Consider the following 115,343-nt stretch of genomic DNA (forward strand, 5'->3'; position numbering starts at 1 on the left):
AGAATGTGAATGGCGGTGGAAGAAAGAGCCTGATGAGCTCGCTAAAGAACTATGGAAACTCATCAGAAATTATTAAACTGCTAGTCTAGAGCCTAGTTAATTATTTTTTCTCGTATTTGTATACTCGAACTTATAGTTTAGTTTCTTTACTATGTCTTACTCATAAGTGCTCAGGTAATCTATTCCTTTTCAGAGTAAATTTTTCATTTCAACAATAAAAAACGCAGTCTAAAAACTGCGTTTTTATGGAAAAAGAATGGATTATTTCTTTTTCTTTGGTCCGATGAGCATACCCATCTGACGACCTTCCATCTTTGGCGCTTGCTCAATTACGCCAATCTCTGCCACATCAGCTTCGATCTTTTGTAATTGTGCCAAACCAAGATCTTGGTGCGCCATTTCACGACCACGGAAACGCAATGTGATCTTCACTTTGTTACCTTCTTCAAGGAACTTGGTGATCGCACGTAGTTTCACATTATAGTCACCAACATCAGTACCTGGGCGAATTTTAATTTCTTTCACCTGTACTTGGTGTTGTTTCTTTTTGGCGTCTTTTTGCTTTTGTTTTAGATCAAACAAGTGCTTGTTGTAATCCATGATTTTGCAGACTGGTGGCTCAGCATTCGCCACGATCTCTACCAAATCTAGATCAGCATCTTCAGCGGCTTTGATTGCCTCTGCAAGTGTTACGATGCCTTTTTGCTCACCGTCAGCGGCAACGAGGCGTACTTCTTTCGCACGGATCTCGTCGTTAATCGCAGGACGGTTCGATTTTGCACTTTGCTGTTTATTACGGTCAGGCTGTTTGATTGCTATTTACTCCACAATATACCGGCCACGTTCGGCAACGGCTGAATTTACGAGGTCAATGAACGCATCAATAGACATCGTACCCAAATTTTTTCCTGTACGTGTACGGACATTGACTGTCCCTTCTTCCACTTCTCGATCACCGAGTACGAGTAGATATGGTACACGTTCCAAAGTTTTCTCACGAATTTTAAAGCCGATCTTCTCATTTCTCAAGTCAGACTCTGCACGAATCCCTTTCGACTTTAGTTTCGCAACCACAGATTGACAAGCCTCAGCTTGTGCATCGGTAATGTTGAGCACGCAGGCTTGAATCGGTGATAACCACGGTGGCATAAAGCCTGCGTAGTTTTCAATCAGTATACCAATAAATCGCTCAAAACTACCAAGAATCGCACGGTGCAGCATCACTGGATGGTCACGATCGTTCTCTTCTGTCACGAACTCTGCATCTAAACGTACTGGTAAGTTAAAGTCACACTGAATCGTACCGCATTGCCAAATACGACCGAGGCAGTCTTTGAGTGAAAATTCGATTTTCGGTCCATAGAATGCGCCTTCACCTGGTTGCAGTTGCCATTCTAGCCCTGCTGCATCCAAAGCATCTGCCAAAGATTTTTCAGCGATATCCCAAAGCGCATCATCACCAACACGTTTTTCAGGGCGTGTCGAGAGTTTCATTTGCACTTCTTCAAAACCAAAGTCTTTGTACACATCCAAAGTCAGCTTGATAAAATCAGCGACTTCTTGACCAATTTGCTCTTTGGTACAGAAGATATGCGCATCATCTTGAGTAAAGCCACGCACACGCATGATACCGTGCAACGAACCTGACGGCTCATTACGATGACACGAACCAAACTCTGCCAAACGAATCGGCAAGTCACGGTACGACTTTAAGCCTTGATTAAAAACTTGCACGTGACATGGGCAGTTCATCGGTTTCACGGCATAGTTACGACTTTCTGAATGTGTGGTGAACATATTCTCAGCGTAGTTGGCAGCGTGACCTGATTTTTCCCAAAGACTAAAATCGACGATTTGCGGCGTTTTAATCTCAAGATAGCCATTGTCTTGCTGAACTTGACGCATATATTGCTCAAGTACTTGGTAGATTGTCCAGCCATTCGGATGCCAAAACACCATACCCGGTGCTTCTTCTTGCATGTGGAATAGGTCTAGGGCTTTACCAATTTTACGATGGTCACGTTTTTCTGCTTCTTCAATCCGTTTGACATAAGCGGCAAGCTGTTTTTTATCCGCCCACGCTGTACCGTAAATACGTTGCAGTTGTTCATTCTTGGCATCGCCACGCCAGTACGCACCCGAAATCTTGGTCAATTTAAATGACTTTAAGAATTTGGTATTTGGCACGTGAGGCCCACGGCACATATCGACATATTCTTGATGATAGTACAAGCCTATCGCTTGCTCATCGGGCATATCTTCGACAAGGCGCAATTTATAATCTTCACCACGCTCGGTAAATAATTTGATCACGTCGGCACGTGGTGTCATTTTTTTGATGACATCATAATCTTGGTCGATGAGCTGTTTCATACGCTCTTCGACTTTTGCCATATCTTCCAAAGTGAATGGACGAGGCATCCAAATATCGTAGTAAAAACCTTCTTCGATCACAGGTCCGATGACCATTTTCGCTTCAGGAAACAACTGCTTGACTGCATGACCGACCAAATGCGCACAAGAGTGGCGAATGATTTCGACGCCTGCATCATCTTTAGGCGTGATGATTTGTAATGTGGCATCGTCGCTAATCAAATCACTAGCATCAACTAGACGATCGTTGACACGTCCTGCGACAGTATTCTTTGCAAGTCCAGGCCCGATGCTTTGCGCAACTTCCATCACTGAAACAGCATGATCGAAAGATTTTTGGTCGCCATTCGGCAAGGTAATAATTGGCATATAAAATCCTTAAGGAGTGATGCCCTCTACCAAAGAGCATATCACCGCGAGATTATGATCAAGGTTGTTAGAAAGCTTAATTGAAAGACTTAAAAAGAACCTAAAACAGATAAAACGGTGCATAAAAATTTAGCACCAAATTTTACACCGATCTTTTGATTTAATAAACCTTTGTGCGGATTTTTATCATCTTCTTTGAAAAGTAATGGCGGATGAAAAAAGGCATCTCGAAAGATACCTAATTCCAAAATGGTGATTTCAGAAACCAAATTAATATTTCACAGAATAGCTTAGCCCGTAGGTACGACCTTGCGCAGGCAGACTAGAGATTGCACCATAAATCGTTGAAACAGCTTGGCTATAGATCGACTTATAATCACGGTTCCAGACATTATACACCCCAAATCCGAGCGTGCCTGGACCCACCTTGGCATTACCGATCACGTCCATCACCGCAAAGCCTTTAATCTCTGCGGGTAGTCTTGCATCACCTGCTTCGATCGCATCCTGTTGCGCTTTGTCAGTGCCACCAACCGCTAGCGCCTGTACTCGAAGTCCATAGCCATCATCGAACTGCCATTCAGAATATGCAGTCCCTTTCAGTGGTGAGACACGAATCGCACTCAACTCTTGCCAGTCATTTTGATCATTTTTAAATTGCCCTCGAGTATAGGCAAGCGTTCCGCCAATATTCCATGTGTCAGAAATGGCATATTTCAGGTTTGCTTCTGCACCATAGACACGCTCATCCGTATCGATCACATCGACCGCATAGGTTGGAGGACCAAACTGAATGGTTTTGTTTGAATCATTGTAGAAAGCGGTTAGACCTGCGCTCAAGCCTGAATCTGCTTGTATGCGCCAACCCAACTCATAATTATTCACCTTGATCAGATCAATGCTTTCATTACTGACCACAAAGCCTGCAGGCACATCACGCATCATACGTTGTACATCAGGCAAATTTGCACCTTGTGAAAAATTAGCAAAAATCTGCTGTGCATCTGTTAATGCATACACCGCACCAAGGTTAAATAATGTCGCTTTATGCTTAATCGTGCCACCCGCTAGTCCCACTGGGGTATAACTTGGCACCATATCAGCGACCATTGCCTCTGTATAGGGAATCGAATCTTGTACTTCACTCTCAATCCGTTCATGGCGAACCCCTGCTTGCAGGTTCAACCGATCCGTGAGATCAAACTGACTTTGCAAGAAAAAACCCAATTTCGAGGTATCTACATCTGGACCAAAGCCATACTGATTGGTGGGTACAAGAGTTAAACCATTACTCGCCATAAAAGTGCCAAGATCGTATTGCTGTGCAGTCTGTGAACCTTGCTCTACATCATAATCCACACCATACGTCAGATTGAGATGTCGATCTGCAAAATCAAAACCTTTTTGTAGCGCAACACGAGCGCCCCAAACATCAATATCCGTCTCAGACTGCGTCACAATATAGGTGCTCCCAATTTGCGCATGGCTTAATCCGTTAGCACTTGGATAAAAACGCCCAGTCTCCGAACGATAATAGGCTTCGGCATTTAAGGTCTGCCCGAATAGGTCTTGATGCTCATACTGCGCATTAAAATTACTGCGCTTGGTTCTTGGCTGCGTATCGAGATCTAAACCTTTGACTGCATTTAGGCTCGGTGTCGCACCAAACAAAACTGTCAAGCCTGCGCCATAGTCCGCACCGTATTCGCTATCTTGCTCATCATTATAATATTGCGCACCAAGGCTTAGCTTTTGATTGTCAGTAAACTGCCAACTTAGACGACCATTGATATCAACGGTTTCTGTATCTTGACGATCTGTCTGTGCAACTTCAGGTCCAATGCGATCACCATGACTATCTTGGAACTCGCCACGCTTATTATAGCTCGCACCCAAGTAACCACTGACATCGCCTTGATGAAAGCCCACCGATTGAAATGCTTCATACGCCATTGCATCACTGCGGATATTGTCACCTGACGTCACACCCACTTTTGACTCAAAATTCAGCGCATCTCCACCGCCTTTTTTGGTAATGATATTGATAATACCGCCTGTCGCGCCCGCACCGTAAATACTGCTTGCACCTGAAACCACTTCGATACGCTCTATCGAATTTGGGCTGATACTATTCAGCTGTCGTGAGCTATCACGAGAGCCTGTCTGAGGTACACCATCAATCATATATTGCACTGCACGACCACGCATGGTCATGCCATAGTTGCTGGTCGTACCTGAGCTTGGTGTCAAAGATGGTACCAAATAGGCAACAATATCTGCGGTCGAACGCCCTGCATTGACCTGCTTTTGAATATCAGCTTCATCGATGCTGTACACCGTACCTGCGATCTCGGCAATACTTTGCGCTGAACGTGTTGCAGTCACGACGATTGGTGCAAGTTGTTTGACTGAACTGTTGTCATCTTGGCTGACTTTTTGTTCTAACGTCGTATCCGCCGAGTCTACTTGCGTATCAGTCGTTGAATCTGTTTGTGCATAAAGCTGCATGCTGATCGCAAGGCTTAACACAGTGATTGAAGTTGAAAATGTGAGAGAGGTTGAAAGTCTGAGAGAAGTTGAACGTGTGCGAACAGTCATATTGATCCCCAAAAGTATTATTTGACTTGTGCGTCTGGACGAAAGTGCTTTTGAAAAGCACCCACATCTTACACAACAAAACAAATAAATACGAATTGTATTAATAATTATTCTTATTTATTCTCAGCTTATAATTTATATTTGTGTGGTAGATCACACTATCCTAAATGACTTACATTAATAACTCGCATTTTAACCCATAAAAAAAGCACCTCCGTAGAGATGCTTTCATGTTTTAATCAATAGTTATGGTTTAAACCATACCTTTTGACTTCAACACTTCAAACATGGTTGAACCAAGCTCTGCAGGACTACGTGTATACGCCATGCCAGCTTTTTCAAATGCTTTGAATTTCTCTTCTGCAGTCCCTTTACCACCAGAAATAATCGCACCTGCGTGACCCATACGCTTACCTTTCGGCGCAGTCACACCAGCGATATAACCTACAACTGGCTTAGTCACATTCGATTGGATAAATTCAGCCGCCTCTTCTTCAGCAGAACCACCGATCTCACCAATCATGATGATCGCATCAGTGTCAGGATCGTTTTGGAACAATGTCAATGCGTCGATTTGGTTCATACCAGGGATTGGGTCACCACCGATACCGATACAAGTTGATTGACCTAGACCAAGTTTAGTCGTTTGTGCAACCGCTTCATAAGTCAATGTACCAGAACGTGAAATGATGCCGATACGACCTGGTTGATGGATGTGACCTGGCATAATACCAATTTTACATTCACCTGGAGTGATGACGCCTGGGCAGTTCGGACCAACTAGGCGTGTACCATTCCCATTGGTTTCAAGGTAACGCTTCGCTTTAAGCATATCAATCGTCGGTACGCCTTCAGTAATTACGACGATCAATTCCACGCCAGAATCAACCGCTTCAACGATCGAATCAAGTACGAATGGCGCAGGGACATAGATCACAGAAGCATCTGCACCTGTTTCTTTCACTGCATCTTTCATGGTGTTAAATACAGGCAAGTCTAAGTGAGTAGAACCACCTTTACCTGGCGTCACACCACCAACAACTTTTGTACCGTACTCAAGTGCTTGTGCAGAGTGGAAAGTACCGTTTTTACCCGTAAAACCTTGTACCAATACTTTGGTGTCTTTATTAATTAATACGCTCATGATTGATACTCCCTTAGCCTTTTACTGCAGCAACGATTTTTTCTGCAGCATCAGCCAAGCCATTTGCAGAAGTTAGTTTTAGACCAGATTCGTCAAGAATTTTTGCACCGAGTTCTGCGTTGTTCCCTTCTAAACGAACAACTACAGGTACAGTGACATTGACTTCTTGAACCGCTGCAATAATCGCTTCAGCAATCATGTCACAACGTACAATACCGCCGAAGATATTGATCAACACACCTTGTACAGAGGTATCTGCCAAGATCAATTTGAACGCTTCAATTACACGCTCTTTGGTTGCGCCGCCACCAACATCAAGGAAGTTTGCAGGTTGACCACCGTACAATTTGATGATGTCCATGGTTGCCATTGCAAGACCAGCACCGTTGACCATACAGCCAATGTTACCTTCAAGCGCAACATAGTTCAGTTCAAATTCAGAGGCTTTAAGCTCACGCTCATTCTCTTGAGATTTGTCACGTGACGCTGAAACTTCTGGCAAACGATACAATGCATTTGAATCGATACCAATTTTTGCATCAACCGCCAAGATGTCGCCATTTTCACGTACTGACAATGGGTTGATTTCAAAGAGTGCAAAGTCATTTTCAACAAATGCTTGATATGCACCAGTCATCAATTTTACAAATTGACTGATTTGCTTGTCTTTTAGACCCAAAGCAAATGCCACTTCACGTGCTTGGAATGGTTGTAAGCCAACTAATGGATCAACTTCAACTTTAAGAATTTTTTCAGGGGTTTCTTCAGCGACTTTCTCAATTTCAACGCCACCTTCAGTAGACGCCATGAACGTGATGCGACGGCTAGAACGGTCAACAACCGCACCCAAATACAGCTCACGCTCTACTGGATAAACGTCTTGGCACACCAATACACTGTTGACTGGTTGACCATCTGCATCAGTTTGATACGTCACCAAACGAGTACCGATCAAATCTTTCGCAACTTGAGCAGCTTCTTCTCTTGATTTAACAACTTTAACGCCGCCCGCTTTACCGCGGCCACCTGCGTGAACTTGCGCTTTAATCACCGCAAATTTACCACCAAGTTCGTCAAATGCTTTCGCTGCTTCTTCTGGCGTTGTCGCTAAGGCACCCTCTTGTACAGGGAAGCCGTATTTTTTTAACAACGCTTTTGCTTGATACTCATGTAGATTCATTGTTTTACCTTAATCGTGTTTCACGTGCCAAAAAGAGTTATGACTTTTCGGCAGACACTGGTTTTTGTGAATCACTGCGCAGTGCGAGGACTAAACCACAGACCAGCAATACCTGCACAATGACTACCTTCCTCATTACGTACTACTTATTTCTTACGTTTACGTTGAATGGCATGGATTGCACGACCATCCACAGACAAAGCAGCTTCATGCACTACTTCAGAATAGGTTGGGTGACCAAAAGTCATCAATTGCAAGTCTTCGACACTTGAAACAAACTCAAGTGCGATCATGCCTTGATGTACGATGTCAGATGCGCCAGGACCAATCACATGCATACCAAGCAAGCGATCAGTTTTTTCATCGGCAACGAATTTGACAAACCCTGCTGATTCACCCGCTGCCAAAGCACGACCATTCACCGCAAATGGGAATTGACCTGTTTTCACAGTATGCCCTTTTTCTGCTGCTTGCTCTTCGGTTAAACCAACCCAAGCCGCTTCAGGGTGCGTGTAAATTACACTAATGATCGTATCGTAGTTAACTTGCGCAGCATGACCGTGAATACGCTCAACAGCCATCACGCCTTCTTCCATCGCTTTGTGCGCAAGCATAGGTCCACGAACCAAGTCACCAATTGCATAAACGCCTTCAACCGAAGTTAGGCATTGATCATTGACTTCTACGAAGCCACGATCAGTCAACTTAATGCCTGAATCATCGCTCAACAAGCTTTCAGCATATGGTTTACGACCTACAGCAACGATGACTTTATCGAACACTTGTTCTTTGTCTTCGCCAGCTTGGTTGTATTTCACAGTCACTTCACGACCGTTTACTTCAGTACCAGCAACTTTGGCACCTAGGCGAATATCTAAACCTTGTTTAGCCAAGATTTTTTGATATTCTTTGGCAAGTGCTTTGTCAGCCATTGGCAAGAACGCATCTAATGCTTCAAAGACTACAACTTCTGAACCCAAACGACGCCATACTGAGCCAAGCTCAAGACCAATTACACCAGAACCGATCACGCCAAGGCGTTTTGGCACTTCAGGGAAGCTCAGCGCACCTGTAGAATCAACAATTAAATCTTCATCAATTGGTGCAACTGGGATATTTACTGGCACAGAACCTGTCGCCAAGATCACATATTTTGGCTCAAGAACTTGCACATCACCTTCAAATGGGGTGAATTCAACTTTTTTGCCCGCAAGTAATTTGCCTGAACCTTGTAACCATTCGATGCCATTGCCTTTGAGAAGCTGTGCAACACCGCCAGTCAGTTGTTCAACCACTTTGTCTTTACGTGCTAAGATTTTTTCTAAATCGAAGCTCACTTCGCCTGTGGTAATACCGTGCTCATCCAGTTCATGCACAGTCGCTTCATAACGATGTGATGAATCCAATAATGCTTTAGATGGAATACAACCAACGTTTAGGCATGTACCACCGAGAGATGGCTTACCATTGAGTTTGCGCTTTTCGATACAAGCGACTTTAAAGCCCAGCTGTGCAGCACGAATCGCCGCTTCATAACCACCTGGTCCACCACCGATCACAACAAGATCAAATTGTTGGGACATTGAATGTTCTCCTTGATTTGTCTTTAGTTTTGCGCTGAAAAGCTGCATTGCAAATCAATTCAGCGCAAAAGCTATTTCTGACAAAAGATATAATTAAAATTCAGTATCAATATTCAAGATCAACTTATAGATCAAGCAATAGTGACGCTGGTTCTTCTAATAGCTCTTTAATTGTCACGAGGAAGCCTACTGCTTCTTTACCATCAATCAGACGGTGGTCATAAGACAATGCCAAATACATCATCGGCAAGATTTCAACTTGACCATTCACAGCCATTGGACGTTCTTGGATTTTGTGCATACCAAGAATCGCAGTTTGAGGTGGATTCAAGATCGGCGTAGATAGTAATGAACCAAACGTACCGCCATTGGTAATGGTAAATGTACCGCCAGTCATTTCTTCTAGGCTTAATTTGCCTTCACGTGCTTTCGCTGCATAGTCGCCAATACCACCTTCGATTTCGGCGTAGCTCATTTGGTCGGTATCACGCAAGATTGGTACAACCAAACCACGATCAGAAGATACCGCAACACCAACGTCATAGAAACCGTGATAAACAATATCATCGCCATCAATAGATGCATTCACTGCTGGATAACGTTTCAGTGCTTCAGTTGCCGCCTTAATAAAGAACGACATAAAGCCTAGACGGGCACCATGACGCTTTTCAAAACGATCTTTATATTGCTTACGCAAATCCATGATCGGCTTCATATTGACTTCGTTAAACGTGGTCAACATCGCTGTAGACTGGGTCGCAGTCAATAGACGCTCAGCTACACGCTTACGCAAACGTGTCATTGGTACACGTTTTTCAACACGTTCACCTACAGATTGGCTCAGTGGTGTAACAGCTGGTTTATTTTGGTGATTTGCCACATCTTCTTTGGTGATGCGACCGCCACGACCTGTACCTTGTACATCTTTGGCATCAATACCTTGTTCGGTGAGTGCTTTACGCACGGCTGGCGCTTGATCTTGCACCTGCGCAGCAGTAGATGCTTTCTCAACCACTGGTGCAGCACCAGCTTCCGTTTTTTCTACAGTTTCTTCCACTTTTGATTCGGTTTCAGCCGACGGCGTAGCACCTGCTGCACCCGCTTCAAATTCAGCAATAATTTCTGCAGAAAGTACCGTATCACCTTCACTTTTGATGATCTTACTAATCACACCGTCCGCAGGAGCAACCACTTCAAGTACAACCTTATCGGTTTCGATATCACAGATCACTTCGTCACGCGCAACAGCTTCACCCGCTTGCTTGTGCCAAGCAGCGATGGTGCCGTCTGCAACCGATTCTGGGAATACCGGTGCTTTAATTTCAGTTGCCATTATTGATTATCTCCTGTCTCTTCAGACTGTACGTCTAATGCGTCTAGTACAAGCCCAGCCTGTTGTTTTGCATGCAAATAAGGTGAACCACACGCAGGCGCAGCAGATGCTTCACGTCCCGCATAATGAATTTTCAGTGTACGACCTGTCGGTAAAATTTCTTCGTACAAACGAGGTGCGACGAATAACCAAGCACCTTGGTTTTTCGGCTCTTCTTGCGCCCAAACCACATCAGTGAGGTTCGGATAGCTTTCAAGAAGTGCATTAATCGCATCTTTTGGATATGGATAAAGTTGTTCGATACGCACGATGGCAATATGATTTAAACCTAGCTCACGACGCTTTTCCAAGATGTCGTAATAGACTTTACCACCACAGATCACCAAACGAGTGACGTCTGCTTTGTTAATCTCATCAATCTCATCGATCACAGTTTGGAATGTGCCGTTTGCCAACTCGTCCAAAGTTGAGGTTGCCAATTTATGACGAAGCAATGATTTTGGTGACATTACGATCATTGGCTTACGAATCGGGCGAATCGCCTGACGACGTAATGCATGGAAAATCTGCGCAGGTGTAGTCGGCGTCATGACTTGCATATTGTCTTCTGCACAAAGCTGTAAGAAACGCTCAAGACGTGCAGATGAATGCTCTGGACCCTGACCTTCAAAGCCGTGTGGCAACAACATGGTTAAACCACAAACACGCTCCCACTTGGTTTCACCCGAAGCGATAAACTGGTCAATCACCACTTGCGCACAGTTGACGAAGTCACCGAATTGCGCTTCCCAAATAATTAGACTTTTTGGCAAAGTCGTTGCATAGCCATATTCAAAAGCAAGCACCGCTTCTTCTGAAAGCAATGAGTCATAGACCGCAACGCGTGGTTGATTTTCTTTGATATGACACAGCGGAATATAAACTGAACCGTCCGCCTGATTGTGCAATTTTGCATGACGGTGTGAGAACGTACCACGCCCCACATCTTCACCAGTAATACGCACCAGATAGCCTTCATCCAAAATAGAGGCATATGCAAGCGTTTCAGCCGCACCCCAGTTCAGTGGCATTTCACCAGTTTGCATTTGAAAACGGTCATCAATGACTTTTTGCACTTGGCGCTGAAGTTTAAAACCTTCAGGCAAAGTGTTCATCACTGTGCCAAGTTCTTTTAAGCGATCAATGCTAATCGTGGTATCCCAAACATCGGTATACTCATGACCAAGATATGGCTTCCAATCCACGAACATTTTGGTATTTGGTTCACGCACCAAAGCATTGGCAACGTGATTACCCGCTTCAAGATCTGCACGATAGCTTTCAACCAAAGCATCAGCCGCAGCACGATCCAAGATACCTTCGTTGATCAATTGATCAGCATAAAGAGTCCGTGTGGTTGGCTGTTTAGCAATTTTTTGATACATCAATGGCTGTGTTGCAGCAGGTTCATCTGCCTCATTGTGACCACGACGGCGGTAACAGAACAGATCAATCACCACATCTTTACGGAAAGTATGACGGAAGTCATGTGCCAACTGCGTGATAAAAATCACTGCTTCAGGATCATCACCATTGACATGGAAAATAGGCGCCTGAATCATCTTAGCGATGTCAGTACAGTATTCAGTAGAACGTGCATCACGTGGATCAGATGTAGTGAAACCAACTTGGTTATTGACGATGATATGCACCGTACCACCCACGGTATACCCACGAGTCTGTGACATCTGGAAAGTTTCCATATTCACGCCTTGACCCGCAAATGCAGCATCGCCGTGCACGATCAATGGCAATACATCATCACCACCAATATCTTTACGACGAACTTGACGTGCACGCACCGAACCTTCAACCACAGGACCTACGATTTCTAGATGCGATGGGTTAAATGCCAACGCCAAATGCACTTCACCACCTGGTGTCATGACATTTGATGAGAAACCTTGGTGATACTTCACATCACCAGAACCCGAGGTGTTCGCCATCTTGCCTTCGAATTCACTAAACAAATCCGCTGGGTTTTTACCCATGATATTGACAAGTAAATTCAAGCGACCACGGTGTGGCATACCGATCACAACTTCTTTACAACCGACTGCACCAGCACGTTGAATCAGCTCGTTGACCATTGGAATAAAAGACTCACCACCTTCTACACCAAAGCGTTTTGCACCAACATATTTATTGCCGAGGTATTTTTCCAAACCTTCCGCTGCGGTCAAACGCTCTAAAACATGTTTCTTTTGTTCAGCGCTAAAACCAAACTTACCACGTGCACCCTCGAGACGTTGTTGAATCCAACGTTTCTCAGCGGTATCCACGATGTGCATATATTCAGCACCGATCGATGAACAATAGATTGCTTCCATGTCGGCAACCATTTCACCCAAAGTGGCTTCGGTTTTGCCGATTGCGAGGTTGCCCGCATTGAATACGGTATCGAAATCAGATTTTGACAAACCATGTGATGCCAAATCCAAATCAGGCACGACTTCACGTGGAGCAATACCGAGTGGATCAAGTTTGGCTTTTTGGTGACCACGGTTGCGATAACCTGCGATGAGTTGCAAGACTGCAATCTGACGGCGCTCATGTTCAGTGCTTACTGAACCTTGTGCCATTGGCTGAGCACGTCCAGAGTTGCGAGCAAGAAGCAAAAACTGCTCACGGACGTTGCTATGTGGTTGATCACCTTTAGGAAATTGATCAAAATATTGACGCCAATCTTCACCAACCAGATCTGGTGACGTCAAATAATTTTCATAAAGTTCTTCTATATACGCTGCGCTATCAGCGGAAAGTTCTGTGTCTAGACGCATGGCGTCAGCAACATCTTGCATGAGTGGACCCATTTCCTATTGCATAATCAAGTGTGGTAATCGTTTAGATCACTTCGATGAATATGTATTTGGTAAACACGTATTCACATTCTCTTAATCGATTCATTCCATTAAGAGTTTTACACATCGTCAGAGGAACTGACTACGAAATAGCGTTACGCTTTGTATGCTTTTTGATGACATTCAAAACCAACGATTCCATATATTTACCCTACTGCTAGGGCATTTTTGCAAGACTTATGAATAAAAATAAATCAACATTTACCCTTATTCATAAGACCAGAGTTAACCATCTCACCTTATGGTCTTTTATTGGTATCTTGCCTTGCTTTTCAAGCAAGAAAAGCAAACAGTCGCCTAAAAAACACGCACTCAAATTCAACAAATAAAGCGAGACAGACTCATCATAACTGAGCGTAGAATGTTATCTATTCGACCATCGAATAATAGCCAGAACAACAATTCATTGAGTCAACTCACTTTTCTTTTCGATGATGTACTGTTGAGACTTTTCCCTATCTGCAAAACATCAAAATTGAAGTGGGTAAATGCTAACATGAGATCAAGAATCCATTTAATTTATTCAAAACATACCATTCATAAATATATGAAATATTCCCCATAGAGCCAAACCCTTCACTTGCCAAAAGCGCCTATTCTTAATGAAGGTGCAAAATATCTACTGTCGGCGGTACACGAAAGCGAAATGGCGCCCCCACCATACCCGTTCCCACCGTGACAAAGACATTCGCCGTCTCGTGTTGGTAATAGCCTTTCTTATGTCCAAGCATGGAGACTTTACGCATCACATAGCTGGTAATCCAAGGCAATTCAATCTGCCCCCCATGCGTATGCCCCGAAAGCATCAATGGCTTGGTAGGTAACACAGGCACCATATCTACGGTATCAGGGTTATGTGCAAGCAATATCCACGGTTTATCTTGCGGTAAATCAGGCAAATGTTGCATATCCACTTTGCCCGCCCAAAGATCACCCACACCCAGCATACGCACTTCATCAAACTCAACGATCTGGTTTTCGATATCGAGTACATTATTATGAAACAGGGCTTTGGCTAAAAGGTCTTGAATCGGCGGTCCTGGATATTGTTCATCATGATTACCATTGACAGAATAGACCTGACAATCGATGTCTCGCAAAATACGCAACTCATCTATCAGCTTATCTTCAGGTTCATACGTCCAATCCCCTGACACCACGACAATATCTGGCTGTTCTTCATTGATTTTTTCAACAATCTTTGCCAATTGACGTTCTTTGCCTGAATACAATCCGATATGCAAATCTGCAATCAACGCCACAGTAAAGGCTTTTTTTAAGGGTAATTGTGGATCAATGCTGAGATCGGTATGTTTGACCACCACATGATGCGGCTCGATAAATCTGGCGTACAGTATCAGCAGTGCAATTGCAAAACTTGATATGGCTTGCAAAGTATTAATATCCTCATGATACCACTGCCAAAAAATCAGTACCATCCATGGAAAAATCAAATAACACAGATAAAATACTAACAACAACATAAATGCTTTGAAATGGTGTGTGGTCTCGGTACGACGCGCACTGACCCACGCCTGCCAACCCGCCCAGACCAGCATCAGCGTGATACACCAATAAATCATTTGCGTAATGTTCATAGACTCTCTTATATTGCGCTGATGATCACTATCAACTTTAACTCACTTGTTTCTGTGCTTAGTGTAACACGCAAAAAACACGACACATTTGATAAATTATGAATAAAAACCGTGTGTCAGATAAAGTTTCTACCACAGCTTTTGACTATTTTTTCAAAAATATTCTCGTTATACTGCCCTTTCATGACAGTTTGATGCAAGCGCAATAGCACTGTCTCTCACGTCATTTATTCCACTCTTATGCTACCTTACCTAAAAGCCAAGCTCAGCATGAGATCGTTGTACCGTAAGATAAGGATTTGTCGATTTATGCGTTTGAAAATAGTCACGCTCAGTACTTTATCTATTTCCTTACTTACCTTATCCGCTTGCTCTACTTTGCCAGAACGTCAAGCTGTGGTTGCGACCTATGCCAATCAATATCAGACCAGTGACAGCTATCTGGCGCACTTATTTCAACCGTTAAAACAAAGCCACCCCAATCAAACGGGCTATCATGTGCTGTTTGAACCGACCAAGGCGTTGGCAACACGACTACAATTAATTGAACGGGCACAAGATACCTTAGATATTCAATATTATATTTGGGATAATGACAAAGTTGGCGCTTTGGCATTAGAGGCGATTTTACGGGCTGCCGATCGTGGTGTGAAAGTACGCCTACTGGTCGACGATAATAATAGTAAAGGACTTGAGCCCGCCTTTCGCACCCTCACCCAACATCCAAATATTCAAGTTCGTGTCTTCAATCCCTATCGTTTCCGCAACCTACGACCATTAGATATGGTGCTAGATTTAGATCGTATTACTCGGCGCATGCACAACAAGACCTTTATTGTCGATCAACAAGTGGCGCTGATCGGCGGGCGCAATATGAGTAATCAATACTTTAATGCGGGCGAAAGTTATCAATTTTCCGATATGGATGTCTTGCTGGTCGGTCAAGCCACGGATGACATCATGGCGTCCTTCGATGAATATTGGAATCATGACTATGCCTATCCGATTGCCGACCTGAATCGCAATCGTGCCGATCGCCTCAGCATGCAGAGTCTGCGTAAACAGTTAGAAAAAAATTGGTTTGATAATACGGTAGAGGACTATTTAGGTATCTTGACCTCATCCATTTCTTTTGATGAATGGTTCAATGAAAATCTCCCCTTAGAATGGGTCAATGCACAAGTCATCAAAGACTCAGCAGATAAAATCAAAAAAGACGCCAGCAAAGAACAGCACTTAAACTTTCAAATGTCGACCTTACTTGATCGACCGAAAAGCCATGTCGACTTGGTATCCGCCTATTTTGTGCCCGATGAACAATCTCGCCAGATCATCAAAGATTTTGCCGAGCAAGGCGTGCAAATTCGAGTCTTAACCAACTCATACAAAGCCAATGATGTGCCTTTTGTACACGCTTTTTACTCAAAATACCGTGAGCCTTTATTGGCTGAGGGCGTGCAACTGTATGAGTTTTTGCCGACACTACCCTACACCATTTCACGCAGTGAACGCAAAAAACTCTTTGCCAATCAAAAAGAAGCCAAAGATGGCTTCAACCGTAGCAGCCTGCATGCTAAGTTTATGGCTTTAGACAATAGTCAGGTTTTTGTTGGTTCATTCAATTTCGATCCACGCTCAGCGTATCTCAACACCGAGATTGGTGTAATTTTGGACAGTCCAACCCTCGCCAAAGAAATCCACAACAATTTAGACCAAAACATCATGAGCTTTGCTTATAAAGTACAACTTGATGAACATGGTCAATTGGAATGGCAAAAAAAGACCGAGAATAAAACCCTGACTTACAAACAAGAACCACAAATGTCGTGGTGGGAACGCTGGGGGCTGAAGCTCATTTCATTCCTACCGATCGAAGGACAAATGTAAGCGTTGCGCTCAGACTGAAGCGTTATGAGGAAAAACTTTAGACAAGCGCATGCGTGTAAAGTGTTAATGCAGAATCTCCTGATGAAGTTTGGCTAAGCCCTCTTTCATCTCCTTTTGCACCAATGCTGTCAGGCTATCTACCGTATGCTCTCGAGTGTCTATGCTCGGTAACGCCACCAAATGCGCTGTCACCACAGGCATCTGTAAAATGCGTGCACCATTTTCAACAAAACCCTGATTGCCGATAAACGGCACAATATTATCCAGTTGACCCGCTTGATTGACATAAGCAATCAAGCAAATCTGCACAGGTTTCTGCGCTTCAATCGCCGCCGCCAATAATTTGCCATGGACTTTTTTCACCCGAGTCCCATCGGTTGTGGTCGCTTCTGGAAAAAATAAAACAGGCACATCTTGCTTTAAAAATTCGGCAATTTGCTCACGAATCAAAGTCGAATCACCCGAGCCACGGCGGATAAATAAAGTTCCACCCCAGCGTGCCAACTTCCCAATAATCGGCCAATTCGCCACTTCAGCTTTCGCAAGGAAGAACACTCGAGCGCCAGAACCCAATACCGCCACATCGAGCCACGAGATGTGATTACTCACCCACAGCGCAGGTTGCCGTGCGATCTCGCCGTGCACTTGTACTTTGACATTAAATACTGAACCCAGCTGACGGCAGAAATATTGCACATAACGGGTATTATTTGGATCATTCGGATTTTTATACAGTTTTTTGGAAAAAATTAGATAAAACCCCTCACCTAACACACCGACCAGATGTGCAAATTTTTTCAAATACAAGCCACCTCGAAACAATGCATTTCGCTTAGGCAATTCCGTCTGACCAATCACTGGCTGTTGCACATCTTGTTTTCGATTCAACTGGAGCTGGTTTTCTTGTTTGTAAGTGTTCGAATTTTGACTATCAAAGTCTTGGCTATCCACAATATGATTTTCGAGTGGGCTTTTATCTTGTGAGGGTTTGCCTTGTAAGGATTTGTCTTGAGTTAATTTGTCTTGTAGCGAAGGCTGTTGATCAGCAGGATGAAGCGGTTGTTGCGACATGGACGCCGTATTCCTAAAAAATTATATTTTCACTGTAACCATAATCTATTTTCACCCATGATCAAAGAGGCAAAATGTGCCAACAGGTTCACAAGATCACACACATTTACGCTCAGCACATCGATAATTCAACGCATTTCAGCAATAAGTCAAATAGTCAAAACCCTGTTTTTTTCTTACAATAGACATCTTTAACGAATAAAGAGATAGCGACTGCGTGGAATATTTTGAACGGCATCAAGGCGGTGAACGAGCAATTTTAGTCAGCACCCGAGTACAAATTTTAGAGGACTTAGATGCCGAGGAGTTTCGCTTACTTGCTGAGTCAGCAGGTGCGGAAATCATTGAGCACATGACCACATCTCGCAATCGCCCTGATCCGAAGCTATTTATCGGTTCAGGCAAAGCCGAAGAAATCGCCGAATTTATTCAGCAAGAAGAAATTGATCTCGCTATTTTTGATCATTCGCTTTCTCCTGCGCAAGAGCGTAACTTAGAGAGAATCTTTAAATGCCGAGTCATCGACCGTACCGGTTTGATCTTGGATATTTTCGCCCTACGTGCTCGAACGCATGAAGGGAAACTGCAAGTTGAATTGGCACAGCTTGAGCATTTATCTACTCGACTGGTGCGAGGTTGGACGCATTTGGAGCGTCAAAAAGGTGGTATCGGTCTACGAGGTCCAGGTGAATCACAGCTTGAAACTGACCGCCGATTATTGCGTATTCGCATGACACAGCTCAAAGATAAACTGGAAAAAGTTCGCCAAACTCGTCTACAAGGTCGTGCCGCACGACAAAAAGCTGAAATTCCAACGGTATCTTTAGTTGGCTATACCAATGCAGGCAAATCCACCTTATTTAATCGTCTGGCAGAAAGTGATGTGTATGCTGCTGATCAATTGTTTGCAACGCTTGACCCAACTTTGCGCCGTGTACAATGGGAGGGTTTAGGTACGGTGGTGCTCGCTGATACGGTCGGATTTGTCAAAGACCTACCCCACTCACTGGTCGATTCATTCCGAGCGACTTTGGAAGAAACCTTAGAGGCCAGCTTGCTACTGCATGTGATTGACGCTAGTAGTCCAGACATGATGGAACAAATCGACGCCGTAGAAAATGTGCTGGGTGAAATTGGCGCAGATGTCACGATTTTGCGAGTCTATAACAAGATTGATCAATCCAAAGATGAAGCGAAGATCATTTATAGCAAGCCGCATCATCCGCAGCGTGTTTATGTCTCTGCGCATACAGGTGAAGGCGTAGATTTATTGATGCAGGCGGTACAAGAATCGCTACTGGGTCAGTTACAGACTTTTGAACTCTGCTTAGAGGCGAAGCATGGTAAACTGCGTAGCCAATTACACCACTTGGATGTGATTCAGTCTGAAAGCTATGATGAGCAAGGACATTTACTCCTTAGCGTGCGGATGTCTGGTGAGCGTTTAGTACAGCTTATCGGTCAGAATCATTATGACCTTACGCAGATTTTGGGGGAACAAGCAGTGCAATTTAAACGTCCGCTTGAGCCGTTTGAGCAAGAAAGCTGATTGTTTTTTTCCGCCAATCACTTTTTTTTTGTTTGACACAGCACATTACTTTTTATTGCAGTTGAAATACTGAGTACATCATGAAAGCCAAAACCGACTGGATCGCCATATTTATCACTATTCTCTTGATCGTGGTCGCACGTGAGATTGCGATGGCACTCACCAAGTTGATGGGACAACCTGAACTGGGCAATTTATTTGGCTTGGGATTATTGCTGATTGTCTTGGTCATTTGGCGAAATTTCAAACCCTTGTCGCACCGAATGATTGATGCCAATGCATTGATAATGAAGGAAAGTGCGTTTGCCTTTTTACCAATCTCTGCTGGCGCAATCGTGATGCTGGTGGCGATGGGTGCTCAGATTCCATTGTTTTTATTGGTACTCGTGGTTAGTACGCTTTTACCAATGTGGCTTTATGCCAAAATCTCTAAACGTTGGCTATAAACAGACATTGTTTCAAGACAAATTATCGGGGGTAATATGCTTTTGGTTGTCGCAGGTTTTGCACTGACCTTTCTGGCTTATGTTTTGGGTAAGCTCTGCAACCGACTTGTGCCACAAGTGCCTGTGATTGTCTCGGCAATGACTTTGGTGATCGTGCTACTTTGGTTGGTTGGTTGGCAGTATGAAGATTACATGGCACAGGTACAACCTTATTTCAATCATCTGCTTGGCTATGTCACTGTTGCGCTTGCGATTCCACTGGCGGCGATGCGTTTTGATGATCTTCCACTCAAACCATTAGCAGGCATCTTGGTCTTTGCCAGTATCAGTGCGGTTGCCCTACCTATGGGCTTGGCGTATTTACTGCATCTTGCCGAACCGACGATTTTGGCATTTGCCACCCGTGCCATCACCACACCCGTGGCATTAAACATTGCTACTCTACTACATGCGCCACTGGCAATGGTGACATTAATCGTGATTTTATCAGGTGTGATTGGCGCCGCCTTTTCATCAGTATTACTGCGTCATATCAATGACGAGCGTGCTTCAGGACTTGCCCTTGGGCTTGCTGCACATGCGATCGGCACAGTACAAGCGTGGCAACGTGGTAGTGTTGCTGGTCGTTATGCTGCTTTTGGTATGGCGATCAATGCGGTACTCACTTCAGTGTGGTTACCGAGCTTGTATTATCTTCTACAAGCGACTTAACTGTTTGCAAGCAAATTGGCGGTGTTTACAAAATTATTGAAACATGGAGAAAATTTGAACGCTTAAGTCATGCCGAGTCGTGACTTTTGTTGCGCACTTAAATAGCCATTTTTATATTTTAAAATCAGCATGTTAAATCATAATAAATAAGATACCTTAAAATTTGCGACCAATTTCACACTGACGATTTCAAAAATATTCTCTAGATACGATTTTCTCCATATTTACTCACAAAATTTAAACAGTTAAGATGAAAATGGAAGGTTAACAACTGTATAGGATTTACCGAATGAAAGGCTTCAAACTGTTTTTATTATCAAGTTCAATGCTCATGGCTTCAGCACAAGGTTTTGCAACGAACGATATTGCGGGCACTTGGCGTTCTATTGATGATAAAACGGGTTTTAGTAAAGGGATCGTTGAAATCACCAAAGCCAGTGATGGAACGTACTCAGGTAAAATTGTCGAAGTAATCCCTCGCCCAGGCTATACCCCGAAAGCCACGTGTGACAAATGTTCAGGTAGCTTAAAAAACAAACCGATTTTGGGCATGACCGTGCTCACAGGCATGAAACAATCGAGTAAAAATGATCGTGAATTTTCTGGCGGTCGTATCCTCGATCCACTGACAGGAAAAACCTACAAAACCAAAATGAAACTCAACAGTAGCGGATCACGCCTGAGTATGCGTGGTTATGTTGGCGTGGAAGTGGTTGGTCGTAGCCAAACTTGGATTCGTCAAGACTAACCGCTTGGCAACTCAGCAATATGATCTTGTGAAAAGAGGATGTTGACACAAGATCATCATTTAGCAAAACATATTCAAGCACAATATCAACATCTCTCGAGACAATATTTGTCGAATGAGATATTCAATCAAAAGGATGAATGATGAAATTATTTCAACTGATATGTTCAAGTACGTTGTTTCTCGGTGCAACCCAACTATATGCCGCAGACGATATCTCTGGTGTATGGCGTACCATTGATGACAAAACTGGTTTTAGCAAAGCCTTGGTCGAAGTCAAAAAAGACAGTGATGGTACATTCTCAGGAAAAGTCATCAAAATCTTGCCTCGACCGGGTTATACGCCTAAAACCCATTGTCAAAAATGCCCTGCACCTTATACCAATAAGCCGATTCTCGGGCTTACCGTGCTGGACAACATGAAGCCAAGCAAAGATAAAACCGAATATGAAGGTGGCACGATTCTCGATCCGCTATCAGGTAAAACCTACAAGAGCAAAATCAAAGTCACTAATAATGGCAATCGTTTGCGCATGCGTGGCTATGTTGGTGTTGAGGTTTTTGGTCGTAGTCAAACTTGGATTCGTGATCAATAAACCTGCGTAGTAATTTTCAATGAATATCTTATCTTGCCAGCCAAAATTTCAGAAATGTTTTTGATTTTTTGGCTTTTTTTTGATGCTTATATTGACTTGTTGAGTACAATCCATTCACAATCAATGCATTAGTTGGGGTTGATTATTCAAAACGATGTGGCTATGAATACCAAAAACATAAAGCACATATCTTATTTTAAACGCACAAGTCGTTTGGCTTTGGTGTGCTTCGCTTTTATGTACTTCGTTTTTGCCTGTATTTTTAGCCTGTCTAGCCAAGACGCATTGGCGAATAACTCACAACCTAAAGCAGCGTTCTATCGTTATTATAATAATAATGGTGTGGCTTCAGTCAGTCGTAGCGTGACACCTACGCATGTGCGCCGTGGTTACGACGTCCTTGATCGTAATATGTATTTGATTAAAAAAGTACCGCCTTATAATGTCGAACAGGATTTACGCAACGAAAAAAATCGAGCGGCACAATTTGAACGTGATCGTAAAGATCAGCAAATTAAGCGCTCTTTTCGCAATGTCGACTACGCAACACGCAAAAAAACCGAAGTATTAAAGGTTCTGAATAGACAACTTCGCCAGCAATATGAACTGATGAAACGATTGCAATTGGATCGCAGCAAATACCTTTCTACAAAATCTCAATTGTTAATGCAAAGAGATCCCGTACCAACAAGTCTACAGAGCAATATCCAAAATAATCAGGCACAAATCAAGACGGTACGCTCGTCCATTGAGAATATTAAAAATACCATTGCCGATCAAACCCAGTATTATGATTATGTGATTAGTCGCTTACAAACCATGTGATTACCTCACATTTCGCTATCACCCGAATTGTCTGTCATTAATAAAAATGTGTTTACCTAAATCAAAGTCATGTCGGTAACCACTTTAGTGAATTGAAAATGGCGATGTTTGCAGAACAATTATCAACATCGAATGATCATTTTTATTGAATCGCCTATTTTACTTGTAATACACTGTGCGATTGCTAAAGCATAAGCACCTTGAAGGGCATGTTCTGCCCTTTTACTACGATTTTGATTAGGACATTGTACATGCGCGCCAGTCGCTTTTTATTTGCCACACTCAGAGAAACGCCAAACGACGCTGAGGTGATTTCACATCAGTTGATGCTCCGTGCGGGGATGATTCGTAAACTGGCATCAGGATTGTACACATGGTTGCCGATGGGTGTCCGTGTGCTCAACAAAGTCGAAGCCATCGTGCGTGAAGAAATGAATGCATCAGGTGCACTCGAAGTCTTTATGCCTGTGACTCAGCCTGCCAGCCTATGGCAAGAATCTGGTCGCTATGTGCAATATGGTCCAGAATTACTGCGTATCCAAGATCGTCATAAGAATCCGTTTGTGCTTGGACCAACGCACGAAGAGGTGATCACCGATCTGGCACGCAATGAGCTAAAGAGTTATAAACAATTACCGCTAAATTTTTATCAGATTCAAACCAAATTCCGTGATGAAATTCGCCCACGTTTTGGGGTGATGCGCTCACGTGAATTCATCATGAAAGATGCTTATTCTTTCCATATCGACCAAGCGTCATTACAAGTCACATACGACCTGATGTATCAGACCTATAGCAATATTTTCAATCGCTTAGGTTTGGACTTCCGCCCTGTGCAGGCAGATACAGGTTCAATCGGTGGTTCAGGCTCACACGAGTTTCATGTCTTAGCGAATAGTGGTGAAGATGATGTAGTGTTCTCTACCGAATCTGATTTTGCGGCTAATGTGGAAAAAGCTGAAGCGATCTTGGTCGGTGAACGTGCTGCACCAACTCAAGATTTACAAGTGATCGACACGCCGAATACCAAAACCATTGATGCGCTGTGTGAATTACTTAAAATTGATGCAAAGCAAACTTTAAAAGCCGTTTTGGTACAGGGCGCAGTTAGTGATAAACAAGCTGATGAAAATGACAAATCACCACTTGTTGCAATCTTCTTGCGTGGTGATCATGAGCTGAATGAAATTAAAGCTGAAAATCATCCGTTGATTGCTAGTCCGTTGACTTTTGCCACCGAAGAGCAATTAAAGTCTGCTGGCTTACCTGCAGGTTCAATTGGTCCACAAGGCTTGGTAGAAAAAGGCATTACCGTATTGGTCGATCGTTCGGCGTCTGTTTTATCTGACTTCGTCACAGGTGCAAACATTGCCGATCAACACGTTCAAGGTGCAAACTGGGAACGTGATGCAACCTATAGTGAAGTTGCAGACTTGCGGAATGTGGTCGATGGCGACCCTTCTCCAGATGGTAAAGGCGTGCTACAAATCCGTCGTGGTATCGAAGTCGGACACATTTTCCAGCTCGGTCAAAAATACTCAGAAGCATTGGGCTGTAAAGTGCTCGGTGAAGATGGTAAACCGCAAACCGTTACGATGGGTTGTTATGGTATTGGTGTGACACGTGTGGTGGCAGCGGCGATTGAGCAGAATCACGATGAAAAAGGCATCATTTGGCCAAAAGCACTTGCGCCGTTTGATATTGCCATTGTGCCGATGAATGCGCACAAATCACCACGCACGGTGGAAGCCGCTGAATCCCTCTATCAAGAACTACAAGCGCTCGGCTTCGATGTTTTACTGGATGACCGTAATGAGCGTCCAGGCGTGAAATTCTCTGATCTTGAATTGACTGGGATTCCGCATCGAATCGTGATTGGTGAAAAAGGCTTAGATGCAGGCACTTTTGAATATAAAGGTCGCCGTGATAGTGAGTCGCAAGATTTAAGCAAAGAAGCGTTGCTTGCATTGCTTAAAAGCTAAAAATCAATTCGAAATTTTATGAAAGCCGATCATCATTGATCGGTTTTTTATCATCTTAGAAACAATAAAAAATCACTTCTTGATATGCCCCACTCTGATATTGTATGTCGGAAATAATGGCTCCATAATCAACGTATTGTTTAGCATCATTAATTTCGGCGATAGTGCCAAAACATCATCTATATGTTCACAAAGAAGCTTAAAATTTGTTTTAAAAACAGGAATTTCTTGATCATCCACAACCACATAGATTTCTGTACTATGTTCCATGAGAGAAAGATGCTGTAATTGCGAAGCATGATAATCTTGAAAGTTCATTTCACTCCAATCAATATAATTCCCATTGATTGGAAATTGACTCAAAAGATGAGAAATGGTCGCCCAATCCTCAATTTCTGAGAAATGATCTTGTAATGCTTTTTTACATTCTAGATATAAATTCATTTTAGTGACCACATAAGTAAATAGCGATTTTTAACTAAGATTATCATATTGTTTTAAAACAAGTTTATGATCATTTGGACTGGTAGCAATTATTCCAACAAAATGACAAATTAACCCGCAACCAAGATTTGATAACTCAAGCGCATGATCAATACCGACACCAAGATTAAAAATAAAATTCGAATAAAACCGCTACCGTATTTTAATGCCACACGCACACCAACTATCGAACCGATAATATTTGCCGCCGCCATCATCAGCCCCAAACTGAGTAACACATGCCCTGTCGGAATAAAAAAACTCAGCGCCGCAAAATTGGTCATAAAGTTGGCAATCTTGGATAAAGCCGAGGCATGAATAAAATCCACTTTTAAATAGCGGATAAAGTAAAAAATAAAAAAACTGCCCGTACCCGGTCCAAAGATACCATCATAAAAACCAATCAACAGACTGCCGACCGCTGCCAAGACCAGTATTTTGGTCGTCAGTTCTTGCTCAACATGAAATTGTCCAAACTGCTTTTTGACAAAGGTATAAATCGCAATAATCACCAACATCAGCAGCACAAAAGGCTTGAGTACCGCTGTCGGAATCATCGACACACACGCTGCACCGACAAAAGAGCTGATCAAAGCGCAGACTGCCACCACAGCCAAAAGTTTCCATTGCAATCGCACACGGCGCAAAAATGAAAATGCGGCTGAAGCTGTACCGCAAATTGAAGCCAATTTATTGGTGCCAAAGATGGTCGCAGGCGCAACTTGTGGTAATGCGCCCATTAACGCAGGAATTTGAATCAAACCACCGCCACCCACTGCCGCATCAATCGCTCCTGCACAAAAAGCAAAAAAGATCAGGCTGAGTATCAGTTCTATTTCCATGGGCAGGGTCACTTCATAATGGACAACAAAATTGGCATCGTGCACCAATTCAAATATAAGCAAAAGTGAACTCAATGCGCTGGTTGCGAGTATTGTGGACAGATCAGATTTGGTCAAGCAGATTCCATCAGCGACCTGTTCGACTTAAGTCGGAGGCATCATGTCGCAATCATTCACGCTTTAGCATATTCTCAAAACATGACCACTCTGTTGGACTACACAAATCCGATTCTACCCTACTAATAATCAATGCAGTGATCTGTTATATTGAGCATATTATTCAATTTCACACTTTCAATTATGGACTTAGCGATCAATCACACTCTCGCCATTATCATCATCACGGTGATCATTTCCCTGCTGGCGTTTAATCAGCCTCGCATCATGAATCGTCTGATCTTTTGGGGGCCAGCGGTCGGCAAAGGACAATTTGACCGTTTGATTACGTATGGTTTTGTGCATGCTGATGGTTTTCACCTACTCTTTAACATGATCACGCTGTTTTTCTTTGGACGTGTGTTGGAGCAATTTTACCGTCAATATGCCTTCGATATGGGCTTTGCGCTGTTCTATCTCGGCGGTTTGATCGTGTCGATTTTGCCAAGTTATTTCAAACATAAAAACGATGTGAATTATTTTAGTCTTGGCGCATCTGGTGCGGTATCGGCGATTCTATTTGCCTTTATTTTATTCCAGCCGTGGAGTTTGATTTTCGTCTTTTTCATTCCTGTGCCTGCGATTATTTTTGCCATTATCTACGTAGCGTATAGCTTTTGGGCGGAAAAACGTGGCAATAACGGCATCAATCACAGTGCGCATCTTTGGGGTGCAGCCTACGGCATTATCTGTACGCTGATTTTAGAACCTCGTATTCTCGGTGTGTTTGTACAGCGTCTACTCAATCCAAGTTTTTTCTAAATCTATAACTTAAATACACACTGATTGGTTAAGGAATAATTCATGCAAAGTCTCGTCTTAGATACTGAAACACATACCCTCAACGGCTTACCGATTGAAGTCGCCTATGTGCCCGTACAGCTTGATGGGTCAGGCGTTCAGATCTTTGAAGATCAGATCTATGATGAATACTTTAGCCTTGATCAAGGCATGTCGATTCATTTGGCATCCATGGCAGTGCATCATATTCTGCCCAATGATCTGATCGGCAAACCGAATTATCGTGAATTCCGCTTGCCTGAAGAGACCATCTATATGATCGGGCACAATATTGATTATGACGTGGCGGCAGTGGCACGTTGCGGGCAGTCGGTGAAACAGATTAAACCGATCTGTACCCTCGCCTTGGCACGCTCACTTTGGCCTGAGCTTGAGAGCCGTTCTTTAAGCACGCTCAGTTATTTTATTTCTGATGATTTAGAGGCAACCCGTCAACAATTGCGCAATGCGCACAATGCCAAAACTGATGTATTACTCACCGCTGCATTACTCAAACGCATTGTGGCGGAGCTAAAAATCACCGACATGGAACAACTTTATCAACAATCACAAATAGCACGTTTGCCACAGTTTATGCCCTTTGGCAAATATAAAGGCACGCCACTCAAAGAAGTCCCGATTGACTACGTGCAATGGTTACTGCGTCAGCAAGACATTGACCCTTATCTACGCCAAGCCTTAGAACAAGTGTTTTGATCCACAGCCAAAATGTTAAAATAACAGTGTTTAGTATTGCCAAGGAGCACAAAGATGCAATTTCGAATCGAAGCCATAGAAGTCGGCAATGCCCTGCAAAACTACATTTGGATGCTCATCGACACCCACCATCATCAAGCGGTGGCTATTGATCCAACTCAAGCGGATTTGGTGCTAGATTATTGTGAAAAATATAATCTCGAACTGACGCAGATTTGGATCACGCATAAACACAACGATCACATCGCAGGTGTGCCCGAGCTGAAAGCGCAGACCAATGCGGTGGTGTATGCACCATTGGCAGAAAAAGAAACGATTGGACAAGCCGGCTATTGGCTCGAAGATGGTGAACAAATTCATTTTGCCGACTTGGTCGTTGATGTGTTTTCTTCACCTGGACACACACTAGGTATCATCACCTATTTTATTGATGCATTAGATGCACTGTTTTGTAGTGATACGCTATTTTCTATGGGTTGTGGGCGTGTTTTTGAAGGCACCTATACGCAGATGTATCATTCATTAAATCGACTGGCTGCCCTGCCACCACGCACCAAAGTCTATTGCACGCATGAATATACCGAAAGTAATGGCAAATTTGCCATGACCATCGAACCTGAAAATATCGCCTTACAACAACGCTATGCCGAAGTCCAAGCATTACGTGCGACAGGAAAAATCACCTTGCCATCAAGTATTGAACTGGAGCTAGAAACCAATCCATTTCTACGTTGTCAAAGTGTCGATGAATTCAAAAAAATACGCCAATTAAAAGACCAATTTTAAGCAATAGGCTTGACTTCGTCTCGAGCTTTCTTCAAAATATGCCACTTGTTTACGGGCTGGTATTGCAGTATTGTGATTTTAAAGAATCCAATACACACGCATCGGGCCCGCCCCAGACTAACTTATATCAAGGAGTGCACGAGTGGCAAACTCTGCTCAAGCTAAAAAACGTGCTCGTCAAAATTTGAAAGCACGTAAACATAACGCAAGCCTGCGTTCTATGGTTCGTACTTATATCAAACGTGTAATCGCTGCGATTGCTGCTGGTGAACACGCTGCTGCTAACGAAGCGTACAAAGCGGCTGTTCCAGTGATCGACCGTATGGCTGATAAAGGCATCATCCATAAAAACAAAGCAGCTCGTCATAAGAGCCGTTTGAATGCGCAAGTGAAAGCATTAGCTACTAACTAATCGCATAGATATTGTGTTGTATCGATAATCCATCCATATAACACAACAAAAAGCCCAGTTTTTTTAACTGGGCTTTTTTAAGGTCTAAATTTTACTATTTTCAATGACTTTAGATGATTTTAGTCATGAACAGCTGTATTTAAATCTCGAATCTCCACTTGATGACGTTGTCCTCGCCATACCCAATTCAGCTGTGAGGCTTCAAAGCTCGAGGTATTATCAAACCAGACAAATACTCCTTCCATCATCTCAGGCCAATCTTTTTTCTGTACTTGGAAATGCCCTGAAATCACCGCAATGAACGCCGCCAAAATGGTATCGTGACTCACCGCAAGGCTCAGCGCACAGTGCTTAGATGTCGGATTCGGCTCACATTGAATCAGATGCGAATTAAATAATAACTCCAAAACATCGAGTACACCACGAATCGGATGCTTCATGCCTGGTAGCGTATTTTTGACAAAACTATCAATAAAGCTCACCGCACCTTGCTTGCGAAAATGCGGTACAGCCAAATCAATATCCACCACAAAGCTCCCAGGTTCGACCAAAAGCGCTTGCTCTAAAATCTCGATCTGATGGGTATTTTCAGTAAAATGCCGATCTGCCCCTGCAATCATCAAACTTGCTGTATCGATACAGCGCTGGATCGGGCTACTAATACAGTTCACAATCTGGCGCTGTGTTTGCTGGCTAAGATATTCTCCCCACGCCACAGCCAGCTCACGCCCTTCATCGGTAAGCTGTAGATCATATCCTGCCAAACCCTTTCCACACACCACCTCACGGATCGAATGCCGTGTAAACAGTACGATAGGCGTGTCATGATCAGGCAATAACTCGACTGCACTAAACATGCTTTTCGGTAAGGCATTTAGAGCGTTCACACAAACTCAAATTTGATTTGGATTGCTGACTATAGCATGATTAATCGCAATAAGGCATGTGTTCACATGCTTTCGCCTCATCAGGCGTCTGAACACATGGTCAGCCAAATGAATTTTCGATTCATTTTGACAGCCAAGCATGCTGCGCCATACAATAAATTAAACCCTTTACACATATCAATAACAATGAAAAACCACCTGCTTACTGCCACTTTACTGTTTTACACTTTGCTGCTCTACTCTTCATCTGCTTTGGCAAATGCCCTAGCGCAAAACCATACACCTGAAGTTGATAACATCCGTGCCAAATATCAACATATCCAAACTCATTTGAAAGATTACCGCACTGCGAGCCAAGATATTTGGGGTGAATCCACCGAAGGTGGAAAGGCAACTGCACATTATGACCATAGCAATGTACTACAACGCATTGAAGTGATCTGGTTTGGCGAAAGTGGCAAGCGTATCGTGTACTATTATTTTGATCATGAACAATTGGTCTTTGCTTTAGACCAACAGATCCACTACAACCGTCCAATTTATTGGAATCAATCACTTGCAGATGAAGTCGGTGATACAGAACTATTCGATCCTACAAAATCCACGGTAATTGAAAACCGCTATTATTTCAAACATGAACAACCGATACTCTGGCTGGATAATACAGGACAGACTGTTGATCTAAATATTGAAAAAAATACCGAACAGGCACAAGCTGTCATTGCACATGCCAAGAAAATGTATCAACAGTTTCTAACCCCATAAATGATAACTTAGACACAAAAACAGCACATAAAATCTGAACATAAAAAAGCCAGCGAGAACGCTGGCTTTTCCTGAATATTTTTAAAATGATATCAATTTCAAACTGATTTAAATCGTTTCGAGTGCTTGATTCAATGTCTCACTTGGACGCATGACCGCATTGACCTTTTTCGGATCAATCGCATAATAGCCACCAATATCCGCCGATGAACCTTGTACAGCAGATAGCTCAGCAATGATTTTTTCTTCATTCTCAGCCAAAGTTTTTGCAAGTGGCGCAAATTTGGCTTTGAGCTCCGCATCTTCATCTTGCGCAGCTAATGCTTCCGCCCAGAACTTCGCTAAGTAGAAATGACTGCCACGGTTATCCAGCTCACCTGTACGACGTGATGGTGACTTATCATTATCCAACAGTTGCCCTGTGGCTTGATCTAAGGTTTTTGCAAGCAGTTTCGCCTTCGCATTGTCTTCTTTGATTCCAAGCTCTTCCAGTGATACCGCAAGTGCTAAGAACTCACCCAAAGAATCCCAGCGTAAATGGTTTTCTTCAACCAGCTGTTGGACGTGTTTCGGCGCAGAACCACCCGCACCTGTTTCATACATACCACCACCCGCCATTAACGGCACGATCGACAGCATTTTCGCAGATGTACCAAGCTCCATGATCGGGAACAAATCGGTGAGGTAATCACGCAAGATGTTACCTGTCACAGAAATCGTATCTGCACCACGAGCCACACGCTCTAGCGTATAACGCATCGCACGCACTTGCGACATGATCTGGATATCAAGACCTGATGTGTCATGATCTTTCAAATACTTTTGTACTTTTTTGATCAATTCATTTTCGTGTGGACGGTATGGGTCAAGCCAGAAGATTGCAGGCATACCTGAGTTACGTGCACGTGTGACAGCGAGTTTCACCCAGTCACGAATCGGTGCATCTTTGACCTGACACATACGCCATACATCACCTTGCTCAACATTTTGTGATAACAAGACTTCGCCTGTTTCAAGGTCAGTAATATTGGCTACACCCGCTTGTGGAATCTCAAAGGTCTTGTCGTGCGAGCCATATTCTTCCGCTTTTTGCGCCATCAAGCCCACGTTCGGTACTGTACCCATGGTGCGTGGATCGAAGTTACCATTCCATTTACAGAAATTGATCATCTCTTGATAAATACGGGCAAATGTAGACTCAGGCATTACTGCTTTACAGTCGTGTTGTTTACCATCTGCACCCCACATTTTACCGCCGCTACGGATCATCGCTGGCATAGATGCATCAACAATCACATCGTTTGGAGAATGGAAGTTGGTAATGCCTTTTGCAGAATCCACCATCGCAAGCGCAGGGCGGTGTTCTTGGCACGCATGCAAATCTTCAATAATTTCTTCACGTAAAGAAGTTGGTAGCGTTTCGATTTTCTCATAAAGCCCAGCCATACCGTTGTTGACATTAATGCCAAGCTCATCGAACAATTTACCGTGTTTTTCAAAGGCTTCTTTATAATAAATTTTGACACAGTGACCGAATACAATCGGGTGTGACACTTTCATCATAGTTGCTTTGACGTGTAGCGAGAACAAAATGCCTGCTTCTTTACAGTCATCGAGTTCTTTTTCATAGAAATCGCACAATGCTTTTTTGCTCATAAACATTGAGTCGATGATTTCGCCATCTTGTAGTGCAACTTCAGGTTTTAATACGATATTTTCACCTGTGCTGGTGATGAGTTCCATCTTCACCTTGCGCGCATGATCTAAAGTGATGGACTTTTCACCATGATAAAAGTCACCTTGATCCATATGTGAAACGTGGGTTTGTGACCACTGTTTCCACTCACTCATTGAGTGCGGGTGCTTTTTCGCATAGTTCTTCACTGCTGTCGGCGCGCGACGGTCTGAGTTACCTTCACGCAATACTGGGTTGACGGCTGAACCTAAGCACTTGCTATAGCGTGCTTTAATTGCCTTTTCTTCTTCAGTAGATGGGTTCTCAGGATAATTTGGAATCGCAAAACCTTTCGATTGCAATTCTTTGATGCATGCAGTCAACTGTGCAACTGAGGCACTGATATTTGGCAATTTGATAATATTGGTGTCTGGATCTTGGGTCAAACGACCAAGTTCTGCAAGATTATCTGAAACTTTTTGTTCGTCTGTTAAAACGTCAGCGAATTCTGCCAATACACGTGCGGATACAGAAATATCACTTTTTACAATATCTACACCAGCAGGTTTGGTAAAGGTTTCAATGATTGGCAACAACGAGTATGTCGCCAGTAGCGGTGCCTCATCAGTTAATGTATAAATGATTGTTGACTTTCCACTCGCCATGTATAGCCCCTTTTTTTACTGTGTCTGTAATGTCTTAGAGCCGAGCTTGTGACCCAGCTCTCCTTTGCAATGGTATATCTTTCACTTTAATAAAGCACGCAGAGTATGCGTTGGGTAATGCATTTCAGTCAATGCAATATCTGTTCAAACTGTCCATTTTCGGTGAATAGTGTATATAAATTTGGGTGATGTTGGCTATTAGACCAACGCATTAGTATTTTGCGATGAAGCTCGCTATCTGCCTAGCATGTAAAGATTTTTAAGAATTATGATTTACCTAAACATCATTTATTAAATAAATAATGTCAAAGCAGATATTGATATGCGTAAACATGTTCTTTTAATCACCATCTCGGCATAGGTTGTGTGCTATTGATGAGTGTAGATTATCTAAAAACTTTAACAAACAAATGGTAAAGTATATTTCAATTTGTCATCTGTGAACTAAATGAAAATGTCAAAAGCAACGAAAACAAAGTATAAGAAAGTAAGAGGCACAAACCGAAGATTAAGAAATATTGATCAATGGATTAATCACAATAAATACTTAAACCTTCAAGTGCTTGATATCTATCAATGCGAATATGTAAAATTTTGGGTAAGTCCGTGGGACAGACTTGCAATGTCAATAAATAGTCAAATTCCTGAGCCTGAGGGAGTGTTTAAAGAAAAATTCATTCAAGGATTATTTGAAATCTATGATTGTTGGAAACAACAGTTAGATCAATTAGAAAAACCATACTACTTAAAAATTTGGCTATTTGAAAAGAACCTAAGAAGATCACAGATCGTTTGTGCAATTGGCGAAAAAATTCAATTCTATGAAAACACCTTTTCTCAAGTTGAAAACTCTGATGATCAAAAATATGATTTTGAAAATCTTGATAATTTAGCGAAAGCATTTCATTGGGAAAAAAGATTAGATGACCTCCTTATTGAAAATGATTTCCTAGAAAGTCCTGAAAAGTATGTTGATCTTGAGGCATATCTAGAAACTAAAAACTATTTTGAAAACTATGTGCTTCAAAATTACAAAGCAACCATCCCTTACGACTCTGAAAAATTCTACTACGTTTTAGAAAATGATATCGTTTGGTTAGGGCAAAAGACTTAGTTAACTAAGGTTTGTACAAAATTGCTCTATCAACGCCCAATCCCTCACATCATGTAAAGCAATAAACTGTCCATTTAGCAAACTTGCCCGCTGATTATAACGAAACGGTCGATGACTCAGATCAAACACCTCTCCACCAATACTTTGCAACAACCCTTGCCCTGCCGAAGTATCCCATTCACTGGTCGGATGAAAGCGTGGATAAAGATCAATCTCCCCTTCGATCATCATGCAAAACTTATAGGCACTGCCTGCATTCACTTTGCGATAACTGATATTTTGCGATGTGAGAAAATCCAAAAACTCCTGATAGCGAGAACTGCGTTCAGGACGGCGACTAATCGCAATGCGGAGTGAGTTTTCAGTTTTGAAACCATTTTGCTTTAAGCCATTTTTGTTTAAATCATGTTGAAATTGGAATAACTCAACCTGACCTTGCGCATTCCATTGATAACGATACGGAAGTTGTTGTTTGCTTTGAAAATTATCAACAATATAGAGCTTTGACATCAGCGGTACAGCGATGGCAGAAATCACCGACTCACCATTCTCAATCAAACTCAGATTAATGGTAAATTCACCTGTTTGATCAATAAATTCTTTGGTGCCGTCTAGCGGATCGAGCATCCAAAAGCGTTGCCATTGATGGCGTTCGTTATGCTCACCTTCTTCGGATAAAAGTGGCAGTTTCGGTGTGAGTTCTGCCAAAGCCTGACTGATAAAGCGATGTGCTTTCAGATCGGCTTGCGTCACAGGTGAGTTGTCAGATTTGCGATCAATTTGGAATTGCCCACCACTTTGATAGCGCTGATATTCCGCCACAATGATGACACTTGCCTGCTGTAAAATGTGGCTCAACTGTTGCAAATTCTGTGGCATCTGCTCTAATGCAACTTTAGCAAACATACGCACCTCTCGATTTATCCATGACTACTGTAGCAAATCATTCAGCGCAAATCTCAAAACCGATCATCTTTTTTGATATGGATGGCACGTTGTTGGATTTGGCATTTGATACCTATATTTGGATGCAACTGGTGCCTGAGCGTTGGGCAGTTGAACATCAAGCCACACTTGAGCAGGCAAAATCACAGCTTTATCAATATTATGTGCAATATCAAGGCAGTCTAAACTGGTACTCGTCCAAGTTTTGGCGACAGCATATCGGTGTCGATGCCTTTGCCGTACAGCAAGAAAATCGTCATCTCATCGCACCACGATTCGGCTGTTTTGAATTGTTGAATGCATTGCAAAATCTCGGTATAGAATGTTGGATTGTCAGCAATGCTGATCAAGTCACGCTCGATTTAAAACTTGAAAATGTGCCGATTCGACCTTATTTCAAACAGGTGATTAGCAGTGAGTCGATTGGCTACGCAAAAGAAGATCAACGCTTTTGGCAGACCTTGCAACAGCGTCATCCTTTTGATGCTTCTCAAGTGACGTTTATTGATGATAATTATGCAGTGCTCGATAGCGCAAAACAGTTTGGTATTGCACAGCTATTCAGTATTGGCGAGCCTGATTCGAGTACCACGAGAACTGACTTGAATCCAAATTATATTCATCTTGAACAACTCACCGATTTGCTGAATTATTTAGATGATGATAAATCTAGCAACTTATACGGTACATAATCGTTTTAACGACTATTTCAACAAAAGGCATTTCAATCAAAGTACACATGAGTAAAAGCAACAGTAAAGAAAGCAATACTAGAAACGACAACGCTGAAAATGGCGCAGAATCAATGCGCATCGACAAATGGCTTTGGGCTGCACGATTCTTTAAAACCCGTTCACTCGCCAAAGCTGCCATTGAAGGTGGCAAGGTACATCACGATGGCGATCGGGTCAAAGTATCCAAAGAAGTCCGTATCGGTATGGAGCTGACTATTCAACAAGGTTTCGATAAAAAAACTGTGCAAATCAAAGCCCTGTCTGCACAGCGTGGCGGTGCACCGCAAGCACAATTACTCTATGATGAAACGGAAATGAGCGTGGCACGTCGTGAGCTACTGAGTTCACAGCGAAAATTGCACAATTTAGCTCGACCTGAACATCGTCCGAGTAAGAAAGATCGCAGGCAAATCCATAAATTTAAAGAGAAAAATAATCAAGATTCGGTTGCAGATTGGCACAATGATGATGCTTATTAATGGTTAATTCCACATAGAGATTTTGATGGATGAAATGATGGAAAATCGCTAAAAATATTTAGGAGAATTGAAGATAAAAATAGGCGACAAACGGTGTCGTTTTGTATGAAATCGACACTCGATTTATCGCTAAAATTCTGCCATGATACTGCCAACCAACGGTCATTCGTTTTAGATAACTGTCATTGATTTTAAATAATTGACATGAAAATAATGATCTTGCGACGCAGACAAGGCATCCACTTTGGTTAAAAAGTTAAAGTTCACAATATTGAGGTTATGAGATGGATGAGAATAAATCAAAAGCATTAGGCGCAGCGCTAAGCCAGATTGAAAAGCAATTTGGTAAAAATACCGTGATGCGTTTGGGTGATAACACGGTACAAGCGGTCGAAGCGGTATCGACTGGCTCACTCACATTAGATATTGCTTTGGGCATTGGCGGTCTGCCGAAAGGTCGTATTATTGAGATTTATGGCCCTGAATCTTCAGGTAAAACCACCATGACTTTGCAAGCGATTGCAGAATGTCAAAAGAAAGGTGGCACTTGCGCATTCGTCGATGCAGAACATGCGCTCGACCCTGAATATGCCAAGAAACTTGGTGTAGATATTGATAACTTATTAGTTTCACAGCCTGACAATGGCGAACAAGCCCTTGAAATAGCTGATATGCTGGTGCGCTCTGGTGCGATCGACTTGATCGTTATTGACTCCGTTGCAGCACTGACGCCAAAAGCGGAAATCGAAGGCGAAATGGGTGATTCACACATGGGCTTGCAAGCACGTTTGATGAGCCAAGCGCTGCGTAAAATCACGGGTAACGCCAAACGCTCGAACTGTATGGTGATTTTCATTAACCAAATCCGTATGAAGATCGGCGTGATGTTCGGTAGCCCTGAAACCACGACTGGTGGTAATGCACTGAAATTCTACGCATCTGTGCGTTTGGATATTCGTCGTATCGGTCAGGTCAAAGAAGGCGATGAGATCATTGGTAATGAAACCAAAGTCAAGGTCGTGAAGAATAAAATGGCACCGCCATTTAAAGAAGCGCTTTTCCAAATCCTGTACGGCAAAGGCACTAACATGCTCGGCGAAGTGATCGACCTTGCTGTAGCACAAGACATTGTGCAAAAAGCAGGTGCGTGGTATTCGTATCAAGGCGATAAGATCGGTCAAGGGAAAAATAATACCATCCGCTATCTTGAGGAAAACCCACAAATCGCTGAGCAAATCGAAGGTCTTATTCGTGAGCGTATGTTGGCAAAAGTCCCTGCTGTCCCACCACAACACGCTGAAACTGAAGAAGATGCTGAGTTTGGTTTAGAACAGTAAGACTTTACTTAGCACCTCATTAATAAAGCATTCATCTAAAAGCCCATGTTCCATACATGGGCTTTTATTGCATTTAGGATGTCCCGCCCTTAACTCAATTTCGAAAATTAACGTGGCTCTTCTACTTTTGATTGCTGTATTGATTTAAGCTCTTGCTTATAACGATAATCGGCAGCAATACACATCAGTGCCAAAAATACAAATCGCCAATTCACAGTGCCATCTTTCATCAATTCAATGAAAATAATGAGGATTAAAAATATAAAAATAATCACACCAAAAGCACGTAAACTTCGGTGTTGTCGTATTTTGGCTTGTGTTGTTTTTGGCTCTAGATCGATCATTTATCTTCCCACAATTATATAGATGCTGATCTCAGACGACGATTCAAATTTCTTAGATTTTCCATTATGATTAAAACACATACTTAATCGGTGCAATATGATGACAATTAAAAATATCGGATTTTTATCCTTACATCTGCTGATACTCAATAGTGCAATATTTTATACGCCTTTAGCAATTGCCAAAACCTCACTTATCCAATCCTCACAAAATGATCAAAAGCAATGGGTTGGTCAAGTTGCACCGAGTTATAAACTCCAAGATCAAAATGGCAAATGGCATCAAAGCAAAGATACTCGTGGCAAATGGACAGTGTTGTATTTCTATCCAAAGGACAATACCGCAGGCTGTACCGAAGAAGCCAAACAATTTAAAAGCCTCTATCCGCAATTTTTAAAAGCCAATGCTGTGGTACTCGGCGTCAGCCTTGATGATGTGAAATCTCATCAGGCTTTTTCAAAAAAACTCGGACTGCCCTTCCCCATCTTAGCTGATCATCAACATCAACTTGCTGAGCAGTTTGGCATCGTCCGTAACTTTGGCATCACCAAAGTGGCAAAGCGTGAAAGTTTCTTGATTGATCCGCAAGGTACGATTGTTTATCACTATACGAGTGTGAACTCACAGACTCATGCCAAGCAGGTTTTAAATGACATTTTAAAATTTCAGAAGAAATAAAATCATTGAAGCACTGATGCAAAGCTGTAACCTTGATCCAACCATAGCAACGCCAAAATAATAAAAAGTCATCGCTTCAAACATAGCGAGCTTGCGCTTTTATAGTTTTGCCCCCAAGTGCGGTAGCCCGAAGTATCAATATGAAACTTATTGTGTTGATATGTGCCCAAGCCCATTTTTAATGCTCGACCTTCTTTTTTCCAAAATTGACAGATTTTCTGTAAAACCGCCGTGTCTGGCTGATTGCTATTTTGTGATGTTGAAGCAACAAGCTGAAAATCGACGGCATGATTGGACAAATGTTTACTGCCTGTCGCCCCTCGACTGCACTGGTTCGCTTTTGCACCACGATATACCGACACGATTTTATAATGATGGATAATACCTAATGCTTGCAATCGTTCAATCAACTGTAATGGCTTAATGACATTTTCCCACTGATGACGTGGTGCAATGGCAAACTGATAAGGCGTGCACTGCGCATTAGAAATATGGCGATTGTAACTGAGCTCAAATAAACTCGGTGGGTGTTGCAAATGCTGTGCTAAATAGCGTTGATATTCGATCAATAATTGCTGATTTTGCTGCTCTTTCCAAAGCTGAAATTCGTGTTGCAATCGTTGATCTTGAAGTTGCGTTACTGTATTTGATGTTTGTATGTTTGGCGTTTTTCTGCTTGGATCGGCTGTATCTTGCTTTTCACAAGCGCAGACTATTGTGAGCAGTATCGTGCAGGCACTGAACAATAAATATTTCACTGTATCTTTTATAGGCATCTTTTAAGTATTTATTCTAAACAACCCTTCTCGAAAAGATAGTGCTTTTCAATATCTTCTGAAAATACAAAAAGCCGCTTCTCAGCGACTTTTTGAAATACATCATGATGTTCGTGATGCAGATTTAATTGAATCAATCTAAATAGTATCAATTAAACATGCACAGTTAAACATCGCATCAGCGGATATTACATCATGCCGCCCATGCCACCCATACCGCCCATGTCTGGTGCAGCTGGTTTGTCTTCTGGGATATCGGTAATCATTGCTTCTGTCGTGAGCATCAAGCCCGCAACAGATGCCGCATGCTCAAGTGCAGAGCGAGTGACTTTTGCAGGATCAAGGATACCCATCTCAAGCATATCGCCATATTCACCAGTCGCAGCGTTATAGCCGAAGTTGCCTTCGCCTTGTTTCACTGCATTGATTACGACTGACGGCTCTTCACCCGCATTGGCAACGATCTGACGAAGTGGTGCTTCGATCGCACGGCGTAAGATGTTGATACCTACAGTTTGGTCATCATTCGCACCTGTTACACCATCAAGTGATTTGATTGCACGTACCAGCGCAACACCACCACCTGCAACCACACCTTCTTCAACCGCAGCACGTGTTGCATGAAGCGCATCGTCTACACGATCTTTTTTCTCTTTCATTTCGACTTCAGTCGCTGCACCGATCTTGATCACAGCAACACCACCAGCAAGTTTCGCAACACGCTCTTGCAGTTTTTCTTTGTCGTATTCAGAGGTTGATTCTTCAACTTGCGCACGGATTTGTTGTACACGCTCAGCGATTTGCGCTGCATTACCTGCACCGTCCACGATCACAGTGTTTTCTTTAGATACAGTCACTTTATGCGCAGTACCCAAGTCTTCTAGCGTTGCTTTTTCCAAAGACATACCAACTTCTTCAGAGATCACATTAGCACCCGTCAAGATCGCAATATCTTGCAGCATTGCTTTACGACGATCACCAAAACCAGGTGCTTTGACCGCACAGACTTTGATAATGCCACGCATATTGTTCACAACAAGAGTTGCAAGCGCTTCGCCTTCAACATCTTCAGCGATGATCAATAATGGCTTACCAGTTTTCGCAACGGCTTCCAAAGTAGTGATCAATTCACGGATATTGCTGATTTTTTTATCAACAAGCAAGATGAATGGGTTTTCAAGCTCAGCAGTGAGCGTATCTTGTTTGTTTGCAAAGTATGGGCTGATATAACCGCGGTCAAACTGCATACCTTCAACAACGTCCAACGCATCTTCAAAGCCTGAGCCTTCTTCAACAGTGATCACGCCTTCTTTGCCGACTTTTTCCATCGCTTGAGCGATCAACTTACCCACTGTGCTGTCAGAGTTTGCAGAGATTGAACCCACTTGCTCAATCGCTTTGAAGTCGTCGGCAGCTTTCGCAGTCGTCTTAATGTTTTCAACCACGGTACGCACCGCGATGTCGATACCACGTTTCAAATCTGTAGGGTTCATGCCCGCAGTTACAGACTTGATGCCTTCTGCCAAGATCGCTTGTGCAAGTACAGTCGCAGTCGTTGTACCATCACCTGCCACATCGTTGGTCTTAGAAGACACTTCACGAACAAGCTGAGCACCCATGTTTTCAAATTTGTCTTTTAATGTGATTTCTTTGGCAACAGTCACACCATCTTTAGTGATGTGCGGTGCACCGAAAGAACGGTCAATGACCACGTTACGACCTTTAGGACCTAACGTGACTTTCACTGCATCGGCAAGGACGTTGACGCCATCAATCATTTTTGCACGTGCTGAAGCACCAAATTTTACGTCTTTAGACATGTGTATTACTCCGAATATTGTTTAATTTGATTATCTTAAAACTGTATAAATTGAAATTTAGCCTTCAAGAATCGCCAAAATGTCAGATTCTTTCATGATCAAAAGCTCTTCGCCTTCAACTTTAACGGTCGTGCCTGCATAAGTACCAAACAACACTTTGTCGCCAACTTTCACATCCAGCGCACGTACACCATTGTCGGTGATTTGACCGTTACCCACTGCGATCACTTCGCCTTGAGCAGGTTTTTCAGCAGCCGAACCTGGCAGCAAGATACCGCCAGCAGTTTTAGTTTCTTCTTCAACACGACGAACGACAACACGGTCATGCAATGGGCGAATAGTACTCATGTTTAACTCCATTAGGCTTTAACTTTTTCAGTCAAATATTTAGCTTAGATTTTCATATTGTCCTGATTCAACGTCATACAGATGACATGAACCAAAACAATGACAATTCGATTTGTTTTTGAAGTGGGGTTTGAACGTGATGCTTCAAGGGCAAAGATGAATTTTTTTTAATTTTTTGTGCTTTTTTTGGACATCAAACCAAAGATGCTTCATTTATTGGCCAAATCCGTTTCCATTTTTGAAAACTTTGCGAGGTGTCATCATATAAATAGGCATCAATTTCACCTTGCGCAGTAATCACATTAAAGCCATTTTCTTCGCCGTGATGAGTACGATTGGAAAACGTCGTACCTGCATGAATGTCGAGTACCGATTGCGCCACATCGAGATGATAAAACTGATTGAGATGATACACCGCCGACTGATGTAAATGTCCGTGCAATAGACCATTTAAACCCGCATCCGCCCAATGCCTGAGTGCAATTTCTCCTGATACAGGACAATCCTCAACATGCTTATCAAAGGGTTCACAATAAAATGGCTGATGTACCGCAACCAATTTATATAAATGCTCAGGCGCACTTTTCAGTTTGGCTTCGACTTCTGCGATTTGCTTGGTGGAAACATAACCTTTGGTGTGATATTTCGGACGGATACTATTCACCCCAATCACATAAAAGTGCTCGGAAACGATCTCCTTTTCCGTTGCACCAAAGAACAGTTGATAACGCCCAAAAGGGTTAAAAAAACGTCGCCACACATGATACAGCGGAATATCATGATTACCTGGTACAACAAGATACGGAATATTTAAACTTTCTAAAAATTGACGACAGGCATAGAACTGCTGAAACCGAGCACGCTGAGTCAAGTCGCCACTAACGATCACCAATTCAGGTTGCTGTTGCTGACAGAAATCTTTCACCGCTTGGACACGTTCAGGAATCTCGGTACCAAAATGCAAATCAGATAAATGAAGAAGCATTTAATCTCCTCCCACGCTCGACCGAGGTACACGCACTTTGATCGCATCATGAGCGACTTGGAACTTAAGGGGCGTACGCAATCGCATGATTTCGCCATCCAGCGCCACTTTCATCTCAGGTTTTTGGGTGGAAATCTGCACATCATCGGCACAAAAACTATAAACATCTTTGGCATGTTCCAGCTCACCTTGTAGCAATTTGACCATCAATTGAAATAACTGAAAACGGGTCACATGACCGACTGCCACACCTGCCAACTTGCCCTTTGCAGCGCAATCTGCAAGACGTAATTTTAAATCTTGCAGTTGCAGTTGATTATTGCCAAAGAATACCATTGGTGATGCGATCGGATGCTTTTGCCCATCGATTTGGATTTTTAAACGATAATATTTCTGCGGTTGCGCAAGCACCGCCAAGCCTGACAGATAAGCCACCAAAGGAAAGCGCCCAAACTTTTTATTATAATATTCTCGGTTTTCGATCATCACAGGATACAAGCCGATACTGGCATTATTCAGGTAAATCTTGTCATTCACCTGCCCGACATGAATCGGTTTTGCCACCCCATCGATGAGATTCTGCACCGCTTCTGGCAAAGTCACAGGAATGTGAAGTGCTCGCGCCACATAATTAAATGTGCCCAAAGGTAAAATGCCCAGCTCAATGTCGGTATGCATCAGCGCCTGCGCCACTGCATTGATGGTGCCGTCGCCACCTGCTGCAACGATCACGCCACGCTGACCTATCGGATAGCTTTGATGTTTGGCAACGGCGGTACTGACACATTGATTCAGTGGAAATTTTTCTTCAGTTAAAAAAATTTCCACATCAAACTGCGACTTTTCTAAGCTCTGCGCAATTAAGCGCATCTCCATCTCATGACCTTCACCATGATGCCCTGAGCGCACATTCATGATGATGGATAATGGTGCTGACATTTGTTGTTGCTATTCCTATTTTGATCATTTCGACATTGTTATTTTGCAAATATACAACAGATCTCAGTGCACGACTGTAAAATTTTATGAAGCATTGATTTATAACACTATTTTTAAGTATTTTTGATTAAAATACCAAACATTTAGTGAAAATTATAGAGCGTTAAATTTATATTTATATTTTAAAAACAATATCTTATTAAAATATTATCGCTTCACGCAAATGATCTACGACCAAGTCAGCATACCTATTTTGGCGAAAATATGTTTTAATATGCCAACCAAAATTTATCGATATTTATCGTTGTTGTAACGACACAACACACTGTACAGCTTGTACATTTTTCAAGAAAAGTAGGCCTGATCATGACCCAAGTCAACGCACCAGAATTCGTTCGTCACCCTAAGCTCATTGCTTGGGTTGAGGAAATTGCTAAATTAACCAAACCTGCAAAAATCGAATGGTGTGACGGTAGTGAAGAAGAATATCAACGTCTTATCGACTTGATGATCACTAACGGCACCATGCAAAAATTGAACCCAGAAAAACACCCTGGTTCATATTTGGCAAATTCTGATCCGTCTGACGTGGCTCGTGTTGAAGATCGTACCTTTATCTGTACTGAAAATGAAGAAGATGCTGGCGCAACCAACAACTGGGAAGCGCCTGCGGTAATGCGTGAAAAGTTAAATGGTCTCTTTGATGGCGCAATGAAAGGTCGTACCATGTACGTGGTGCCTTTCTCTATGGGTCCATTAGGTAGCCACATTGCACACATTGGTATCGAGTTGACTGACTCTCCATATGTTGTGATCAGTATGCGTAAAATGGCACGTATGGGCAAAGCAGTCTATGACGTACTCGGTACAGACGGCGAATATGTGCCTTGCGTACACACTGTTGCTGCACCACTTGCAGAAGGTCAAAAAGACGTAGCTTGGCCATGTAACAATGAAAAATACATCGTACATTATCCACAAACTCGTGAAATCTGGTCTTATGGTTCAGGTTACGGCGGTAATGCATTGCTCGGTAAAAAATGCTTGGCACTTCGTATTGCCTCTGCAATGGGTCGTGAGCAAGGCTGGTTAGCTGAGCACATGTTGATTCTTGGTGTGACTAACCCGCAAGGTGAAAAACACTACATCGCTGCGGCATTCCCATCTGCTTGTGGTAAAACCAACTTTGCAATGTTGATTCCACCAGCAGGTTATGAAGGCTGGAAAATCGAAACTGTTGGTGACGATATTGCTTGGATCAAACCAGGTGAAGATGGTCGTCTGTATGCGATCAACCCAGAAGCAGGTTTCTTCGGTGTGGCACCAGGTACAAACACCAAAACCAACCCGAACTGTATGGCAACTTTGAACAAAGACGTGATCTATACCAACGTCGCTGTGACTGCTGACGGTGAAATCTGGTGGGAAGGTCTAAGCAAAGAAGCGCCTGCAAACCTCACCAACTGGAAAGGTCAACCACACGTTGCTGGTGAAAAAGCAGCGCATCCAAATGCTCGCTTCACCGTATCGGCTGGTCAATGCCCTTCGATTGATGCGGATTGGGAAAATCCAGCAGGTGTACCGATTTCTGCGTTCATCTTCGGTGGTCGTCGTGCAGACACAGTACCTCTAGTTTCTGAAGCATTTGACTGGGTGGATGGTGTTTATAAAGCAGCAACCATGGGTTCTGAAACCACTGCTGCCGCTGTTGGTCAACAAGGTATTGTGCGTCGTGACCCATTTGCGATGTTGCCATTCGCAGGCTACAACATGGCGGACTACTTCTCGCATTGGTTAGAGCTTGGTCAACAAGTTGGTGCCAAAGCTGAAGCTGCTGGTAATAAATTGCCAAAAATTTTCAATGTCAACTGGTTCCGCCGTGATGCAGAAGGCAACTTCGTATGGCCTGGTTTTGGTCAAAACATGCGTGTGCTTGAGTGGATCATTGATCGCTGTGAAGGTCGTGCTGATGCAGTGAATACACCGATTGGTCTAGTTCCGACTTATGAACAACTGAACTGGACAGGTATTGACTTCACGAAAGATCAGTTTGAAACAGTAACTAAGCAAGACAAAGATCAATGGATCAAAGAACTTGAAAGCCACACTGAGCTATTTACTAAACTCGGTGCTCGCCTTCCACAAGCACTGAAAGATCGCCAATCTCAACTTTTAGATGCAGTGAAATCTGCTTAATCAGTCACACTATTGATAAAAAAGACGCTTCGGCGTCTTTTTTTTGTAAGTAAATTTTACAAAATGTCTGTCGCATGTATTGATACAGCTTTTAAGTTTAACGATAATAATAAATTTTTTCATTTACATATACGGATAGTGTTATGATGCTTCACACTCCTTTTCATCGCTCTGCATTATTTGTGGCGATTTCTTCCCTGAGCGCACTCAGTTCGACAGTAGTCTTTGCAGAGGACGAGGTACAGCAACTTCCTGTGATCCAAGTCACTGCAACTAAAGACACCAGTTCTGAACAGACCAAGTCGTATATTGTTGAAGATAGCAACAGTGCGATGAAGTTAAATATTTCAGCAAAAGAAACGCCACAAACCATTAATGTGGTTACGCGTCAGCAAATTGAAGATTTTGGATTAAACTCTACCCGAGCAGTACTGCAAAATACACCTGGGGTGACGGTGACTGCACAAGAAACCGATCGAACTACCTACATGGCACGTGGATTTGAAATATCAAATACCCTGATTGATGGATTGGGTTTTCCAAAAAGTGGTTACAATTACAACAATACCAACCCTGACACATATTTTTATGATCGTGTCGAAGTCGTTAAAGGCGCCGATGCGCTCACCAATTCTTTTGGTGATCCAAGTGCAACCATTAACTATATTCGCAAACGCCCTACCAAAGAATTCCAAGCCAATGGCGGCATCTCTTATGGTTCATGGGACACTGTACGTTACGAAGCCGATGCTTCTGGCGCCATCAGCGATCATGTTCGTGCTCGGGTCATGGGTTATGAACAAACAGGTGACTCCTACCTAGACCACTATAGTTCTGAAAAAAATGGCTTTGCGGGCATTATCGAAGCAGATTTAACCGACAGCACATTACTTACCGTTGGTTATAGTGAAATGCAAACCAAACCCAATGCGAATAACTGGGGCGCATTACCCCTACTCAGTGCAACAGGCGATCAACTGAGTTACGACCAAGATTATAATCCAAACCCAGATTGGGCATTTTGGGACAATAATATTCAAAATGCCTTTATTGAACTCAAACAAGAACTTGGTGAAAATTGGACCGCCAAACTCACCTATGACTACACCAAAACCGAATATCAAAGTAAATTACTCTATTACTACGGCTACCCAACAGCAGACGGTGCAGGTGTTTCTTTAACGGCATGGGGCGGTGAGCAAAATCAAGAAGATCATTTTGCAGATTTAAACTTGCAAGGTAAATACAATCTCTTTAATCGCCAACATGAAGCAACTATTGGTTACAACTATGCCAAAAGTAATCAGTTTGATATCGAGCAATCAGGCACGATCTTAGACAGCAATGTGGTCGGTGGATTAACGACCAATTGGGCAAGCTGGACACCGACAAATATTAGCTGGTCGGATTTCACCGAAGCATCAAACTATGATCAAACCATACATTCATTTTATGCGGCAACACGCTTACATCTGACTGATGATTTGCGTTTGATCCTTGGTGGGAACTATGTTGATGCCAGTAGCGATGGCAGTTCATACGGTAGCTCGGTGGCTTATGATGAACAAGAATTTTCACCCTATACAGGAATTACCTATAACTTCACCCCAGAATATACTGGTTATATGAGTTATACCTCGATTTTCCGCCCTCAAACAGGTGTAGACACCAATGGTGATGCACTCAAACCAATTGATGGTGAAAGCTATGAAATTGGTGTAAAAAGTGCTTGGCTAGATAATCGTTTAACGGGAACGCTTGGTGTGTTTAGAACGGAGCAAAGTAACTATCCACTACGCTCATCTGATGGTAATCCTTTATCTCGCCGAGTAGATGTCAGTGATCTACGCTCGCAAGGTGTAGAAGTTGGCTTGGCAGGCAAACTCACAGACAATTTAGATATTTCTTTTGGCTATACACAGTTTAGCTTGACCGATCTTGTCAATGGTGGACATGCACGTACTTATAATCCAAGTCAAACCATTAATCTCTTGGCGACTTACCAATTCCCAATGCTCCCGCAACTGAAAGTTGGTGCGGGTGTGAGATGGCAAGACAAAATTTATCTGTACGACGCCACTGTTGATGCGACAATTCGCCAAGATGCCTATGCTTTATTGGATCTAATGGCAAGTTATGAAGTGAATAAGCATCTTACCATTCAAGCCAATGGTAAAAATCTCACCGATGAAAAATATCTTAATAGTTTCCCTGATGGTCAGGCATTCTATGGCGAACCTGCCAACTATACCGTAGCGTTGAAATTTAAATACTGATTCTTTGAATGAGATAGATTTCAGCACTTAAACCAAAAGAAAGGAGCAACATATGCTCCTTTCTTGCTTTGTTAACCCACCCACTTTTGGGTGATACCAACAATATATGACTTAGAATTTCACCAAATCGCCTTTCAACGTCACGCCAGCGATCACACCACCTTTGTGACATTCATATTTGCTGGTGTCTTTATATTCATTACGCTTATAAAAACTGACAATATTAGTTACTGCATTGGCGCCACGTGCTTTGGCGGACTCATGAAACTGAATAATCGCAGAACGTACAGCCCAATCACATGCCTTCTCAGCTGACTTGCCAAAACCATTGGTTTTTTTATTACTGATCAAACCTTTGCTGACAATCGCTCCACCTGATTTGGTGCCAGCCAAATAAAACTTGACCGAGCCATCAATCGCCCCATCTGCAACTGCACTTTGTACCGCTTGATTAAAATCAAGATAATGTGCATCATCTTTTGCCTGTGCCAAACCTGCCACTGCCAACATTGCCCCAGCAATCATGATTTGTTTGAACTTGATTTGTTTCAACATCGTATTATTCCTCTTTCTGTGCTTTTTAAAAAAACTATAATTGTTTAAAGATCAGTGACGTATTAATGCCACCAAAGGCAAAGTTATTACTCATGATGGTATCTGTATTGATCTCACGAGCTTGCCCTTTAATATAATCTAAATCACCACAGCGTGCATCAATGTTCTCTAGATTAATGGTCGGGGCAAACTGCTGACGATTGAGCATATCAATACTCAGCCATGCTTCGATCGCACCGCACGCCCCTAAAGTATGTCCGAAATAACTTTTCAATGAGCTGATTGGTTTTTTACCAAGGACTCGAGCTGTGGCTTGACTCTCAGCAATATCGCCCTGCTCCGTGGACGTACCATGTGCATTAACATAGCCAATCTGCTCAGGAGAAATATCGGCATCATTTAGTGCCAACTCCATACAACGCCCCATTTGTTCATGGTCAGGTTGGGTGACGTGCTTGCCATCAGTATTGCTACCATAACCTAGCACTTCGGCATAAATATGTGCGCCACGTGCTTTGGCATGCTCAAATTCTTCCAAAATTAGACATGCAGCACCCTCACCGATCACCAAGCCATCACGATCTTGGTCAAATGGTCGAGGCGTATTTTCAGGCTGATCATTTTGACAACTGGTGGCAAATAACACATCAAATACCGCCGCACTCGCCACGCTCAGCTCTTCTGCACCACCTGCAAGCATCACGCTTTGCTTGCCATATTTGATCGCTTCAAAAGCCTGACCAATCGCCATTGAGCCTGAAGTACAGGCACTTGGCGTCGGTAGCGTTAAACCTTTTAAGCCAAAATGCACACTGATATTGACCGCACTGGTATGTGCCATCATCCGAATATAAGTGGTTGCATTGATTTTTCGCCCATTTTGATTGAGCAAAAGATCACCAAGCTCTGTGACCGCAGCCACGCTACCCGAGGATGAACCAAACGCCACCCCTGTCTGACCTGATTGAATCACTTCGCTACCATGTAGCCCTGCATCATGTAAAGCATTTTCCGCACTAATTACAGACATTAACGCCACACGCCCCATACCACGTGTGGTCTTTCGGGTAAAATGTGCAGGCATGGTAAAGTCCAATACAGGTGCCGCCAAACGTGTCCGCACATCTTGATAAGGTTCCCAGTCGGGCATATAACGCACCGCATTCTGCCCTTTGGCGATCGCATCTCGAATTTGTTCGATGCTTTCACCTAATGCCGTAATGCCCGCCATTCCCGTAATCACCACTCGACGCATTAGATCAATCCTCCATTGACTGAAATCACTTGTCTAGTGATATAGGATGCTTCATCAGAACATAAAAATTTTACTGTTGCAGCGACTTCTTCGACTTGCCCCAAGCGTTGCATTGGAATCATGTTTAAGGCATGTTCTTTGACTTCATCGGTGACCATTTCGGTATCGATCAGACCTGGTGCCACACAATTGACGGTGATTTTTCGTTTGGCAAGCTCGAGTGCCATTGCCTTGGTCGCACCAATCAAACCTGCTTTGGCAGCACTATAGTTGACTTGTCCACGATTGCCCATCACGCCTGACACCGATGACAAGGTCACGATACGACCGCCCTGTTTTAATCGAATCATTGGCATGATCAGTGGTTTTAACACATTATAAAAACCATGCAAACTGGTATCGATCACTTGATCCCAATCCTCATCAGACAATGCAGGGAAAGCGCCATCACGTGTCAGCCCAGCATTGAGCACCACACCGTAAAATGCCCCATGTTGCGCCATATCTTGCGTGAGAATGCGTTCAATTTCAGTACGGTCATTGACATCGAACTGTAGACAATGGCTTTCTCGACCTAAAGCCTGAATGTCTTGTGCAACCGCTTCTGCCTCAGCCATGCGTGAACGTGCATGAATGGTAATGTCAAAGCCCGCCTGTGCCAGTTGCAATGCAATCGCCTTGCCGATGCCACGACTCGAACCTGTCACTAAGATTCGTCTTGCTTGCTTATTTTCAACTTGCTTATTTTCAACTTGCTTATTTTCAACTTGCTGATTTTCAGGATGATTAAGTAGCATGTTGAAACTCCTGCTTGGCATTTTCAGGTTCATAGACGCTGAGCGTGGCAGTGATGGTTTTTCCTAATGCGCTAATTTCACAGTCAAATACACCCAAGTTGTCTTGCATATAATTTTTTTTGGCTTTGATGACGATCTCAGAATTTAAGGGAAAATACGCAAAATCAAAGTTCATTTTTCGGCTGCCCAGCAAGAAGCCGATTTTCGGTGCTTGTTGATTTTTTTTGCCTTGCACGCCTGCATACAGACTCACCGTTTGCGCCATCAGTTCGATGCTTGCCCATGTCGGCAAACCCTGTGTATTACTAAACATCAATGCTGGCGTCACTGTGACTTTAGCAATGGCGAAGTCCTCACCTGCTTCGAGTAACTGATCGATCATCACCATCGGTGCTTGATGCGGTAAATAATCTGCGGCTTGCTCAAGCATGCGATCCCCTTGCAAAAATTAAACTGATATTACTGCCACCAAAGGCAAAAGAATTACTCATCACCACATTGGCTTTGCTCAATGCGCTGTGTGGACGTACATAATTTAATGGACTTAAACTGCGATCGATTTGCCCGCCATGATGCCACGGCAACCATGCACTTTCACTACGCAGCACTTGCTGACAAATATAGGCTTCAATCGCACCCGCCGCACCCAGACAATGTCCTGTTTTATGTTTGGTGCTGCTGACGGGCAAATCTTCACCGAAAATGGTATGAATCGCACGGGTTTCCATCGCATCATTTTGCGGGGTGGCGGTGCCGTGCATATTTAAATAATCAATCTCTGCTGTCGATAGATTTGCTTGTTTCAATGCTTCACGCATTGCCTGTTCGGCACCTTTACCTTCTGGATGGGGCGCAGAAATATGCCACGCATCCATCGACTCACCACTGGCAAGCAGATTCACGGGTGCATGATCACGGCTCAGTACAAAGAGTGCCGCAGCCTCACCGATGTTAATCCCATCTCGATCAGCACCACATGGCGTACAGATCGACGCAGACAAACTGTCTAAGCTATTAAAGCCATGTAAAGTCAGACCACAAAGCGTATCGACTCCACCGACCAAGACCACATCCGCCAAGTCACTGTTTAATAATCGCTGTGCCGTAGCAAAGGCTTTGGCACTCGATGAACATGCCGTAGAGATCGAATAGGCAATGCCTTGCCAGCCCAAATACTGTTGCATTGCGACCGCAAGGCTTGCCATCGCTTGTTTTTGATGCTGTAAATAAGGCGACATATCGTTAGGCGCTGTGCGTTGATGTTGTTCGAGCGCAAGTTGATTATCGGCGATGCCCGACGTCGATGTCCCCAATACGATTGCCAAACGGTGTGTAGGAATGCCCTTGGTCATTTGTTTGAGCTGTGCCTCAATCGGCTGTAATGCAGTCAAAGCAAATGCCAGATTGCGAGAGTGAAATGGATTTAATACTGGATCAGCAACTTCCCGCAAGACATAGGGATAAGCCCCGACAAAGACGCAAGGTGATAACAGATCAGAGTGCTGTAAACTTTGCACATCACTGCACAATAGCTGTTGCAGGTTTTGAGTTGACACATCACTTTTTGACATCAGTTGCGTCATGCCGTGATCCAGTGCAGATAAGGCGCTACTCAACTGAATGCCAACTGTTTGCATATTTTTGCTTTTGTTATTCATTCCATTCAACATATATGTACTACATTGTGATTTTAATAAAATTTCAATTGCAGTCAATCATAACAAAGAAATACTTCAACACCGATTGCAACTTCTACCCTTTAGACCTAATCCGCTTGTAAAAAATCATCTTGAATCGGACTCAACAGCATTTTGTAAGGCACGTTCAAATTTTTCACCTCAATACTACCGTCTGCATTGTACTGTGCTTGATAGACCTGTTGATTGTTCTGCAAAATTACCCGTGTAACGTGGTGCGCCATCTGCTTAGATTGGGCAGTATAGGGTGTGTTTTTTAACGTAGTTTTGAGTACGTCTTCGGACAGCGTCGCCCAGACCATATCTCGATAGAGATAATCAAAAGGAATGCGCTTCATCGCATCAATCGACTGCACCACATCGACCTTTTTCCCATCATAATGTAACTCAAACAGCACTTGCCCCGTTACGGTCATACCGATGACTTGTTGATAGGTTTTCGGCTGATGCGATGCACCATTTTGCATGGTACTCGACACCAAATTACTCAGCAGCAAAAAGCTAATCGATTGTTCTTTCCAAAACAGCTCAACTTCATATTGTTGATTTTGACTTTTTTCAAGTGGTTGCACTGACGGATTCTGTTGTAATGTATGGCTTTGTTGAAGCTGAGCCATACTTGGCAAACCTTGGATGGTTTGCGCTTGTTGACATGCGATCAAATTCAGCAGGACACCCGCAGTCAAGGCAAAACCCAAAGTTCGTGCACGGCATGCTTTTGGCGTCATTCGACTGACAATATTTTTGCAATGACAACGCAACATCTGACCTTTTTCCGCTCCCATTCCCTAACACTCCTGCTCGATTAGCACTCTTTCTGCTGCGCAAAATCACGGCAAATTTCCACCAACGCATTTAAGCGCCGAGATGCATCCTTAACCATTGGATTCGCTGTATCCCACGCATAGCCTGCCAAAATCGAGCTGATCATTTCACGCACTTGAGTGTTTTGTTGCTCTGAAAACACCACATCTTGAAAGCCACCTTGATACCACGACTCGACATAGGTTCGGAACACATCGATGCCCTGTCTGAGTGGTTTTTCATAGTCGTTTTGCCAGTCCACAGACCCGCCACGCAGATAGCGATCGACCAAGGGCACCGCCATCGATGCCGATTTGAGCGCAATGGTCACACCCGAAGAAAATACAGGATCAAGAAACTCGCCCGCATTACCCAGCAAAGCAAAACGATCGCCAAAAAGCTGTTTGACATTCGCCGAATAGCCCATGATCTGTTGCACCGTTTGGTCGAACTTGGCATGTGCCAATACCTTCGATAATGCCACATCATCAGCAAGAATAAACTGGAGCAATGCTTCTTTTGAATCTGCATGACTTGGATCGTGTTTTGCCAGTTGCGCTTGATAGGCTTGGAAAAAATCAGGCTCAGCCACCACACCAAATGAACTTCGACCATCAGCAAATGGAATGAGCCAATACCATGCCCGATGATCTTTTTCATGTACGGTAATTAAGATTTTTTCTCGATCAAAGTCCGCTTCAGGCTGAATATTATCTTCGATATGGGTAAATAAGGCTTGGCGTACAGGAAAGTCTGACGGATATTCCAAATCTAATAATTTCGGCAAAATCCGCCCAAAACCACTGCCATCTAGCACAAATTTGGCATCGATCTGATAAGGCTGTTGCGCTTCATCTAAAGCGTGTACTTTGACGCAATCTACCAAAATTTCGATCGACTCCAGTTGATGTCCGAAACGAATATCGGCGCCTTTGTCCTGTGCAGATTGTGCCAGAATATGATCAAATGGCGCACGGCGCACTTGCCACGTAGTTCCATGCCCTTCGCTAAATTTCTCAGTGAAATTATAATAATGTCGCTCAGCACCTCGTAAAAACGCCGCACCATTTTTAAACTGAAATGCTTCTGCTTCGACTTGAGCTCGCACGGCATCGAGCATGTCCGCTTGTTCTAAAAATGCCATACATTGCGGCAAGAGCGACTCACCGATGGAAAACCGTGGAAAATATTGTTTTTCCAGCACGGTGACTTGATAATTTTTTTGTCGAAGTAAACTGGCTGCACAGCTTCCCGAAGGCCCTGCGCCGATGATCAACACATCTGTGCTTTGTACTGCTGTCATAGTTTTCCTAAATTCTCTTTGATTTTTCCTTCAAAATGTCTTTGCTATTTATTCGCGAACATGATTCAGGTCGTTATTTTAAAGTATTGATTCATTTATGATTTGTTCAAATTATCCCGATTGCCTTGCTCGGGTGAGACAACTGGCAAACACATAAGATAACAGCACACCACATAATACCGTAAATCCAAAGCAAAAGATTGCATAAGTTTGACTTAACGACAATAACCCAAAACCCAGCAAAGTCGACATCATACATAGCCATAATGCCATGGAAATCACTTGATCTTGCGCTGCTGCGTCATGGTAAAAAATCGCATAATCCACACCAATCCCCAAGATCAAAAAAGTTGCCATGATGCTAAATAAATTTAGCTCCACACCGAGCAAGGCTTGCAATGCAAAAGTACAGCCCAGCGCCAAAGTCACAGGAAGCATCAAATCCAACAAAGCTCGGCGACCATATAACCACCAAAGCACCACGATTAAAGCAATCATTGCCACTAGCAGTAAATATTGCGCATGTTGACGATGTTTCTGAAATTGATCCGAAAGCGTTTGCACAGGTTGCATAAAGTACACCTGCTGATTTTCTAGTGCATGGATCACCTGATCATCTTGTACACCTTGTAGGAGAATCACCCGTGTTTTATCTGAGATCGCCAATGATGCTAATGGATGTTGTTGAAACTGCGTCATGGTCAAGGTCGGCTGACTGGCTAAATCTCTTTGCCATGCTAAAACTTGCGCTGAATCTAGCCCCATCTGCTCGGCATAGGCAACTAAATCTGCTTTGGGAATCTGCTGTAACAGCTGGATATTTTGCTGAATCGTTGCGGGATCAAACCATTGCCCGATCGCTTGATATGCTGAAATTTTGCCATCCGAAAGCAGTTGATCGAGTTTGCTTATCAATGTCTGTTCAGCTTGTGACAACTTCGTTTTATCATTGACATGAATAATTAGAAAATCTTGTGCTTGCTCCTCCGCAAAGGTCTGACGAATCAATCGGTCATTTTGCTTCAGACTGGCATCCATGCTTTGCAAATTTTGAATATCATCATTGAATTTCAATTGCGTTAAGCCAATCGCACTAAATATAATCGCCACAATAATCAAGGCATAACGTGCTCGATCACGTTGCATAAAAAACGCACGCAACTTGGCAATTGGTCTCAGTACCTTGACGGCAAATTGGGTATTCAGCGGTGGTAAACGTGGCAACAGCAATACACTGCTCACCCACGCTGCACTCAAGCCGACAATGGAAAATACTGAAATCTGTTTAAACGCAGGAAACGGCGTAAATGATAAAAATAAATACGCCAAAAGTGTAGTCATCAAGCCAATAAATAAACCTGACAAAATCGGACGCAATACCAGCAAGCCACTTTCATCACGGCGCACCGACTGGATCGCCATAAAATAAAACGAAAAATCGACACAGACCCCAATCAAACTTGCGCCAAAGACCAAGGTCATCAGATGAATTTCACCGAAGATCAAATGGGTCAAGGCAATCGCCATAATCAGCCCTGAACCAATCGCTATAAACTCGGTAAATAACGGACGAATCGAACGAAAGCCAAAGAGCACCAACACGATCAAACCAATGGTCGAGCCTACGCCGATGGTGGAGATTTCCTGACGTGCCGACTGCGTGCCTTCACTGGCAAAGGCTAAAGTCCCTGTCCAGTACATGGCGACCTTTTGCTGTTGTAATTGCTGTTCAATATGATCAAGCCATGCTTTGCTCTGCTCTTGATAATCAATCTGATAGGGGCTGTGTGCGACTTGTAGCACGACTAATCGGCTATAGCTTTGTGTAGCATCCGTTTGCGCTGAATCCGCTTGTGCTGAGTCTGTTTGTGTTGAATCTATTTGTAATGAGTCAGCCTGCTCAACGGTTGCCCAGCCTTGCTCAATCGCAATCTGTGACGAATTTCCAGACGACTTTTCCAAGAGATAGCGTGGAAATAGTAACAACGGATCTTTTGCCAGCATCTCAGCCGTGATCGGCATGCCAGGACTCATCAGTTGCAACATACTTTGTTCAAGTAGTGCAGGATATTGATGTTGCTGTAATAATTCACGATCTTGCCTACTCAGCAAGCCTGTTTGATATTGAAATAGGGTTTTGGAAAATTGCTCTTGTTGGAAGGTCTTTTTAATCGGTTGCCATAAATCCGTTTGCGCTGCCTCTGCCTCAAGCCATGCTGTGGATTGATCAAGCTGTGCATGATCATCGGTCTGCAACATGATAAAAACATTATTATTTAAATTTTGGCTGACTTTGGCATAGCTATCCAACACATCAGGCTGTGCAGAAATATCAGGCAACAGTTTAAATAAATTGGTCTGTACATGAAGATCGCCTTTATACCACTGCATGCCGAGCACCATCGCCACCACGGTGACGATGCACAGCCAAAGTACGGTGGCTTTATTGTGCCAATTTGAAAAGTGCATGCTCTGCGCTACTCAATGCGTTGCTATTATTTTTTGTCGGTGTGAACTGAATGGTCGTGGTGGCATTGCTCATATCGACAATTTGCATGTTCTGCACATAGCTCGTACCCGTTGCATTGACTGATTTAAACAACTTTTTCAGCGTAGATGATTTCGGTGTTAAGGCAATTTTCCACGTTGCATTACTGCCCTGTCCAACTTGTATCGAGGTGATATTAAAGTTTTTATTTAAGGCTTTTTGATCACCTGACATCAGTTGGAGAAACATATTGGCGACGGCGCCGTATGGACTTTTATCCAAGGTAATCTTGCTTTGTGTGCGTGCGGTTTTTTGGATCAATGTCTTATCGGTCATGATCAGATCGGCTTTGACAGGTGTCGCAATCTGCCAAAGTACACCTTGTGGCTGAGAATACAGCACTTGCCCTGTGGATTTAAAGGTTTTGCCGAGACTTGGAATTTTTTTCGACTGGATAAAATTGGCACGCAAAAACTTTTGTGCAGACAATTGATTAAATATTTGCTGTGCTTGTGCTGTGGATTGTTGCGCAGAAGCGGTATTTTTTGCAAAAGCAGTCGGTGCAATCAGCGTTGTAAAACTTACACTGACAGTCAAGAAGATCGTTTTAGACATGGTAAACACTTTTTTAGGTAAACGCTGATTTTGCAATTTGTTTTGACATTGAGGTTGGCTTTGAAATAGGTTCATATTGACTCACTGATTCTTGATGGCAGTTGCAGTTAAAGTGCTTTTTCAGCCTGAAATTGATCCCATGCTTGCAAACGATCCAGCAACACAGGCGGAGAGACAAAGCACAGCTCACGATCTGAGATACGCACTGCAACTTGTATGGTATAGCCCTTTGTAAGTCTTTTCTGTGTAGATAAATCGAAGATTTGGTAGTCGATTTTTAGTCGGTTTTGCCATTCTTTCAGTGTTGCGACGACACGGATTTTTTGTGCAAAGACAATGCCATGCGCATAACGCACATGACTTTCGATCACAGGCCACGCATAGCCCGAATCCCGCATTTGGCAATAGTTATAATCAAATTGATCAAGCAGCTGACAACGGGCAATCTCAAAATATTTCAAATAATGCCCATGCCAAACTACTTCCATGCTGTCCACATCATGAAATGGAATGTCAATGATTACTTCGGCTTGCATGTGCTTCTCACCTTGAATGTTTTAAATTTGAATGTTTTAAAATTGCCATCTTAGCGCGAATGGATTTGATCAGCTTCATTACGTAGCCATTGTAAATCTGCCAAACGCTGTACCAACTCCTGTAATGTTGCTTGCAATGGTCGATCTTCAATGACGAGCTGGAAGGATTGTTCGACCCACAGCTTTAACACATGAAGCGTTTCACTCAATTGCTTTTGTTTACGCAACTGCTCATCTTGAGCCAAACGTAACTGTAACGCCTGTTGACTGGCGCATAGACAGGCTGCCACGACTTGATCGGTCAAAGTGAGTACACGCATACAATCTCGTGCAGCGATGGTACCCATGCTGACTTTATCTTGATTATGACATTCTGTCGAACGAGAAAAGATCGACGCCGATACGGTTTGCTTCAATGCCTCTGCCGTCCATGCGGATACGGCGATTTGTACGGCTTTAAAGCCATGATTGAGTGGCAGACGTTCATCACTTGCACCTGTTAAGTTACGTGGTAAGCCATGATTCATTTTATCATCGACGAGCTGTGCCAACTGACGATCTAGCAACTCCGCACAGTTTGCCACCATGATTTTTAAGCTGTCCATCGCCTGCGCAATGTGCCCGCCGTAGAAGTGCCCACCGTGCAATACGCGCAGCTCATCAGGGTCAATGAGCGGATTATCATTAGAAGAATTCAGCTCATTGCCGATCATTTGCTCAAGCCACGCACGACTGTCCTCAAACACGCCAATCACATGCGGTGCACAGCGGAGCGAATAACGATCTTGCAGGCGTGAAGACTGCGCTGTATGCTCCACTTCAGCATTGATCGCTTCACGAATCCACGTTGCGACACGTTGTTGTCCCTGATGTGGCTTTTGCGCAAACAATACTTCATCAAAATGACTTGGATTACCCTGTAGTGCAATGACATTACATGCTGTAATCAAACTGCTGAGATGCGACACCTGACAAGCACGATGATAAGCAAGACATGCCAATGCGGTCATCACTGCTGTGCCATTCATCAACGCCAAACCTTCTTTTGGACGTAAAGTTAAAGCCTCTACGCCAAGTTGTTGGTACAGCGAGGCTGTTGAAATCACTTGACCTTGATAGCTCACTTCACGCTCACCAATCAGCACTGCCGCAATATAGGACAATGGCGTCAAATCACCACTCGCCCCGACTGAACCTTCAGACGGAATCACAGGCATCATGTCTTGATTGAGTAGCCAAACCAAACGCTCAAGCAAAGCCAGAGATACCCCAGAAAAACCGCGTGCCAAAGACACTAGACGCACAAAAACAATGGCACGTGCTGTGCGATGATCAAAGTTTTCACCCAGACCACAACCATGAAAGCGTAATAATTGTACGGGCAATTCATTCACCTGATGGCGTGGAATACTCACCACACACGAGTCGCCGTAACCTGTAGTCACGCCATAAATCACACCATCTTGCTCAAGCAGTTGATCAAGAAAATCCGCACCACGTTGGATGCGCTGACGCCAATGGTCATCTGCGACCAATTGCACCTGTGCATTGTCATAGGCAACTGCAATGACATCGTCAATACTGATCTGATCTTTACCTACGATAATGGTTTTTTTATCGGTCATTCTTTTCTCTCAACTGATGCGTTTATGGTTTCCACCATCCACGTGTCATTCCAAACAATTTATTCTCAAAATGCTTTATTTCAAAAGCGATTTTTTCAAAATCACTTATTCCAAAAACTATTTCTTCCAAAAATCATAAAAATTAAACCACTGATAAGGCGCACGCAAACAATGCTGTTCTTGTAACCTAACAAAGCGTTCAATATATTGCCCCAACTGCTGTTCACGTTGCTTTCGGGATAGCTGAATATTATCACTGAGCAGTTCAATATGGACTTGCAACTCTTGCTGATACGGATAACAAAACACCGCCATCACAGGCGCATTGAGCAAATGCGCAAGCAGCCATGCCCCTTGTGGCCACTCAGCGTCATGCCCAAGAAATGCAGCTGTACTGCAACGCTTAGAATGAATCGGAATCCGATCAGCAGCCACCACCAACCATTCGCCTTGATTAAGCCGTTCTTGTAGATGCAATGCGGTATCCACGCCCAACTCATCCACAGAAATCAGTTGCACGCCTGCACGTGGATTAATACTTTGTAAAAAGGCATTAAACTGCTCGGCATGTTTGCGATAAACCAAGACATTGACGGTCTGGTGATGCTCAGATTTTAAAGCACGTAACAGCTCAATATTGCCAAAATGCGAAATCATCAGAATCGCACCACGACCATAATTCTGCTGAAAATGCTGATGTCCAAACAGTTGCAACTCTTGCTCAGGAATATCGCCCTGCCACGCTGCCATTTTATCGACAATACTTTCAGCAAAAGTCTGTAAATGCGTCAAGGTGCTGGTCGAAGATTGTGTTTCTGCAACAGTGTGCTGTTCAAACTCAGGATGTGCTTTGGCAAACTCAGCCAAGCGATCAAAATACAAGCGAGAGTTGCGCCGAGCTTGCACCGCAAATATCCAATACCATGCTACAATCACTCGCACCATCCACAGCATGACTCGCCGTCCCAGCAAGCGATAGACTGCAAACACAAAGCGCAATAAGAAGAAATTGCCCTTTTCTTGTTGCTCATTCCATGTCGGTTGTTGTTCTGTCATGTTGATGGTTCTGTCTGATTGAATTTATGAGGAACTGTGCTTTGTTTTCATTGCCGATTTGAGATTACGATAAATCAATCGTGGCGAACGCTTGAGCATACCCAATAGCAAGGTGCCGTGCGTTTTGGTCATGCTGAGATTATCTCGCCACAATTGAAAATGTGAAATGCCATTTTCTGGATAGATCACTGGTGTCGGCAGATTGATACACGGCACACCCGCCCAGCTCAGATGCACCAAAATCTGACTATCAAAGCCCATTCGGGGTTGCAAATGATGCTGTGTGATCACTTGATAGGTGGTATCGATAGGATAGACCCGAAAGCCACACATACTGTCTTTAATCTCAAGTGACAAGGCATTAATCCACACCCAAATATGCGTGGCATATCGTCCGATCAACCGAGATTTCGGCACCGTTTCATCAAATAAGGGCTGACCAATAATCATCGCTTCAGGGTGTGCTTGTGCGGTATCTAAGAACTTTTGCACATCTGCCCAGTGGTGCTGTCCATCGACGTCGATTTGTAAGGCATGGCTAAATCCGTGTGCTTTGGCATAAGTAATCCCTGTCATCACCGCCTGCCCTTTGCCTTGATTTTCCGTATGATGTAGTACCGTGACATTTTGCAAAGGTTCAAGCGCATTTAATATTGCAGTACAAGCCTCATCACTGCCGTCATTAATCAATACAATCGGCAAATTAAAAGCCTGTAAATGCTTGACCAAATCTTCCAAGTAATGCGGATGATTGTAGACAGGTAAAATAAAACAACTTTTCATTCAATCTCACCTCATCCGCTGTGCTTTAATGCAAATTTTAAACGACCGCTCGCTACTTTTTTCTCATCTTGATCGATCATTTGAAAGGAAACCTTATCTTGCACACGTGTCAGTTGTAAGGTAATCACATCATAAGGACGGATAATATCTTGAAATTTAAGCTGTTCAAAGCCCGTGCAAAAGTCGAAATCTGTCCAGTGCCGTTCGATATATTCCACCAAAAAGGCAATCTGCCCCACCCCTGGATAAATCGGCAAATCAGAAAAATGCCCTTGGAAACAAATCAACTCTGGCGAAAACTGGAGCTGATACTGCACACGATGCGGATATCGGCTCTGGGCTGAGTCATCATGCGCATGCTGATCGACCTGAACAGGCTGTAATTCCAGCGGGAAATGCTGTGTTTCAAATAAGGTGTGTAATTGTTGCATATTGATTTTCGACTGGGTATTGCGTGGCATCTGACTGACAAAACGCCACTGCCGAGGCAAAGCGATCGACTCTAAAGTATCGGAAAGTTTGGCTTTGAGCTGTTGCACAACGTGTAATTTTCCCTGCTTTCGTAGCATCTGCATGCCCGCTTGATCGAGCGCCACCACCGTAGCCAATCGTGTGCGATTACCCTGCTGGATCAGAAAGGCTTTACTCATCTCGACCGAAGCCAAGCCATCAATCGCCTGCTCGACCGCAGTCAGACTAATGCGTTTTTCTTCCAGCTTGACGATGCGATCTGCTCGTCCAAGCAAACGAAAACCTTCGGGCAAAACTTCCGCCAAATCACCTGTTGCCAGCCAATCCTGTTGATAGGCATGCGCCGTTTTGATCCAAAGCTGTTGTGACTCGTCGATGCGTATTTCCACATCTGCCATCGCCTGCCACGGTGCATGGTCTTGATCACGGGTCGCCATTCCTCCTGTTTCAGTACTGCCAAGCACTTCGGTAATGGTCTGCGGATAATGCTGACGAATCTCTGCGTCTAACAATCCGCCCGAAGAAAAAATCCGTGTCGCATGGGCAAAGCGAAACTCACCGATACAACGCTTTAACAAGGCAGGACTGGCAACCAAATACTGCGTATAACGCTGAGCCGTTATATCAAAAATTGAATCTTGAGTAGTATCTAACGCAACCTCTTGATCGGCGATAAACTGTTGAATATCCTCTAAATATTCAGGATAGACCACCTGTTCTCGATAAAAGGCTTGTCCAGTGATCAACGGTAAAAGCAATTGAAATAACAACCCATAAATATGCTGATGACTGACACTGGCAAGCATACAAAACGGCTGTTGCCATTTCAGTTGTACAGCAGAAGTGTGCACTTCAGCCAATAACTGCGCCAATGAACGTGGAATGTGCTTGGCTTCACCCGTCGAACCTGAGGTATAAAAAATCAAATTGGTGGACTCTAAGTGCGCTTCCAAATCTTGCGCCAAGCGTTCATCGTTAAATGCAGTTGTATCCGTTTGCACAACTTTATTCGACCAATCTTGCTCAATAAAAACAATGCCTTGATCCTGAAACTGACGCTCTAAATCCTTGACCCGATGTGGTGGTAAATACACGGTTTTTTCGGCAAGTGTACTGGCAAATATCCACGCCAAAAACTCGGCACTGTCCTCAAGCCACAAGGCATAATCCGTTTGATCCTGCGCCAGCAAAAAGGCTTGACGCTGACAGACCATGTGCCAAAACTCAGCATGACTAATACGACTGTTTTTTGAAAATGCCAAAACCTGCGGATGATGGAAATATTGGCGCAAATTTGCAACGATCATGAATTATCCTGATTGGCTGGATGCTGGCTTTTTTTCTGCCGACTTTCTGATTGATCTGGCGCTGTGCGATGCGCATCATGATCATATTTAGATGCATGTTCAGATGCTTGCTTTTTTTGCTGTCTGCGCCTGAGTAGATACTCACCGAGCAACAACACACCCATTAACAGATAAGAAATAAAGCCATTATAAATCGCCCAAATCGATGTCGCTAAGAAAACCGTTAACAGTGCCACCAAGGCATTTATAATTAAAAAACCACACCACACTTTGGTGACCTGTCTAGTCCAGTGTACACCAGATTCAGGTAAATGAGGCTGATGCAAGCGAGCAAAACGCTCAATCATACTGGGCGGACGAAACAAGGTATAAGCAAAGACCGAGGCACTGCCTAAACTCATCAACACAGGATAAAATTTCAGCCAAAACTCGTCTTGTAATAACAGGCTCAAGCCACCGCAGAGCACCGCAAAACTGGTGAGTGGTAAAAATAATCGATCTTGACGCAGTAATAAACGTACACCTGCGACCACGATCAACATCGCACTCATCAAAAATAACTGATCGTGGCGAATCGCCCACATCACCGCAAAGGGATAGCAGAGCATCAATAAGGTGAGTAAAACCGCAATCAGCTTTTTAGGCATTTATTATCAATATATAAATATAACCTTTCGCCAGAAATCATCTGTACTCGATGGTTATCGCTTTGTTTAAAAAGACTTGCGTCGTTATGCTTGACGTTGTTGTAATTTTTCAACGACTTCGATTACATCAGCAACGGTACGCACCGATTTAAAATGTTCAGCTTGGATTTGTTGCCCTGTCAATTCACGGATTTTCACAATCAAATCCACTGCATCAATACTGTCAATGTCTAAATCATTGTACAAATGCGTTTCCAACTGGATCTTCTCTTCGTCGATCTCAAACAGCTCATTCATCCACGTTCGTAGCTGCTGTAAAATTTGCTCTTGATTACTCATCACGTTCTCACCACATCATTTTTTATCTTTTAGGAACAATGGTCGATTTCATTGACCACTGTACCACTTCACATTTCATGATTACTCATCACAGCGATGACTTAGCCAGCCTGCTGTTGTGCTTGTACCAAGCCAACCAAGCTATTCACGGAACGGAAATATTGCTTATTTTCTTCCGATTCTGAGTTGAGCTGGATTTGATAGCGTTTCTTCAATGCCACACCGAGTTCTAATGCATCGATCGAATCCAGTCCTAGACCTTCTCCAAATAACGGCGCATTTTCATCAATATCATCAATAGTCATATCTTCTAAGACCAAGACATCAATGATCATCTGCTTAATTTCATTTACCAAATCTGTCATCACTTTTTACTCAACAACTCTATTTCATTTTTAAAAAACGCAAATAACCACGTATTGAGCTGACGCACGGTTCGTGTACTATTTTCTGTTTTGTGTACTTCTGTAACAGGCATTATGTCAGAAATTTGCACGCTGTCTAATACTTTTAATTCCATATGAAAAGGTTGTTTAGGAATTCGATACCATTTTTCACTTTTGGTTAAGGTCGACGGCGTACAACGAATCAATACTGGACGCAGTGGCACATCAGCACGCACCGCAATATTGGCAGCGCCACGTTGAAATTTATTCAGTAATTCATCCTTTTCCGTGCGTGTGCCTTCTGGGAAGATCACCAACGAGCCTGCTTGATCTGTTGAGAGTTTATCAACACAATCTTCAATAAACTGCTCCGACCCCCGATTGAGAATATAACCTGCACTACGCACTGCGCCACGGGTAAATGGATTGGTCCATAAAGACTGCTTCACCACACAATTCGCCTGTGGTAAAAATGCAATCAACATCACCACATCGATCAAAGTCGGATGATTGGCAACGATGAGTTCACCGTAGCTATTTTCCAGTTTTTCCACATCTTGCACATCATAGGTCATGATGCCAAGCGCACGCATCATCTCGACAAAGCCACGAAATGAATATTTAATGGTTTTTTGTGCCAAGACATGGCGCTGTTCAGGATCACGCTCGAACAACTTTACCGTCGGTGAAATCACCAAAGCAATCGCCACACCGCCCGCGCCAAAGGTTGCGAAACTTAGCCCTGTCGCAAATACACGCCAATAATAGTTTAAGGTCGAACTGGGCTGCTGGGCTGCTGGGCGGTTATGTGGCTTGAGCAGTTGCGCAATTTTTTTCTGTAGGCGAGTGTGCATTAACATTTTTTCCATAACCCATTTCCAGCGTGCCAAGTCTGTTGCTCAGATTGCCAAAAGTGGTAAAAATTAAGCGCTTGAATGCTGTGATCAAACTGCTGTTCGGCATCCGCAGGCTTGGTCGGGTGAAATTCAAATTGCAGATTGGGATCGTCTCGTTCCACAAGCGCAGAGATGGCTACACCTTGCTCAAAATCAGCCACTTGATCAATATACACCTCAGGCAACGGTTGCTCATAATAAATGATCAAAGCACGTTGCTTGCCATTCGCCTGAAGATAACTATACGCCTCAGCCACAGCATCTTGCCAACATGTGGACACAGGACTACTGATACTGGTTGAGACCGTATCATCCTGAAAAAGAATCGAATAGAGTCCTGCAATGGCATTATGCACAGAGGTTGAAAACTGCGTTGGCGACGCCGTCCCCTCATTGGCAATTTCATGCAAAATCTTTAAGGTATTTTGCTCATCACCAAAGCAAGACGACCACACAATATAGTCAATCTTCCCAAATTGCTGTTGCATTTGACGTGCGCTATTCAGTGCAATTTTTGCCAATTTAGACAATCGACGGCGTTGCATCGCAGGCACTTCATTGATCGCCGTCAATTCATCACTGTCTTGTAGAAAACTGATTGCGCGAATACCGCACTGCAGCATAATCAACCCATTCATTTTAATGATTTCATTTAGGCAGAGTATAACGAGTTCAGCGATGCAAGGTACAGCACAAATCGGACAAAGCACAGTACTTTTTCACAACTACATCACATACTCACGCAAATCATTGTTCCCGCAAACACGATATTCACGAATTCTCCTGTTATACTCGCCCAAGGTGTAGTTGAACTTGCCGTTTATCATTTCCTTATTATTGGTCACGCTTTAAAACACTATGAAAATCCGCATCTTAACCATCGGTCAAAAAATGCCTGCTTGGGTCTATACCGCCTTTGATGATTATCTCAAACGTATTCAACCTTTCGTGACCACACAATTGCTCGAATTGCCGATGGCGAAGCGTGGTAAAAATGATTCCGATGCCGATATTTTGAAATATTGTCAGATTGAAGGTGAAGCCATTCTCTCGCAGATCAAACAAGGTGAGATCCTGATTGCGCTCGAAGTCGGCGGACGAGAATTGTCCACAGAAAAACTGGCGCAAACCATGCAACAGTGGACACTCGAAGGTAGCGATATTGTGCTGGCGATTGGCGGACCTGATGGATTGTCGGATGCCGTGCGTAAAGCCGCAGCATGGCACTGGTCACTGTCCAAGCTGACACTGCCTCACCCGATGGTGCGCATTATTCTCATTGAACAACTTTATCGAGCAATGAGCATCAATCACAATCATCCTTACCACAGAGCCTAGAGCTTAAACTTTCCAACGATAAAAAATCTAACAAACCTCCTCGTCAAGGTCAAAAATGCAACACTGTGACTTTGTTCATATTCTGTGGCAAAGTCTTGGTTTATGTTCATTTTTGGCGCACAATAGCTCGCTTTGAAAGATGCATTGCCACGCCATATCGCAATGTGTTTTGCAAACCTCTATTTTTGATCGACTGGGATGCCAAGCATGACTGATGCCCTTCAACTGCAAGATCTGCATAAAACCTATAAAAATGGCTTTCAAGCACTCAAAGGCATTGACCTGACTGTCCCAGAAGGCGAGTTTTATGCTCTCCTTGGTCCAAATGGCGCAGGTAAATCCACTACCATTGGCATCATCAGCTCACTCACCAAAAAATCCTCAGGCACAGTCAATATTTTTGGCTATGATCTGGATCAATTTTCGTCCAAAGCCAAACAACATCTTGGCGTTGTCCCACAAGAATTTAACTTCGGACAGTTTGAAAAAATTTTTGATATTTTAGTCACCCAAGCGGGCTACTACGGCATCGATAAAAAAACCGCGGAAAACCGTGCCGAACATTATCTGGAAAAACTTGGACTGTGGGAAAAGCGAAATACCCAATCTCGTCTACTCTCTGGTGGGATGAAGCGCCGTCTAATGATTGCTCGTGCCATGATGCATGAGCCAAAACTGATGATTTTGGATGAACCGACCGCTGGCGTGGATATTGAGCTACGTCGTTCGATGTGGGACTTTTTGACTGAGCTCAATCAAAATGGCACCTCAATCATTCTCACCACGCATTATCTGGAAGAAGCAGAAATGCTCTGTCGCCGTATCGCTATTATTGATCGTGGCGAGATCAAAGAAGATACCAGCATGAAAAGTTTCTTAAATCAGCTTTCTGTGGAAACATTTATCTTTGATTTGGCGGCGCCGCTTGAACATTTCGATCTGAATATTATCGGTTTTCAATTTGATCTGATTGATCCGAGCACCTTGCAAGTGACCATGGATAAGGCACATGCCATGAATGATCTGTTTGCTATTTTTGAAGCCAATGGCGTTTTGATCAGCAGTATGCGTAACAAAGCCAATCGACTTGAGGAGCTTTTTGTCAACATGGTCGAGAAAAATCTGACTGGAGAAAATGCATGAACCATCAACAATTACGCATTGCATTTCTCACCATTGTCCGTAAAGAAGTTCGCCGTTTTATGCGAATTTGGCCGCAAACGCTGTTACCCCCTGCGATAACCATGAGTTTGTATTTCGTGATCTTTGGTAATTTGGTCGGTTCTCGGATCGGTGAAATGGGCGGCTTTAGCTACATTCAGTTTATCGTGCCAGGACTCATCATGATGTCGGTGATTACCAACAGTTATTCCAATGTCACGTCGAGTTTTTTTAGTGCAAAGTTTCAGCGTAGTGTCGAAGAGTTAATCACCAGCCCTGTACCAAATCATATTATTTTGCTGGGCTTTATGGTCGGCGGTGTGGCTCGAGGTATTTGTGTGGGCTTTATTGTGACGCTGGTCAGTTTGCTGTTCACGCATTTGAGCATTTTCAATATTTTTGTGACGATTTATACCGTCATCATTACCTCGATGCTGTTTTCCTTGGCAGGCTTTATCAATGCGGTCTACGCCAAATCATTTGATGATATTTCCATCATTCCGACCTTTGTACTGACGCCACTGACCTATCTTGGTGGTGTATTCTATGCGATCAGTAATTTAAGCCCATTTTGGCAAAGTGTGTCCTTACTCAATCCGATCGTGTATATGGTCAATGCCTTTCGTTACGGCATCTTGGGGCACAGTGATGTCAATGTGCGGATTTCGCTGTTAGTGATCAGTGCGGGCTGCTTTATGATGTATGCCATCGCCTATCATTTACTTCGTCGTGGAACAGGAATGCGTGAATAATGTCAGTCGATGCGTCACTTTTAGGTCAAGAAACTCAATATCCAACGCATTATGCGCCAGAGATTTTATTTCCCATCGCACGTGCTGATGCCCGCCAAGCCTATGCCGATGTGCAAGGCATCACACAAGGTGTCGACTGGTGGCATGTCTTTGAAATCTCTTGGCTTGATTTGGATGGCATGCCTCAAGTCGCCATCGGTCGCCTACATATTCCTGCGACCTCAAGCCATTTGATCGAATCGAAATCTTTAAAACTATACTTTAATAGCTTTAATTTCGAGCGTTATGACCGAGCAGATTTTGTCGCAACAGTCGAAGCAGATTTATCCAAAGCCGCCAATGCAGACGTCAAAATTGAATTATTCGATGTGGATGCATTGACGGTTGATCAACCGCAAGGCATCTGTCTGGATCAGGTCAAACCGAATGTGATCGCCTTTCATCCTGATCGTTCATTGTTGGCTTTAGAAAGTGGTGGAGAATATTCTGACGCAGAGCAACCGACCATCGAACAGCACTATTATTCTCACCTGCTCCGTAGTAACTGCCCTGTCACCAATCAGCCTGACTGGGGTACATTATTTATTCGTTATCAAGGCAAAAAACCTTGTGAAGCGAGTTTAATTGCTTATATTATCTCTTACCGTCAGCACAATGGTTTTCACGAACAATGTGTCGAGCAAATCTACGCTGACCTATGGACAGCATTACAACCTGAAAAACTCATGGTCTATGCTGCCTATACACGACGAGGTGGATTGGATATCAATCCATGTCGTGTATCCGACCTGTCATGGATGCTAACGCCTGTGCGATTGGCGCGGCAATAAACACAATTAAAAAATTTGAGGAACCACAATGCCAAGTTTTTTTGGATTTATCCCATCACCGACACTACTTGGTGATATTCAGCAGGCTCAGCGTAGTCGCAACGCTTCTGAGCCGATGTATCCTTTACGAGATAAAATCGCACTGGCACTCAATGATGAGCTGTTAGATCGCGTCTTAGGTGATGTACTGCACGAGTTCCCTGCCAGTGATCGTAAAGACACCGCAGAAAAGCTGGTCGGCTATGTTAAAAGTACTGTTCGTGCATTGCTCAATCAATTGCTCAGTAAAACCCCGAATGAAAAAATTGTTGCCTCGTTGGATTTCATTGAGCAAGGATTATTTCATGATGAACATGCGCAGTTGCGTGTTGGTGCGCCACTCGATAGCGCATTGGTTGCACAAATGCAAAGTAACTTCGCTGCGATTCTGGGCGGTGAAGACCCAAAACAAATCACGCCAGCCTTGACGGAACAATACAAAAAATTTGCAGATTTATTGGTCAAGCATTATATGGTCGATTTTAATAAAACCCTTGATCTGGGCATGATTAAACGCAAAGCCTCTGATGTCGGCGCAAGTGTCGTGACTAAAGCGGTACACATTGCTATTAATAAGTTAATTCCTGCATTAACGCCTGAAGAGCTAAAAATCTTGGCACAACATCATAGCCAATTGATTCATCAGACTTAAATCACGCACTACGTTAAAAAAGTGCCCCAAACATGACCTAAGTCTATGCAATCGACTTAGGTTTTTTTATATCTGTTCTTCGCATTGTTACCCTGAAAATTAAATGGCTTTTTCAGCATTACTGTGTAATTTTGTGGTCGCAGTGTGAATGAGCTGTGCTAGCATATGCGGGCTCAATCAAGGGCAACATGATGAGATGATTCAAATCAATTTATGTAGTTCAATTCTTGATCTTGCAATCGTCATTTTTGCTTGATATTTCTACGGTGAAGCGCTTACGCCATGTCCTACCGCATCCCACAAAACCGCTTTTTACGTCATGCACCACGTGATGGCACCAACTCTCGCTATCCGCTGTCGCTGTGGGAACGTATCCATCTCGATCCGTGGTTGCTCGGTTTATTGGCGATTAATGCACTGTTGGGCTTGACCGTACTTTATAGCGCATCTGCACAAGATACAGGCTTGGTACTCAAGCAAGCCATGAGTTTTGGCATTGGCTTTGTGGTAATGCTTTTTATGGCACAAATCCCACCACGGATGTATCAAGGTTTTTCGCCGTACTTTTATGCGGTTGGTGTATTGTCATTAATCGCTGTGGTGCTGTTTGGTGAAGTGCGGATGGGGGCACAGCGCTGGATTGATATTCCAGGTTTTGGTAGCGTCCAGCCCAGTGAATTTTTAAAAATCGGTATGCCGATGATGGTGGCGTGGTATCTGTCCATGTATCCACTGCCACCGAGCTTTAAACGGGTATTTATCAGCTTAATCATTATTGGTGTGCCCTTTTTACTCATCGCTGAACAACCCGATCTTGGTACATCGTTGCTGGTGCTTGCCAGTGGCATGTTTGTGCTATTTTTAAGTGGCTTATCGTGGCGTTTGATTTTGGCTGCGCTCGGTGCGCTTGCAGTGATTATTCCGATTGCGTGGCAGTTTCTGTTGCATGACTACCAGCGTCGCCGTGTTTTGACCTTATTAGACCCCGAAGCGGATGCGCTGGGTTCGGGCTGGAATATTATCCAATCCAAGACGGCGATCGGTTCAGGTGGCTTTACGGGAAAAGGCTACTTAGAAGGCACACAAGCCCATTTGCACTTTTTACCTGAGGGACACACCGACTTTATTATTGCTGCATTTTCAGAAGAATTTGGCTATATCGGGGTGTTTATTTTACTTTGCATTTACTTTGCCATGATCATTCGTATTTTTCAGATCAGTTTACAGAGTTTTCACAATTATGGACGTCTTGTCACAGGTGCGTTAGGATTATCCTTTTTTGTCTATGTATTTGTAAATGCAGGTATGGTGAGTGGTATCTTACCTGTAGTCGGTGTGCCATTGCCCTTTATGAGCTATGGCGGTACGGCAATTATTACCTTGATGGCGTCTTTTGGCTTGATTATGTCGATCCACACCCATCGTTAATTTTTCTTTTTCATCGAGTTCGTTCAGAAGCGATATTTTAAACAATTTTTCGGAGCATCGCATTGATGACACATTTTTATAAGAAAGCCATGACAACCCTCGGCACAAGCGCCTTATTCAGCCTTGGCGCCTTGCTGAGCACGGTCAGCCATGCCAACGAATTTATGGGCTATCCAGCTTATACCACGTTTAAAAGCAAAGCGATGCAACAATATGGCTTGAGCGCACAACAAGTCGATAACGCCATGTCTGGTGCGCAAAATATTGACCGCATCTTGAGCATTATGGCAAAACCTGGCGAAAGTAAGCCGTGGTATGAATACCGCAAAAACTTCTTAGTTGAAAGCACCATTCAGCGTGGTGTGCGCTTTAAGAATCAATATGCCAGTGCACTACGTCGTGCTGAACAGACTTATGGTGTCCCACAATCAGTCATTTTGGGGATTTTGGGCGTAGAGACAGGCTATGGTGCCAATAAAGGCTCATTCATTACGCGTGATGCGCTAGCAACATTAGCCTTTGGTTATCCACGTCGTGCCGATTATTTCCAAGATGAACTGGCGGCGCTGATTGCATGGACTTATCAAGACGGTCGTGTGACCTCAAGTGTCAAAGGCTCTTATGCGGGTGCAATTGGCTATCCACAATTCATGCCGAGCAACATCACCAAACTGGGTGTGGACTTCGATGGTAATGGACATATCGATCTCGAAAACTCGCCTGTTGATGCCATTGGCTCGATTGCTAACTTTGTTGCAAAACATGGCTGGCAAACTGGACAGCCTGTGGCGATTCGTGCGATTTATACTGGCACAGATGACACGCAAGTGATTGCCCCCGACCTACGCACCGCAAAACCGTATCTTGCAGGTGAACTCGGCAAAATGGGCGTACGTCCAATTAACCCATCCATGAAGCTCGATCCGATGGATATGGTGCATGTGATTCGTCTTGATGAAGTTTCTGGTCCACAATATTGGATCACCTATCCAAACTTCATTAGCATCATCGGCTACAACCCGAGTCGCATGTACGTTTCAGCGGTATGGCAACTGGGTCAGGAAGTCGCAAATCGTTAATAAATCTAAACAGATTTTGATATTACACAGGGTGACAAATACTGCAAAAATTTGTCACCCTATATAAAGTCAAGCAGTTTTTTCTTAAAAAGAGTGCAAATTAGACAGGTTTAAATAAATTGTTACAGTTTTGGTTAATAAATGATCAATAATTGCAAGAAAAACCCTTTTTTTGCAAATATAAACAGTTGGGACATAGACAAACACAAATCCAACCCCTTACTATCGCCTCATTCTGAAGATCGCATCATGCATATTATTTATGCGATCAATGTACTGAAACCCTCATGAAATGTGTATTTCTTAAGCAATTTCAGTCATGTATTGGTCGTATATAGGAGTCGTCGCGTGCAAAAGTCTTTAAGCTCAATTTTATTGATCCTTGCAGCTGGTTTTGCCACACAAAGCCAAGCTGAATTAGTCCCTTCAAACAATTTTGCCAATAATGCAGATAAAACCAATTTGGCATCTAAAGTCTTGGACAAAGATTTCCAAGCATTAAGTGATAGCTTATTTAAAGGTAATGGTGATGCTTTAACAGGTCTGAGCATTACTGAATCTTCTAACAATCGTGTAGTCAGCAAACAAGTGGTTGCTGCCAAAGTCGATGTGCCTGAAGAACCGAGCATCATCGAAAAATTAAATGCTGTGGCATCGAATACCGTGAAGAAATTCACGCAAAGCGGTGTGGCTTCTTGGTATGGTCGTCAATTCCACGGTCGTAAGACTGCGAGTGGCGAACGTTTCGATATGAATGCGCTTACAGCAGCACATCGTACCCTACCACTGAACTGCTATATTCGTGTGACCAACAAATCAAACGGTAAAAGCGTTGTGGTGAAAGTCAACGATCGTGGTCCGTTCCACGGCAATCGTGTGCTTGACTTGTCTTATGGTGCAGCGAAAGCCCTAGGTATCACCAACTCTGGTGTTGGTAAAGTATCCATCGAACGTGTTGCTGGTCCAAACTCTTAAGTCTTTATTGAACTAAGCCTTTATTGAGTTACATTTTTATTGAACTAAGTCTTTATTGAATAAAGTCTGAATCCAACAAATTATCTCAAAGCCGCTAAATTAGTTTAGCGGTTTTTTCATTTTGAATAGCAAAAATAAATCTGAATTGTGCTTGCGAGTAAAATAGCTTCACGTTACATTAAATCCAAGGTATTGTTTTTAATTACGAGGGAGTGTTATGAAAACAATTCAAGAGTGGCTTGCTGAATATAATGAAAGTCACCTCAACCCGACCAATAAAATGATCCACTGGATTTGTGTGCCTGCTATTTTATTTACCATCATTGGCATCTTGATGCATTTGAGTGCCCTGCTCACTGCGTTGTTATTGGTACTTAGCCTGATCTTTTACGCACGCTTAGATTTGGTACTAGCCATTGCAATGGCAGCAGTGCTTGGCGCAATGAGCACACTGATTCTCATTTTACCTGTGGGCAAGCCTTTTTATTTTGCATTATTTGTGGTGGCTTGGGTCGGACAATTTTACGGACACAAAGTCGAAGGCAAAAAACCATCTTTCTTTAAAGATGTGCAATTCTTATTAATTGGACCGATTTGGTGTATGGATGCATTGTTGGGTAAAACCTTGCCAAAATGGCGCTTTCGTAACCCTGCGCTTGCTTAATTCATTTTAGCTTTGGCTATGCTCACGTATCCACAAAAAATAGCACCAAATCAGGTGCTATTTTTTGACTTCGCTCTGTACTCTTACAGCACTTTGGCAATCGACTCCGCCACATAGTTGATATTGCGCTGATTCAAACCAGACACACAAATCCGTCCTGAGCGCACCAAGTACACACCAAATTCTTCTTTGAGGCGATCCACCTGTGCAGCGCTCAAACCTGTGTAGCTAAACATGCCCTGCTGTGCGGTTAAATAATCAAAATTGCCATCAGGTACAAGCTCAAGCAAACGACTACGCAATTGATCACGTACGGCAAAAATACGAGTACGCATTTGCTCAAGTTCATCTAACCACATTTGTTTAAGATTGGCATCATTCAAAATAATATTGACCAATGCTGCACCCGTTGTCGGTGGGCTTGAATAGTTACGGCGCACGGTGGCTTTGAGCTGACCAAGTACACGTGCAGCTTCATCGGCATCTTGGCAGACAAAAGACAATCCGCCGACACGCTCACCGTACAATGAGAAGATTTTTGAGAAAGAATTGCTCACCACATAATTCACATCAGTCTTTGCCAACGCACGAATCAGATAAGCATCTTGCTCCACACCCTGACCGAAGCCTTGATAGGCAATATCTAAGAACGGAATCAATTGTTTGGCCTTGATGATCTCAATCACTTGATCCCACTGCGATGTGGTTAAATCCGCACCAGTCGGGTTGTGGCAACACGGATGCAATAACACGATGCTTTGTGCTGACAATGTGTTGAGATCTTCGCACATTGCTTCAAAGTTGACCTGACGTGTTTCATTGTCAAAATAACGATAGGTATGTGTAGTAAAACCTGCGCCTGAGAAAATCGCTATATGGTTATCCCATGTTGGATTACTCACCCAGACTTCCGACTGTGGAAAATAGTTTTTTAAGAAATCCGCACCGACTTTTAGCGCACCTGAGCCACCTAAAGTTTGAATGGTGGCAATACGTTTAGCTTGAATTGCTGGGCTATTTTCACCAAATAATAATGCTTGGATCGCTTGACGGTAACCAGCCATCCCTTCCATCGGCAGGTACAATTTGGCTTCATCATCATGCGCTGCATATTGCTTTTGCGCTTCACGTACTGCTTTCAGTTGTGGGACGACACTTTGTTCATCGTAATACAATCCAATGCTGAGATTGACTTTGTGCGCACGTGGATCAACTTTAAAATCTTCCATCAAGGAAAGAATTGGATCGCCTGCATAGGCAGGAACTTGTTCAAACATAACGATTCCCTAAACAACTGTTAACGACTGACTTTTAACAACAAATTTTTAACAACGAGCTTTTAAAAAAGCTAAACCACGAATAAATTAAACCACATAACGATCTGGACGATGATTAATGGTCAAGATCAAATTCAAAATGATCGCACCCAAGATGGAGATCGCCAGCAACGGCAGACTAATATACATGGTTGACGCCAATAAAATACAAATATCTAATGCCATTTGCACTTTGCCTGCTGGGATACCGTAGCGTTCTTGCAGATACAGTGCCAACAGATTAAAGCCACCTAGACTCGAACGATGACGAAACAGAATTAAAAATCCGACACCGATCAAGACATTGGCAAGCACCGTGCCATAAACAGGCGTAATCCCATCAACATGAATGAAATGCGGATGCAATTCAACCATGACTGAGAGCAAAGCCACCGCAATGATGGTTTTAATCACCATCTGCAAACCAAGGCGCTTATAGGCAAGATAATAAAATGGAATATTAGTGATGAAAAACACGATGCCAAACTTAATGCCCGTGACATAGTGCACGAGCAAAGCAAAACCTGCTGTACCGCCTGTCAAGGTATGCGCCTGTTGCATTAATAACATCGCAAACGAAATCAAAAAAGTGCCGATAATCATCGCCATGGCATCTTCTAAATGCGAATGCTTCGGTAATGCTACGGCTTGCGCTTTTTGGTCTTGCATTTGATTTTGGATTTGGTCTGGCATATCACTTTGTTCCGCTTGAACGGTTTGACTTTGCATCTTTGGCTTATTCGCCAACGTATGTTCAGTATGTACAATAGATTGCGTCAAGCTCAGTTCCTCTCATCATTTTTTGTATGGGCAAGGCGCACACTTTGGCTCATCATTTGATGATTTTCCTTCACCCGCTCCAAAACGATCGAGGTATGAAAGTTGCCAATGCCCAAATCTAATGTGGCAAATTGATTAATCAATTGACTCATTTGCGCCAAATCTTCTGCGGTGACTTTTAGCAAATAATCATAACTTCCCGTGAGTTTATAGACATCCCGAATCATCGGCTCATTGGCGATAAAATGTAAAAATTGATCCAGCACCGTTTGGCTATATTGGGTCATTTTGATTTCGAGCATGCCCACGATCGGATGGCGCTCCGCTTCAGGATGAAGCTGGGCAAAATAACCAACAATCATGCCCTTTTGCTCAAGTGCGACACGCCGCCGAGAACACTGTGACATCGATAAACCAACAATCTCCGCCAATTCTTGATTGCTTAATCGACCATTCATCTGAAGTTGTTGCAGGATCTTATGATCAAATTCATCTAATTGATCACTCATATATCGCCCTCGATGATTTTTTTGCAAGAATCACTGCTTGTGTTAAAGCACTTGTGTGAAAAATACGCAGTAATTGCACATTATTTGTATAATTTTAATTATATCACAAAATATTTGCATTTAATTTTGAATTTTAGCATTTTTTCTTACCTAGACGCTCATATCGTACGTTAGCTAAAGCGCATCGAAATACATCACGCTATGCGAGTGATCTGCCAAAATCATAAAATCTGCTTATTAAATCTCCATCTAAATTTGATTATGATCATTCCGACTTGACCAAGTGCATTTTCATCCATAAAATGCGCCCTACATTCTCCCATAGCTCAGTCGGTAGAGCGACGGACTGTTAATCCGCAGGTCCCTGGTTCGAGCCCAGGTGGGAGAGCCAAAATTTGAGTGATTCGCTCTAAAATGAAAAAGCCTAGATCAATGATCTAGGCTTTTTTGTATTTGACTGAATCAAACTTAAGAAGCTGGCATGGTATCTTCAATAAAGTCCATGATTTCTTCATTACGATCAATAATCGCTTGCGTATGACCTGCACCTGTCACTAAATCTAACTGCACTGCTGGTGTAGTGCCTAGCGCATTCATCCCATTGACCAAAGCCTGTGTCACTTGATAAGGCACAGCCATATCTAATGTACCTTGTACCACATAGATTGGTTTATTCAGTTTCACTGTACCTGGTTGTGAGTTTCTTAAAAACTCTGCAACAACGGTATTGGTGGCGAAATCATCGGTCAACGCAGGATAGTCCATTACACTTGCTGAAGTATTTTGATCCAAATAGCTATTAATATCCGCCTCATATTTATCGATCATATCAGGCAGACATAACCCATTATCGCCGTTGGTACCCTCAGCATTGACCGCCACATTATAGGCTTGAGTATTGAAAATCTGTTTGTAATCGAAACTTGGATTATAGGCTTTAATTCCCACGCCAACATAGGCAGCATAGGACAGTAGCTCAGAATACACTGCAATCGCTTGATCTTTTTGATTTGTTGCTTCTAGATAAGCAATCGCATCAGGAGCAATATTGGTAATGATATAACCCAAACTTGAAGCGGGTGCGGTGGCGACAGCACCTTTATAATCTTCATCACTATCGGCATATTGCGCTACACCTAATGATGCATGTCCGCCTTGAGACTGCCCGATCGACATCCAATCCCCTTGTAGATCAGTGCCATATTTTTCTTTAAAGGCATCCACCGCATAGATCGCAGAATTGGCTTCACTTTGTAAATTCAAATATGGATGAATCCCTGCTTTACCCAAACCTTCATAATCTGGCGCAACAATCACATAACCACGTTCTAATAAATTATTCGCCGTCACTAAGAAGTTGGTATTCATCTCCATCTGACTCGGCGCACAGCTATCACCAACACCCGTCGTACCGTGTGTCCACACCACCACACGCCAACCATCACTTGGTTTTGCTGTTTTCGGATAGATCACCATCGCTGTGGCTTCGTGAGTCTCGCCATCGCTGTATGGCATGTTATAGGTCATGACATCGACTTTGCTGGCATTGGTTGGAATGGTACCAGCGGTATAACTGGTTTCAGAGACATAACTATTGTCATCGGTTTGATAATTATCATCATCGTCATCATCACATCCCGCCATCATCACCGCTGATGCCAACATGGTCATCCCGACGAGATACTTGAGCCCCTTTGCACTTTTTTTTGCACTTTTCGCACCCAAAGCACCGTTGTTATTGGCTATTTTCATTGACGTACTCCTTACATCATGTTGTTTTTCCCAAACTTATTTAGGCATAAAAAAAGTACCGTGTCTACGATACTTTCTACCAAATTAAATCATCTTTGTATAAATTGATCAGATCATCATCAGCTATTATCGACAAAAATGCGCTTATTTAAGCCAGTAATTGTGCCAAAACAATCCCCAGCCAAATGATTAAACCGACCCAACGATTATGTCGAAATGCCCAAAAACAGATTGCAGGATCACGATCTTTGGTTTTCACTGCTTGATAGATAAAATCAACAGCGACCACAAATAGACCGCCTGCCGCCCACGGCAACAATTGCTCACGCCAAAACGCCCAAGCAAGCAACAGTAAACTGCTCAATTGCAATAGCCCGATGATCTGTAAATCATATTTGCCAAATAAGATCGCTGTAGACTTCACGCCAATTTTAAGATCATATTCACGATCGGTAATCGCATATTGGGTGTCGTATGCTACCGTCCATGCGAGATTGCCAAAATATAATAGCCAACAGGTCAGATCAGGCGTTTGCCCAACTGCGGTATATGCCATCGGAATCGACCATGAAAATGCCGCCCCCAAAAACACCTGTGGCAAATGGGTATAGCGCTTCATAAATGGATAAATGAAAGCCAGAAACAGCGCACCAAACGACCAATAAAACGTTTCAACGGGTAAGAAAAATAATAGACAGGCACTCGCCAAAACAAGGACTAGAAACACCCAAATCGCTTCGATCGGCTGAATAATACCTGATGCCAATGGGCGAGTTTTGGTGCGCTCCACATGACCATCGACTTTACGATCGGCAAAATCATTAATCGCACAGCCCGCTGCCCGCATAAAGATCACACCCAAAATCATCGGAATCAAAATACCGAGCGCAGGCATCCCCTTCGCAGCGATCCAAAGTGCCCACATGGTCGGCCAAAGCACCAGCTCAGTACCGATCGGCTTGTCAAAACGGCACAGATAATAATAGGCTTGGAATCGCTCTCGCCACGTGCTGGCGACTTGTGTTTGCATAATACTTTCCGCATTTATTTTTGGATAAATTGTTCAAAAGTGTTTAAGAAAGTTTCTTGCACAATAAATTGACAACCATGCCAAGTATAACAACTTTGCCGTGTCCAACCTTCATCTAATTTTAGAATCCGACGCTCACATGATGGCGTAGTACGTTGAAACAATAAACGTCCAATTGGCTGACGTCCGATATGTTTGAAGATTCGAGCTTGTTTATTTAGACTTAAAATCGGAAAAATACTTTTGGCGCTGACCCACGGCGTATCATCGCTACCATACAAATCGCTTTCTCTCACCCACGCAATGTGCTGTGCAGGCATATTCAGCCACAACGCATCGATCTGCGAAAGCCGTTGATAATGTTCCTGTCGAGGCATCACATGGAATTGTCCGTTCGACAGTTGAGTGAGTTGTTGGGTGAGCGAGCCGTCTGCGATCAGCCATTGTTTTAGCCCAGTAGGCAATTGTAATTGTTGTATCTCTCGCCGTTGGTAAAAACGCATGAATCCGCACCTTCAAAATCAGCGTCTAGTGTAAACCAAAATCGTTGATTGCATAGCGTGCGAATTGATGATTTTATTCAATTTTGCGATATAAAATGTAAGCTCACCAAATCAATTGATGAGCTTATACTGTTTAGACCACTTCTGTTTTTAAGGCATCTTGCGAATTTTTTGCAGGCTCTTTCTTTTTCCAAAGATGTGCATACTTTTTCAATAATGATTTTTTCGCTTTTGGATAGACGTTTACTTTATCCATATCACCGTCATAATGGGCAATGACACGTTCATCCATCAACTTAAACCATAGCTTTGGAATCATTACAGGTAAGAACAAACTCGCATAACCCATCGGCAACTGTGGCACATCTTCATAATGACGTAGCGATTGGAAACTGCGAGTTGGATAGGCATGATGGTCAGAATGACGTTGTAGCTGATAGAGTAAAACATTGCTAAACTTACTATTATTATTCCAACTGTGTTCAGGCATGGTACGTGCATAACGACCATTGCCTAAATCTTCACGCTTCAAACCATAATGTTCCATATAGTTCACTGCTTCGAACAGCGTAATCCCTTGCAACGCCTGCGCAATCTGCGTTGGCAAAATACCTGTACCAAACATTTTTAAGGTCAACGCATGATAAGCAGCACTCATTCCCCAGCCTTGTAATAGCTCATTGTCCAATGACCAGAATTTTTTGTCTTTACGTTCTAAACGACGAGTTTCGATCTCAATCGCAGATTTAAAACTACCGACAACAGTGCGAGGCCAAAATTGCCAAAAAGTTTCACCCATTTGCGATGACGCAGGATCTTCAGGTGTCGCCACACGGCGATGATGCCCATACGGATGTTCAATACGGAAATGGTTATAACCTGTCGGCACAAGTGCAAGATGCGACAGATAATGTTCAAGTTTACCTGATTTATGACTGAGCTCATGCGCCGTGTTAATTGCGACGCCATTGACCACACCGAGCATATGTCCAATCATGATTCGATCAATCAATGAAGTCGATTTTTTACTTGCAAGGTACAAACCGTAAATATTGGCAGCATATTGAAATGGGATAAATAATTTCACCACTCGTGCATAGTACGGATCGTCTTCTAAATCTGCGATCGCTTGCTCAGGCGGGTTGTCAGGATCGACACCCATCATTTTATCAATGCTTGGAATGATGACGTGCAAAACTAAAGGCCCTGCAAAAGCAAATAGTTTTTTCGTGGCTTTCGGTCCGAACTGATAACCGAGCAATACACCATTTGCAATATTTGGCACCACAATCCCAAGCATCCAAAGACGACGCTTTTTATCCACATAAGGTGTAGCTTGCGATAAAACTTCAAGATCAACTGACTGATTCATTATTGTTACTCCTGCACCATCACGGCGAATTTCATGATTTTATTATGCAGGGTTGATCATTTTTCAAGTATTCATATTAAGACATCATACAATCATTTTAAGACAATCAATTTAAATCTATGCTAAAAAGAGCACATCAAAAGGAATTTGAGCAATAGCGCATGGATCGAAATATCCCGATTTTCCCTGCCCGTTATTATTTAAAAGTGGTGGAATTACTGCAACAGCGTGGTATTACTGTGGCGGAAATCCTTGTGGAATCAGGCTTACCGATAGAAAAAATTCTACAAGATGAAGATGCCAAACTGTCTATTTCTCAAATTGAACGCTTTGTCGAACTGTGTTTAAAGTATCCGCAAAATGCCGACCTAGCTTTTGAACTTGGCTCAACCCTCAAACTCAGCTCGCATAGTCTCGTCGGTTATGTGGCAATGACCAGTGAAACCGCAGGTCAAGCGATTGAACTGATTGCACAATATTTCAAACTCATCATCCCCAATTTTCAGCTCAAAATCAGAGCAACTGAAATGCAAGTTTTTTTGAGTTTTGAACCGTCAATGTCGATGAGTACGCTCAATGTGAATTTTCATATTGAAGCGATTGCCATTGCCTTTTATCACAATCTGATTGAGCTACTCGGGCGCAATCATCCACCCTACCATGTCTATCTTTCCATCGCACAACCACGTCATCTGCAAAAATATCAACAACTCCATCGTGTGACTTTTCATTTTCAACATCTGATTCAGACTGGGATTCAGTTTGTTTTACCCATTACCACTTTAGATATTCGCTTGCCGATGGCAGATATATATAGTTTAAAAATCGTCGAACAGCGTTGCCAAGAACTGATGACTCAACTCTCAAACAGTGATGAAATGGAAGCGTGGATTCGGATGATGTTGCAGGAAGCCTATCAGATTCCAAGCCTTGCCGAATGTGCAAAACTATTGAACCTTTCCACTAAAACCGTGCAACGCTATCTGAAAAAACACGGGCAAGATTTCCATATCATGCGCATGCAAATCATCATCGAACGTGGCAAAACTGCGTTAATTGAAACAGATAAAAGCATCACTGAAATCGCCGATGAACTGGGCTACTCCACCTCAGCCAACTTTATTCGAGCCTTTAAAACAGCAATGCAGATGACACCTGCGCAATATCGTCACCATTCACGCATCACACTCGACTGATTCCAAACGGCACCAATATCAAACAGTTCGGATTCCAAACAGCACTGATCCCCAAACAGCATGGATGTCATAAGATTTTATGATGAATATTCACCAGCTTTGCGGGTTTGATGCTAAAATGCCGAGCATTATTTTATTGTTTTATGAATTGATTATGGCTTCAAGCAATTATGGCTACACGCTGCAAACCGTACCTTATGAAATCTCAGCCGAAGAACAGCGCCGTGCACAGCTCTTGATGTGGCGCAGTACCAACAAAGTGCGTCCACGCACATGGGCGATCGTGGCTGCAGTGGTGGTATTATCGATTTTGGGTTTAATTTTTATCAAAAATTATTCCAACATTATTTGCTGGGTGGCATTGGTCTGTGTGGCGATTTTCTTGGTATTACGCCTCTATGTGTGGGAATGGTACGCCAAGCGCAAAATGGCTGAGTTCCCTGCGCAAGACATCAAAGGCATCAAGCTCGGCATCCAACCGCACGGCATGGTGATGCAACAACAAATGAACATTCCTGCGCAACGTGGCATGCAACAAAGCATCAGCCAACCAGGTGTGATGAATGTGGGCTGGAAAGAAATTTCTGAATGGTATGACAGTGCAGAGTTTTTACTGATGACCTTTAAAGTCAAAGGTCAAGATGGTTCTTTCTTCTTGCCAAAACGTATGGACACCAAACAATTTTCATTCGAGACCATTCGTAAACATTTAAATGAAAGCGTCGGTCCTGCAAAAAAATTCTAAACACTTGAAGGTGACATAACACCTTCATATAAAACCATTGCAAAAAAATCATAGCCCACTCGTTAGGGCTATTTTTTTACCCCCTTAGATTAGCCTTTGAAAATGAAAAAATTCATATCTTAAATGCGAATAAAGCTCATTTTTATTCTCAAAAAGCATTATTTCTCCTTAAAGCTCACGTATAATTCAGCTACGTTTTGTTGACTGCTTGCGATTATGTTTAAAAAGATATTGTTTCAATTGCATTGGTTTATGGGAATCACTGCAGGTTTAGTGCTCTCCATTATGGGTGTGACGGGTGCCATCTACTCCTATGAGCCACAAATTCTCAAGTGGATCAATCAAGACAGCTATGTGGTGCAAGTGCCTGATCATGCAAAACTCACCCCTGCTGAGCTGTATTTGCATTTTGCCAAGCAAGACCCGAGTATGCAGATCAATAGCATCACCATCCAAAGCGATGCCAGTGCCTCATCTGTGGTCAACATCGCTAAAGAAGGTCATCGCCGTGGCTACAATATGCTGGTTAATCCTTATACCGCTGACGTGCTTCCTGAAATCAAAGGCGAAGGCTTTTTTGATTTTGTCGAAGATCTGCATCGCCGTTTAACTGCTGGTGAAATTGGTAAGCAGATCACGGGTGCTTGTGTATTAATGCTATTGTATTTTGTCTTCAGTGGGATTTATCTGCGTTGGCCGAAAAAGCATTCATTCCGTCAATGGCTTTTCGTGAAACCAAAGCTCAAAGGGCGTAACTTTATTTGGGATTTGCATGCCGTGGTCGGCACTTGGGTGGTGTTATTTTACCTTGTGTTTGCCGTGACGGGACTATATTGGTCATATGACTGGTGGCGCAGTGGCATGTTTAAAGTCATGGGGGTTGAGCGCCCGCAACAAGGCGGACATGGTGCACCGCAAGGTGGTCAAGGTCGTCCACCTCAAGCACAGCAAGCGACTCCGCAAGCAGGCACTCAAACTCGTGCTCAAAGTGGTGAACAAAATCGTCAGCGTGCAACACATGAAAATCGTGATGCAGAAACACCACAACGTTCACCTGAACAAATCAGCACCGCTTTAACAGCAACGTGGGCACAATTTCCACAACAGCTTAATCGTCCGTATTCAAGCATGACCTTGAATCTACCACAGTCTGCAGAATCCAAAGTCGACATCCTGTTCCTTGATGCCGAGCCACAGCATGAACGTGCCCGCAACAATGCCACATTCAACTATGCAAATGGCAAGATTGAAGAACTTGAGCTGTACGCAGATAAAAAGCTCAATGAAAAAATCATGAGCAGTATGTTGCCTGTGCATCGTGGCAACTTCATGGGTGGGGTTTATCAATTCTTTGCGATGCTGGCTTCGTTTGCTATGCCCTTATTTTTCATTACGGGCTGGATGCTGTATCTAAAACGTCGTAAGCAAAAACGTCTCACCCGTGAAGCAAGACAAGGTTCCAATGTCGTTCATCTTGATCCAAATGCACAACCTTGGACGATTCTGTACGCCAGTCAAACAGGTATGGCTGAGCAAATCGCCTATAACACCTCAACTGCTCTGCAACAAGCAGGCACGCCGACCTTTGTGAAAGCCTTAAAAGAGGTCAGCATTGATGAGATTCAACAGGCTGAACGTGTGCTCTTGATCGCCAGCACCTATGGCACGGGTGATGCGCCTGATCTGGCGAGTAATTTTGCCAAGAAACATCTCAAACAAAATTATGATTTCAGCAAAGTAAAATTTGCCGTGTTAGCACTGGGCTCTAAAGAATATCCTGAAAGTTATTGTACTTTCGGTCATGACTTGAATCGCTGGTTACACGCCAATCAAGCGCAATCCTTACTGGATGTGATCGAAGTCGATAATGGCAACCCTGCTGATCTTGAGCATTGGTATACAGGACTTGCAACGATTACAGGCAGTGAAGTACAGGCGGTGATTGTCGAAAAAACCTATGATCAATGGCAACTCATTTCCCGTGAGCTACTCAACCCGAATAGTTTGGGTGAGCCTGCGTATGACATTCAACTCAAAGCGCTACATGCGGAAACTTGGCATGCGGGTGACATTGCCGAAGTGCAATGTGGCAATGGTGTAGAACGTATTATGCAGTTTATTGAACAACACCAGTTAGACACCACAGAATCACTGGTCTATGCACTGCGCTACAAGGATTTAACTAGTAAGGATTTAATGCAAAGCACTCCAATTGACAGTAAGGATTTCGCTTGGCTTGAACAACTGCCAAACCTGCCGAGTCGTGAATACTCCATTGCCAGCATTCCAGAAGAGGGATATTTACAATTGGTAGTACGTCAGAAGCAAATCGGCGAAAATGAGCATGGTTTAGACACAGGCTTAGGTCTAGGTTCGGGCTGGCTCACTGCTTATGCACCAAATGATGATAATCTACTCTTAAGAATCCGTACCAATCCAAGTTTCCATCTCATCGATGATAATCGTCCTGCAATCTTTATCGGTAATGGCACAGGGATTGCGGGTCTGATGAGCTTACTCAAACAACGTGAGCAACTGGGCTATACACAAAACTGGCTGATCTTCGGTGAGCGTCAAATAGCTGTGGATTATTTCTACCAATCTCAGCTCGAAGCATGGCAACAGGCTGGACATTTACAGCATCTAGATGTGGTCTTTTCACGTGATACTGTACAAAATAGTCAACTACCAGATCAGCAACAACAGCCCCGCTATGTACAACACCTCATTACTGCGCAGTGTGATCGAATCACACAATGGGTCGCCGACGGTGCTGTGATTTATATTTGTGGCAGTATTGATGGTATGGCATCAGGTGTAGATCAAGCGCTTACCGAGATTCTTGGTGAAACCCAGATGGATCAACTCCGAGAAGAAATGCGTTATCGTCGTGATGTGTATTAACCACAGCAATATACTACGGATATAAAAAAATCCCTCGTATCATCCGAGGGATTTTGTTTTGCAGATGCCACACATGTTTTATTGAGACAATTCTTTTAATTGAGACGAATCTTGCGAGGCAATGGAATATCAGGGTTTTGCTGGAAATACTGCGGTGCTTGGCTATAGATTTCATAGAGAAAATTTTTTAAATCCAATAGCACTTTTTGTGGCTCAATAAACACGCTTTGTCCGTCTGGTGTCATCATGATTGACAGCTTGACCTCTTCTTTGTCTGCAAAAGGCAATAGCTCAAAAATAAAGTCCGCCAAACTCAATGACATCGCCTCATGCGTTGCCCAGCTTTGGTTTTGGCAAGACAGCGCATAATGTTTCGCTGCCCAGACAGGCAGGACATGCTGACCTTGCGAGGTCGCACCAATTGCCCAGCCATCTTTAAATAGCCCCCACACTTGTTTTTTCTCAATAATCTGGCGGATAAAATAACGATAACGATCCACAGGTTGCTCTAAATCTACGGCATTTTTCTGAGCACGGCGTGTGGTTTTGTATGGGTTACGCATAATTCCCTCGATGCGATTCTTCTTGATCAAGCAATTTTCATTGTTTTTCGATTAATCACATTGTTTTACGATTGATCACAGAGTTTTACTGCTGATGTATAGCATACAGCATCCTTGACGGGAAAACATCTGTCGAAAACGCAGTTATCCCATATCGGAAATTAAACGCTCAGGCGACACAAATACACACTCCCCTTTGGCGCTACGATTGATTGCCACTAAATAATTTTGCGCCGCCAAATAAGGTAAAATTTGGGTGCGTAACAGATCAGCCGAAATCGCTTTCGGTTCAGCGCCTTGGCGTGACAATAGACAATCTCGCTGTGCATCTGCTTGCATATTCCAGAGCAACATGGCTTGTTGCGCCTGATCATTTCGACACAATGTCCACGATTGTTGCTCAGCAATGCTCCACAGCATTTGATGCTGTTGTAATTGCTGTAAAAAATGTTGGTAATGCTGTTCAAGGTCAACCTGCGGTGTATTGTGATTGACATTGGCATCACCACGACGGAGATATGGATTACGCATAACTAAAATATTAAAATGAAAAAGTAAAACTTAACAATGAATGGGATAAATGCTCAATAGCAAAAAATATTAAAATCTGCACTAGAGAGAGCAAATCAATAATTCAGTATGCTAGAAGTATATTAGAGATATGGTGGGCGCTGACGGGATCGAACCGCCGACATTCTGCTTGTAAGGCAGACGCTCTACCAACTGAGCTAAGCGCCCTAAATCATTAAAAGTAACACTTTTAAGGATGCATAAGTTTTCAATTGTGTTTTCCTTTGGTAAGGAATAATTTTCAAACTCATGATTGAAGCAAGGGATACTTCAAAGAAATGGCGCAGCGGACGGGGCTCGAACCCGCGACCCCCGGCGTGACAGGCCGGTATTCTAACCAACTGAACTACCGCTGCGAGGTCATATTTTTTTGCATCATTGAAACATCAATATACAAAATAATATGGTGGGCGCTGACGGGATCGAACCGCCGACATTCTGCTTGTAAGGCAGACGCTCTACCAACTGAGCTAAGCGCCCTAAAGTTGCAAAAAATCTTGTTTGATTTCCAACACTTCAGGTTGATATTCAATGCGTTTTCTAAAATTTGTCACCATCTTAGGCATTCAATACAACAGTTTTTTATTTGCAATGGCGCAGCGGACGGGGCTCGAACCCGCGACCCCCGGCGTGACAGGCCGGTATTCTAACCAACTGAACTACCGCTGCATCGCAAAAGTCACCACTAGGCATAACCAACAAAACATAAATGGCGCAGCGGACGGGGCTCGAACCCGCGACCCCCGGCGTGACAGGCCGGTATTCTAACCAACTGAACTACCGCTGCACTTAGGTTTCGCATTAATAATGCCTAAATCAAAGCTATGGTGGGCGCTGACGGGATCGAACCGCCGACATTCTGCTTGTAAGGCAGACGCTCTACCAACTGAGCTAAGCGCCCATAGTGTTTGACTTAGTGAGGTGCATTATAGAGATTCTAATCGGGCTGTCAAACGCTTTTCTTGATTTTTTCGGAATTTGCGTTTGATTGTTTAAAAATAAAACTTTCCTCGTTTTTTTCCGCTTAAATATTGATTTTAAACCTGATCTTTGTGGTTTGATGACGATGGAGTAGACGCTTTTGGCTCTGGTCTGCACCACAGCCATATCGCAACGATGAACATGGTGAGGTTGGTAAAAATTTTTACTGCAAGCGGTGCATTGGTATAGAGCATCAATATCGCACTGATGCTCATCATGATGCTGGCAATCCATTTTGCTTTGCGTGGCACGGTGCCGTGGTCTCGCCAATCACGCAGCGTTGCACCGTATTTGGGATGATTGAGTAAACGATTGTACATACTCGGCCAGCCCTTAGAAGATGCCCAAAGTGCCAGAATCAAAAATACGGTGGTTGGCATACCCGGTAAAACCGCGCCAATCATGCCGAGTGCAATAAAAAGGATGACTAAGCTACGCCAAAAAACTGTTCGCATGCAGTCCTACACCACGTTCATCAAAAATTCGCAAACATTATAACGAGATCAGCGCATCCTGCATGTGCATTTATTCGGTAATTTTGCATGCATACATTGCGAGGCAATCACAGCATTTAATCAAAAACCGTTAGAGCATGCGTATCGTGGTCTGTGATTTACCTTGTGCTTTCGAGTGATACATCAAATCATCGGCTTGTCGTGTCGCATCATCGAGTTTTTCGGGTAAAGACGTGCCATCAAATACAGTAATTCCCATACTATAATCCACGCCAAATTGCGTATTGAGTTGACTATGGGCAAAGACATCTCGCAATCGTTGATCGTACTGCTTTACTCCACTCGCATCGGTATCCATCAATATAACTGCAAACTCGTCACCGCCCATGCGAGCCACAATATCATTCTGTCGTGTGGCATCGTTGAGCACTTGCGCAAATTGGATCAAAACCTCATCGCCTTTACTGTGTCCAAAACGATCATTAACCGCTTTGAATCCATCTAAATCTACAATCCCGACTGCACATTGGCTTTTTTTCTTGACTTGGATAGCACGAAGTAGCTGATATTTGAGGTCAAAAGCACGGGTATTATTCAATGAGGTCAAGGAGTCTTTCATCGCCATATCGGTCATCAGCGTCAGATGATGACGAAGTTTAAATATTAATATCGCCACAACAGCAAAAAAACCGATGCGTACAATGGCATTCCAGATCGGCACCAAAATACTGGAATAATGATGCCCCGCAATAAAATCTGCGGTAATCCACGTACATGCCGAAGCGATGATCATCAACACCGTAAAGCGCTGACTGGCATACCATGCGGCGAGCGAAACAGGCAGTAAATAGAACACCGAAAATGAGTATTCATAGCCCGTGCCATAATCAACCAGCCCTAACAGCAGTACCATTAAACACAAGACAATGCTTCGCACTATGTTATTGCTCATCAATATTCGCTCGAATCTTTGGATGGTTTGATTTCGCTTCATCACGCCTCACTTCTCACACAGAAACGCATCGTTATTATGACCTAAAACCTTGCATTGATGATGAAGAGCTGAGATGATTTTAAGAATTTTTTATGACCGCTCCCCTACTCTAACCCCTCTCTTTTTTCGCATTGTGGCTTTGGCATGGATTTTCAACGCACATCTGAATACAACTATTTTGAACCGTGGTATCAGTTTCATGATCCATTGGTACGTCAGTTGGCTTTTGCCATTGCCAGTTATAATGTACTCAGCGATTTTCCTGAAGGCATCACCGTACGCCACGATATTCAATTTCATCCTGATCAATTTTGGCAAGATGCATATCAACGCTATCAGCCTGAACTGTGTCAGCTTGATCAAAACCCACAGCCGCTTTATCAATTCTTACAGCAGGTTAAAAGTACCCGATTCAATTTGATCAAGCGCTTGGGCATCCCATTCAACAACGCTTTGCAGTGATGAAAGGACAACTTTTTTTACCAAATAACGTACTTCATCCATCCAGCGCACAACACCATACTCCAATTCACAATAGCTTGCCGAATTGGTTGAATACGACACGACGACTAGGTATGTGGCAAGCGAATGCACCACAAGATCAACACTGGCGTCGTCTCAAACGCTCCGAATGGCTCAGCCCAGAATATCTCTCCGAAGCACAAACTGATCGACAACAGCAAAAAAATGTGTTTTGGACAAACGGCTTATATTTTGATACAACACAGCAACAATATCTGATGATTCGACTCAACAGTTCGACTATGGTCTATACAAAACTGAGAAATAACGGTTAAAATTTACACTTAACTAACAATCATTTAACTTTTCTTTACGCAATTTTGCCGACTTTGATTTAAATTAATAAACAGTCAAATGACTAAATTCAAAAGATAAAAATTTTCTCGGAGAGGAACTATGAAAGTTAAAACTTTACTCACTACTTTAGCAATCGCTTCTGTTGTCGTATTTGCAGGGTGTAATACCATTAAAGGTGCAGGTCAAGACGTATCAAAAGCGGGTGATGCCGTTTCTGACGCAGCTCAAAATACTCAAAACCGTATGTAATTTATCATTCACTCGATAAGACTCGGTTAAAAGCGTCCACTTTTGTGGACGTTTTTTATGTTTAAAGGTTTATTCTCTATTCTATTGTAATGTGGTTGCTTTTTGGCAGGTAATTTTATCTGACAGATTGAAGAATCAGTAATAATCATAAAATAAGCAACTTTCATTTTTTCATGGTGTTGTAACGACTGACATCAACAGCGGTTTAATTTCTTGCTATACTTTGCGCCAATTTTGTATGTTCAATTGAGTCATTATGTCTTCTGCCACGCTGGATCTAAGTCTTGCCCTTTTAAAACAACCCTCTGTGACACCGCTCGATTACGATTGTCAGCAGATGATTGCGGCACGTTTAAGCAATGTCGGTTTTCAGATTGAACATATGCCATTCGATGATGTGAAAAATCTGTGGGCACGTAGAGGCACAACAGCGCCATTATTTTGTTTTGCAGGACATACCGACGTGGTGCCTACAGGCGATCAAAACGCATGGGATTCTGCGCCATTTGCACCAGAAATTCGTGATGGGAAACTTTATGGTCGTGGTAGTGCCGACATGAAAACAGCAATCGCCGCAATGGTGATTGCCACAGAGCGCTTTGTAGAGAAGCATCCTGATCACAAAGGGTCGATTGCTTATTTGATTACCTCTGATGAAGAAGGGCCATCCATTAACGGTACCGTCAAAGTCATCGAAACTCTAGAAGCCCGCAATGAAAAAATTGACTGGTGCCTCGTCGGTGAACCCTCAAGTACTGCAAAACTCGGTGATATTATTAAAAATGGACGCCGTGGTTCTCTAAATGGCGTGTTAAAGGTACAAGGCAAGCAAGGTCATGTCGCCTATCCACATCTTGCACAGAATCCGATTCACCTTGCAACACACGCCCTCGATCAATTGTGTAAAACCACTTGGGACAATGGTAATGACTACTTCCCTGCGACCAGCTTTCAAATCTCAAATATCCAAGCAGGTACAGGTGCAACCAATGTCATTCCTGATATTTTAACAGTTACTTTTAATTTCCGTTTTTCGACAGAAGTGACTGCCGATGAATTAAAACAACGTGTGCAAGCGATTTTAGACCATGAAAATCTGAACTACAGCATTGATTGGACGCTGTCGGGTTTACCATTTTTGACCCCAGTTGGCGACTTGGTTAATGCTGCAAAAAATAGCATTAAAAAAGTCACAGGTGATGACACCACCCTTTCCACCAGTGGTGGCACGTCTGATGGTCGTTTTATTGCGCCGACGGGTGCGCAGGTCATCGAGCTTGGTGTGCTCAATGCCACCATTCATCAAATCAATGAGCATGTGAATGTGGCTGATCTGGAGCCACTTGCTGAGATTTATGAGCAGATGCTGGTCGAATTACTGACCTGATTTTGGTATTAAAAATCGAATTACAGTCATAAAAAAAACGAGAATTTAGCATTCTCGTTTTTTTGATTCACTATTGTACTTTTTGAGACTGAGTTTTACGCTCTATGTCTCAGGTGGCGAATTGACTGCTTTTAGGCAAAGACTTGTTGCTCGATCGCCCGCAAGTTTGGCACTTGATAGTCTATACCATTCACCTGTACATAAAGATAAGTCTGTTCAGGCGTAGCCTTTTCCACATCGACCACTTCTGAGATACGCAGGCGCATGCTGTTTGGCATATTATCACACAGTACAGCAAAACGAGTCGACTCTTGCTCACCCTCGACCACCAAAGCAGTCACATCATCCAACTCGGGTTGATGCACGATGTAGGTCGGCAGATGTTTATCATGCCACTCTACTTGCGCTACATTACCTTTGACATTCATTGCCGACAAAATCATGTTTTGCGGGATCAAAATCGGCACATCACCATGCACAGGTATTTCATAGACATCTAAAAAACCTGTCGACGTGGTAATCAGACTTTGGATCTGCTCTTGCGTCAGGTCGACGGCTGGGATCGTTAATGTTTTATCATTTGCCATAACATACGTTCTCCACTCAACTTAAGAGCTGGTCGTGAGTTTTTCTGTCGCCAGAACTTGTTGAATATTTGCCATCAAATCTGCCTCTTGGAACGGTTTACCCATATAGGCATTGACCCCTAAGCTCAAGGCATGCTCACGATGTTTCTCACCTGTACGAGAGGTAATCATGATGATTGGCAAGGTCTTGAAGTTTGAGTCATGTCGCACATAAGTCGCCACCTCAAAGCCGTCCATACGTGGCATTTCAATATCGAGCAACATCAAGTCTGGTGTCACTTGTGCCAATTTCTCGATGGCATCGACACCATCATTGGCAGTAATTACATCAAAGCCTTGACGCTCCAGCAAGCGTGAAGTGACCTTACGCACAGTGACCGAGTCATCCACCACCATGACAGTTTTACGGGCGCTGCGTTGTGACGTTGCTGTGGTCACTGCCGATTGATCAACTTGATGCGCACGAGCTGTAGTCAAGACTCGCCGTGCAATGGTTTGACCATCTAAAATCAGACTGACTTTACCATTGGCAAGAATGGTTGCACCGCCCACGTAACCGACTGACGACAATTGTTGTCCAATTGGCTTGATCACGATTTGCGCCCGAGAACCAACCAATTGATCGACTTGCAACGCGACAGAACGACCCGCACTATTGAAGATAATCACAGGCACCGATGAACCCATATTGTTAAATATTGGTTTGACCTGCCCCGTGACAAACTCGCCGACATAACGAAGACGCAACTTCTGATGATCAAGCTCGAAGGTCTCTTGCTTACTGTCATAATACTCCGACAACGCAACAGGAGATACTCGAACAATACGTTCAATCTGTGCCAATGGTAACGCAAACTGCTGATCGCCAACACGCACCATCAAGGCATCACTCACGGATACTGTGGTCGGTACACGGATGGTAAATTCTGTGCCTTTGCCAAAAGTCGATTTGACGCTGACATGACCACCGAGCGACTTAATCTCATTTTGCACCACATCCAGACCCACACCACGCCCAGAAATCTGCGTGACTTTTTGCGCTGTACTGAGACCCGGATGGAAAATATATTGCATCACATCTTCATCACTGACTTGCATATCTGCGGTGATCAGACCATTTTTACTGGCCTTTTCTTTGACCGCAGTCACATCAATGCCTCGACCATCATCCGAGAAAATCACCAAAATATCATTACCGTCACGGGCAATATTCAGGTTAATTTTACCTGCGCTTTGCTTCTTCGCCTTGGCACGTCCTGCACGATCCTCAATACCGTGGTCGATCGCATTACGCAACATATGCTCAAGTGGCGACACCAAGCGTTCCAGAATATTACGATCCAGCTCGCCTTCGGTATTTTCGATATTAAATTCGACAGGTCGATTTAGCTGTGTCGAAGTTTGACGCACAAGACGTTGCAACCGCGGCACCAAGCGACTAAATGGCACCAAGCGTGTGCCCATCAGGCTCTGTTGTAATTCATTTTGCAAACGAGATTGTTGCAATAGCAAACTTTCCGTATCACGAATTTTATCTGCCAATGTGATCTTGAAATCGATCAAATCCGACGCAGACTCGGCAAGTGATTTTGACAATTGATTTAATGATGAATATTGATCCATCTCCAGCGGGTCAAAGTCGGCATAACGCTGTCCTTCAACCTCATGCTTAGCGAGAATCTGTGTCTCAAGCTCACCATCCATACGACGTAGCTGATCGGCAAGACGCTGAATTGCCAGCTCCATTTCTGACAGCGTATTGTTCATCTGTCCAAGATCAAGTTCGATACGTGAACGGTTAATCGCACTCTCGCCTGACAAATCAATCATTTTTTCCACTAGATCAGCCGAGACACGAATCTGCTCTTGCACACCTTGCTCTTGCTGAACCGTGTTTTGCGAATACATCTCAGGTGGCGTCGAACCATCGCCTTGCACCACTTGATATTCTTGATAATCTTTAAAATCAATAATATCGCTATCATGACGATCAAAACCGACCACCACACTATCGTCATAGACTACATTTTGTAGGCGGGCGTTTAGACTCTCAGCGCCCTCAAAACGGCTACGATACACCGCATTGTGCAACCAGACTTGTGTCTCAGCGATCAAATGATCGTAGCGATCAGAGGTAAATTGATGGAATGCAAATTGTTCAAACAGCACTTCTAGTCTGTACGCAATCTCACCAACAAGCTGTTGCTCTAGAATACGTGCATTGCCTTTTAAGGTATGGTACCCACGTTGTAAACTCAGCAAAATACTGCGATTACCACGATCTGCTTTCCAAAGGTCTAAATCATGACGAGCTTGTTCGAAGATTTCATCGGCTTCTTCAAGATAGGTTTCGATGATAATAATTTGTTGCTCATCACCACTCGCCTGTGCCTCAGCCAAGATCGTTGGGGTTTCAACAGATCCAGCGTCCATCAACGAGGATTCGGCTGTAACAGTCGCAGGTGTATCTTCAGCTTGATCGGCAAGCTGTGCATGAACACGATCGGTATCTTGTTCAACAGCAGTTGTAGATTGTGCCGTCGCTTGAACAGGTGTTTCTTTTACTGGCGCCGATTGTGCTGTGGCACGTTGCGTTGAAATTGCTTGTAAAGCAGCGATCAAACTTGGATTGTGTTCATCCACACCTTGATCACGCAGTTTTTGCAAACGCATGGCAATATCATCTTGCGCATAGCGAATCATTTGCATCGCTTGTGCATTTGGCTGATATTGTCCTTTGACGACTTTTTCATAGATGCTTTCAAGCTCATGCGCAATGTCACCAAGATGCGTTGCCTGCACCATATTTGCGCCGCCTTTGAGGGTATGCAAATAGCGGAACAGATTATTCAGCACCGTGGTATTCGATGGGGTTTTCTCCCAAACCGCAAAATCTTGATCCATCCCCGCAACGAGCTCGTCCGACTCTTCAAGGAAAATATCTAAAAGATCGGCATCAAAATCACGATTCTCAGCATCAAGTGCAAGTGACTGATCGACTTGGAAGGCAAATTCTGAAGAATCGTCGAAGGATTCAACTACTTCATCTGCATTTTCTTGTACTGAAGACTCTTGTGAAGAATCAGCTTGTGATGTTTCTGTTTGTATTGCTTCTGGCGCAGATACAGCGTGCAAATGATTGGCTAAAATATCTTGTAAATCGGCAATCAAACTTGGATCAGCACGATCAATAGCTTGTTCACGTAACAGTTGAATACGATTAGCAATTTCATCTTGCGCATAACGAATACGCTGCATCGCATGTGCATCAGGCGAGCCTTGTCCTGAAACAATACGTTGATAAATACTTTCCAGCTCATGCGCAACATCACCCATATGCGTGGCTTGGATCATATTCGCACCGCCTTTAAGCGTATGCAAATAGCGGAACAAATTATTTAACACTTGGGTATTTTCAGGCTGTTGTTCCCAAGTATTAAAGTCTTGATCCATACCTGCAATCAATTCATCAGATTCTTCGAGGAAAATCTCGAGCATCTCTGGATCAAATTGATGGTTCACCACCTCAGATTCCACATCCAATTCAGCAACATTTTCGGTGACTGCAACAGGTGCAAGATCAGCTTCAGCAATTGATTCGATGAAATCAGCTTGTTCAGATGTTTGCGCTGGCGTTGCTGTAGCAACCACTTGACTGACATCTTCAATCGCTTGCTCAAACTCTTCTTCGATCAAGCTAGTCAATGCCATATTTTGACCTGAAGCCATACCATCAAAGGCATCAATCAAATACTGATGTAAGCCTTGGATTTGCTCCATGAGGTTTTGATCTTGAGCAGCCACAGGATGTGCGACCAATGCTTGATAACAGCGCTTTAAATAGGCTGCAATACGGCACAATTCATCAGATTGTTTAACATTACAATGCGACACCAAAGTCGCAGCTTGCTCTGACAACAACTGAAAATACGATTCAGCGTTATCTGCACGAGCTTGCTCAGCAAAGGAAAACTCTGCATCGAGCATGTCATTAATATCCAGCTCAAGCAACTGTGCCACAATCCCTTGACTGCGAATGGCCCCCACTTCACGATCATTATTCAACTGATAATCTTGCCAAATTTGATCGAATTGCGCGGTAATTTCCGTTAAGAAATCTTGAGCTTTCTCTTTCTCTAATGCCGCCACATAAGCACGCACATATTCATAATAATCAGAAAGCAATTGCTCTTCGGCTGGATGCTCTGGATATTGCTCTGGATCGATGGTTTTAAAGACATTTTCCACATGGCTACTCGCCGTGAAAATCGCATCAAAACCGACCATACCAGAACTACCACGAATGGTATGTACCGCACGAATCAGTTGATTAAAGGCATCGACACTTGGTTCTTCTTCCAAATGCAAGAAACCAGAAATCGTTTCTAAATGCTCTGTACTCTCTTCAATGAAGATTTCTAAGGTTTGTTTTTCGATGGATTTGTCAATCGACGGATCAGATTCAGCAACCACGTCCACAGCTTGCCTGGGAAATGACCCATCAGGTTGTACCTCTTCAGTTGAGGCTGCTTTGGTTGAAGCTGGATTGCTTGTTTGTGAGTTGCTCGCCACTTCTGTTGCTGTGATAGACGCTTGTGCTGGAACAGACTCAGGTGCAACAACCGCTTCTTCTACTGAGGTATCCGCTGTCGCAATCGCATCTTGAGGAATCGTCTGATCACGATAATAATCAATGGTATAGCGTAACTCTGGTTCTACCGCTTGACTATCACGTAGACGTTGCGCAGTGACAATCCATGTGCGCAATTCCACCTGATGTGGCGTCAGCTGTTTAAAATCTTCAACCAAAATCGGATATAAACTCGATACCGAATACACCAGCTCTTGGATATCTCGATTTAAAGCTACCGCACCCGACATCACTCGATTGAGCATTTCTTCAATCGACCACGCCAACTCACCAGACTGTACCGCCCCAGCCATACGACCAGAACCTTTTAAGGTGTGGAATGAACGACGAATTTCTGTCAACACGTCTTTGTCAGCAGGGTTATCCAACCAGTGCGGAATCGCACGCTGTTGAAGCTCTAAAATCTCTTCCACTTCTTCGATGAAAATGTCACGAATTTCAGGATCTTGATCTTTAAGATGATCCTCTGGAAGCTCAATATGACTAATTAATTGTTTTAAAACTTCGTTCATAAGCTCTGCTTCTTACATATCCAGATGCCTTGACTGAACCAAACGGATGGGCTTCCACTTTGCCCATTTTTTCTATTTTGGTTCGTCCTCATGACATTTATGTGTGAAAAAATGCGGTACAGCGATGGATGCAATCGTTGTGATTGCATCCAAGTCGATTTATACGTTTTCAGGCAGTTTAAAGTCGGTGACAGATTCACGTAACGCCTCAGCCATGTGCGACAACTCAGTTACAGAACGTGCTGCTTCCATGGTGGTCGAGGTGGTCTGGTGGGTAATGTCTTGTACCACGTTCATCGTTTGCGAAATATTACCTGCAGAAGTGGACTGTTCACGTGCCGCTTCAGAGATGCTTTGAATCAATGTCGCTAAGTCACCCGATACGGTTTGAATCTCATCCAGTGCTACACCCGCATCTTTAGCAAGTGTCGTACCACGTACAACCTCTGTGGTGGTCAATTCCATTGAAGACACTGCTTCGTTGGTATCGGTCTGAATGGTTTTTACCAGTGATTCAATCTGCTTGGTCGCTGCTGCAGAACGTTCTGCAAGACGTTGTACCTCATCCGCAACCACGGCAAAACCACGACCTGCTTCACCCGCCATCGATGCTTGAATCGCAGCGTTTAATGCCAAGATGTTGGTTTGGTCGGCAATATCGTTAATCAGCGAGACAATGTTACCAATCTCTTGTGAAGACTCACCCAAACGCTTAATACGCTTAGAGGTTTCTTGAATCTGCTCACGAATGGTATCCATCCCTTGAATGGTACGGTTTACCACCGTTGCACCATTGGTTGCAATATTTACCGAACGCTTCGCAACTTCTGCTGACTCAGCTGCATTGGCAGATACTTGGTCAATCGACGCTGCCATTTGGTTAATCGCTGTCGATGCCCCTGCAATCTCTTGTGCATTATGCTCAGATGCTTCTGACAGTTGCATGGTCACTTGCTGGGTTTCTTGGGTATATTTCGCCACTTCTTCCGAAGTACTGTTAATACGAGAAACGAGGTCACGTAACTGATCGATCGCAAAGTTAATCGAGTCGGCGATCGCCCCTGTGAAGTCTTCCGATACCGTTGCATAAGAACGCAAGTCACCATCTGCCAAATCGGCGATCTCATCCAGTAATCGCAAAATCGCATGTTGGTTACGGTCATATTCTTCTTGCAGGCTTTGTACACGCACACTATCGGCACGGTTACGCAGCTGCAATAATTTATAAACCGCATAACCCAAGGCAATGATTGAAATGAGAAGCAAGATCGGCAAAAAGTTATGCCACAACGGCTTCACATCATCAGCCAGTGCATCAAGTTGCGCCAATAAATCATCCGATTTATCAAAAATAATCGATGATGCTTCACGCACTTGAACCAATTTGGTTGAATCTGCCAAGACTTGTTCAGCAGTTGCTTTTAGCACTTCATCATATTCTGTTTTGATCCCCGCAAGAATCTCACGCATATCTGCATCATTGATACGTTCTACGCCATATTCTGCACTACCGTTCAACTGACCATTGATATATTCACCAAATGTCAAGGTATCGGCATTAAAGTTATCCGCTGAATCGAGTGATGTGGTATCACCTGTAAGTACCGCATTAATCGAACGCAAAATACGCTCAGAAAGATAAACTTGGTTTTTGGTGAGTGCAACTTGCGATGCTGAATAGCCTGCACGAGTCATTTCATCGACCAGAAGGTTATACTCAGACTGCACCCCAGGAATGGTTTCAGAAATCTGCAAACCTTTCGCTTGCAAAGAAATAATCGTTTGTTGGTTTTTTACAATATCTTCAATCCGAGTATCAACTTGCGTCCACTCGTTCACCAACTTATCGACCGCTTCGTCATCAGAATGTTTATCCACAACGACATCGAGTTCTTCTTCAAACTTAGTCTGGCTTGCTTTTAACGCATCGACGATGGTCTTATCACCACGCACCGAGGCTTCAGCCGATTGACGAGAAATTTGCTGTGAAAGCAATTGCAACTCACCGATACTTCGTGTCAATTGCGTCTCTGTCCGACTTGTCCACATCATCCATACAAAGAAAATGAGGGTAAATACCAAAGCAACTAAGAGTATCGTCAAATAGCGAAGAGACTGCTGGCGATCTTCACCAAAGAATCCCGCCAAACGATCCAATTCATTTTTAAATCGCAAAGAAGCGGCACTGCTTCCTTTTGATGATTTCGATTTATCTTTTCCCAAACCCAAAGCCATATAAGCTCTCCCCTATTTCACCCGATAGTCCATCAACCGCTTTGCTTATAAAGATGGATTCATAAACTGCTGACTATTAAAAAGATCCCGCAACATAAACACATGCCAAGGCTTATTTTTATCCATAAAATAACCTTGGCAATAGGGTTCAAGCTGACCATTGAGATCTTTTGACTTTTTAAAATAACTTTGTTTATTAAAGTGTTGAATACCAAACACCTGATCAACCATCACACCACAATAATGCTCAGGATGGGTCAAACACATCACTTTACCAAAACGCCCCACTTCAGATTGCTGATCTGCAACAAAGGCAGGCAAATCCGCAATCGACAATAACCGACCACGGATATTGGCAATCCCACACGACCACGCTTTGGTATTCGGCACATGCGTCCATTCTGGCGTATAGATCACCTCAGCAACATCACCCAGCGGTGCAACAAAATATTGACCAAGCATCTCAAATGCCACACCAGACCAACGTTGCTCTGGATCAATCTGGCTGACTTGTCTTTTTTTGCCCCGATCCGCCAACCGTAGCAGTTCAATGAATCCTTGCGTTGCCATAATTTTTCACTTTATGTATTGAGGTGCTGTTGGATAACTTCGATCAACTGCTTTTCTTCCACAGGCTTGACCAAATAATCTTTCGCCCCTTGGCGCTTGCCCCACAAACGATCAGTTGCCTGATCCTTGGTACTGACAATAATGACAGGAATATGTTGAGTCTCTGATGCACGGGTAATTTGACGTGTCGCCTGAAAACCATTCACCCCAGGCATCACCACATCCATCAGAATCAAGTCAGGCAACTCCGCTTTCGCCATCGTCACCCCATCAGCGCCATTGCTGGCTTCGATCGTTTCAAAGCCATTCTTTTCTAAAATTTCTTTGAAGCGAAATGTTTCTGTTGGTGAATCATCAATAATTAAGATGCGTGCCATGTTTTAATCCTAGTCGACTGAATATCGCAAATAGTTATACTGCGACGTGATTATTAATTGCTTCGAACAATTCTTCTTTACTAAATGGTTTGGTGAGGTACTGCTCAGAACCGACAATTTTACCTTTGGCTTGGTCAAACAACCCATCTTTACTCGAGAGCATAATCACTGGCACATTTTGATAGTTTTGATTATTTTTAATCAATGCGCAGGTTTGATAACCATCTAAACGTGGCATCATAATATCGACAAAGATAATGTCAGGATTGGTATCGACGATCTTTGATAGCGCATCAAAGCCATCTACTGCACTGACCACTTGGCACCCTTCACGTTGTAGCAAGGTTTCTGCTGTACGACGAATGGTTTTTGAATCGTCGATGATCATCACTTTTAAATTCTGAAGTTTATCTTCCATTTGACTGTTTACCCCAAATCATTTTGTACTTAACGAATAAAATACATTTTATTGCACTCTTTGTATCATAGTTAATACAAATTTCCAATATTTCGCATCATTTCTTACAGCTTTATTTTGCAACTTAGCAGTCAGATCGGATTGGAAACTGCAAATTTTTCCGCAGTTTTCAGCTGATATGCCACCAGTTCTCCGCCCCAAACACAGCCTCCATCTACAGCGATGATATTCTCCCGAATTGGTTTCGCCTGTAATGCCGCCCAGTGTCCAAAAATGATGCGATGACTGTGTTCAATTTCACCGATAAAATTGAACCAGGGCTGATAGCCCGCTGGCATTGGATCATCCAAACCTGCTTTAAATTCAAACTCAAGCGCAGATTGCGCATCGCTCAATCGCATGCGTGTCAAATAATTGGTGATGACTCGAAGTCGTGTATTTTCAGTGAGCGCCTCATCCCAGACATTGGGCTGGCTGCCGTACATTTCCTTGAGAAAATCATCAAGTCGCTCGAGGTCTGCCTGCAAGACTTGCTCGACTTCGCTTGCATACTCAGTGACTTGCTCTATCGACCAAATATGTGGCACACCCGCATGTACAATCGCAGTGTGTTCGTTGCTATTTTGATCTATGGTTTCAATCAATAAAGGCTGATGACGTAACCAATCAATCAGATCACTGCCATCTAAGGCATCAAAAATATCTTGAGTACGATCTTTTTCTTTGATTTTTTTGATGCCTCGTGCGGTGGCGATCAAGGTCAGATCATGATTACCCAAAATCGTTGCGGCAGCCTTTTGATCATAGAGTTTTTTCACAAAGCGTAAGCAAGAGAGTGAATCTTCACCTCGTGCCACCAAATCACCTGTAATAATAATAAAATCTTGACTGGCATCAAACTGAATTTCTTTAAGTAATGCTTTGAGCGCTGCAAAACAGCCCTGTAAATCACCAATCGCATAGACATGGCGATAATCTGTAATATCAATTTTCATTTTACAACGAACCAATTTTCAACTATTTAGCGCATCAGCAATTTTCTAAAATTACCAATCCACTGTTTGATTTGAGAACACACTTGCTTTTAAGACACAGCTTGCTTTTAGAATAAGGTCACGCACGCATCCGACAAGGCAATAAACTGCGCCAAGCTCAACGTTTCAGGGCGAGCCATCGGATCAACCCCTGCTTTGGCAAAACCGTCATCATCCAGTTTTCCTTTTAAGCTATTGCGCAAGGTTTTACGACGTTGAGTAAACACATGCCCAACCAATGCCGAAAGATTGGCTTCATTCTGTGCTTGAAGTGGTTTTTCTGCATATGGCTCAAGACGAAATACCGCACTGGTCACTTTCGGCGGTGGATTAAACGCACCCGCAGGCACTTCGAACAAATAGGTCGCCTTACAATAATACTGCAACATGACAGAAAGACGACCATAGGTCTTACTATTCGGTGCGGCAGTAATGCGCTCGACCACTTCTTTCTGCAACATAAAGTGCATATCTTGAATGATGTCGCCCTGCTCGACCAAATGAAAGAGCAATGGCGTAGAAATGTTATACGGCAAGTTCCCGACCACACGAAGCGGTTTATCTAACGCCAATTGCGCAAAATCAAACTTCAGTGCATCGGCTTCAATGATATTTAAACGATCTGGATAAGGCACACGGCTTGGCAAGCCTGCTGCCAAATCTCGATCAAGCTCCACCACAGTCAATCGATCTACTTCACCAATGAGTGGCGATGTCAGTGCGGCGAGTCCAGGACCGATTTCCACCACATTATCATCATGGCGTGGATTGACCGCACGCACGATTTTTTCAATGACCCGCTGATCATGTAAAAAATTCTGCCCAAAGCGTTTGCGTGCTTGATGCCCTTCTTGCTTGGGATTGAGGGCATTGATTTGATACATGTCTTGTCCAACTTCGATTTAAATAAGAAATATAAGGTGCTTAGCGCCGTCAATGTTCATCAGATTGAATTGCATCGACTAACAGTGATTGTCCGTTTGATCACCACTAGCCATTTGCAATGCCAAATCAGTCGCCACCATCAGGCTTGAACTACTGGCACGACCCGTACCCGCCAAATCAAGCGCTGTACCATGATCGACCGAGGTGCGAATAAACGGTAAGCCCAAAGTGATATTGACCGCTTCACCAAAGCCTTGAGATTTTAGCACGGGAAGCCCTTGATCGTGATACATCGCCAACACCGCATCGGCATTTTTTAAATGCTCAGGATTAAAAAGTGTGTCGGCAGGCATGGCTAAGCTGATGTTTACGCCATTTTGTTGATAGCGTTTCAGCACAGGATTAATAATGCGAATTTCTTCATCACCGAGATAACCATCTTCACCTGCATGTGGGTTCAGTCCACACACCAATATTCTTGGCTCAGCAATATGAAACTTGCGCTGTAAATCGGCAACCAGGATATCAGTCACTTGCTGAAGACGCTCTGTAGTGATGGCATCCGCCACTTGACGCAGTGGTAAATGTGTCGTGACCAATGCTACTCGAAGTGACTTGGTTGCTAGCATCATCACTACCCGATCGACACCCGCTTTTTCTTGAAAAAATTCGGTATGACCGCTAAATGCAATGCCTGATTCGTTAATCACCGACTTTTGCACTGGCGCAGTGACAATCCCTGCACAGGTATCTTGTAATGCCATATTCGCCGCAAAATCAAGCTGACGAATCACATAATCGGCATTTTTTAGATTGAGTTGCCCTGCGACTACAGATACATTCACAGGGATGTGATGCACGAATAATTGCCCATCTTCTGCAACGCAATCTTGCCCCTCATAGTCCATCAACTCGACATCAATACCAAGTTGCTCGGCACGTTTTTGCAATAGCGCTTTATCCGCAAGCACCACGATCGGACGCACACCTTTGCGCTTCGCCAAATCCAAACAAATATCTGGACCAATCCCAGCAGGTTCTCCACTGGTGACATAAAGCGGGCTAGGTTTATTGATTGGCTTATTGATTGTTTTACTATTCATCGCATACTGATTCAGTTTAGAATTTTATCTATTGTCGCAAGATTTTCAGCAAAGCAAAAGAATTTCTCCCATGTTTGAACAATTCCAAGACATTCCTTATCAAGCCATTACTGATTTGGGTGATGTCCAGCTGATGGTCAAACGTCTTGATCTGGTTCATCCCAGCATTTCAGGGAATAAATTCTTTAAGCTCAAATACAACCTGATTGAAGCACGCAAACTTGGATATACACAGTTACTCAGTTTTGGTGGTGCCTATTCCAATCATATTTATGCGCTTGCCCACGCAGCACAGCAATACGGTTTTGAAAGTATCGGCATCATTCGAGGTGAGGAATTACAAGATCAAGCCTTAAATCCGATGTTAGCAACGGCGTCCACGCTCGGCATGCAGTTGCAATTTATCAGTCGCCAAGATTATCGCCGTAAGCATACGCCTGAATTTTTAGCGGAATTACAACAGCGCTATCCAAATGCCTACATCATCCCCGAAGGCGGCAGCAATGATTTAGCCATCCAAGGTACGGCGGAGATTTTAACGGATTTTGATCGAGAAAACTTTGATGTGATCTGCTGTGCGGTCGGCACAGGTGGCACCATTACTGGATTAATAAATGCTTCGTCACCACAGCAAAAAGTCATTGGTTTTTCTGCATTAAAAGGTGATTTTTTAGATGATGACGTGCGAAAGTGGACAACAAAAAACAATTGGCAAATATATTCTGACAATACATTCGGTGGTTATGCAAAATATGACCAGCGCCTACTCAACTTTATGGAAAATATGCAACAAAAATATCAGCTCCCACTTGAGCCGATCTATACAGGCAAAGCCTTTTATCAACTGTGGCAGTTGATACAGCAACATCATTTCACTGCATCAACTCGGATTTTATTTATTCATACTGGTGGCTTACATAAAGATTCATCTGACTAGATGTAACTTTTACACCCAACCATCGCCGATCGGCTGATTATCCAGAAAAACCACCAAGCCTTTGATCACGCGATAAATGTACCAAATCGCCACCGCAAGCAGAATCAAATAACCAACCAGAATTAAAGACAAGACCCCGCCAATCAAACCACCAATCAGCGAATACCAAAAGGTTTTGATCTGCCAGTTAAAGTGGCTTTCTAGCCATGTGCCTTTGACTTCGTCACGTTTTAAATAATTCATGATAATGGCGACAATACTGGTGATCCCAATCAGCAGGCTAGCAACGTACAGCCCATAAATAATCAAGGTGTATTGTCTTAAATCTGCATTTGAAGTGTGTTCATTCATATTTTTAATCCTTCTTTGTGGGGTGATAACATCATACAGCGATGAAAATTTATAATGAGAATTATTACCAGATCACCCGTTGACTATATCAGCTTTCCACTTGCGAATCGAAGAAATCAAATAATTCGCAACAAAACTTAATATTTCACGCATTGTGAAAACGCTGACGCTTAACTTTCGGCTTTTTAATTTAGACTTTCTATTTTGTTTTTAGACTTTCTATTTTAAGCATGCCGTTTATACTACGCCACAGCGCAACACTTTTTAGACCCACACAATGCAAGCAAACCCGCCCAAGTTAAACGACATAAACGCTTTTGATGTCATCGTGATTGGTGCTGGTGCCGCAGGACTGATGTGCGCAGCGCAAGCAGGCAAACGTGGACGCAAGGTTTTAGTGTTAGAAAAAGCCAACAAAGTCGGTAAAAAAATCCTCATGTCGGGTGGCGGTAAATGCAACTTTACCAACTACAGCATCGAGCCTGACAACTATATTTGCCACAATCCACATTTCGTCAAATCTGCACTGTCGCAATATACCCAGTGGGATTTCATTGGCTTAGTGCATGATTATGCGATTGCCTATGAAGAACGGGATCTCGGTAAATTGTTTACCCTAGACGGCGCCAAACACATTCTGAATCTATTGCTGGAAGAATGTGCAAAAACCCATCATGTCGAAATCCGCACTTCTGCCGAAGTCACTGATGTCCAAAAACTGCCTTCAGAAAATGATGAGGTGAATCCTCAGCAGTTTATCGTCAAAAGTAGTCTTGGTGATTTTTCTTGTCATTCCCTTGTCATTGCAAGTGGTGGACTCTCCATCCCAACTTTAGGTGGCTCGGGCATCGGCTATCACATCGCCAAACAGTTTGGACATCAGGTTTATCCGACACGTGCAGGACTTGTGCCCTTCACCTTTAGTGATCAATTTAAAGAAAGTACCGAAAAACTCAGTGGCAATGCCATCGTCTGCACGCTATCTAACGACAAAGCCAGTTTTACCGAACCACTACTGTTCACTCATCGTGGACTCAGCGGTCCAAGCAGTTTGCAACTTTCAAATTATTGGCAAAGTGGTGAAACGTTCTATATCGACTTTTTACCGCAACATGATTTAAAACAAATTTTGATTCAGCAAAAACAAAAAAATGCCAAAGTATTACTCCGTACGATTTTGAATGATTATTTCCCGAAAAGTATCGTGCTTGAATTGCAAAAGCTGATGTGGGCTGAACTGAGCGAACTCGCCATTGGGCAATGGTCAGATCAAAAACTGCTGAGTCTTGCTGAATTGATGCACCATTATCCAGTCAAGCCGTCGGGTACAGAGGGCTATCGCACAGCAGAGGTGACTTTAGGCGGTGTAAATACCGATGAGGTGTCGTCAAAAACCATGCAAAGTAAACTGGTCGAAGGATTATATTTTATTGGGGAAGTGGTCGATGTGACAGGACACTTAGGGGGGTATAATTTTCAGTGGGCGTGGTCTTCGGGATATGTGGCGGGTGCTGTGGTGTAGCATCCATGCTGTGTTTTTGATGTTGTGATATTTAAAATTAAGAATGTCTTTAAAAAATCAGCAACCTCAAAATGTCCTTTGGGAGAGTCTCAATTTCAAAATTCAAGTCAATCTAAGATCCATCGCGATTAGCGATGACGGACTAGATTTAGCTTTCGCTCTGAAACCTGATAACTTGAACTCAAGTTGTCTTGGCTTTGGTCAGATGTTTTCTTGTCACGGACAAGATTAATCGCCGAACCCACGACATAGATTGCAGTACCCAGCATAAATGCGGGAATAAATTTTAAATGTATTGGTTGCTTCATATGATTTAGCATAAAACCAACCTCCTTTAAGTTGAGCAGTCTTGATGCTAATCAATTTGTATCAAGATTTTTCTCATGTTGTCTGACAATTTACCCAGAGCGTGATCAAGTTAACAAAAAAGCCACCGAAGTGGCTTTTTTTAATGCAATCTAAACATATTCTCAAATTGTGAATTAAAATTGAAGATTAATTCAGCTTATTGATCTTTGTTTGGATTCAAGTCGATATCCGCAACATTTGGTGGTAAATCCACTTTTGCATCTGAATCAGTTGTCGTTGACACTTGAGATTCAGGATGCAAGTTAAGATCGGCACTGGCTTTCGGAAGATCAACCTTAGCATCCGAGCTTGAATCTGCACCAGCATCAGTCGATTGCCCTGCCAGTGGATTTGGTTTTTTACCTTCCGATTCAGCAGTATCAAGCAGCTTGGTTAATAAGCGTTCCGCAGGTGCTCGACCACCGAGACCGAATGCCAAAGCAAAGGCAATCGCCACGCCACCGAGTGTCAGACCAAAGGCAAGATTAACGATCGAATCTGCAATGCCCATCGCACGTAGACCCATTGCAATGACCAGACCCATCACCAAGATGCGCACCAAATTACCCAACCAGCGAGAGCTGTTATATTCACCACGTTGGATGACATTGCCCACCGTATTCGCAAGCCAAAAACCAATGACTAGAATCACTGCGCCGAGCAAGATACTTGCACCGAACTGGATAAACATGCTGATCAATTCACTGACTTGAGTAAATTCAAGACGATTTGCAGCTTCAGAAGTTGCAAATAGCATGGTGAAAAATACGATCAAGAAACCGACAAAACTCGATACTTTTTGCTCACCAAGGAAGCGTTGTACATCGAGTTTGGCAGGAATATTGTCAATGCCTGTGCCCGCAAGTAGCTCAGCCACCAATTGCCCGACAAAGCGAGACACTACATAGGCAATAATCAAAATAATCGCCGCACCGAGAATATTCGGAATCGCCGCCATGATTTGATTGAGCATCGCTGTGGCAGGTTGTGAAATCGCTTCTACACCAAGCGCATCAAATGCGATAATTAACGCCGTAATCATCACGATGGTAAACACAAATGAACCAAGCAATTTTGGTAAATTTGACGATTTAAATACACCGAGCTTTTCAGCTTGTGCTTGCAGTCCAACACTACTCAGCAAACCTTCGACAATACCTCGAATGATTTTCGCCAAGATATAACCCGCAAAAACGATAATGCCAGCGATAAATAAGTTTGGAATAAAGGTAATGGCTTCAGTCACCATCAATTGCACTGGTTCAAGTAGACCTGTTAAGCCCAAAATTGACAACACGATCGGCAAAAATAGCAACAAGATCAACCAGTAGGCAATATCAGCAATATTCTTACTGACAGGTGCCACACCGACATCATTGCTGAGCTTTTCATCCAAATTGGTACTTGCCAACACACGGGTTAACCCTGCACGTACCAAAGTTGCGAGGAGCCAACCGATCAATGCCACTGCAGCCGCAGCGATCAAGGTCGGGATAAATGCAAGCACTTGTCCGATCATATTGGAGAATGGTGCACTGACTGACTCAAGATTGAGTACATTCAGTCCTGCAACCACTGCAATAATCATGATGAACCAAAACACGATCCGTGCAAAAAGCTGTTCAATATTGGTTGAATTTTGCGTAGAACGACTCAGCTTGTCATTCAGACCTGCGGAGCCTAATAATTTTTTCACACCACCAGAGATCAGTAGCGCCACAATCCAGCCGACGATCAAAATCGCAATCGCCCCTAACACTGGATGAAATTGATCCCATAAATATGGAAAGTTTAGACGGTGACCACCGCCCGCACCGAAGTAGTCATTCATAAAATGGCTCCCCTATTTTTACGTTTTTGTGATTAACATCACGATTTCTCATGATTTCTTTAGTTTACACAAGCCTCTACAGAACGCAAGCCGATGTAAAAATGCCGTTGTCTTTCTACTACAGTCTCATTTACACAGCTTTATACAAAACTTTTTATACAAAACTTTATACAGCGTTTTTTTACAGAATCACGCAGACCTATTGCGCAGTCGCTGTATCACTGGCAACAGCGCTATCCGTTGCAGTCGCTGTATCACTCGCTGTTGCTTGATCTGTCGCAGTGGCTTGATCTGTACCGATTGGTGCTGGTGCTTGTTGCTGTGTTTCATTAGGTGCTGAAGCAGGCTGTTCTTTATGATCATTAAAGCTAAAGAGCATATATACCAACACCGCAATGAAGAATGCCACAATCACGAATGCAATATATTTAGTCCGTTTTTTCTTTTCCGTTGGACTAATTTCTTTTGGATCATTGTTAGGTTGTTGCGAATCCATAGCCGTTCCCCTTCATTAATCTGTCTACTTTTTACTCTAACATAGTCATTTTTGATCAAATGTATAATTTTAATAACAATATTGCAGTGTTTTATAATTAAAAATGGGCTGTAAATTACATGCTAGATTCATTTTTCTATAATTTTTAAGCAGGCTACAAATCAAGTTGGCTACCAAGTGAACCATTTTTCATGATTTCGTAAATCGTTTGATTCTCCTTGCGTGCAGGATTAAGGGGTTTATAATGGCTCGCTTATTTTTTCGAACTGAATATTTATGTCGTATCGCCTTACGCCGATCAGCCTTTCACTGGCAACCGATGTCACGCATCGTTGTTGGCTTCATCGCAGTCGTGATGAGCATTTGATTGGTATTATTGAGCTGACCAAGCCCGATAGTGAGCTGACTTGGAACGACATTGAATATTGTCGGCGCCGAGTTGAGGAACTTTCTGTGATGCCTTTTCCAGATTGTATTAATGCGCTAGTGATTGATATACAAACATTTATCCCTCAGGTCGATCAAGAATTTATGTTGCTGGCTTGGCGCTTACAAGAAGAAGATTGTCCGATTCGTCTAGTGGTCACGGCGGAACAATTTGAGCATTATGCCAGTATTTTTGACCCAATTTTAATTGCCACTGATGTGCACGATGCGGTGCGAGAGATTCGTCAATCGTTGGATATGTTTGTACATTGAGCACCAAGGCGCTGGCGCTCGATACGTCTTGTCTTTACCAATAATTTTCCACTGCAATATTACCCTCACCACGCCGATTCATGGTCAAGCCAATGGATTTCAGTGCTTCTTTGGTATCTTCAACCATTTGCGGATTACCACACAACATCACGTGACTGCGATCCGCTTTCAATTTTAAATCTGCTGCGCTTTCTAGCTCACCCGACAAAATCAGTTTGGGTAAACGCTGATTGAGCTTTGCCAATGGATCACGTGTCACGATCGGCAAGAAAGTAAAACTCGCATCCTCTTCAGCAAACATGCTTTGAATTTCACCGATCTTGTCCACATAAGCCAGCTCATCAGGAATGCGCACACTGTACGCCAACACGATATGTCGATAATTTTGCCAAGTCGCAAAATCTTGCAGCATCGAAATAAATGGCGCAACCCCTGTCCCCGTTGCCAATAACCATAAATCTTGTGGCAATGGCTGTTGATAACGTGCCAAAGTCAAAAAGCCGTAGGGAATCTTTTCCAAATAAATTTGGTCGCCTTCTTTGAGATATTGTAAGCGAGAAGTAAAAGCGCCATCTGGCACCACAATCGAAAAAAACTCCAAGGTCTCTTCAAATGGCGAAGACACCACCGAATACGCACGTACCACCATTTCCCCATCCACATCAATCCCGATGCGGGCAAACTGCCCTGCGGTAAAGCGGAAATGCGCTGGACGTGTCATGCGAAAGCTAAACAGATTACTCGACCAGCGTTTGACGGAAAGTACGGTTTCTAAAGTAAATTTATCTTCGGACATGCGGACTTCATGGCATACTATAAAGCGCTCATGTTAGCATGACTGATTGCAGTTCTCACCTGTTTGTCCAAACTGATTGACCAAACAAATTGCACCAACTGCAATGTTCTTACTCTTTGTCCTAAAGGATCTGATTATGCGAATGACACTTCGCCAGCTCGCAGTTTTTGTTGCTGTGGCACAAGAAGGTACTGTCACCAAAGCCAGTGAAGCGGTACGCCTCACGCAAAGTGCTGCCAGTATGGCATTGTCAGATTTGGAAGATGGACTCGGCTCCCCCCTGTTTGACCGCCAAGGTAAACGCCTACAACTCAATGATTTAGGACGTTATTTACTACCACAGGCTTTAGAAATCTTAGGACGCTGTGAAGCCTTTGAGCAGGCTGCCAAAGGCGAGCTACAAGGCATTGATTTACGACTCGGTGCGACACTCACCATCAGTGACTATCTTGTGCCAGATTTGATGGCAGATTTTTTATTACAACAGCCGAATGCACATCTCCAACTGCAAGTGGGCAATACCCGTCAAATCATCGAAGCGGTCAGTCAGTTTCAGCTCGATTTAGCGTTAATCGAGGGTTCATGTCATCTACCGCAATTACAATGTATACACTGGCAGGATGATGAACTGGCGGTATGCTGTGCGCCAACGCATCCATTGGCACAACTTGAGCGGACGTTAACGATTCAAGATTTTGATGCGGTAGAGTGGATTCTTCGTGAAGAAGGCTCAGGCACACGTGAAGTGTTTGATCATGCGATTTTACAAGATTTACCCAATGCCAATATCCGCCTCACGCTTGGGCACAACGAAGCGATTTTAAAAATCGTCGCAGGTGGTATGGGCGTCGCTTGTGTATCCAAATTAGCGATTCAGCCTTTCCAAGAAAAATCACAATTGGTGGTGCTCGACACGCCGTTTTGGGAGCTGACTCGTCCACTATTTATGCTGGTACACCGTCAAAAATATCAGGGACCGGGATTAAAAGCCTTGATGCAATTCTGTGAATCGCAAGCGCAAAGCAAAGAGGCTTAAAATCGCTTTGAATCATGTTAGCAACGGTTTAAATTACCATCGACTATCACTTTCGCAGGCATCGCCGTCACCATCGCCATCCATTTTGGTGCCAGGACAATTTGCCACAAACCAATCCGCTTCTGCCTTCGAGTTCATCTCTGAGCAATGTACTCGACCATCACACTTAAATCCTTGTGGATTACTATCCGCCTGAGTATTGGCAACAGAAAGTGTTTCTTCATTTACGGACTGATTGGCTAGATCTTGGCGATGTAATGATTTTTGCACAAAGTTATAGACGAAGATCCCTGCACTGATTACCGCAATCACAGTAAGCATCCACACCAATGGCGATGTTGCCTCTTCTCGTTGCGATTGTTTTTGCCGAGGTTTTGATATGATCCTTTCAGGCTGATGCATGCTTTGCACTTGCTGTACGTCAGGATAATCCAAGCGAGTGATATTCACCGCTTTGGCTTTATTGGACTTTTTATCCTGAGCAACTGCAAAGGTCAATCGCTCACCGACTTGCGGTAAAACGCCTTTTGGAAAATCTTTGATGTGAAAAAAGATGTCTTGACCTTGATCATTTTGGATAAAACCAAAGCCACGCTCTTGATGATAATTTTTAATTTTTCCAGATTGAATCATGTCGTTCTCAAAAGCGCTTCACCATGCATCAATAACATTGGTGAAGCGGAAATATTTTTAAATTGATATAGGTTTATGATTTTTAATCAGTTTATACAATCATTGAATCGTTATCCTTTTTGCACCGAACCAAAGATTTTATCCCCTGCATCACCAAGACCTGGGATGATATAACCCTGCGCATTGAGACCATCATCGATTGAAGCGGTGTAAATCCGCACATCAGGATGTGCATCTTGTACCCGCTTAATCCCCTCTGGCGCTGCCACCAAGACCATCACCCGAATATCTTTACAGCCACTTTGCTTGAGTACATCAATCGCCGCCACCAGCGAGCTACCTGTCGCCAACATCGGATCGATAATCATGGCTATCCGATTATTCACATCAGGTACCAGTTTTTTATAATAAGTGCGAGCCTCTAGCGTCTCCTCGTCACGCTCCAAACCAAGCACACTGACTTTGGCACTTGGAATCAGATTCAATACGCCTTCAAGCATGCCTATCCCTGCACGTAAAATCGGCACAATGGTAATTTTCTTACCGACCATACGCTGTGTAGTCACCTTCCCTGCCCAACCATCGATCTGAAAATCTTCAACAGGTAAATCTTTGGTCGCTTCGTAGGTCAACAACATGGTGACTTCCTGCGCAAGCTCACGAAAGTTTTTGGTGCTGATGTCAGAACGACGTAATAAACCCAATTTGTGACGAATGAGTGGATGATGGATTTCTTGAATGTGCACGAATGCCTACCTTAAATGGACTACGATCAAACAGTGGCTATGATAGCAATTTTCCGCTGTCTTGTAATTAGGTGCTACGCCATTTAAAGCATGCAGGCTTGATTCATTCTCGCTGTGCATACGTGTTTATTTCGATCATATTTACGTCATGTTAGGAGCGTGTTTGGGATGTATTTTCAATTCATGCTTGCGAGTAATTGATCAAATTGACTTTTGTTGGCTATTTTTGCGCTGTGCTTTTCGATTTTTCCCGATCCATTCGTAGCACACTCCACATCCCGTCCCACTGCGACAAGATCAGTTCAAATTTCACTTTTGCAGGTTTGATTTCATAGCCCTGTTTACTGTCATTTTTCACACAAAATTGCAGTTGTACTGTATAGGTCATCAAAGCAATTTCTGTATTGACCACTTCAGGCAGATAGACCTCCTTGCTGGCTCGTTCTGCCACAAAGCTGTAGCCATGTATACCACCGATCTTTTTGGAAACATCGATAATAGGCGCAATCCAACCTTCGGTATAACGCCGACCTGCTTCCTCACCCTGTTCGAGCATCGCAATGTCGACCAATGCCACCGCTTGTGCCTTATCATCATGTGCCAGTGCCTGCATAAAGGCATCTGCGACCGCATTGGGTTGCTGGCGATTTAACTGTTGCTGTTTTAATTGTTGCGGATTTGACTGGGTTAATTTGGCTTTTGGAATCGATGCAGCGCATTCCTCATACAGGCTGGCAAAGCTCGGCGCTGAATAGGCAAAAATGCAGATACTCAACATGCTATAGATCATTGGCTGAATCATATTTTGAGGCTGTTTGATCATCTGCTGTCATCCGTGAAATATTGTCATCTTTTTATCACAATAATCTGTATTTTTTCTAAATACTACGTTGATGTTGTATACATATTTTCAGCTAATTTTGATCGTGTATTTTTGAAT

General features: G+C 43.3%; 107 protein-coding genes, 7 tRNA genes and 1 pseudogene. 41 read left to right on the plus strand and 74 right to left on the minus strand.

Annotation, left to right across the window (positions count from 1 at the left end):
• Nucleotides 1–261: 261 nt before the first annotated feature.
• The 9 genes from infC to BLQ60_RS10580 all read right to left on the minus strand — a co-directional run bounded on the left by infC (nucleotide 262) and on the right by BLQ60_RS10580 (nucleotide 15,078).
• The gene (gene infC, locus BLQ60_RS10535) at nucleotides 262–813 is read right to left on the minus strand and encodes a translation initiation factor IF-3 (protein WP_092620052.1); all 552 of its coding nucleotides are present in this window, start codon (nucleotides 811–813) and stop codon (nucleotides 262–264) included.
• A 6-nt stretch (nucleotides 814–819) separates the two neighbouring features.
• A complete protein-coding gene (thrS, locus tag BLQ60_RS10540; RefSeq protein WP_092620056.1) occupies nucleotides 820–2,742 on the minus strand; it encodes a threonine--tRNA ligase in 1,923 nt (640 codons plus the stop codon).
• Between the two features lie 270 nt (nucleotides 2,743–3,012).
• Nucleotides 3,013–5,340 carry a TonB-dependent receptor gene (locus tag BLQ60_RS10550; RefSeq protein WP_092620062.1) on the minus strand — a complete coding sequence of 776 codons (2,328 nt, stop codon included), beginning with the start codon at nucleotides 5,338–5,340 and terminating at the stop codon, nucleotides 3,013–3,015.
• A 253-nt stretch (nucleotides 5,341–5,593) separates the two neighbouring features.
• Nucleotides 5,594–6,484 carry a succinate--CoA ligase subunit alpha gene (gene sucD, locus BLQ60_RS10555; protein WP_092620065.1) on the minus strand — a complete coding sequence of 297 codons (891 nt, stop codon included), beginning with the start codon at nucleotides 6,482–6,484 and terminating at the stop codon, nucleotides 5,594–5,596.
• Between the two features lie 13 nt (nucleotides 6,485–6,497).
• Nucleotides 6,498–7,664 carry an ADP-forming succinate--CoA ligase subunit beta gene (gene sucC, locus BLQ60_RS10560; RefSeq protein ID WP_092620068.1) on the minus strand — a complete coding sequence of 389 codons (1,167 nt, stop codon included), beginning with the start codon at nucleotides 7,662–7,664 and terminating at the stop codon, nucleotides 6,498–6,500.
• A gap of 146 nt (nucleotides 7,665–7,810) precedes the next feature.
• On the minus strand, nucleotides 7,811–9,247 hold the full coding sequence (gene lpdA / locus BLQ60_RS10565; protein WP_092620071.1) for a dihydrolipoyl dehydrogenase: 1,437 nt from the start codon (nucleotides 9,245–9,247) through the stop codon (nucleotides 7,811–7,813).
• 124 nt (nucleotides 9,248–9,371) lie between these two features.
• Nucleotides 9,372–10,580 carry a 2-oxoglutarate dehydrogenase complex dihydrolipoyllysine-residue succinyltransferase gene (gene odhB / locus BLQ60_RS10570; RefSeq protein WP_092620074.1) on the minus strand — a complete coding sequence of 403 codons (1,209 nt, stop codon included), beginning with the start codon at nucleotides 10,578–10,580 and terminating at the stop codon, nucleotides 9,372–9,374.
• The gene (locus BLQ60_RS10575; protein WP_092620386.1) at nucleotides 10,580–13,420 is read right to left on the minus strand and encodes a 2-oxoglutarate dehydrogenase E1 component; all 2,841 of its coding nucleotides are present in this window, start codon (nucleotides 13,418–13,420) and stop codon (nucleotides 10,580–10,582) included. Before BLQ60_RS10575 ends, odhB begins: the two co-directional genes overlap by 1 nt.
• A gap of 659 nt (nucleotides 13,421–14,079) precedes the next feature.
• Nucleotides 14,080–15,078 carry a metallophosphoesterase gene (locus tag BLQ60_RS10580; protein WP_092620077.1) on the minus strand — a complete coding sequence of 333 codons (999 nt, stop codon included), beginning with the start codon at nucleotides 15,076–15,078 and terminating at the stop codon, nucleotides 14,080–14,082.
• A gap of 270 nt (nucleotides 15,079–15,348) precedes the next feature.
• On the opposite strand from BLQ60_RS10580, the gene BLQ60_RS10585 reads away from it, so the two are divergent.
• Nucleotides 15,349–16,965, plus strand: coding sequence for a phospholipase D-like domain-containing protein (locus BLQ60_RS10585; RefSeq protein WP_378235235.1), 1,617 nt, complete (start codon nucleotides 15,349–15,351; stop codon nucleotides 16,963–16,965).
• A 63-nt stretch (nucleotides 16,966–17,028) separates the two neighbouring features.
• Here the strand turns inward: BLQ60_RS10585 and BLQ60_RS10590 are convergent, their stop codons facing one another.
• Complete coding sequence (locus BLQ60_RS10590; protein ID WP_092620083.1) at nucleotides 17,029–18,036, minus strand: lysophospholipid acyltransferase family protein; 1,008 nt, start codon at nucleotides 18,034–18,036, stop codon at nucleotides 17,029–17,031.
• 217 nt (nucleotides 18,037–18,253) lie between these two features.
• Between BLQ60_RS10590 and hflX the strand changes: the two genes are divergently transcribed.
• From hflX to BLQ60_RS10625, 7 genes are all read left to right on the plus strand, one after another.
• Complete coding sequence (hflX, locus tag BLQ60_RS10595) at nucleotides 18,254–19,585, plus strand: ribosome rescue GTPase HflX (protein WP_092620086.1); 1,332 nt, start codon at nucleotides 18,254–18,256, stop codon at nucleotides 19,583–19,585.
• An 80-nt stretch (nucleotides 19,586–19,665) separates the two neighbouring features.
• Nucleotides 19,666–20,031 (plus strand): hypothetical protein, encoded by a 366-nt coding sequence (locus BLQ60_RS10600; protein WP_092620089.1) that lies wholly within the window; start codon nucleotides 19,666–19,668, stop codon nucleotides 20,029–20,031.
• A gap of 36 nt (nucleotides 20,032–20,067) precedes the next feature.
• Nucleotides 20,068–20,742: an LrgB family protein gene (locus tag BLQ60_RS10605; RefSeq protein WP_092620092.1), complete on the plus strand. Its 675-nt coding sequence runs from the start codon at nucleotides 20,068–20,070 to the stop codon at nucleotides 20,740–20,742.
• A 289-nt stretch (nucleotides 20,743–21,031) separates the two neighbouring features.
• Entirely contained in the window at nucleotides 21,032–21,490 is a 459-nt protein-coding gene (locus BLQ60_RS10610) for a DUF2147 domain-containing protein (protein ID WP_092620095.1), read from the plus strand.
• A 143-nt stretch (nucleotides 21,491–21,633) separates the two neighbouring features.
• The gene (locus tag BLQ60_RS10615; protein WP_171259101.1) at nucleotides 21,634–22,086 is read left to right on the plus strand and encodes a DUF2147 domain-containing protein; all 453 of its coding nucleotides are present in this window, start codon (nucleotides 21,634–21,636) and stop codon (nucleotides 22,084–22,086) included.
• Between the two features lie 237 nt (nucleotides 22,087–22,323).
• The gene (locus BLQ60_RS10620; RefSeq protein WP_092620101.1) at nucleotides 22,324–22,911 is read left to right on the plus strand and encodes a hypothetical protein; all 588 of its coding nucleotides are present in this window, start codon (nucleotides 22,324–22,326) and stop codon (nucleotides 22,909–22,911) included.
• Nucleotides 22,912–23,162: 251 nt separating this feature from the next.
• Nucleotides 23,163–24,893, plus strand: coding sequence for a proline--tRNA ligase (locus tag BLQ60_RS10625; protein ID WP_092620104.1), 1,731 nt, complete (start codon nucleotides 23,163–23,165; stop codon nucleotides 24,891–24,893).
• Between the two features lie 72 nt (nucleotides 24,894–24,965).
• On the opposite strand, the gene BLQ60_RS10630 is transcribed toward BLQ60_RS10625, so the two are convergent.
• Complete coding sequence (locus tag BLQ60_RS10630; protein ID WP_092620107.1) at nucleotides 24,966–25,337, minus strand: CDI toxin immunity protein; 372 nt, start codon at nucleotides 25,335–25,337, stop codon at nucleotides 24,966–24,968.
• Between the two features lie 110 nt (nucleotides 25,338–25,447).
• A complete protein-coding gene (locus BLQ60_RS10635) occupies nucleotides 25,448–26,218 on the minus strand; it encodes a sulfite exporter TauE/SafE family protein (RefSeq protein ID WP_092620389.1) in 771 nt (256 codons plus the stop codon).
• A gap of 300 nt (nucleotides 26,219–26,518) precedes the next feature.
• On the opposite strand from BLQ60_RS10635, the gene BLQ60_RS10640 reads away from it, so the two are divergent.
• The 4 genes from BLQ60_RS10640 to rpsT all read left to right on the plus strand — a co-directional run bounded on the left by BLQ60_RS10640 (nucleotide 26,519) and on the right by rpsT (nucleotide 29,069).
• Nucleotides 26,519–27,136 carry a rhomboid family intramembrane serine protease gene (locus BLQ60_RS10640; RefSeq protein WP_378235234.1) on the plus strand — a complete coding sequence of 206 codons (618 nt, stop codon included), beginning with the start codon at nucleotides 26,519–26,521 and terminating at the stop codon, nucleotides 27,134–27,136.
• Nucleotides 27,137–27,178: 42 nt separating this feature from the next.
• Nucleotides 27,179–27,871, plus strand: coding sequence for a putative quorum-sensing-regulated virulence factor (locus tag BLQ60_RS10645; RefSeq protein ID WP_092620110.1), 693 nt, complete (start codon nucleotides 27,179–27,181; stop codon nucleotides 27,869–27,871).
• Between the two features lie 54 nt (nucleotides 27,872–27,925).
• Nucleotides 27,926–28,657 carry a hydroxyacylglutathione hydrolase gene (gloB, locus tag BLQ60_RS10650; protein WP_092620113.1) on the plus strand — a complete coding sequence of 244 codons (732 nt, stop codon included), beginning with the start codon at nucleotides 27,926–27,928 and terminating at the stop codon, nucleotides 28,655–28,657.
• A gap of 142 nt (nucleotides 28,658–28,799) precedes the next feature.
• Complete coding sequence (gene rpsT, locus BLQ60_RS10655; RefSeq protein ID WP_092620116.1) at nucleotides 28,800–29,069, plus strand: 30S ribosomal protein S20; 270 nt, start codon at nucleotides 28,800–28,802, stop codon at nucleotides 29,067–29,069.
• Nucleotides 29,070–29,188: 119 nt separating this feature from the next.
• Here the strand turns inward: rpsT and BLQ60_RS10660 are convergent, their stop codons facing one another.
• Complete coding sequence (locus BLQ60_RS10660; protein WP_092620119.1) at nucleotides 29,189–29,926, minus strand: phosphoglycerate mutase family protein; 738 nt, start codon at nucleotides 29,924–29,926, stop codon at nucleotides 29,189–29,191.
• A gap of 216 nt (nucleotides 29,927–30,142) precedes the next feature.
• On the opposite strand from BLQ60_RS10660, the gene BLQ60_RS10665 reads away from it, so the two are divergent.
• Nucleotides 30,143–30,721, plus strand: coding sequence for a hypothetical protein (locus BLQ60_RS10665; RefSeq protein ID WP_092620122.1), 579 nt, complete (start codon nucleotides 30,143–30,145; stop codon nucleotides 30,719–30,721).
• A gap of 108 nt (nucleotides 30,722–30,829) precedes the next feature.
• On the opposite strand, the gene BLQ60_RS10670 is transcribed toward BLQ60_RS10665, so the two are convergent.
• On the minus strand, nucleotides 30,830–33,061 hold the full coding sequence (locus BLQ60_RS10670; protein WP_092620125.1) for an NADP-dependent isocitrate dehydrogenase: 2,232 nt from the start codon (nucleotides 33,059–33,061) through the stop codon (nucleotides 30,830–30,832).
• Between the two features lie 454 nt (nucleotides 33,062–33,515).
• Here BLQ60_RS10670 and BLQ60_RS10675 point away from each other — a divergent pair, with 454 nt between their 5' ends.
• Nucleotides 33,516–34,175, plus strand: coding sequence for a hypothetical protein (locus BLQ60_RS10675; RefSeq protein WP_143005215.1), 660 nt, complete (start codon nucleotides 33,516–33,518; stop codon nucleotides 34,173–34,175).
• Here BLQ60_RS10675 and BLQ60_RS10680 read toward each other — a convergent pair whose 3' ends face one another.
• The gene (locus tag BLQ60_RS10680; RefSeq protein ID WP_244516028.1) at nucleotides 34,176–35,081 is read right to left on the minus strand and encodes a 3'(2'),5'-bisphosphate nucleotidase CysQ family protein; all 906 of its coding nucleotides are present in this window, start codon (nucleotides 35,079–35,081) and stop codon (nucleotides 34,176–34,178) included. It lies immediately after the preceding gene.
• A 20-nt stretch (nucleotides 35,082–35,101) separates the two neighbouring features.
• Here BLQ60_RS10680 and BLQ60_RS10685 point away from each other — a divergent pair, with 20 nt between their 5' ends.
• The 3 genes from BLQ60_RS10685 (at nucleotide 35,102) to recA (ending at nucleotide 37,670) form a co-directional block, all read left to right on the plus strand.
• Entirely contained in the window at nucleotides 35,102–35,812 is a 711-nt protein-coding gene (locus tag BLQ60_RS10685) for an HAD-IA family hydrolase (RefSeq protein ID WP_092620132.1), read from the plus strand.
• Nucleotides 35,813–35,859: 47 nt separating this feature from the next.
• On the plus strand, nucleotides 35,860–36,333 hold the full coding sequence (locus tag BLQ60_RS10690) for an RNA-binding S4 domain-containing protein (RefSeq protein WP_092620135.1): 474 nt from the start codon (nucleotides 35,860–35,862) through the stop codon (nucleotides 36,331–36,333).
• Nucleotides 36,334–36,617: 284 nt separating this feature from the next.
• Nucleotides 36,618–37,670 carry a recombinase RecA gene (gene recA, locus BLQ60_RS10695; RefSeq protein ID WP_092620138.1) on the plus strand — a complete coding sequence of 351 codons (1,053 nt, stop codon included), beginning with the start codon at nucleotides 36,618–36,620 and terminating at the stop codon, nucleotides 37,668–37,670.
• A 107-nt stretch (nucleotides 37,671–37,777) separates the two neighbouring features.
• Here the strand turns inward: recA and BLQ60_RS10700 are convergent, their stop codons facing one another.
• On the minus strand, nucleotides 37,778–38,014 hold the full coding sequence (locus tag BLQ60_RS10700; RefSeq protein ID WP_092620141.1) for a hypothetical protein: 237 nt from the start codon (nucleotides 38,012–38,014) through the stop codon (nucleotides 37,778–37,780).
• A 97-nt stretch (nucleotides 38,015–38,111) separates the two neighbouring features.
• On the opposite strand from BLQ60_RS10700, the gene BLQ60_RS10705 reads away from it, so the two are divergent.
• Complete coding sequence (locus BLQ60_RS10705; protein ID WP_244516029.1) at nucleotides 38,112–38,693, plus strand: peroxiredoxin; 582 nt, start codon at nucleotides 38,112–38,114, stop codon at nucleotides 38,691–38,693.
• 68 nt (nucleotides 38,694–38,761) lie between these two features.
• Here the strand turns inward: BLQ60_RS10705 and BLQ60_RS10710 are convergent, their stop codons facing one another.
• The 5 genes from BLQ60_RS10710 to BLQ60_RS10730 form a co-directional block, all read right to left on the minus strand.
• Nucleotides 38,762–39,310: a hypothetical protein gene (locus BLQ60_RS10710; RefSeq protein ID WP_092620144.1), complete on the minus strand. Its 549-nt coding sequence runs from the start codon at nucleotides 39,308–39,310 to the stop codon at nucleotides 38,762–38,764.
• Between the two features lie 347 nt (nucleotides 39,311–39,657).
• Nucleotides 39,658–41,289 (minus strand): chaperonin GroEL, encoded by a 1,632-nt coding sequence (gene groL, locus BLQ60_RS10715; RefSeq protein WP_092620147.1) that lies wholly within the window; start codon nucleotides 41,287–41,289, stop codon nucleotides 39,658–39,660.
• A 57-nt stretch (nucleotides 41,290–41,346) separates the two neighbouring features.
• On the minus strand, nucleotides 41,347–41,637 hold the full coding sequence (locus BLQ60_RS10720) for a co-chaperone GroES (protein ID WP_092620150.1): 291 nt from the start codon (nucleotides 41,635–41,637) through the stop codon (nucleotides 41,347–41,349).
• Between the two features lie 193 nt (nucleotides 41,638–41,830).
• Entirely contained in the window at nucleotides 41,831–42,622 is a 792-nt protein-coding gene (locus BLQ60_RS10725) for a metallophosphoesterase family protein (RefSeq protein WP_092620153.1), read from the minus strand.
• Nucleotides 42,623–43,561: a diacylglycerol/lipid kinase family protein gene (locus BLQ60_RS10730; RefSeq protein WP_092620156.1), complete on the minus strand. Its 939-nt coding sequence runs from the start codon at nucleotides 43,559–43,561 to the stop codon at nucleotides 42,623–42,625.
• Nucleotides 43,562–43,927: 366 nt separating this feature from the next.
• On the opposite strand from BLQ60_RS10730, the gene BLQ60_RS10735 reads away from it, so the two are divergent.
• Nucleotides 43,928–45,757: a phosphoenolpyruvate carboxykinase (GTP) gene (locus BLQ60_RS10735; protein ID WP_092620159.1), complete on the plus strand. Its 1,830-nt coding sequence runs from the start codon at nucleotides 43,928–43,930 to the stop codon at nucleotides 45,755–45,757.
• Nucleotides 45,758–45,903: 146 nt separating this feature from the next.
• On the plus strand, nucleotides 45,904–48,033 hold the full coding sequence (locus tag BLQ60_RS10740; protein WP_092620401.1) for a TonB-dependent siderophore receptor: 2,130 nt from the start codon (nucleotides 45,904–45,906) through the stop codon (nucleotides 48,031–48,033).
• Nucleotides 48,034–48,144: 111 nt separating this feature from the next.
• On the opposite strand, the gene BLQ60_RS10745 is transcribed toward BLQ60_RS10740, so the two are convergent.
• From BLQ60_RS10745 to BLQ60_RS10835, 19 genes and pseudogenes are all read right to left on the minus strand, one after another.
• Complete coding sequence (locus BLQ60_RS10745) at nucleotides 48,145–48,576, minus strand: excinuclease (RefSeq protein ID WP_378235240.1); 432 nt, start codon at nucleotides 48,574–48,576, stop codon at nucleotides 48,145–48,147.
• 46 nt (nucleotides 48,577–48,622) lie between these two features.
• Nucleotides 48,623–49,843, minus strand: a complete 1,221-nt coding sequence (locus tag BLQ60_RS10750; protein ID WP_092620162.1) for a beta-ketoacyl-ACP synthase — start codon at nucleotides 49,841–49,843, stop codon at nucleotides 48,623–48,625.
• Nucleotides 49,843–50,640: a 3-ketoacyl-ACP reductase FabG2 gene (locus BLQ60_RS10755; RefSeq protein ID WP_092620165.1), complete on the minus strand. Its 798-nt coding sequence runs from the start codon at nucleotides 50,638–50,640 to the stop codon at nucleotides 49,843–49,845. Before BLQ60_RS10755 ends, BLQ60_RS10750 begins: the two co-directional genes overlap by 1 nt.
• Nucleotides 50,630–51,070, minus strand: coding sequence for a hotdog family protein (locus BLQ60_RS10760; protein WP_092620168.1), 441 nt, complete (start codon nucleotides 51,068–51,070; stop codon nucleotides 50,630–50,632). The genes BLQ60_RS10755 and BLQ60_RS10760 overlap by 11 nt, the downstream gene beginning before the upstream one ends.
• Nucleotides 51,063–52,298, minus strand: a complete 1,236-nt coding sequence (locus tag BLQ60_RS10765) for a beta-ketoacyl-ACP synthase (protein ID WP_092620171.1) — start codon at nucleotides 52,296–52,298, stop codon at nucleotides 51,063–51,065. The genes BLQ60_RS10760 and BLQ60_RS10765 overlap by 8 nt, the downstream gene beginning before the upstream one ends.
• A 107-nt stretch (nucleotides 52,299–52,405) precedes the next feature.
• The gene (locus tag BLQ60_RS10770; RefSeq protein ID WP_092620174.1) at nucleotides 52,406–53,122 is read right to left on the minus strand and encodes a DUF3261 domain-containing protein; all 717 of its coding nucleotides are present in this window, start codon (nucleotides 53,120–53,122) and stop codon (nucleotides 52,406–52,408) included.
• Nucleotides 53,123–53,142: 20 nt separating this feature from the next.
• On the minus strand, nucleotides 53,143–54,444 hold the full coding sequence (locus BLQ60_RS10775) for an NAD(P)/FAD-dependent oxidoreductase (protein ID WP_092620177.1): 1,302 nt from the start codon (nucleotides 54,442–54,444) through the stop codon (nucleotides 53,143–53,145).
• A gap of 111 nt (nucleotides 54,445–54,555) precedes the next feature.
• Nucleotides 54,556–56,913 carry an MMPL family transporter gene (locus BLQ60_RS10780; RefSeq protein WP_092620180.1) on the minus strand — a complete coding sequence of 786 codons (2,358 nt, stop codon included), beginning with the start codon at nucleotides 56,911–56,913 and terminating at the stop codon, nucleotides 54,556–54,558.
• Nucleotides 56,888–57,547 carry a LolA family protein gene (locus BLQ60_RS10785; RefSeq protein ID WP_092620407.1) on the minus strand — a complete coding sequence of 220 codons (660 nt, stop codon included), beginning with the start codon at nucleotides 57,545–57,547 and terminating at the stop codon, nucleotides 56,888–56,890. Before BLQ60_RS10785 ends, BLQ60_RS10780 begins: the two co-directional genes overlap by 26 nt.
• Before the next feature lie 107 nt (nucleotides 57,548–57,654).
• Entirely contained in the window at nucleotides 57,655–58,083 is a 429-nt protein-coding gene (locus BLQ60_RS10790) for an acyl-CoA thioesterase (RefSeq protein ID WP_092620183.1), read from the minus strand.
• 50 nt (nucleotides 58,084–58,133) lie between these two features.
• The gene (locus BLQ60_RS10795; RefSeq protein ID WP_092620186.1) at nucleotides 58,134–59,708 is read right to left on the minus strand and encodes an HAL/PAL/TAL family ammonia-lyase; all 1,575 of its coding nucleotides are present in this window, start codon (nucleotides 59,706–59,708) and stop codon (nucleotides 58,134–58,136) included.
• Nucleotides 59,709–59,825: 117 nt separating this feature from the next.
• Nucleotides 59,826–60,764, minus strand: a complete 939-nt coding sequence (locus BLQ60_RS10800; RefSeq protein ID WP_092620189.1) for an LpxL/LpxP family acyltransferase — start codon at nucleotides 60,762–60,764, stop codon at nucleotides 59,826–59,828.
• 24 nt (nucleotides 60,765–60,788) lie between these two features.
• On the minus strand, nucleotides 60,789–61,547 hold the full coding sequence (locus BLQ60_RS10805; RefSeq protein WP_092620192.1) for a glycosyltransferase family 2 protein: 759 nt from the start codon (nucleotides 61,545–61,547) through the stop codon (nucleotides 60,789–60,791).
• An 11-nt stretch (nucleotides 61,548–61,558) separates the two neighbouring features.
• Nucleotides 61,559–63,325: an ApeI family dehydratase gene (locus tag BLQ60_RS10810; protein ID WP_092620195.1), complete on the minus strand. Its 1,767-nt coding sequence runs from the start codon at nucleotides 63,323–63,325 to the stop codon at nucleotides 61,559–61,561.
• A gap of 113 nt (nucleotides 63,326–63,438) precedes the next feature.
• Nucleotides 63,439–63,972: pseudogene (locus BLQ60_RS10815) on the minus strand (COG4648 family protein); the annotation flags it as partial.
• Between the two features lie 84 nt (nucleotides 63,973–64,056).
• The gene (locus tag BLQ60_RS10820) at nucleotides 64,057–64,311 is read right to left on the minus strand and encodes an acyl carrier protein (RefSeq protein WP_092620198.1); all 255 of its coding nucleotides are present in this window, start codon (nucleotides 64,309–64,311) and stop codon (nucleotides 64,057–64,059) included.
• 101 nt (nucleotides 64,312–64,412) lie between these two features.
• The gene (locus BLQ60_RS10825; protein WP_092620201.1) at nucleotides 64,413–64,676 is read right to left on the minus strand and encodes a phosphopantetheine-binding protein; all 264 of its coding nucleotides are present in this window, start codon (nucleotides 64,674–64,676) and stop codon (nucleotides 64,413–64,415) included.
• Nucleotides 64,676–65,566, minus strand: a complete 891-nt coding sequence (locus BLQ60_RS10830; protein ID WP_092620204.1) for a lysophospholipid acyltransferase family protein — start codon at nucleotides 65,564–65,566, stop codon at nucleotides 64,676–64,678. Before BLQ60_RS10830 ends, BLQ60_RS10825 begins: the two co-directional genes overlap by 1 nt.
• Nucleotides 65,551–66,216, minus strand: a complete 666-nt coding sequence (locus BLQ60_RS10835) for a beta-ketoacyl synthase chain length factor (protein WP_092620410.1) — start codon at nucleotides 66,214–66,216, stop codon at nucleotides 65,551–65,553. Before BLQ60_RS10835 ends, BLQ60_RS10830 begins: the two co-directional genes overlap by 16 nt.
• Nucleotides 66,217–66,451: 235 nt before the next feature.
• Here BLQ60_RS10835 and rlmH point away from each other — a divergent pair, with 235 nt between their 5' ends.
• The 9 genes from rlmH to BLQ60_RS10880 all read left to right on the plus strand — a co-directional run bounded on the left by rlmH (nucleotide 66,452) and on the right by BLQ60_RS10880 (nucleotide 74,511).
• The gene (rlmH, locus tag BLQ60_RS10840) at nucleotides 66,452–66,931 is read left to right on the plus strand and encodes a 23S rRNA (pseudouridine(1915)-N(3))-methyltransferase RlmH (RefSeq protein ID WP_092620207.1); all 480 of its coding nucleotides are present in this window, start codon (nucleotides 66,452–66,454) and stop codon (nucleotides 66,929–66,931) included.
• Between the two features lie 207 nt (nucleotides 66,932–67,138).
• On the plus strand, nucleotides 67,139–68,074 hold the full coding sequence (locus BLQ60_RS10845) for an ABC transporter ATP-binding protein (protein WP_092620413.1): 936 nt from the start codon (nucleotides 67,139–67,141) through the stop codon (nucleotides 68,072–68,074).
• Nucleotides 68,071–68,844: an ABC transporter permease gene (locus BLQ60_RS10850; protein ID WP_092620210.1), complete on the plus strand. Its 774-nt coding sequence runs from the start codon at nucleotides 68,071–68,073 to the stop codon at nucleotides 68,842–68,844. Before BLQ60_RS10845 ends, BLQ60_RS10850 begins: the two co-directional genes overlap by 4 nt.
• The gene (queF, locus tag BLQ60_RS10855; protein WP_092620213.1) at nucleotides 68,844–69,674 is read left to right on the plus strand and encodes an NADPH-dependent 7-cyano-7-deazaguanine reductase QueF; all 831 of its coding nucleotides are present in this window, start codon (nucleotides 68,844–68,846) and stop codon (nucleotides 69,672–69,674) included. The genes BLQ60_RS10850 and queF overlap by 1 nt, the downstream gene beginning before the upstream one ends.
• A 28-nt stretch (nucleotides 69,675–69,702) precedes the next feature.
• Nucleotides 69,703–70,365: a hypothetical protein gene (locus BLQ60_RS10860; RefSeq protein ID WP_092620216.1), complete on the plus strand. Its 663-nt coding sequence runs from the start codon at nucleotides 69,703–69,705 to the stop codon at nucleotides 70,363–70,365.
• A gap of 282 nt (nucleotides 70,366–70,647) precedes the next feature.
• Nucleotides 70,648–71,793, plus strand: coding sequence for a rod shape-determining protein RodA (rodA, locus tag BLQ60_RS10865; protein ID WP_092620219.1), 1,146 nt, complete (start codon nucleotides 70,648–70,650; stop codon nucleotides 71,791–71,793).
• A gap of 62 nt (nucleotides 71,794–71,855) precedes the next feature.
• Complete coding sequence (mltB, locus tag BLQ60_RS10870) at nucleotides 71,856–72,872, plus strand: lytic murein transglycosylase B (RefSeq protein WP_378235233.1); 1,017 nt, start codon at nucleotides 71,856–71,858, stop codon at nucleotides 72,870–72,872.
• 348 nt (nucleotides 72,873–73,220) lie between these two features.
• Nucleotides 73,221–73,847 (plus strand): septal ring lytic transglycosylase RlpA family protein, encoded by a 627-nt coding sequence (locus BLQ60_RS10875; protein ID WP_092620222.1) that lies wholly within the window; start codon nucleotides 73,221–73,223, stop codon nucleotides 73,845–73,847.
• A 217-nt stretch (nucleotides 73,848–74,064) separates the two neighbouring features.
• Nucleotides 74,065–74,511, plus strand: a complete 447-nt coding sequence (locus tag BLQ60_RS10880) for an Mpo1 family 2-hydroxy fatty acid dioxygenase (protein WP_092620225.1) — start codon at nucleotides 74,065–74,067, stop codon at nucleotides 74,509–74,511.
• Between the two features lie 83 nt (nucleotides 74,512–74,594).
• Here BLQ60_RS10880 and BLQ60_RS10885 read toward each other — a convergent pair whose 3' ends face one another.
• The 3 genes from BLQ60_RS10885 to BLQ60_RS10895 all read right to left on the minus strand — a co-directional run bounded on the left by BLQ60_RS10885 (nucleotide 74,595) and on the right by BLQ60_RS10895 (nucleotide 77,116).
• A complete protein-coding gene (locus BLQ60_RS10885) occupies nucleotides 74,595–75,788 on the minus strand; it encodes an amino acid aminotransferase (RefSeq protein ID WP_092620228.1) in 1,194 nt (397 codons plus the stop codon).
• An 87-nt stretch (nucleotides 75,789–75,875) separates the two neighbouring features.
• Complete coding sequence (locus BLQ60_RS10890) at nucleotides 75,876–76,496, minus strand: YitT family protein (RefSeq protein WP_092620419.1); 621 nt, start codon at nucleotides 76,494–76,496, stop codon at nucleotides 75,876–75,878.
• A gap of 113 nt (nucleotides 76,497–76,609) precedes the next feature.
• Nucleotides 76,610–77,116, minus strand: a complete 507-nt coding sequence (locus tag BLQ60_RS10895; protein ID WP_092620231.1) for an Lrp/AsnC family transcriptional regulator — start codon at nucleotides 77,114–77,116, stop codon at nucleotides 76,610–76,612.
• Between the two features lie 315 nt (nucleotides 77,117–77,431).
• On the opposite strand from BLQ60_RS10895, the gene BLQ60_RS10900 reads away from it, so the two are divergent.
• Nucleotides 77,432–77,507, plus strand: a tRNA-Asn gene (locus tag BLQ60_RS10900).
• Between the two features lie 77 nt (nucleotides 77,508–77,584).
• Here the strand turns inward: BLQ60_RS10900 and BLQ60_RS10905 are convergent.
• From BLQ60_RS10905 to BLQ60_RS10920, 4 genes are all read right to left on the minus strand, one after another.
• Complete coding sequence (locus BLQ60_RS10905; RefSeq protein WP_342028146.1) at nucleotides 77,585–78,868, minus strand: alpha/beta hydrolase family protein; 1,284 nt, start codon at nucleotides 78,866–78,868, stop codon at nucleotides 77,585–77,587.
• 148 nt (nucleotides 78,869–79,016) lie between these two features.
• On the minus strand, nucleotides 79,017–79,898 hold the full coding sequence (gene ubiA, locus BLQ60_RS10910) for a 4-hydroxybenzoate octaprenyltransferase (protein WP_092620234.1): 882 nt from the start codon (nucleotides 79,896–79,898) through the stop codon (nucleotides 79,017–79,019).
• Between the two features lie 14 nt (nucleotides 79,899–79,912).
• The gene (locus BLQ60_RS10915; protein WP_092620237.1) at nucleotides 79,913–80,401 is read right to left on the minus strand and encodes a chorismate--pyruvate lyase family protein; all 489 of its coding nucleotides are present in this window, start codon (nucleotides 80,399–80,401) and stop codon (nucleotides 79,913–79,915) included.
• Nucleotides 80,402–80,534: 133 nt separating this feature from the next.
• Entirely contained in the window at nucleotides 80,535–81,773 is a 1,239-nt protein-coding gene (locus BLQ60_RS10920) for an alkane 1-monooxygenase (protein WP_092620240.1), read from the minus strand.
• A 161-nt stretch (nucleotides 81,774–81,934) separates the two neighbouring features.
• Here BLQ60_RS10920 and BLQ60_RS10925 point away from each other — a divergent pair, with 161 nt between their 5' ends.
• From BLQ60_RS10925 to BLQ60_RS10935, 3 genes are all read left to right on the plus strand, one after another.
• Nucleotides 81,935–82,969 (plus strand): helix-turn-helix domain-containing protein, encoded by a 1,035-nt coding sequence (locus BLQ60_RS10925; protein WP_092620243.1) that lies wholly within the window; start codon nucleotides 81,935–81,937, stop codon nucleotides 82,967–82,969.
• A gap of 151 nt (nucleotides 82,970–83,120) precedes the next feature.
• Nucleotides 83,121–83,714 carry a hypothetical protein gene (locus tag BLQ60_RS10930; RefSeq protein WP_092620425.1) on the plus strand — a complete coding sequence of 198 codons (594 nt, stop codon included), beginning with the start codon at nucleotides 83,121–83,123 and terminating at the stop codon, nucleotides 83,712–83,714.
• Nucleotides 83,715–83,930: 216 nt separating this feature from the next.
• Entirely contained in the window at nucleotides 83,931–86,618 is a 2,688-nt protein-coding gene (locus BLQ60_RS10935) for a PepSY domain-containing protein (RefSeq protein ID WP_092620246.1), read from the plus strand.
• Nucleotides 86,619–86,713: 95 nt separating this feature from the next.
• On the opposite strand, the gene BLQ60_RS10940 is transcribed toward BLQ60_RS10935, so the two are convergent.
• From BLQ60_RS10940 to BLQ60_RS10985, 10 genes are all read right to left on the minus strand, one after another.
• Complete coding sequence (locus BLQ60_RS10940; RefSeq protein ID WP_092620249.1) at nucleotides 86,714–87,181, minus strand: DUF2750 domain-containing protein; 468 nt, start codon at nucleotides 87,179–87,181, stop codon at nucleotides 86,714–86,716.
• Nucleotides 87,182–87,325: 144 nt separating this feature from the next.
• Entirely contained in the window at nucleotides 87,326–87,712 is a 387-nt protein-coding gene (locus BLQ60_RS10945) for a DUF2750 domain-containing protein (RefSeq protein WP_092620252.1), read from the minus strand.
• Nucleotides 87,713–87,843: 131 nt separating this feature from the next.
• A tRNA-Val gene (locus BLQ60_RS10950) sits at nucleotides 87,844–87,919 on the minus strand.
• Between the two features lie 111 nt (nucleotides 87,920–88,030).
• Nucleotides 88,031–88,107 (minus strand) — tRNA-Asp (locus BLQ60_RS10955).
• 48 nt (nucleotides 88,108–88,155) lie between these two features.
• A tRNA-Val gene (locus BLQ60_RS10960) sits at nucleotides 88,156–88,231 on the minus strand.
• 112 nt (nucleotides 88,232–88,343) lie between these two features.
• Nucleotides 88,344–88,420, minus strand: a tRNA-Asp gene (locus BLQ60_RS10965).
• A gap of 41 nt (nucleotides 88,421–88,461) precedes the next feature.
• Nucleotides 88,462–88,538: transfer RNA gene (locus BLQ60_RS10970), tRNA-Asp, on the minus strand.
• Between the two features lie 38 nt (nucleotides 88,539–88,576).
• A tRNA-Val gene (locus BLQ60_RS10975) sits at nucleotides 88,577–88,652 on the minus strand.
• Between the two features lie 136 nt (nucleotides 88,653–88,788).
• Nucleotides 88,789–89,187 carry a YbaN family protein gene (locus tag BLQ60_RS10980; protein ID WP_092620255.1) on the minus strand — a complete coding sequence of 133 codons (399 nt, stop codon included), beginning with the start codon at nucleotides 89,185–89,187 and terminating at the stop codon, nucleotides 88,789–88,791.
• A gap of 130 nt (nucleotides 89,188–89,317) precedes the next feature.
• Nucleotides 89,318–90,139 (minus strand): GGDEF domain-containing protein, encoded by an 822-nt coding sequence (locus BLQ60_RS10985; protein ID WP_244516030.1) that lies wholly within the window; start codon nucleotides 90,137–90,139, stop codon nucleotides 89,318–89,320.
• Between the two features lie 186 nt (nucleotides 90,140–90,325).
• Here BLQ60_RS10985 and BLQ60_RS10990 point away from each other — a divergent pair, with 186 nt between their 5' ends.
• The 4 genes from BLQ60_RS10990 (at nucleotide 90,326) to dapE (ending at nucleotide 92,636) form a co-directional block, all read left to right on the plus strand.
• Nucleotides 90,326–90,643 (plus strand): DUF1853 family protein, encoded by a 318-nt coding sequence (locus BLQ60_RS10990; protein WP_092620262.1) that lies wholly within the window; start codon nucleotides 90,326–90,328, stop codon nucleotides 90,641–90,643.
• Nucleotides 90,643–90,978, plus strand: coding sequence for a DUF1853 family protein (locus BLQ60_RS10995; protein WP_092620265.1), 336 nt, complete (start codon nucleotides 90,643–90,645; stop codon nucleotides 90,976–90,978). The genes BLQ60_RS10990 and BLQ60_RS10995 overlap by 1 nt, the downstream gene beginning before the upstream one ends.
• A gap of 121 nt (nucleotides 90,979–91,099) precedes the next feature.
• A complete protein-coding gene (locus tag BLQ60_RS11000) occupies nucleotides 91,100–91,249 on the plus strand; it encodes an entericidin A/B family lipoprotein (protein WP_092620268.1) in 150 nt (49 codons plus the stop codon).
• 253 nt (nucleotides 91,250–91,502) lie between these two features.
• Nucleotides 91,503–92,636 carry a succinyl-diaminopimelate desuccinylase gene (dapE, locus tag BLQ60_RS11005; protein WP_092620271.1) on the plus strand — a complete coding sequence of 378 codons (1,134 nt, stop codon included), beginning with the start codon at nucleotides 91,503–91,505 and terminating at the stop codon, nucleotides 92,634–92,636.
• Nucleotides 92,637–92,767: 131 nt separating this feature from the next.
• On the opposite strand, the gene BLQ60_RS11010 is transcribed toward dapE, so the two are convergent.
• The 9 genes from BLQ60_RS11010 to pdxA all read right to left on the minus strand — a co-directional run bounded on the left by BLQ60_RS11010 (nucleotide 92,768) and on the right by pdxA (nucleotide 105,008).
• Complete coding sequence (locus tag BLQ60_RS11010; RefSeq protein ID WP_092620274.1) at nucleotides 92,768–93,223, minus strand: hypothetical protein; 456 nt, start codon at nucleotides 93,221–93,223, stop codon at nucleotides 92,768–92,770.
• Between the two features lie 21 nt (nucleotides 93,224–93,244).
• Nucleotides 93,245–98,386, minus strand: coding sequence for a hybrid sensor histidine kinase/response regulator (locus BLQ60_RS11015; RefSeq protein ID WP_092620277.1), 5,142 nt, complete (start codon nucleotides 98,384–98,386; stop codon nucleotides 93,245–93,247).
• 159 nt (nucleotides 98,387–98,545) lie between these two features.
• A complete protein-coding gene (locus BLQ60_RS11020) occupies nucleotides 98,546–100,621 on the minus strand; it encodes a methyl-accepting chemotaxis protein (RefSeq protein ID WP_092620280.1) in 2,076 nt (691 codons plus the stop codon).
• Between the two features lie 45 nt (nucleotides 100,622–100,666).
• Nucleotides 100,667–101,191, minus strand: coding sequence for a chemotaxis protein CheW (locus BLQ60_RS11025; RefSeq protein WP_092620283.1), 525 nt, complete (start codon nucleotides 101,189–101,191; stop codon nucleotides 100,667–100,669).
• An 11-nt stretch (nucleotides 101,192–101,202) separates the two neighbouring features.
• Complete coding sequence (locus BLQ60_RS11030) at nucleotides 101,203–101,568, minus strand: response regulator (protein WP_092620286.1); 366 nt, start codon at nucleotides 101,566–101,568, stop codon at nucleotides 101,203–101,205.
• A 34-nt stretch (nucleotides 101,569–101,602) separates the two neighbouring features.
• On the minus strand, nucleotides 101,603–101,986 hold the full coding sequence (pilG, locus tag BLQ60_RS11035) for a twitching motility response regulator PilG (protein WP_092620289.1): 384 nt from the start codon (nucleotides 101,984–101,986) through the stop codon (nucleotides 101,603–101,605).
• 131 nt (nucleotides 101,987–102,117) lie between these two features.
• Nucleotides 102,118–102,981 (minus strand): symmetrical bis(5'-nucleosyl)-tetraphosphatase, encoded by an 864-nt coding sequence (locus tag BLQ60_RS11040; RefSeq protein ID WP_092620292.1) that lies wholly within the window; start codon nucleotides 102,979–102,981, stop codon nucleotides 102,118–102,120.
• 107 nt (nucleotides 102,982–103,088) lie between these two features.
• Entirely contained in the window at nucleotides 103,089–103,904 is an 816-nt protein-coding gene (gene rsmA / locus BLQ60_RS11045) for a 16S rRNA (adenine(1518)-N(6)/adenine(1519)-N(6))-dimethyltransferase RsmA (RefSeq protein WP_092620295.1), read from the minus strand.
• Between the two features lie 78 nt (nucleotides 103,905–103,982).
• Nucleotides 103,983–105,008, minus strand: coding sequence for a 4-hydroxythreonine-4-phosphate dehydrogenase PdxA (gene pdxA / locus BLQ60_RS11050; RefSeq protein ID WP_092620298.1), 1,026 nt, complete (start codon nucleotides 105,006–105,008; stop codon nucleotides 103,983–103,985).
• A 70-nt stretch (nucleotides 105,009–105,078) separates the two neighbouring features.
• Here pdxA and BLQ60_RS11055 point away from each other — a divergent pair, with 70 nt between their 5' ends.
• On the plus strand, nucleotides 105,079–105,945 hold the full coding sequence (locus BLQ60_RS11055) for a 1-aminocyclopropane-1-carboxylate deaminase/D-cysteine desulfhydrase (RefSeq protein WP_092620301.1): 867 nt from the start codon (nucleotides 105,079–105,081) through the stop codon (nucleotides 105,943–105,945).
• A 9-nt stretch (nucleotides 105,946–105,954) separates the two neighbouring features.
• Here BLQ60_RS11055 and BLQ60_RS11060 read toward each other — a convergent pair whose 3' ends face one another.
• Nucleotides 105,955–106,296: a DUF4870 family protein gene (locus BLQ60_RS11060; RefSeq protein WP_092620304.1), complete on the minus strand. Its 342-nt coding sequence runs from the start codon at nucleotides 106,294–106,296 to the stop codon at nucleotides 105,955–105,957.
• 277 nt (nucleotides 106,297–106,573) lie between these two features.
• Between BLQ60_RS11060 and BLQ60_RS11065 the strand changes: the two genes are divergently transcribed.
• Nucleotides 106,574–107,818, plus strand: a complete 1,245-nt coding sequence (locus BLQ60_RS11065; RefSeq protein WP_092620307.1) for a BaiN/RdsA family NAD(P)/FAD-dependent oxidoreductase — start codon at nucleotides 106,574–106,576, stop codon at nucleotides 107,816–107,818.
• Between the two features lie 128 nt (nucleotides 107,819–107,946).
• Here the strand turns inward: BLQ60_RS11065 and BLQ60_RS11070 are convergent, their stop codons facing one another.
• The 3 genes from BLQ60_RS11070 to BLQ60_RS11080 all read right to left on the minus strand — a co-directional run bounded on the left by BLQ60_RS11070 (nucleotide 107,947) and on the right by BLQ60_RS11080 (nucleotide 110,493).
• Nucleotides 107,947–108,138: a hypothetical protein gene (locus tag BLQ60_RS11070; RefSeq protein WP_092620310.1), complete on the minus strand. Its 192-nt coding sequence runs from the start codon at nucleotides 108,136–108,138 to the stop codon at nucleotides 107,947–107,949.
• A gap of 185 nt (nucleotides 108,139–108,323) precedes the next feature.
• A complete protein-coding gene (locus tag BLQ60_RS11075; RefSeq protein WP_092620313.1) occupies nucleotides 108,324–109,997 on the minus strand; it encodes a mechanosensitive ion channel in 1,674 nt (557 codons plus the stop codon).
• A 199-nt stretch (nucleotides 109,998–110,196) separates the two neighbouring features.
• Nucleotides 110,197–110,493 carry a flagellar basal body-associated FliL family protein gene (locus BLQ60_RS11080; RefSeq protein ID WP_092620316.1) on the minus strand — a complete coding sequence of 99 codons (297 nt, stop codon included), beginning with the start codon at nucleotides 110,491–110,493 and terminating at the stop codon, nucleotides 110,197–110,199.
• Between the two features lie 276 nt (nucleotides 110,494–110,769).
• Here BLQ60_RS11080 and BLQ60_RS11085 point away from each other — a divergent pair, with 276 nt between their 5' ends.
• Nucleotides 110,770–111,192, plus strand: coding sequence for a hypothetical protein (locus tag BLQ60_RS11085; protein WP_092620319.1), 423 nt, complete (start codon nucleotides 110,770–110,772; stop codon nucleotides 111,190–111,192).
• 34 nt (nucleotides 111,193–111,226) lie between these two features.
• Here BLQ60_RS11085 and BLQ60_RS11090 read toward each other — a convergent pair whose 3' ends face one another.
• Complete coding sequence (locus BLQ60_RS11090) at nucleotides 111,227–111,988, minus strand: ferredoxin--NADP reductase (protein WP_092620322.1); 762 nt, start codon at nucleotides 111,986–111,988, stop codon at nucleotides 111,227–111,229.
• 136 nt (nucleotides 111,989–112,124) lie between these two features.
• Here BLQ60_RS11090 and gigC point away from each other — a divergent pair, with 136 nt between their 5' ends.
• Nucleotides 112,125–113,024 (plus strand): LysR family transcriptional regulator GigC, encoded by a 900-nt coding sequence (gene gigC, locus BLQ60_RS11095; RefSeq protein ID WP_092620324.1) that lies wholly within the window; start codon nucleotides 112,125–112,127, stop codon nucleotides 113,022–113,024.
• A gap of 33 nt (nucleotides 113,025–113,057) precedes the next feature.
• On the opposite strand, the gene BLQ60_RS11100 is transcribed toward gigC, so the two are convergent.
• The 3 genes from BLQ60_RS11100 to BLQ60_RS11110 all read right to left on the minus strand — a co-directional run bounded on the left by BLQ60_RS11100 (nucleotide 113,058) and on the right by BLQ60_RS11110 (nucleotide 115,226).
• Nucleotides 113,058–113,657: a cold shock domain-containing protein gene (locus BLQ60_RS11100; protein WP_092620327.1), complete on the minus strand. Its 600-nt coding sequence runs from the start codon at nucleotides 113,655–113,657 to the stop codon at nucleotides 113,058–113,060.
• Nucleotides 113,658–113,767: 110 nt separating this feature from the next.
• Nucleotides 113,768–114,403, minus strand: a complete 636-nt coding sequence (gene upp, locus BLQ60_RS11105; RefSeq protein ID WP_092620330.1) for a uracil phosphoribosyltransferase — start codon at nucleotides 114,401–114,403, stop codon at nucleotides 113,768–113,770.
• Nucleotides 114,404–114,623: 220 nt separating this feature from the next.
• Nucleotides 114,624–115,226, minus strand: coding sequence for a hypothetical protein (locus BLQ60_RS11110; RefSeq protein ID WP_092620333.1), 603 nt, complete (start codon nucleotides 115,224–115,226; stop codon nucleotides 114,624–114,626).
• Between the last annotated feature and the right edge of the window lie 117 nt (nucleotides 115,227–115,343).

The sequence above is a fragment of the Acinetobacter marinus genome, assembly GCF_900096915.1.
Lineage (GTDB): Bacteria > Pseudomonadota > Gammaproteobacteria > Pseudomonadales > Moraxellaceae > Acinetobacter > Acinetobacter marinus.

Bases quoted from the DNA above. Each gene is read 5' to 3' on its own strand.
- thrS (WP_092620056.1), bottom strand. From the start codon at position 2,742: ATGCCAATTATTACCTTGCCGAATGGCGACCAAAAATCTTTCGATCAT.
- BLQ60_RS10550 (WP_092620062.1), bottom strand. From the start codon at position 5,340: ATGACTGTTCGCACACGTTCAACTTCTCTCAGACTTTCAACCTCTCTC.
- sucD (WP_092620065.1), bottom strand. From the start codon at position 6,484: ATGAGCGTATTAATTAATAAAGACACCAAAGTATTGGTACAAGGTTTT.
- sucC (WP_092620068.1), bottom strand. From the start codon at position 7,664: ATGAATCTACATGAGTATCAAGCAAAAGCGTTGTTAAAAAAATACGGC.
- lpdA (WP_092620071.1), bottom strand. From the start codon at position 9,247: ATGTCCCAACAATTTGATCTTGTTGTGATCGGTGGTGGACCAGGTGGT.
- odhB (WP_092620074.1), bottom strand. From the start codon at position 10,580: ATGGCAACTGAAATTAAAGCACCGGTATTCCCAGAATCGGTTGCAGAC.
- BLQ60_RS10575 (WP_092620386.1), bottom strand. From the start codon at position 13,420: ATGCAAGATGTTGCTGACGCCATGCGTCTAGACACAGAACTTTCCGCT.
- BLQ60_RS10580 (WP_092620077.1), bottom strand. From the start codon at position 15,078: ATGAACATTACGCAAATGATTTATTGGTGTATCACGCTGATGCTGGTC.
- BLQ60_RS10585 (WP_378235235.1), top strand. From the start codon at position 15,349: ATGAGATCGTTGTACCGTAAGATAAGGATTTGTCGATTTATGCGTTTG.
- BLQ60_RS10590 (WP_092620083.1), bottom strand. From the start codon at position 18,036: ATGTCGCAACAACCGCTTCATCCTGCTGATCAACAGCCTTCGCTACAA.
- BLQ60_RS10600 (WP_092620089.1), top strand. From the start codon at position 19,666: ATGAAAGCCAAAACCGACTGGATCGCCATATTTATCACTATTCTCTTG.
- BLQ60_RS10605 (WP_092620092.1), top strand. From the start codon at position 20,068: ATGCTTTTGGTTGTCGCAGGTTTTGCACTGACCTTTCTGGCTTATGTT.
- BLQ60_RS10610 (WP_092620095.1), top strand. From the start codon at position 21,032: ATGAAAGGCTTCAAACTGTTTTTATTATCAAGTTCAATGCTCATGGCT.
- BLQ60_RS10615 (WP_171259101.1), top strand. From the start codon at position 21,634: ATGAAATTATTTCAACTGATATGTTCAAGTACGTTGTTTCTCGGTGCA.
- BLQ60_RS10620 (WP_092620101.1), top strand. From the start codon at position 22,324: ATGTACTTCGTTTTTGCCTGTATTTTTAGCCTGTCTAGCCAAGACGCA.
- BLQ60_RS10625 (WP_092620104.1), top strand. From the start codon at position 23,163: ATGCGCGCCAGTCGCTTTTTATTTGCCACACTCAGAGAAACGCCAAAC.
- BLQ60_RS10630 (WP_092620107.1), bottom strand. From the start codon at position 25,337: ATGAATTTATATCTAGAATGTAAAAAAGCATTACAAGATCATTTCTCA.
- BLQ60_RS10635 (WP_092620389.1), bottom strand. From the start codon at position 26,218: ATGGAAATAGAACTGATACTCAGCCTGATCTTTTTTGCTTTTTGTGCA.
- BLQ60_RS10640 (WP_378235234.1), top strand. From the start codon at position 26,519: ATGGACTTAGCGATCAATCACACTCTCGCCATTATCATCATCACGGTG.
- BLQ60_RS10645 (WP_092620110.1), top strand. From the start codon at position 27,179: ATGCAAAGTCTCGTCTTAGATACTGAAACACATACCCTCAACGGCTTA.
- gloB (WP_092620113.1), top strand. From the start codon at position 27,926: ATGCAATTTCGAATCGAAGCCATAGAAGTCGGCAATGCCCTGCAAAAC.
- BLQ60_RS10660 (WP_092620119.1), bottom strand. From the start codon at position 29,926: ATGTTTAGTGCAGTCGAGTTATTGCCTGATCATGACACGCCTATCGTA.
- BLQ60_RS10665 (WP_092620122.1), top strand. From the start codon at position 30,143: ATGAAAAACCACCTGCTTACTGCCACTTTACTGTTTTACACTTTGCTG.
- BLQ60_RS10670 (WP_092620125.1), bottom strand. From the start codon at position 33,061: ATGGCGAGTGGAAAGTCAACAATCATTTATACATTAACTGATGAGGCA.
- BLQ60_RS10675 (WP_143005215.1), top strand. From the start codon at position 33,516: ATGTCAAAAGCAACGAAAACAAAGTATAAGAAAGTAAGAGGCACAAAC.
- BLQ60_RS10680 (WP_244516028.1), bottom strand. From the start codon at position 35,081: ATGTTTGCTAAAGTTGCATTAGAGCAGATGCCACAGAATTTGCAACAG.
- BLQ60_RS10685 (WP_092620132.1), top strand. From the start codon at position 35,102: ATGACTACTGTAGCAAATCATTCAGCGCAAATCTCAAAACCGATCATC.
- BLQ60_RS10690 (WP_092620135.1), top strand. From the start codon at position 35,860: ATGAGTAAAAGCAACAGTAAAGAAAGCAATACTAGAAACGACAACGCT.
- recA (WP_092620138.1), top strand. From the start codon at position 36,618: ATGGATGAGAATAAATCAAAAGCATTAGGCGCAGCGCTAAGCCAGATT.
- BLQ60_RS10700 (WP_092620141.1), bottom strand. From the start codon at position 38,014: ATGATCGATCTAGAGCCAAAAACAACACAAGCCAAAATACGACAACAC.
- BLQ60_RS10705 (WP_244516029.1), top strand. From the start codon at position 38,112: ATGATGACAATTAAAAATATCGGATTTTTATCCTTACATCTGCTGATA.
- groL (WP_092620147.1), bottom strand. From the start codon at position 41,289: ATGTCTAAAGACGTAAAATTTGGTGCTTCAGCACGTGCAAAAATGATT.
- BLQ60_RS10720 (WP_092620150.1), bottom strand. From the start codon at position 41,637: ATGAGTACTATTCGCCCATTGCATGACCGTGTTGTCGTTCGTCGTGTT.
- BLQ60_RS10725 (WP_092620153.1), bottom strand. From the start codon at position 42,622: ATGCTTCTTCATTTATCTGATTTGCATTTTGGTACCGAGATTCCTGAA.
- BLQ60_RS10730 (WP_092620156.1), bottom strand. From the start codon at position 43,561: ATGTCAGCACCATTATCCATCATCATGAATGTGCGCTCAGGGCATCAT.
- BLQ60_RS10735 (WP_092620159.1), top strand. From the start codon at position 43,928: ATGACCCAAGTCAACGCACCAGAATTCGTTCGTCACCCTAAGCTCATT.
- BLQ60_RS10740 (WP_092620401.1), top strand. From the start codon at position 45,904: ATGCTTCACACTCCTTTTCATCGCTCTGCATTATTTGTGGCGATTTCT.
- BLQ60_RS10750 (WP_092620162.1), bottom strand. From the start codon at position 49,843: ATGCGTCGAGTGGTGATTACGGGAATGGCGGGCATTACGGCATTAGGT.
- BLQ60_RS10755 (WP_092620165.1), bottom strand. From the start codon at position 50,640: ATGCTACTTAATCATCCTGAAAATCAGCAAGTTGAAAATAAGCAAGTT.
- BLQ60_RS10760 (WP_092620168.1), bottom strand. From the start codon at position 51,070: ATGCTTGAGCAAGCCGCAGATTATTTACCGCATCAAGCACCGATGGTG.
- BLQ60_RS10765 (WP_092620171.1), bottom strand. From the start codon at position 52,298: ATGAATAACAAAAGCAAAAATATGCAAACAGTTGGCATTCAGTTGAGT.
- BLQ60_RS10770 (WP_092620174.1), bottom strand. From the start codon at position 53,122: ATGGGAGCGGAAAAAGGTCAGATGTTGCGTTGTCATTGCAAAAATATT.
- BLQ60_RS10775 (WP_092620177.1), bottom strand. From the start codon at position 54,444: ATGACAGCAGTACAAAGCACAGATGTGTTGATCATCGGCGCAGGGCCT.
- BLQ60_RS10780 (WP_092620180.1), bottom strand. From the start codon at position 56,913: ATGCACTTTTCAAATTGGCACAATAAAGCCACCGTACTTTGGCTGTGC.
- BLQ60_RS10785 (WP_092620407.1), bottom strand. From the start codon at position 57,547: ATGTCTAAAACGATCTTCTTGACTGTCAGTGTAAGTTTTACAACGCTG.
- BLQ60_RS10790 (WP_092620183.1), bottom strand. From the start codon at position 58,083: ATGCAAGCCGAAGTAATCATTGACATTCCATTTCATGATGTGGACAGC.
- BLQ60_RS10795 (WP_092620186.1), bottom strand. From the start codon at position 59,708: ATGACCGATAAAAAAACCATTATCGTAGGTAAAGATCAGATCAGTATT.
- BLQ60_RS10800 (WP_092620189.1), bottom strand. From the start codon at position 60,764: ATGACAGAACAACAACCGACATGGAATGAGCAACAAGAAAAGGGCAAT.
- BLQ60_RS10805 (WP_092620192.1), bottom strand. From the start codon at position 61,547: ATGAAAAGTTGTTTTATTTTACCTGTCTACAATCATCCGCATTACTTG.
- BLQ60_RS10810 (WP_092620195.1), bottom strand. From the start codon at position 63,325: ATGATCGTTGCAAATTTGCGCCAATATTTCCATCATCCGCAGGTTTTG.
- BLQ60_RS10820 (WP_092620198.1), bottom strand. From the start codon at position 64,311: ATGAGTAATCAAGAGCAAATTTTACAGCAGCTACGAACGTGGATGAAT.
- BLQ60_RS10825 (WP_092620201.1), bottom strand. From the start codon at position 64,676: ATGACAGATTTGGTAAATGAAATTAAGCAGATGATCATTGATGTCTTG.
- BLQ60_RS10830 (WP_092620204.1), bottom strand. From the start codon at position 65,566: ATGGAAAAAATGTTAATGCACACTCGCCTACAGAAAAAAATTGCGCAA.
- BLQ60_RS10835 (WP_092620410.1), bottom strand. From the start codon at position 66,216: ATGCTGCAGTGCGGTATTCGCGCAATCAGTTTTCTACAAGACAGTGAT.
- rlmH (WP_092620207.1), top strand. From the start codon at position 66,452: ATGAAAATCCGCATCTTAACCATCGGTCAAAAAATGCCTGCTTGGGTC.
- BLQ60_RS10845 (WP_092620413.1), top strand. From the start codon at position 67,139: ATGACTGATGCCCTTCAACTGCAAGATCTGCATAAAACCTATAAAAAT.
- BLQ60_RS10850 (WP_092620210.1), top strand. From the start codon at position 68,071: ATGAACCATCAACAATTACGCATTGCATTTCTCACCATTGTCCGTAAA.
- queF (WP_092620213.1), top strand. From the start codon at position 68,844: ATGTCAGTCGATGCGTCACTTTTAGGTCAAGAAACTCAATATCCAACG.
- BLQ60_RS10860 (WP_092620216.1), top strand. From the start codon at position 69,703: ATGCCAAGTTTTTTTGGATTTATCCCATCACCGACACTACTTGGTGAT.
- rodA (WP_092620219.1), top strand. From the start codon at position 70,648: ATGTCCTACCGCATCCCACAAAACCGCTTTTTACGTCATGCACCACGT.
- BLQ60_RS10880 (WP_092620225.1), top strand. From the start codon at position 74,065: ATGAAAACAATTCAAGAGTGGCTTGCTGAATATAATGAAAGTCACCTC.
- BLQ60_RS10885 (WP_092620228.1), bottom strand. From the start codon at position 75,788: ATGTTTGAACAAGTTCCTGCCTATGCAGGCGATCCAATTCTTTCCTTG.
- BLQ60_RS10890 (WP_092620419.1), bottom strand. From the start codon at position 76,496: ATGCAAGACCAAAAAGCGCAAGCCGTAGCATTACCGAAGCATTCGCAT.
- BLQ60_RS10895 (WP_092620231.1), bottom strand. From the start codon at position 77,116: ATGAGTGATCAATTAGATGAATTTGATCATAAGATCCTGCAACAACTT.
- BLQ60_RS10905 (WP_342028146.1), bottom strand. From the start codon at position 78,868: ATGAAAATAGCCAATAACAACGGTGCTTTGGGTGCGAAAAGTGCAAAA.
- ubiA (WP_092620234.1), bottom strand. From the start codon at position 79,898: ATGCAAACACAAGTCGCCAGCACGTGGCGAGAGCGATTCCAAGCCTAT.
- BLQ60_RS10915 (WP_092620237.1), bottom strand. From the start codon at position 80,401: ATGCGTTTTTACCAACGGCGAGAGATACAACAATTACAATTGCCTACT.
- BLQ60_RS10920 (WP_092620240.1), bottom strand. From the start codon at position 81,773: ATGAATCAGTCAGTTGATCTTGAAGTTTTATCGCAAGCTACACCTTAT.
- BLQ60_RS10925 (WP_092620243.1), top strand. From the start codon at position 81,935: ATGGATCGAAATATCCCGATTTTCCCTGCCCGTTATTATTTAAAAGTG.
- BLQ60_RS10935 (WP_092620246.1), top strand. From the start codon at position 83,931: ATGTTTAAAAAGATATTGTTTCAATTGCATTGGTTTATGGGAATCACT.
- BLQ60_RS10940 (WP_092620249.1), bottom strand. From the start codon at position 87,181: ATGCGTAACCCATACAAAACCACACGCCGTGCTCAGAAAAATGCCGTA.
- BLQ60_RS10945 (WP_092620252.1), bottom strand. From the start codon at position 87,712: ATGCGTAATCCATATCTCCGTCGTGGTGATGCCAATGTCAATCACAAT.
- BLQ60_RS10980 (WP_092620255.1), bottom strand. From the start codon at position 89,187: ATGCGAACAGTTTTTTGGCGTAGCTTAGTCATCCTTTTTATTGCACTC.
- BLQ60_RS10985 (WP_244516030.1), bottom strand. From the start codon at position 90,139: ATGAGCAATAACATAGTGCGAAGCATTGTCTTGTGTTTAATGGTACTG.
- BLQ60_RS10990 (WP_092620262.1), top strand. From the start codon at position 90,326: ATGGATTTTCAACGCACATCTGAATACAACTATTTTGAACCGTGGTAT.
- BLQ60_RS10995 (WP_092620265.1), top strand. From the start codon at position 90,643: ATGAAAGGACAACTTTTTTTACCAAATAACGTACTTCATCCATCCAGC.
- BLQ60_RS11000 (WP_092620268.1), top strand. From the start codon at position 91,100: ATGAAAGTTAAAACTTTACTCACTACTTTAGCAATCGCTTCTGTTGTC.
- BLQ60_RS11010 (WP_092620274.1), bottom strand. From the start codon at position 93,223: ATGGCAAATGATAAAACATTAACGATCCCAGCCGTCGACCTGACGCAA.
- BLQ60_RS11015 (WP_092620277.1), bottom strand. From the start codon at position 98,386: ATGAACGAAGTTTTAAAACAATTAATTAGTCATATTGAGCTTCCAGAG.
- BLQ60_RS11020 (WP_092620280.1), bottom strand. From the start codon at position 100,621: ATGGCTTTGGGTTTGGGAAAAGATAAATCGAAATCATCAAAAGGAAGC.
- BLQ60_RS11025 (WP_092620283.1), bottom strand. From the start codon at position 101,191: ATGGCAACGCAAGGATTCATTGAACTGCTACGGTTGGCGGATCGGGGC.
- BLQ60_RS11030 (WP_092620286.1), bottom strand. From the start codon at position 101,568: ATGGCACGCATCTTAATTATTGATGATTCACCAACAGAAACATTTCGC.
- pilG (WP_092620289.1), bottom strand. From the start codon at position 101,986: ATGGAAGATAAACTTCAGAATTTAAAAGTGATGATCATCGACGATTCA.
- BLQ60_RS11040 (WP_092620292.1), bottom strand. From the start codon at position 102,981: ATGAAAATTGATATTACAGATTATCGCCATGTCTATGCGATTGGTGAT.
- rsmA (WP_092620295.1), bottom strand. From the start codon at position 103,904: ATGTATCAAATCAATGCCCTCAATCCCAAGCAAGAAGGGCATCAAGCA.
- pdxA (WP_092620298.1), bottom strand. From the start codon at position 105,008: ATGAATAGTAAAACAATCAATAAGCCAATCAATAAACCTAGCCCGCTT.
- BLQ60_RS11055 (WP_092620301.1), top strand. From the start codon at position 105,079: ATGTTTGAACAATTCCAAGACATTCCTTATCAAGCCATTACTGATTTG.
- BLQ60_RS11060 (WP_092620304.1), bottom strand. From the start codon at position 106,296: ATGAATGAACACACTTCAAATGCAGATTTAAGACAATACACCTTGATT.
- BLQ60_RS11065 (WP_092620307.1), top strand. From the start codon at position 106,574: ATGCAAGCAAACCCGCCCAAGTTAAACGACATAAACGCTTTTGATGTC.
- BLQ60_RS11070 (WP_092620310.1), bottom strand. From the start codon at position 108,138: ATGCTAAATCATATGAAGCAACCAATACATTTAAAATTTATTCCCGCA.
- BLQ60_RS11075 (WP_092620313.1), bottom strand. From the start codon at position 109,997: ATGAATGACTACTTCGGTGCGGGCGGTGGTCACCGTCTAAACTTTCCA.
- BLQ60_RS11080 (WP_092620316.1), bottom strand. From the start codon at position 110,493: ATGGATTCGCAACAACCTAACAATGATCCAAAAGAAATTAGTCCAACG.
- BLQ60_RS11085 (WP_092620319.1), top strand. From the start codon at position 110,770: ATGTCGTATCGCCTTACGCCGATCAGCCTTTCACTGGCAACCGATGTC.
- BLQ60_RS11090 (WP_092620322.1), bottom strand. From the start codon at position 111,988: ATGTCCGAAGATAAATTTACTTTAGAAACCGTACTTTCCGTCAAACGC.
- gigC (WP_092620324.1), top strand. From the start codon at position 112,125: ATGCGAATGACACTTCGCCAGCTCGCAGTTTTTGTTGCTGTGGCACAA.
- BLQ60_RS11100 (WP_092620327.1), bottom strand. From the start codon at position 113,657: ATGATTCAATCTGGAAAAATTAAAAATTATCATCAAGAGCGTGGCTTT.
- BLQ60_RS11110 (WP_092620333.1), bottom strand. From the start codon at position 115,226: ATGATCAAACAGCCTCAAAATATGATTCAGCCAATGATCTATAGCATG.